General features: G+C 69.3%; 105 protein-coding genes and 1 riboswitch (1 of these 106 running past the window's edge). Of the genes, 72 read left to right on the forward strand and 33 right to left on the reverse strand.

Annotated elements, in window-relative coordinates; genetic code table 11:
- Positions 1-224: 224 nt before the first annotated feature.
- Positions 225-1,154 (reverse strand): peptidylprolyl isomerase, encoded by a 930-nt coding sequence (locus GSI01S_RS02525; protein ID WP_006894782.1) that lies wholly within the window; start codon positions 1,152-1,154, stop codon positions 225-227.
- A 151-nt stretch (positions 1,155-1,305) separates the two neighbouring features.
- Between GSI01S_RS02525 and GSI01S_RS02530 the strand changes: the two genes are divergently transcribed.
- Both GSI01S_RS02530 and hisS read left to right on the forward strand, forming a co-directional pair.
- Positions 1,306-1,989 carry an MBL fold metallo-hydrolase gene (locus GSI01S_RS02530; RefSeq protein ID WP_006894783.1) on the forward strand — a complete coding sequence of 228 codons (684 nt, stop codon included), beginning with the start codon at positions 1,306-1,308 and terminating at the stop codon, positions 1,987-1,989.
- On the forward strand, positions 1,986-3,251 hold the full coding sequence (gene hisS / locus GSI01S_RS02535; protein ID WP_006894784.1) for a histidine--tRNA ligase: 1,266 nt from the start codon (positions 1,986-1,988) through the stop codon (positions 3,249-3,251). Before GSI01S_RS02530 ends, hisS begins: the two co-directional genes overlap by 4 nt.
- Before the next feature lie 10 nt (positions 3,252-3,261).
- Here hisS and ypfJ read toward each other — a convergent pair whose 3' ends face one another.
- Positions 3,262-4,134: a KPN_02809 family neutral zinc metallopeptidase gene (gene ypfJ / locus GSI01S_RS02540; RefSeq protein ID WP_039866765.1), complete on the reverse strand. Its 873-nt coding sequence runs from the start codon at positions 4,132-4,134 to the stop codon at positions 3,262-3,264.
- Between the two features lie 136 nt (positions 4,135-4,270).
- On the opposite strand from ypfJ, the gene aspS reads away from it, so the two are divergent.
- From aspS to aroB, 11 genes are all read left to right on the forward strand, one after another.
- Positions 4,271-6,106: an aspartate--tRNA ligase gene (gene aspS / locus GSI01S_RS02545; protein WP_006894786.1), complete on the forward strand. Its 1,836-nt coding sequence runs from the start codon at positions 4,271-4,273 to the stop codon at positions 6,104-6,106.
- 7 nt (positions 6,107-6,113) lie between these two features.
- Entirely contained in the window at positions 6,114-7,259 is a 1,146-nt protein-coding gene (locus GSI01S_RS02550; protein ID WP_006894787.1) for a phosphotransferase, read from the forward strand.
- Between the two features lie 9 nt (positions 7,260-7,268).
- Complete coding sequence (locus GSI01S_RS02555) at positions 7,269-8,633, forward strand: replication-associated recombination protein A (protein ID WP_006894788.1); 1,365 nt, start codon at positions 7,269-7,271, stop codon at positions 8,631-8,633.
- Between the two features lie 66 nt (positions 8,634-8,699).
- Positions 8,700-11,381 carry an alanine--tRNA ligase gene (alaS, locus tag GSI01S_RS02560; protein WP_006894790.1) on the forward strand — a complete coding sequence of 894 codons (2,682 nt, stop codon included), beginning with the start codon at positions 8,700-8,702 and terminating at the stop codon, positions 11,379-11,381.
- Entirely contained in the window at positions 11,378-11,806 is a 429-nt protein-coding gene (ruvX, locus tag GSI01S_RS02565; protein ID WP_006894791.1) for a Holliday junction resolvase RuvX, read from the forward strand. Before alaS ends, ruvX begins: the two co-directional genes overlap by 4 nt.
- Positions 11,807-11,836: 30 nt before the next feature.
- Positions 11,837-13,726, forward strand: a complete 1,890-nt coding sequence (gene mltG / locus GSI01S_RS02570; protein WP_006894792.1) for an endolytic transglycosylase MltG — start codon at positions 11,837-11,839, stop codon at positions 13,724-13,726.
- Positions 13,723-14,568 carry a shikimate dehydrogenase gene (locus GSI01S_RS02575; protein ID WP_006894793.1) on the forward strand — a complete coding sequence of 282 codons (846 nt, stop codon included), beginning with the start codon at positions 13,723-13,725 and terminating at the stop codon, positions 14,566-14,568. The genes mltG and GSI01S_RS02575 overlap by 4 nt, the downstream gene beginning before the upstream one ends.
- A gap of 76 nt (positions 14,569-14,644) precedes the next feature.
- Entirely contained in the window at positions 14,645-15,028 is a 384-nt protein-coding gene (locus tag GSI01S_RS02580; protein WP_006894794.1) for a prepilin peptidase, read from the forward strand.
- A gap of 57 nt (positions 15,029-15,085) precedes the next feature.
- Positions 15,086-16,300: a chorismate synthase gene (aroC, locus tag GSI01S_RS02585; protein WP_039866780.1), complete on the forward strand. Its 1,215-nt coding sequence runs from the start codon at positions 15,086-15,088 to the stop codon at positions 16,298-16,300.
- The gene (locus GSI01S_RS02590) at positions 16,297-16,830 is read left to right on the forward strand and encodes a shikimate kinase (protein WP_006894798.1); all 534 of its coding nucleotides are present in this window, start codon (positions 16,297-16,299) and stop codon (positions 16,828-16,830) included. Before aroC ends, GSI01S_RS02590 begins: the two co-directional genes overlap by 4 nt.
- A gap of 30 nt (positions 16,831-16,860) precedes the next feature.
- Positions 16,861-17,970, forward strand: a complete 1,110-nt coding sequence (gene aroB, locus GSI01S_RS02595; protein WP_006894799.1) for a 3-dehydroquinate synthase — start codon at positions 16,861-16,863, stop codon at positions 17,968-17,970.
- Between the two features lie 350 nt (positions 17,971-18,320).
- On the opposite strand, the gene GSI01S_RS02600 is transcribed toward aroB, so the two are convergent.
- Positions 18,321-18,812 (reverse strand): B-4DMT family transporter, encoded by a 492-nt coding sequence (locus GSI01S_RS02600; protein WP_006894800.1) that lies wholly within the window; start codon positions 18,810-18,812, stop codon positions 18,321-18,323.
- Positions 18,813-18,836: 24 nt separating this feature from the next.
- Between GSI01S_RS02600 and GSI01S_RS02605 the strand changes: the two genes are divergently transcribed.
- The 10 genes from GSI01S_RS02605 to pyrF all read left to right on the forward strand — a co-directional run bounded on the left by GSI01S_RS02605 (position 18,837) and on the right by pyrF (position 30,049).
- Positions 18,837-19,991 (forward strand): aminopeptidase P family protein, encoded by a 1,155-nt coding sequence (locus tag GSI01S_RS02605; protein WP_081598055.1) that lies wholly within the window; start codon positions 18,837-18,839, stop codon positions 19,989-19,991.
- Positions 19,992-20,012: 21 nt separating this feature from the next.
- Positions 20,013-20,579, forward strand: coding sequence for an elongation factor P (gene efp, locus GSI01S_RS02610; RefSeq protein ID WP_006894802.1), 567 nt, complete (start codon positions 20,013-20,015; stop codon positions 20,577-20,579).
- A 49-nt stretch (positions 20,580-20,628) separates the two neighbouring features.
- On the forward strand, positions 20,629-21,078 hold the full coding sequence (nusB, locus tag GSI01S_RS02615) for a transcription antitermination factor NusB (protein WP_006894803.1): 450 nt from the start codon (positions 20,629-20,631) through the stop codon (positions 21,076-21,078).
- Between the two features lie 83 nt (positions 21,079-21,161).
- Positions 21,162-21,725, forward strand: coding sequence for a bifunctional pyr operon transcriptional regulator/uracil phosphoribosyltransferase PyrR (gene pyrR, locus GSI01S_RS02620; RefSeq protein WP_006894804.1), 564 nt, complete (start codon positions 21,162-21,164; stop codon positions 21,723-21,725).
- Positions 21,722-22,741, forward strand: a complete 1,020-nt coding sequence (locus GSI01S_RS02625) for an aspartate carbamoyltransferase catalytic subunit (protein ID WP_006894805.1) — start codon at positions 21,722-21,724, stop codon at positions 22,739-22,741. The genes pyrR and GSI01S_RS02625 overlap by 4 nt, the downstream gene beginning before the upstream one ends.
- Positions 22,741-24,096, forward strand: a complete 1,356-nt coding sequence (locus GSI01S_RS02630; protein ID WP_006894806.1) for a dihydroorotase — start codon at positions 22,741-22,743, stop codon at positions 24,094-24,096. Before GSI01S_RS02625 ends, GSI01S_RS02630 begins: the two co-directional genes overlap by 1 nt.
- Positions 24,093-24,671, forward strand: coding sequence for a PH-like domain-containing protein (locus GSI01S_RS02635; protein ID WP_039866783.1), 579 nt, complete (start codon positions 24,093-24,095; stop codon positions 24,669-24,671). Before GSI01S_RS02630 ends, GSI01S_RS02635 begins: the two co-directional genes overlap by 4 nt.
- Positions 24,671-25,864 (forward strand): glutamine-hydrolyzing carbamoyl-phosphate synthase small subunit, encoded by a 1,194-nt coding sequence (gene carA / locus GSI01S_RS02640; RefSeq protein ID WP_006894808.1) that lies wholly within the window; start codon positions 24,671-24,673, stop codon positions 25,862-25,864. The genes GSI01S_RS02635 and carA overlap by 1 nt, the downstream gene beginning before the upstream one ends.
- The gene (gene carB / locus GSI01S_RS02645) at positions 25,864-29,193 is read left to right on the forward strand and encodes a carbamoyl-phosphate synthase large subunit (protein ID WP_006894809.1); all 3,330 of its coding nucleotides are present in this window, start codon (positions 25,864-25,866) and stop codon (positions 29,191-29,193) included. The genes carA and carB overlap by 1 nt, the downstream gene beginning before the upstream one ends.
- A 13-nt stretch (positions 29,194-29,206) precedes the next feature.
- Complete coding sequence (gene pyrF / locus GSI01S_RS02650; protein ID WP_006894810.1) at positions 29,207-30,049, forward strand: orotidine-5'-phosphate decarboxylase; 843 nt, start codon at positions 29,207-29,209, stop codon at positions 30,047-30,049.
- A 123-nt stretch (positions 30,050-30,172) separates the two neighbouring features.
- Here the strand turns inward: pyrF and GSI01S_RS02655 are convergent, their stop codons facing one another.
- On the reverse strand, positions 30,173-31,240 hold the full coding sequence (locus GSI01S_RS02655; RefSeq protein ID WP_006894811.1) for an alpha/beta fold hydrolase: 1,068 nt from the start codon (positions 31,238-31,240) through the stop codon (positions 30,173-30,175).
- Between the two features lie 325 nt (positions 31,241-31,565).
- Here GSI01S_RS02655 and mihF point away from each other — a divergent pair, with 325 nt between their 5' ends.
- The 14 genes from mihF to GSI01S_RS02725 all read left to right on the forward strand — a co-directional run bounded on the left by mihF (position 31,566) and on the right by GSI01S_RS02725 (position 44,794).
- Positions 31,566-31,880 (forward strand): integration host factor, actinobacterial type, encoded by a 315-nt coding sequence (gene mihF / locus GSI01S_RS02660; protein ID WP_006894812.1) that lies wholly within the window; start codon positions 31,566-31,568, stop codon positions 31,878-31,880.
- Between the two features lie 2 nt (positions 31,881-31,882).
- Positions 31,883-32,503 (forward strand): guanylate kinase, encoded by a 621-nt coding sequence (gmk, locus tag GSI01S_RS02665; protein ID WP_006894813.1) that lies wholly within the window; start codon positions 31,883-31,885, stop codon positions 32,501-32,503.
- Positions 32,504-32,803 (forward strand): DNA-directed RNA polymerase subunit omega, encoded by a 300-nt coding sequence (gene rpoZ, locus GSI01S_RS02670; protein ID WP_006894814.1) that lies wholly within the window; start codon positions 32,504-32,506, stop codon positions 32,801-32,803. It abuts the gene before it with no gap.
- Between the two features lie 9 nt (positions 32,804-32,812).
- Positions 32,813-34,120 (forward strand): bifunctional phosphopantothenoylcysteine decarboxylase/phosphopantothenate--cysteine ligase CoaBC, encoded by a 1,308-nt coding sequence (gene coaBC / locus GSI01S_RS02675; protein ID WP_006894815.1) that lies wholly within the window; start codon positions 32,813-32,815, stop codon positions 34,118-34,120.
- Entirely contained in the window at positions 34,117-35,331 is a 1,215-nt protein-coding gene (gene metK, locus GSI01S_RS02680; protein WP_006894816.1) for a methionine adenosyltransferase, read from the forward strand. The genes coaBC and metK overlap by 4 nt, the downstream gene beginning before the upstream one ends.
- A 71-nt stretch (positions 35,332-35,402) precedes the next feature.
- Positions 35,403-37,433: a primosomal protein N' gene (locus GSI01S_RS02685; protein ID WP_006894817.1), complete on the forward strand. Its 2,031-nt coding sequence runs from the start codon at positions 35,403-35,405 to the stop codon at positions 37,431-37,433.
- 1 nt (position 37,434) lies between these two features.
- Positions 37,435-38,376, forward strand: a complete 942-nt coding sequence (fmt, locus tag GSI01S_RS02690; RefSeq protein ID WP_006894818.1) for a methionyl-tRNA formyltransferase — start codon at positions 37,435-37,437, stop codon at positions 38,374-38,376.
- Positions 38,373-39,785 carry an RsmB/NOP family class I SAM-dependent RNA methyltransferase gene (locus GSI01S_RS02695; RefSeq protein ID WP_006894819.1) on the forward strand — a complete coding sequence of 471 codons (1,413 nt, stop codon included), beginning with the start codon at positions 38,373-38,375 and terminating at the stop codon, positions 39,783-39,785. The genes fmt and GSI01S_RS02695 overlap by 4 nt, the downstream gene beginning before the upstream one ends.
- A 46-nt stretch (positions 39,786-39,831) precedes the next feature.
- The gene (gene rpe / locus GSI01S_RS02700; protein ID WP_006894820.1) at positions 39,832-40,536 is read left to right on the forward strand and encodes a ribulose-phosphate 3-epimerase; all 705 of its coding nucleotides are present in this window, start codon (positions 39,832-39,834) and stop codon (positions 40,534-40,536) included.
- A 34-nt stretch (positions 40,537-40,570) separates the two neighbouring features.
- Positions 40,571-41,557: a bifunctional diaminohydroxyphosphoribosylaminopyrimidine deaminase/5-amino-6-(5-phosphoribosylamino)uracil reductase RibD gene (gene ribD / locus GSI01S_RS02705; protein WP_039866787.1), complete on the forward strand. Its 987-nt coding sequence runs from the start codon at positions 40,571-40,573 to the stop codon at positions 41,555-41,557.
- Positions 41,558-41,676: 119 nt separating this feature from the next.
- A riboswitch (FMN riboswitch) is annotated at positions 41,677-41,826 on the forward strand.
- Positions 41,827-41,882: 56 nt separating this feature from the next.
- On the forward strand, positions 41,883-42,530 hold the full coding sequence (locus GSI01S_RS02710; protein ID WP_006894822.1) for a riboflavin synthase: 648 nt from the start codon (positions 41,883-41,885) through the stop codon (positions 42,528-42,530).
- Positions 42,523-43,860 (forward strand): bifunctional 3,4-dihydroxy-2-butanone-4-phosphate synthase/GTP cyclohydrolase II, encoded by a 1,338-nt coding sequence (locus GSI01S_RS02715; protein ID WP_006894823.1) that lies wholly within the window; start codon positions 42,523-42,525, stop codon positions 43,858-43,860. The genes GSI01S_RS02710 and GSI01S_RS02715 overlap by 8 nt, the downstream gene beginning before the upstream one ends.
- Positions 43,857-44,327, forward strand: coding sequence for a 6,7-dimethyl-8-ribityllumazine synthase (ribH, locus tag GSI01S_RS02720; RefSeq protein WP_006894824.1), 471 nt, complete (start codon positions 43,857-43,859; stop codon positions 44,325-44,327). Before GSI01S_RS02715 ends, ribH begins: the two co-directional genes overlap by 4 nt.
- Positions 44,324-44,794, forward strand: a complete 471-nt coding sequence (locus tag GSI01S_RS02725; RefSeq protein ID WP_006894825.1) for a PH domain-containing protein — start codon at positions 44,324-44,326, stop codon at positions 44,792-44,794. The genes ribH and GSI01S_RS02725 overlap by 4 nt, the downstream gene beginning before the upstream one ends.
- Before the next feature lie 42 nt (positions 44,795-44,836).
- Here GSI01S_RS02725 and GSI01S_RS02730 read toward each other — a convergent pair whose 3' ends face one another.
- On the reverse strand, positions 44,837-45,679 hold the full coding sequence (locus GSI01S_RS02730) for a hypothetical protein (protein ID WP_006894829.1): 843 nt from the start codon (positions 45,677-45,679) through the stop codon (positions 44,837-44,839).
- 108 nt (positions 45,680-45,787) lie between these two features.
- On the opposite strand from GSI01S_RS02730, the gene uvrC reads away from it, so the two are divergent.
- The 9 genes from uvrC (at position 45,788) to ppc (ending at position 57,239) form a co-directional block, all read left to right on the forward strand.
- Positions 45,788-47,788: an excinuclease ABC subunit UvrC gene (gene uvrC, locus GSI01S_RS02735; protein WP_006894830.1), complete on the forward strand. Its 2,001-nt coding sequence runs from the start codon at positions 45,788-45,790 to the stop codon at positions 47,786-47,788.
- Complete coding sequence (gene rapZ / locus GSI01S_RS02740) at positions 47,785-48,681, forward strand: RNase adapter RapZ (protein ID WP_045540113.1); 897 nt, start codon at positions 47,785-47,787, stop codon at positions 48,679-48,681. Before uvrC ends, rapZ begins: the two co-directional genes overlap by 4 nt.
- Positions 48,678-49,706, forward strand: coding sequence for a gluconeogenesis factor YvcK family protein (locus tag GSI01S_RS02745; protein WP_006894834.1), 1,029 nt, complete (start codon positions 48,678-48,680; stop codon positions 49,704-49,706). The genes rapZ and GSI01S_RS02745 overlap by 4 nt, the downstream gene beginning before the upstream one ends.
- 111 nt (positions 49,707-49,817) lie before the next feature.
- The gene (gene whiA / locus GSI01S_RS02750) at positions 49,818-50,801 is read left to right on the forward strand and encodes a DNA-binding protein WhiA (RefSeq protein ID WP_039866771.1); all 984 of its coding nucleotides are present in this window, start codon (positions 49,818-49,820) and stop codon (positions 50,799-50,801) included.
- A 141-nt stretch (positions 50,802-50,942) separates the two neighbouring features.
- The gene (gene gap, locus GSI01S_RS02755; RefSeq protein WP_006894838.1) at positions 50,943-51,962 is read left to right on the forward strand and encodes a type I glyceraldehyde-3-phosphate dehydrogenase; all 1,020 of its coding nucleotides are present in this window, start codon (positions 50,943-50,945) and stop codon (positions 51,960-51,962) included.
- Between the two features lie 5 nt (positions 51,963-51,967).
- Entirely contained in the window at positions 51,968-53,185 is a 1,218-nt protein-coding gene (locus tag GSI01S_RS02760; protein ID WP_006894839.1) for a phosphoglycerate kinase, read from the forward strand.
- The gene (gene tpiA, locus GSI01S_RS02765; RefSeq protein WP_006894840.1) at positions 53,182-53,979 is read left to right on the forward strand and encodes a triose-phosphate isomerase; all 798 of its coding nucleotides are present in this window, start codon (positions 53,182-53,184) and stop codon (positions 53,977-53,979) included. The genes GSI01S_RS02760 and tpiA overlap by 4 nt, the downstream gene beginning before the upstream one ends.
- A gap of 123 nt (positions 53,980-54,102) precedes the next feature.
- Entirely contained in the window at positions 54,103-54,336 is a 234-nt protein-coding gene (gene secG, locus GSI01S_RS02770) for a preprotein translocase subunit SecG (RefSeq protein WP_006894841.1), read from the forward strand.
- A 50-nt stretch (positions 54,337-54,386) separates the two neighbouring features.
- Positions 54,387-57,239 carry a phosphoenolpyruvate carboxylase gene (gene ppc, locus GSI01S_RS02775; RefSeq protein ID WP_006894842.1) on the forward strand — a complete coding sequence of 951 codons (2,853 nt, stop codon included), beginning with the start codon at positions 54,387-54,389 and terminating at the stop codon, positions 57,237-57,239.
- Positions 57,240-57,243: 4 nt separating this feature from the next.
- Here ppc and ehuA read toward each other — a convergent pair whose 3' ends face one another.
- From ehuA to tkt, 9 genes are all read right to left on the reverse strand, one after another.
- A complete protein-coding gene (gene ehuA, locus GSI01S_RS02780; protein WP_039866791.1) occupies positions 57,244-57,999 on the reverse strand; it encodes an ectoine/hydroxyectoine ABC transporter ATP-binding protein EhuA in 756 nt (251 codons plus the stop codon).
- Positions 58,000-58,048: 49 nt separating this feature from the next.
- On the reverse strand, positions 58,049-58,690 hold the full coding sequence (gene ehuD, locus GSI01S_RS02785; RefSeq protein ID WP_006894844.1) for an ectoine/hydroxyectoine ABC transporter permease subunit EhuD: 642 nt from the start codon (positions 58,688-58,690) through the stop codon (positions 58,049-58,051).
- Positions 58,687-59,415 carry an ectoine/hydroxyectoine ABC transporter permease subunit EhuC gene (ehuC, locus tag GSI01S_RS02790; RefSeq protein ID WP_006894845.1) on the reverse strand — a complete coding sequence of 243 codons (729 nt, stop codon included), beginning with the start codon at positions 59,413-59,415 and terminating at the stop codon, positions 58,687-58,689. Before ehuC ends, ehuD begins: the two co-directional genes overlap by 4 nt.
- A 16-nt stretch (positions 59,416-59,431) precedes the next feature.
- A complete protein-coding gene (ehuB, locus tag GSI01S_RS02795) occupies positions 59,432-60,265 on the reverse strand; it encodes an ectoine/hydroxyectoine ABC transporter substrate-binding protein EhuB (protein WP_085950733.1) in 834 nt (277 codons plus the stop codon).
- A gap of 301 nt (positions 60,266-60,566) precedes the next feature.
- Entirely contained in the window at positions 60,567-61,292 is a 726-nt protein-coding gene (pgl, locus tag GSI01S_RS02800; protein WP_006894847.1) for a 6-phosphogluconolactonase, read from the reverse strand.
- On the reverse strand, positions 61,289-62,233 hold the full coding sequence (locus tag GSI01S_RS02805; protein WP_006894848.1) for a glucose-6-phosphate dehydrogenase assembly protein OpcA: 945 nt from the start codon (positions 62,231-62,233) through the stop codon (positions 61,289-61,291). Before GSI01S_RS02805 ends, pgl begins: the two co-directional genes overlap by 4 nt.
- A complete protein-coding gene (zwf, locus tag GSI01S_RS02810) occupies positions 62,230-63,771 on the reverse strand; it encodes a glucose-6-phosphate dehydrogenase (RefSeq protein WP_006894849.1) in 1,542 nt (513 codons plus the stop codon). Before zwf ends, GSI01S_RS02805 begins: the two co-directional genes overlap by 4 nt.
- A 39-nt stretch (positions 63,772-63,810) precedes the next feature.
- On the reverse strand, positions 63,811-64,929 hold the full coding sequence (gene tal, locus GSI01S_RS02815) for a transaldolase (RefSeq protein WP_006894850.1): 1,119 nt from the start codon (positions 64,927-64,929) through the stop codon (positions 63,811-63,813).
- Positions 64,930-65,012: 83 nt separating this feature from the next.
- A complete protein-coding gene (gene tkt, locus GSI01S_RS02820; protein WP_006894851.1) occupies positions 65,013-67,088 on the reverse strand; it encodes a transketolase in 2,076 nt (691 codons plus the stop codon).
- Between the two features lie 361 nt (positions 67,089-67,449).
- On the opposite strand from tkt, the gene GSI01S_RS02825 reads away from it, so the two are divergent.
- Positions 67,450-68,406 (forward strand): heme o synthase, encoded by a 957-nt coding sequence (locus GSI01S_RS02825; RefSeq protein ID WP_006894852.1) that lies wholly within the window; start codon positions 67,450-67,452, stop codon positions 68,404-68,406.
- Between the two features lie 38 nt (positions 68,407-68,444).
- Positions 68,445-69,689 (forward strand): hypothetical protein, encoded by a 1,245-nt coding sequence (locus tag GSI01S_RS02830; RefSeq protein ID WP_231650313.1) that lies wholly within the window; start codon positions 68,445-68,447, stop codon positions 69,687-69,689.
- 36 nt (positions 69,690-69,725) lie between these two features.
- On the opposite strand, the gene GSI01S_RS02835 is transcribed toward GSI01S_RS02830, so the two are convergent.
- Both GSI01S_RS02835 and GSI01S_RS02840 read right to left on the reverse strand, forming a co-directional pair.
- A complete protein-coding gene (locus GSI01S_RS02835) occupies positions 69,726-70,442 on the reverse strand; it encodes a hypothetical protein (protein WP_006894854.1) in 717 nt (238 codons plus the stop codon).
- A complete protein-coding gene (locus GSI01S_RS02840; RefSeq protein WP_006894855.1) occupies positions 70,435-71,412 on the reverse strand; it encodes a quinone oxidoreductase family protein in 978 nt (325 codons plus the stop codon). The genes GSI01S_RS02835 and GSI01S_RS02840 overlap by 8 nt, the downstream gene beginning before the upstream one ends.
- A gap of 35 nt (positions 71,413-71,447) precedes the next feature.
- On the opposite strand from GSI01S_RS02840, the gene GSI01S_RS02845 reads away from it, so the two are divergent.
- Positions 71,448-71,828: a hypothetical protein gene (locus GSI01S_RS02845; RefSeq protein ID WP_006894856.1), complete on the forward strand. Its 381-nt coding sequence runs from the start codon at positions 71,448-71,450 to the stop codon at positions 71,826-71,828.
- An 87-nt stretch (positions 71,829-71,915) separates the two neighbouring features.
- Here GSI01S_RS02845 and GSI01S_RS02850 read toward each other — a convergent pair whose 3' ends face one another.
- The 4 genes from GSI01S_RS02850 to mptB all read right to left on the reverse strand — a co-directional run bounded on the left by GSI01S_RS02850 (position 71,916) and on the right by mptB (position 76,466).
- Entirely contained in the window at positions 71,916-72,836 is a 921-nt protein-coding gene (locus tag GSI01S_RS02850; RefSeq protein WP_006894857.1) for a COX15/CtaA family protein, read from the reverse strand.
- The gene (locus GSI01S_RS02855) at positions 72,833-73,636 is read right to left on the reverse strand and encodes an ABC transporter permease (protein ID WP_006894858.1); all 804 of its coding nucleotides are present in this window, start codon (positions 73,634-73,636) and stop codon (positions 72,833-72,835) included. Before GSI01S_RS02855 ends, GSI01S_RS02850 begins: the two co-directional genes overlap by 4 nt.
- Positions 73,633-74,613: an ABC transporter ATP-binding protein gene (locus tag GSI01S_RS02860; protein WP_045539147.1), complete on the reverse strand. Its 981-nt coding sequence runs from the start codon at positions 74,611-74,613 to the stop codon at positions 73,633-73,635. The genes GSI01S_RS02855 and GSI01S_RS02860 overlap by 4 nt, the downstream gene beginning before the upstream one ends.
- A gap of 98 nt (positions 74,614-74,711) precedes the next feature.
- A complete protein-coding gene (mptB, locus tag GSI01S_RS02865) occupies positions 74,712-76,466 on the reverse strand; it encodes a polyprenol phosphomannose-dependent alpha 1,6 mannosyltransferase MptB (RefSeq protein ID WP_039866775.1) in 1,755 nt (584 codons plus the stop codon).
- Between the two features lie 125 nt (positions 76,467-76,591).
- On the opposite strand from mptB, the gene GSI01S_RS02870 reads away from it, so the two are divergent.
- Genes GSI01S_RS02870 through GSI01S_RS02905 form a run of 8 tightly spaced genes read left to right on the forward strand, consistent with a single transcriptional unit; the run spans position 76,592 to position 84,010 of the window.
- Positions 76,592-77,344: a helix-turn-helix transcriptional regulator gene (locus GSI01S_RS02870; RefSeq protein WP_006894861.1), complete on the forward strand. Its 753-nt coding sequence runs from the start codon at positions 76,592-76,594 to the stop codon at positions 77,342-77,344.
- Complete coding sequence (sufB, locus tag GSI01S_RS02875) at positions 77,341-78,777, forward strand: Fe-S cluster assembly protein SufB (protein ID WP_006894862.1); 1,437 nt, start codon at positions 77,341-77,343, stop codon at positions 78,775-78,777. Before GSI01S_RS02870 ends, sufB begins: the two co-directional genes overlap by 4 nt.
- On the forward strand, positions 78,777-79,952 hold the full coding sequence (sufD, locus tag GSI01S_RS02880) for a Fe-S cluster assembly protein SufD (RefSeq protein ID WP_006894863.1): 1,176 nt from the start codon (positions 78,777-78,779) through the stop codon (positions 79,950-79,952). The genes sufB and sufD overlap by 1 nt, the downstream gene beginning before the upstream one ends.
- Before the next feature lie 35 nt (positions 79,953-79,987).
- Positions 79,988-80,758, forward strand: coding sequence for a Fe-S cluster assembly ATPase SufC (sufC, locus tag GSI01S_RS02885; RefSeq protein ID WP_006894864.1), 771 nt, complete (start codon positions 79,988-79,990; stop codon positions 80,756-80,758).
- A gap of 38 nt (positions 80,759-80,796) precedes the next feature.
- Entirely contained in the window at positions 80,797-82,062 is a 1,266-nt protein-coding gene (locus GSI01S_RS02890) for a cysteine desulfurase (RefSeq protein ID WP_006894865.1), read from the forward strand.
- Positions 82,062-82,517: a Fe-S cluster assembly sulfur transfer protein SufU gene (sufU, locus tag GSI01S_RS02895; protein WP_006894866.1), complete on the forward strand. Its 456-nt coding sequence runs from the start codon at positions 82,062-82,064 to the stop codon at positions 82,515-82,517. Before GSI01S_RS02890 ends, sufU begins: the two co-directional genes overlap by 1 nt.
- A 9-nt stretch (positions 82,518-82,526) precedes the next feature.
- Positions 82,527-82,895, forward strand: a complete 369-nt coding sequence (locus GSI01S_RS02900; RefSeq protein WP_006894867.1) for a metal-sulfur cluster assembly factor — start codon at positions 82,527-82,529, stop codon at positions 82,893-82,895.
- A gap of 20 nt (positions 82,896-82,915) precedes the next feature.
- The gene (locus GSI01S_RS02905) at positions 82,916-84,010 is read left to right on the forward strand and encodes an FUSC family protein (RefSeq protein ID WP_006894868.1); all 1,095 of its coding nucleotides are present in this window, start codon (positions 82,916-82,918) and stop codon (positions 84,008-84,010) included.
- Here GSI01S_RS02905 and GSI01S_RS02910 read toward each other — a convergent pair.
- Complete coding sequence (locus GSI01S_RS02910; protein WP_006894869.1) at positions 83,995-84,576, reverse strand: helix-turn-helix domain-containing protein; 582 nt, start codon at positions 84,574-84,576, stop codon at positions 83,995-83,997. The genes GSI01S_RS02905 and GSI01S_RS02910 overlap by 16 nt on opposite strands.
- 48 nt (positions 84,577-84,624) lie before the next feature.
- Here GSI01S_RS02910 and GSI01S_RS02915 point away from each other — a divergent pair, with 48 nt between their 5' ends.
- From GSI01S_RS02915 to GSI01S_RS02925, 3 genes are all read left to right on the forward strand, one after another.
- A complete protein-coding gene (locus GSI01S_RS02915; RefSeq protein ID WP_051999590.1) occupies positions 84,625-85,602 on the forward strand; it encodes an NAD(P)/FAD-dependent oxidoreductase in 978 nt (325 codons plus the stop codon).
- Between the two features lie 29 nt (positions 85,603-85,631).
- Entirely contained in the window at positions 85,632-85,988 is a 357-nt protein-coding gene (gene trxA, locus GSI01S_RS02920) for a thioredoxin (RefSeq protein ID WP_006894871.1), read from the forward strand.
- A 102-nt stretch (positions 85,989-86,090) separates the two neighbouring features.
- The gene (locus tag GSI01S_RS02925) at positions 86,091-87,257 is read left to right on the forward strand and encodes a DUF7373 family lipoprotein (RefSeq protein WP_006894872.1); all 1,167 of its coding nucleotides are present in this window, start codon (positions 86,091-86,093) and stop codon (positions 87,255-87,257) included.
- Positions 87,258-87,280: 23 nt separating this feature from the next.
- On the opposite strand, the gene GSI01S_RS02930 is transcribed toward GSI01S_RS02925, so the two are convergent.
- Together GSI01S_RS02930 and GSI01S_RS02935 are read right to left on the reverse strand one after the other, a co-directional pair.
- Entirely contained in the window at positions 87,281-88,492 is a 1,212-nt protein-coding gene (locus GSI01S_RS02930) for a lycopene cyclase family protein (RefSeq protein ID WP_006894873.1), read from the reverse strand.
- Positions 88,489-89,262, reverse strand: a complete 774-nt coding sequence (locus GSI01S_RS02935; protein ID WP_006894874.1) for an SDR family oxidoreductase — start codon at positions 89,260-89,262, stop codon at positions 88,489-88,491. Before GSI01S_RS02935 ends, GSI01S_RS02930 begins: the two co-directional genes overlap by 4 nt.
- Positions 89,263-89,360: 98 nt before the next feature.
- Between GSI01S_RS02935 and GSI01S_RS02940 the strand changes: the two genes are divergently transcribed.
- Positions 89,361-90,989 carry an ABC-F family ATP-binding cassette domain-containing protein gene (locus GSI01S_RS02940; protein ID WP_006894875.1) on the forward strand — a complete coding sequence of 543 codons (1,629 nt, stop codon included), beginning with the start codon at positions 89,361-89,363 and terminating at the stop codon, positions 90,987-90,989.
- Between the two features lie 24 nt (positions 90,990-91,013).
- On the opposite strand, the gene GSI01S_RS02945 is transcribed toward GSI01S_RS02940, so the two are convergent.
- The 6 genes from GSI01S_RS02945 to acnA form a co-directional block, all read right to left on the reverse strand.
- On the reverse strand, positions 91,014-91,913 hold the full coding sequence (locus GSI01S_RS02945) for an MSCRAMM family protein (protein WP_006894876.1): 900 nt from the start codon (positions 91,911-91,913) through the stop codon (positions 91,014-91,016).
- Between the two features lie 44 nt (positions 91,914-91,957).
- A complete protein-coding gene (locus GSI01S_RS02950; RefSeq protein ID WP_006894877.1) occupies positions 91,958-92,563 on the reverse strand; it encodes a class F sortase in 606 nt (201 codons plus the stop codon).
- Between the two features lie 115 nt (positions 92,564-92,678).
- On the reverse strand, positions 92,679-94,226 hold the full coding sequence (locus GSI01S_RS02955; protein WP_006894878.1) for an acyl-CoA synthetase: 1,548 nt from the start codon (positions 94,224-94,226) through the stop codon (positions 92,679-92,681).
- 73 nt (positions 94,227-94,299) lie between these two features.
- On the reverse strand, positions 94,300-95,949 hold the full coding sequence (locus tag GSI01S_RS02960; RefSeq protein WP_006894879.1) for a substrate-binding domain-containing protein: 1,650 nt from the start codon (positions 95,947-95,949) through the stop codon (positions 94,300-94,302).
- Between the two features lie 200 nt (positions 95,950-96,149).
- Positions 96,150-96,722, reverse strand: a complete 573-nt coding sequence (locus GSI01S_RS02965) for a TetR/AcrR family transcriptional regulator (RefSeq protein ID WP_006894880.1) — start codon at positions 96,720-96,722, stop codon at positions 96,150-96,152.
- 3 nt (positions 96,723-96,725) lie between these two features.
- Positions 96,726-99,524, reverse strand: a complete 2,799-nt coding sequence (gene acnA, locus GSI01S_RS02970) for an aconitate hydratase AcnA (RefSeq protein WP_006894881.1) — start codon at positions 99,522-99,524, stop codon at positions 96,726-96,728.
- A gap of 273 nt (positions 99,525-99,797) precedes the next feature.
- Between acnA and GSI01S_RS02975 the strand changes: the two genes are divergently transcribed.
- The 8 genes from GSI01S_RS02975 to GSI01S_RS03010 all read left to right on the forward strand — a co-directional run bounded on the left by GSI01S_RS02975 (position 99,798) and on the right by GSI01S_RS03010 (position 108,067).
- Complete coding sequence (locus GSI01S_RS02975) at positions 99,798-100,415, forward strand: Rv1476 family membrane protein (protein WP_006894882.1); 618 nt, start codon at positions 99,798-99,800, stop codon at positions 100,413-100,415.
- 313 nt (positions 100,416-100,728) lie between these two features.
- The gene (locus tag GSI01S_RS02980) at positions 100,729-102,159 is read left to right on the forward strand and encodes an NlpC/P60 family protein (protein WP_081598057.1); all 1,431 of its coding nucleotides are present in this window, start codon (positions 100,729-100,731) and stop codon (positions 102,157-102,159) included.
- Between the two features lie 150 nt (positions 102,160-102,309).
- Positions 102,310-103,449, forward strand: a complete 1,140-nt coding sequence (locus GSI01S_RS02985) for an AAA family ATPase (RefSeq protein WP_051999593.1) — start codon at positions 102,310-102,312, stop codon at positions 103,447-103,449.
- Complete coding sequence (locus GSI01S_RS02990) at positions 103,436-104,374, forward strand: DUF58 domain-containing protein (RefSeq protein WP_006894885.1); 939 nt, start codon at positions 103,436-103,438, stop codon at positions 104,372-104,374. Before GSI01S_RS02985 ends, GSI01S_RS02990 begins: the two co-directional genes overlap by 14 nt.
- Entirely contained in the window at positions 104,374-105,366 is a 993-nt protein-coding gene (locus GSI01S_RS02995) for a VWA domain-containing protein (RefSeq protein ID WP_006894886.1), read from the forward strand. The genes GSI01S_RS02990 and GSI01S_RS02995 overlap by 1 nt, the downstream gene beginning before the upstream one ends.
- A 16-nt stretch (positions 105,367-105,382) precedes the next feature.
- Entirely contained in the window at positions 105,383-106,117 is a 735-nt protein-coding gene (gene fabG1, locus GSI01S_RS03000; protein ID WP_006894887.1) for a 3-oxoacyl-ACP reductase FabG1, read from the forward strand.
- A gap of 59 nt (positions 106,118-106,176) precedes the next feature.
- Positions 106,177-107,010 (forward strand): NADH-dependent enoyl-ACP reductase InhA, encoded by an 834-nt coding sequence (inhA, locus tag GSI01S_RS03005; RefSeq protein WP_006894888.1) that lies wholly within the window; start codon positions 106,177-106,179, stop codon positions 107,008-107,010.
- Position 107,011: 1 nt separating this feature from the next.
- The gene (locus GSI01S_RS03010; protein ID WP_006894889.1) at positions 107,012-108,067 is read left to right on the forward strand and encodes a ferrochelatase; all 1,056 of its coding nucleotides are present in this window, start codon (positions 107,012-107,014) and stop codon (positions 108,065-108,067) included.
- A gap of 7 nt (positions 108,068-108,074) precedes the next feature.
- On the opposite strand, the gene GSI01S_RS03015 is transcribed toward GSI01S_RS03010, so the two are convergent.
- Positions 108,075-108,899: a DUF3097 domain-containing protein gene (locus tag GSI01S_RS03015; protein ID WP_006894890.1), complete on the reverse strand. Its 825-nt coding sequence runs from the start codon at positions 108,897-108,899 to the stop codon at positions 108,075-108,077.
- Positions 108,900-108,982: 83 nt separating this feature from the next.
- Between GSI01S_RS03015 and GSI01S_RS03020 the strand changes: the two genes are divergently transcribed.
- Positions 108,983-109,780 carry an Rv1486c family protein gene (locus GSI01S_RS03020; RefSeq protein ID WP_006894895.1) on the forward strand — a complete coding sequence of 266 codons (798 nt, stop codon included), beginning with the start codon at positions 108,983-108,985 and terminating at the stop codon, positions 109,778-109,780.
- A gap of 4 nt (positions 109,781-109,784) precedes the next feature.
- Here the strand turns inward: GSI01S_RS03020 and GSI01S_RS03025 are convergent, their stop codons facing one another.
- The 3 genes from GSI01S_RS03025 to GSI01S_RS03035 form a co-directional block, all read right to left on the reverse strand.
- Positions 109,785-110,342: a hypothetical protein gene (locus tag GSI01S_RS03025; protein ID WP_006894896.1), complete on the reverse strand. Its 558-nt coding sequence runs from the start codon at positions 110,340-110,342 to the stop codon at positions 109,785-109,787.
- Positions 110,339-110,941, reverse strand: a complete 603-nt coding sequence (locus GSI01S_RS03030; protein ID WP_039866799.1) for a hypothetical protein — start codon at positions 110,939-110,941, stop codon at positions 110,339-110,341. Before GSI01S_RS03030 ends, GSI01S_RS03025 begins: the two co-directional genes overlap by 4 nt.
- Positions 110,942-111,018: 77 nt before the next feature.
- The gene (locus GSI01S_RS03035) at positions 111,019-111,789 is read right to left on the reverse strand and encodes a TVP38/TMEM64 family protein (RefSeq protein WP_006894898.1); all 771 of its coding nucleotides are present in this window, start codon (positions 111,787-111,789) and stop codon (positions 111,019-111,021) included.
- Positions 111,790-111,902: 113 nt separating this feature from the next.
- Between GSI01S_RS03035 and GSI01S_RS03040 the strand changes: the two genes are divergently transcribed.
- Both GSI01S_RS03040 and scpA read left to right on the forward strand, forming a co-directional pair.
- Complete coding sequence (locus GSI01S_RS03040; protein WP_006894901.1) at positions 111,903-113,807, forward strand: methylmalonyl-CoA mutase family protein; 1,905 nt, start codon at positions 111,903-111,905, stop codon at positions 113,805-113,807.
- A protein-coding gene (gene scpA, locus GSI01S_RS03045) for a methylmalonyl-CoA mutase (RefSeq protein ID WP_006894902.1) crosses the window boundary here: on the forward strand, positions 113,804-115,343 show its 5' portion. The gene runs 707 nt beyond the window's last position; 1,540 of the gene's 2,247 nt are visible here — the first part of the coding sequence; its start codon is at positions 113,804-113,806; the stop codon falls past the right edge of the window. The genes GSI01S_RS03040 and scpA overlap by 4 nt, the downstream gene beginning before the upstream one ends.

Raw genomic sequence — 115,343 nt, forward strand, 5'->3', positions numbered from 1 at the left:
CGCAGCGGAGCGACGGAGCGTGTCGAGATTGCGGGTGGGTCTCGATGTGCCCGTGTCGCTTTGCTTCCCTCGGCTTTCTCGACGGGCCTGGATAACAGGGTTATCGAGTAGCGGAGGAGCGCAGCGACGGAGCGTATCGAGATCGCGCGGGTGTGTCTCGATGCGCCGTGTCGCGTCGCTCCCTTGGCTCGACGAGCCGGGGAGCAGGGGCACTCGTGCTCGGGCTATTCGGTGATCGAAGTCGACTTGATCTGCAGCGGGGTCTTCGGGAAACCGTTGGTGTCGGTGCCGATCGGACCCGGATCGATGCCGCCCGCGACCACCTTGTCGATGATCTTCATGCCGGCGTCGTCGACCTTGCCGACCACGGCGAGGGTCGGGGTGAGCTGGGTGTCCTTGGTCACGATGAAGAACTGGGCGCTGCCGGTGTTGGCGACGCCGTTCTGTTCGTCGTTCCGGTTCGCGATCGCGACGGTGCCGCGCGGGTAGACCACCGGGGGAGTCATGCCCATCTGCAACATCTGCGGGCTGATCTCGCCCTCTTTAAGGTTCGTGGGGTTCTCGTCGGGACTGCTCCAGCCGGGGGCGCCGGCGCCGGTGCGCGTCGGGTCGCCGCACTGCAGGATGTGGAGCTGATCGCTCTGCGCGAGCCGGTGGCAGTCGGTGCCGTCGTAGTAGTGGTTGTCGGAGAGCGAGACGATCGCGTTCACATTGCACGGCGCCTCGGAGCGGTCCAGGGTGATCGGCACCTGTCCGAGGTTGGTGTCCAGCGTCCATCCGACGGTGCCGGTGTTGAGCGTCCGGCTCTCCGGCATCGGGGAGGTGCGCAGCTTGCCTGCACCCTCGCGCATGAATGCGATGTACTGCTCGCCCTTGGCCTTCTGATCGGCCGGCGCGGTCTTGAGCTGCTCTTCGAGCGACTTGAGCTGCTGGTCCAGATCGTTGGGCGTCTTGGTGTACGTGCATTCGGTGTGCCGCTGGTCGTCCCAATGCCGGTAGTAGAAGTAGCCGCCGACGGCGACCGCGGCCAGCACCACCACGCTGCACACTGAGATGATCGTGATCCGCCGCTGCCGTGCGGCACGGCGCTCGCTCTCGAGCCGCTCTTCCAGCTTGCGGCGGGCAGCGTCGCGACGCTCTTCGTTGGACGACACGCTGGTGGAACCTCCTGTGCGGCATGTGGGACTGAGCACTGTCACGGCAGCGCGCCCCATGCTATCGCAGCGGTCTTCGGGGCCGATGAGACAATGGACTCCGACGTGTCGCCCTGCAGATCGCCGGGCGTTGACGAGGAGGTGTGCCACCGTGCTGATCGCCGGATTCCCCGCGGGCATGTTCCAGACCAACTGCTATCTGGTCGCCGAGGACCGGGGAAGCGACGCGGTCATCATCGATCCGGGCCAGGACGCGGCGCCCCAGGTTCGCGCGGCGCTCGCCGAATACGACCTGACGCCGGTGGCCGTCTTCCTGACCCACGGTCATCTCGACCACACCTGGAATGCCGCCGAACTCGCCGACGAGTATTCGATCCCGGTGTACATCCACGCCGACGACCGCCCGATGCTGACCGATCCCGGCATGGGCCTGGGCAGCGCGCTCTCGTCGATGATCGGCGACATGACCTTCGACGAACCGGAGAAGGTCATCGAGTTCGTCGACGGCGAGGACGTGGACGCGGCGGGAATCCGATGGTCGGTGGACCACGCGCCCGGGCACTCGCTGGGCAGTGTGCTGCTGACGCCGGACTCGGGTGAGGTCTGCTTCTCCGGCGACGTACTGTTCAATGGGTCGATCGGCCGGACCGACCTGCCCGGCGGCAGCCACCGCACGCTGCTCGAGTCGATCGCGGACAAGCTGATGGTGCGCGGCGACGACGTCGTGATCCTCCCGGGTCACGGACCCCAGACCACGATCGGAGCCGAGCGGGCCTCCAACCCGTTCCTGCTCGATCTTCCCGATGCGAACAAGAAAGGACGTTTCGGACTGTGAGTGGAGAATTTGCGGCGCCGAAAGGCATCCCCGACTACTTCCCGCCGGCCTCGGCGGACTTCCTCGCGGTACGGAACGCACTGACCGGCGCGGCGCACCGCGCGGGCTACGGGCACATCGAACTGCCGATCTTCGAGGACACCGCGCTCTTCGCCCGCGGCGTCGGCGAGTCGACCGACGTCGTCAGCAAGGAGATGTACACCTTCGCCGATCGCGGCGGCCGCTCGGTGACGCTGCGTCCGGAGGGCACGGCGGGCGTCATGCGCGCGGTGATCCAGCACGGTCTCGATCGCGGCCAGCTCCCGGTCAAGCTCTGCTACGCGGGCCCCTTCTTCCGGTATGAGCGGCCGCAGGCCGGCCGCTACCGCCAGCTCCAGCAGGTCGGGATCGAGGCCATCGGCGTCGACGACCCCGCGCTCGACGCCGAGGTGATCGCGGTGGCCGACGAGGGATACAAGCGTCTCGGTCTGTCCGGCTACCGACTCGAACTCACTTCGCTGGGCGACGACACCTGCCGCCCGCAGTACCGGGAAGCGTTGCAGCAGTTCCTGTTCGGTCTCGACCTCGACGAGGCGACGCGCGCGAGAGCGGAGATCAATCCGTTGCGCGTGCTCGACGACAAGCGGCCGGAGATCAAGGAGGCGACCGCGAGCGCGCCGCTGATGCTCGACCACCTGAGCGACTCGGCACGCGATCACTTCGAGCAGGTCCGGGGTCACCTCGACCGGCTGGGCGTCGAGTACGTGATCAATCCGCGCCTGGTGCGCGGGCTGGACTACTACACCAAGACCACCTTCGAGTTCGTCCACGACGGTCTCGGCGCGCAGTCGGGGATCGGCGGCGGTGGGCGCTACGACGGTCTGATGCGTCAGGTGGGAGGCAAGCAGGATCTCTCGGGCATCGGTTTCGGGATCGGCGTGGACCGGACGGTGCTGGCGCTGGAGGCCGAAGGCGTCTCGGTGGCCGGCGAAGGCCGGGTTCAGGTATTCGGCGTTCCCCTCGGAACCGCGGCCAAGAGTGAGTTGGTCTCGCTCGCAGCGCAGTTGCGTGCCGCGGGCGTCAGCGTCGACCTCGCCTACGGTGATCGCGGGCTGAAGGGCGCGATGAAGGCGGCCGACCGCTCGGGGGCCCGCCTCGCCCTGGTTCTCGGTGATCGCGAACTCGAGGAGCGCACGATCGAGCTCAAGGATCTGTCGAATGGCGAACAGCGCCGGATCGGCCTGGACGACGCGGTCGCGTCGGTGGTCGCCGCGCTGGCCTGAGCCGGCGCGATCAGAGGTCGTTGGTCGCGAAGGTGTCGCACCGGCGGGCGTCGCCGCCGTCGTAGCCGATCTTGAACCAGCGGACGCGCTGCGCCGCCGAACCGTGCGTCCAGCTCTCCGGGTTGGAGCGCGAGCCCTGGATGGTGTCGTCGCCGATGGCCTTGGCGCTCTGGATCACGGTCTCGATCTGCTCGTCGGACAGCGGTTCCAGCATTGCGTCGGGACCCTTGTCGGCATGATGTGCCCACACACCCGCGAGGCAGTCGGCCTGGAGTTCGATGCGCACCGAGCCGGCGTTGCCCATGCGCTGCCCCTTCGCCAGCACGCCGGTCAGGTTCTCGACGTGATGGCCGAACTCGTGCGCGACGACGTACTCCTGGGCCAGCGGACCGTCGGACCCGCCCATCCTCTTGAGGTCGGCGAAGAACGACGGATCGAAGTAGGCGGTCTCGTCGCCCGGACAGTAGAACGGCCCCATCGCCGACGACGCGGCGCCGCACGCCGTGTTCACGCTGCCGCTGAAGACCACCGTCTTGGGCTGGGTGTAGCCCGGCATCAGGTTCGACCACACCTTGTCGAGGCTGATCGTCGTGGCTTTGATGCGGCACGCGTCGTCGGTGTTGGCCATCTCGACGGTGCAACTGTCGAGATGGCGCTGCATCTCGGCGTTGTTCGAACCGGCGCCCGAACCGGCGACCTGCTGGTTCGACGACGAGTCCGAGCCTCCGCCGAGAATGTCCCCGGGGTTGATACCGAACAGCAGCGCCACGATCGCCACGACGATGCCGGCCGCGCCCCCGACGACCATGCGCCCGCCGCCTCCTCCCGAGCCGCCGGCGCTGACATTCCCGCCCTCGAGCGGGCCGCTCCCTCGAAACGTCATGGGCTTACAGTAGCCGCGACATCGGCGGCCGGCCGTGACGTCGATGCGACTGTCGCTTTGTCGGTGGGGGTCCGTAGAATCGGCTGGAACAGCGTGAACCCTGGCAGCTCTGTGCTGCGCAGAAGGAAGGAACCCAGTGCTCCGCACTCATTTCGCCGGATCGTTGCGTCGTGAGGACGCCTCGCAGACCGTCACCGTCGTCGGATGGGTGGCGCGCCGGCGCGACCACGGTGGAGTCGTCTTCATCGATCTGCGTGACTCGTCCGGTCTGGTGCAGGTGGTCTTCCGCGACGAACAGGTCGCCGAAGCGGCTCATCGGCTGCGCGCCGAGTACTGCGTCCAGGTCACCGGCGAGGTGGAGGTCCGGCCGGAAGGCAGCGAGAACGCCTCGCTCGCCTCCGGTGCGATCGAGATCAACGCCCGCGAACTCGTGGTCCTCAACGAGTCGGCTCCGCTCCCGTTCCAGCTCGACGAGCAGCCCGGCGAGGAGGCGCGACTGCGCCATCGCTACCTCGATCTGCGCCGCGAGGGACCGGCGAAGGCCATCCGGCTGCGCTCGCAGGTGAGTGCGGCGGCGCGGTCGGTGCTGGGTGCGCACGACTTCGTCGAGATCGAGACGCCGACGCTGACCCGGTCGACACCCGAGGGCGCCCGCGACTTCCTCGTGCCCGCGCGACTGCAGCCGGGATCGTTCTACGCACTGCCGCAGAGCCCGCAGCTGTTCAAGCAGTTGCTGATGGTCGCGGGCATGGAGCGGTACTACCAGATCGCACGCTGCTACCGGGACGAGGACTTCCGCGCCGACCGGCAGCCGGAGTTCACCCAGCTCGACATCGAGATGAGCTTCGTCGACGAGGACGACGTGATCGCCCTCGCCGAGGAGATCCTCGCGGCGCTGTGGAAGCTGATCGGCGTCGAGATCACCACGCCGATCCCGCGGATGACGTACGCGGACGCCATGCGGCGCTTCGGCAGCGACAAGCCCGATCTGCGCTTCGACATCGAACTCGTCGAGTGCACCGAGTTCTTCGCCGACACCCCGTTCCGCGTCTTCCAGGCGCCGTACGTCGGCGCCGTGGTGATGCCCGGCGGCGCGTCGCAGCCGCGCAGGCAGCTCGACGCCTGGCAGGAGTGGGCCAAGCAGCGCGGCGCCCGCGGCCTGGCGTACGTGCTGGTCCAGGAGGACGGCAGCCTCACGGGGCCGGTCTCGAAGAACATCTCCGACGCCGAGCGCGAAGGTCTGGCGGCTCACGTCGGAGCCCAGCCGGGCGACTGCGTCTTCTTCGCGGCCGGTGCGGTCAAGAGCTCGCGGGCGCTGCTGGGCGCGGCCCGCGGTGAGATCGCCGAGAAGCTCGGGCTCATCAAGGACGGCGACTGGGCGTTCACCTGGGTCGTCGACGCCCCGCTGTTCGAGCCGGCCGACGACGCCACGGCCGCCGGCGACGTCGCGGTGGGGACGGGCGCGTGGACTGCCGTCCACCACGCCTTCACCTCGCCGAAGCCCGAGTCGATGGATCTGCTCGAATCGAACCCCGGCGAGGCGCTGGCCTACGCCTACGACATCGTCTGCAACGGCAACGAGATCGGCGGCGGTTCGATCCGCATCCATCGTCGCGATGTGCAGGAGCGTGTCTTCAAGATCATGGGCATCAGCGAGGAGGACGCGCAGGAGAAGTTCGGCTTCCTGCTCGACGCCTTCTCGTACGGTGCGCCGCCGCACGGCGGCATCGCCTTCGGCTGGGACCGGATCACCGCACTGCTCGCCGGCGAGCCGTCGATCCGCGAGGTGATCGCCTTCCCGAAGTCGGGAGGCGGCATCGACCCGCTGACCGACGCTCCGGCGCCGATCACTCCCGAGCAGCGCAAGGAGACCGGCATCGACGCGAAGCCGCAGAAGCCGGAGAACAACTCGGACAAGAAGAAGGTGGACGAGGCCGGTGCGGCCGCCGGAACGAAGGCGTCCGAAGCCTGAGGAAGCCATGACTGTAATCGCTGACGAACGGATCACGTCAGTTCTGGAGGCCGCCGAAGGCGTCCTCGCCAAGCGCGCGGGCACCGCGGTGCGGCTCGACGGACCCGAGGACCTCGGCGGGACCGGGCGGTCCACCGTCATCCGGGCCCGCGTGCTCGACAACCCGGTGTCGCTGGACCGAACCGTCGTCGTCAAGGCCTTCGACCAGCAGACTCCCGCGTCGCAGGTGCTCCGCGAGATCGCGTCCTACCGTTATGCCACGGCGCTGCCCACCCGTTCGCGGCCCGGGCCCCAGCTCCTCGCCTCCGAACTGGAGGCGCGCATTCTGGTGCTCACCGACCTCGGCCACGGCCGGCCGATGGTGGAACTGCTCGGCTCCAACGACGCCGACGAGGTGGAACGGGGTGTGAGCGCGTGGGGGCAGGCGCTCGGCCGGATGCACGCCGCCACTCTCGGGGGCGAAGAGGACTTCCGCACCCTGATGCACATCAGCGGCAAGGACCGCGGCGGCACCGCCTCGCGCATCTTCGCCTCCGACGGCGGCATCGTCGACGAGGCCGCGGCCTCGGTGGACGCGTATGAGCAGATTCTCGAACGCATCGACGTCGAGTTGCCGGCAGGCGCCCGCGAGACGCTCGAGAACAGCCTGCGGCTGTTCGACGAAGGGGACTTCCGGGCGTTCAGTCCGGCCGACGTCGGCCCGGAGAACATTCTCATCAACGGTGACGGCGTCCAGTTCATGGATTACGAGTGGGGCGAGTTCCGCGATGCGGCACTCGATGTGGCGTACGCGCTCGCGACCTTCCCGGCCCGGCTCGCCGTCGATGTGGTGCCCGAGCGGCTCGAGTTGGAGAAGTCCCTCGCGGACGCCTGGCGCGGCGAGGTGAAGCCGCTGTGGCCGTCGATCAGCGATCGCGGCCTCGCCGAACGGATCTTCCACGCGCGTGCGCTGTGGGTGTGGCTGTCCACCTACTGGCTCATCCGCGGCGACTCCAGCGGACACGACTGGGCGCTGCACACCACGGACGCGCGCGTGGTGCTGTCCCGGTGGGCCGACCTCGCCGATTCGGGGGACTCGTACGACGTCGGCGGCGAGTTCATCGACGCCGCGGACCGGATGCAAGAGGCCCTGCGGATCTACTGGTTCGGGTGATCGGGAGCTGTGGACGACGGTCTGTTCGGGACACCGGACGATTCCGGTGACGCGGTCGAGTCCGGTGCGGCCGGTCGGCCCGCGCCGCCGCTCGCCGTCCGGATGCGTCCGGCGTCGCTCGATGAGATCGTCGGCCAGGAACATCTGCTCGGCGGGCGTTCGCCGCTGCGGCGGCTGATCGCCGGTTCGGGTGCCGCGTCGGTACTGCTCTACGGTCCGCCCGGCACCGGCAAGACCACGATGGCCTCGCTCATCAGCCAGGCCACCGGCGGTCGTTTCGAGGCGCTCTCGGCACTCTCGTCGGGCGTCAAGGAAGTCCGTGCCGTCATCGACATGGCCCGGCGACGGCTGGCGCACGGACAGCAGACGGTGCTGTTCATCGACGAGGTCCACCGGTTCTCGAAGACTCAGCAGGACGCGCTCCTCGACGCCGTGGAGAACCGGATCGTGCTGCTGGTGGCGGCGACCACGGAGAATCCGTCGTTCTCGGTGGTCGCGCCGCTGTTGTCGCGGTCGCTGGTGCTCCAGTTGCGGTCGCTGACCGACGACGACGTCGAGACCGTGCTGCGCCGGGCCGTCGCCGATCCGCGCGGCCTCGACGGCTCCGTGGAACTGTCCGACGAGGCGCTCGACCACCTGGTCGCGGTGGCGGGCGGTGACGCGCGGCGCGCGCTGACCGCACTGGAGGCGAGCGCGGACGCGGCCGAGGCCGGCGATGTGATCGAGGTCGCCGACGTGGAGGCCGCCATCGACCGCGCCGCGGTCCGCTACGACCGCGACGGCGATCAGCACTACGACGTCACGAGTGCCTTCATCAAGTCGATCCGCGGATCGGATGTCGACGCCGCGCTGCACTATCTGGCGAGGATGATCACCGCGGGGGAGGATCCCCGATTCATCGCGCGGCGATTGATGATCCACGCCAGTGAGGACATCGGCATGGCCGACCCGACGGCGCTGCAGGCGGCGGTCGCCGCCGCGCAGGTCGTGCAGATGGTTGGGATGCCCGAGGCGCAGCTCGCGTTGGCCCAGGCCACCGTCCATCTGGCGACCGCGCCGAAGTCCGGTGCGGTGACTTCGGCGCTGGGGAAGGCGATGACCGATGTGGCGGCGGGCAAGGCCGGCGCCGTCCCGCCGCACCTGCGCGACGGTCATTACGCGGGAGCCAAGAAGTTGGGCAACGCGATCGGATACCGGTTCCCGCACGACGACCCCGACGGGGTGCTGGCGCAGCAGTACGCACCGGACGCGCTCGTCGGCGTCGACTACTACGAGCCGACCGACCACGGATTCGAACGGGAACTCGCCCCGCGCGTGGGTCGTCTGCGCTCCATCGTGCGCGGGCTCACTTCCCGGGGGCGCTCCCGCAGGTGACGCGCCGGTGGGGCGTAAACTCGACTGTTGATTCTCTGCCCGACTTCTACGAAGGACACCGCCGCAGTGCAGACGCATGAAATCCGGAAGCGATTCCTGGATCACTTCATCCGCGCCGGACACACCGAGGTGCCGAGCGCCTCGCTGATTCTGGACGATCCGAACCTTCTGTTCGTCAACGCCGGCATGGTGCCTTTCAAGCCCTTCTTCCTCGGCGACCAGACACCGCCGTACACCCGCGCGACGAGCGTGCAGAAGTGCGTGCGCACCCTCGACATCGAAGAGGTCGGGATCACCACCCGCCACAACACCTTCTTCCAGATGGCGGGCAACTTCTCCTTCGGCGACTACTTCAAGCGCGAGGCGATCCGGTTCGCGTGGGAACTGCTGACCAATTCGGTCGAGGACGGCGGGTACGGCATCGACCCGACGCGGCTGTGGCCGACGGTGTACCTCGACGACGACGAGGCCGAGAGCATCTGGCGCGACGAGATCGGCGTGCCGTCCGAACGGATCCAGCGGCGCGGCATGGCCGACAACTACTGGTCGATGGGCGTGCCCGGACCGTGCGGTCCGTGTTCGGAGATCTTCTACGACCGCGGTCCCGAGTACGGCGTCGAAGGCGGTCCCGAGGCCGACGAGGACCGGTACATCGAGATCTGGAATCTCGTCTTCATGCAGAACGAACGCGGTGAGGGCACCAGCAAGGACGACTACGAGATCCTCGGTCCGCTGCCGAAGAAGAACATCGACACCGGCATGGGCATCGAGCGGGTCGCCTGCCTGCTGCAGGGCGTCGACAACGTTTACGAGACCGACCTGCTCAAGCCGATCATCGACCTCGCGTCCCGCCTCACCGGCCGCGAGTACGGAGCGGGCAAGCACGAGGACGACGTCCGCTTCCGCGTGGTCGCCGACCACGCCCGCACCGCGGCGATGCTGATCGGCGACGGTGTGGTTCCCGCGAACGACGGTCGCGGGTACGTGCTGCGCCGACTGCTGCGTCGCATCGTGCGGTCCATGCGGCTGCTGGGGTCGGGCACCACCGGCGGCGGCGAGGCCACGATGGAGCGGATCATCGCCGAAGTGATCGATGTGATGAGCCCGTCGTACCCCGAATTGGAGCAGCAGCGGGCCCACATCCTGTCGGTCGCGGTGGCCGAGGAGACCACCTTCGCCCGGACGCTGGCAGCGGGCTCCAAGCTGTTCTCGGAGGCGGCCGATGCCACCAAGAGGGCCGGAAGCACCTCGATCAGCGGCAGCGACGCCTTCACCCTCCACGACACCTACGGCTTCCCGATCGACCTGACCCTGGAGATGGCGGCCGAAGCGGGTCTGGAGGTGGACCGCGAGGGCTTCTCCGAGCTGATGGGCGAGCAGCGCCGCCGCGCGAAGGCCGATGCGAGTGCGCGCAAGTCGTCGCACGCCGACCAGTCGGTGTACCGCGAGTTCCTCGACCGCGGACCCACCGAGTTCACCGGTTTCGACGAACTGGTGTCGGAGGCTCGCGTACTGGGCCTGGTGGCCGACGGTCAGCGTGTCCGGTCCGCCGCCCCCGGCACCGAACTGGAACTGATCCTCGACCGCAGCCCCCTCTACGCCGAGTCGGGCGGCCAGATGGCCGACCGGGGAACGATCACCACCGGAGACGGTGTGCGGCTGGCCGTCCGAGACGTCCAGAAGGTCGGCAAGAAGGTGTGGCTGCACCGGGTGGTGGTCGACGAGGGCGAGATCGTCGAGGGCGACGAGGTGCTCGCCGCGGTGGACGCGGGCTGGCGTCACGGCGCCACTCAGGGGCATTCGGGGACGCACATGGTGCACGCCGCACTGCGGGAGGTCCTCGGTCCCACCGCCACCCAGGCCGGTTCGCTGAACCGTCCGGGTTACCTGCGTTTCGACTTCCATGCAGGCAGTGGGCTCACGGACGCTCAGCGCGAGGAGATCGAGCGGATCGCCAACCAGGCGGTGGAAGCCAACTACGCGGTGAACACCTTCGAGACCGATCTGGCGAAGGCCAAGGCGATGGGGGCCATGGCGCTGTTCGGCGAGAACTACGGTGACCGCGTCCGGGTGGTCGAGATCGGCGGACCGTTCTCGATGGAACTCTGCGGCGGCACCCATGTGGCGAGCTCGGCGCAGATCGGTCCGATCACGGTGATCGGCGAGTCGTCGGTCGGGTCGGGCACGCGCCGCGTCGAGGCATACGTCGGCATGGACTCCTTCCGCTACCTCTCGCGGGAGCGTGCCCTGATGGCCGGCCTGGCCGCGTCCCTCAAGGTGCCCTCCGAGGAGGTGCCCGATCGGGTCGAGCAGTTGGTCCTGAAGCTCAAGGAGGCCGAGAAGACCGTCGCGGCACTGCGGGCGGAGCAGTCCCGGGCAGCGGTCGCGGGCCTGATCGACGAGGCCGTCACCGTCGGTGACACGCTGCTCGTGGCGGCCCGCGTCGCGGACGGTGTGGACGCGAACGGCCTGCGCGGACTGGTGACCGACCTCCGTGGCCGCGTCGCCGACCGCAATGCGGTTGTCGCACTCTTCTCGTCGGCCGACGGCAAGGTCCCGTTCGCGATCGGCACCACCGACGCCGCGCGCGCGGCCGGTGTCAAGGCGGGCGACCTCGTGAAGGAACTGGCACCGCTGGTGTCGGGCCGGGGCGGCGGCAAGCCGGACCTGGCACAGGGCTCGGGCACCGACGCCGCGGGCATCGACGCCGCTCTGGCGCGGCTGCGCGAGGTCGTCGGCGGCCGGTGATCTCACCTCGCGGACGCCGCATCGCCATCGACGTGGGAAGCGTGCGCGTCGGGGTCGCGGTGTGCGACCCCGACGGAATCCTGGCGACCCCGGTCGAGACGGTCCGGCGCGCCAAGGACGGTTCCGACGTGGCGCGGATCGTGGAGATCATCGCCGAGTACGAGGCGATCGGCGTGGTGATCGGCCTGCCGCGGACACTGCGCGGCGAAGAGGGACCGGCGGTCCGTGCCGCGCGGTATTTCGGACGTCAACTGGCGGCCGAAGCCGACGGAGTCGCGATCGAGTTCTACGACGAGAGGCTCACCACAGTCACTGCGACTGCTGCGCTGCGTGCGTCGGGAGTGAAAGCGAAAGACGCGCGTGCCGTCGTGGATCAGGCTGCGGCTGTCGCTATCCTTCAGGGATGGCTCGACGCGCAACGATGAGCCGCCAGCCGACGAGGAGGAATCTCTCAAGTGTCTGACCAGGACGACCCGCGCAGCGAAGGATCCGGCGGACGATTGCCGTCTGACGGAGACCGGCGCCGCTACTTCGCGGAGTCGATGGGCGCCGGACAGTCGGGCAACCGGCATCGCCGCCGGCGTGCGCCCGGTGATCCGACGACGACGGGCAGCATTCCGATCGTCCGGGTGGGGGATTCACTGCCGGATCCGACGATCGAGTACCGGACCCCGGAGCCGCCTGCCGGCGAGCCGTCGCCGTACTTCCAGGTCCAGTACCGCCCGACCGAGGTGGAGGGGCTGAGCTTCACCGAACCGCGGACCTCGCCGCACTCGACGGAACCGCCGACGATCGTGAACCCGCCGGCACGTCACGCGCAGGAGCAGCAGACTCAGGTCCCGCAGACTCAGGTGCCCCAGACCGAGGTCCCACAGACTCAGGTCCCACAGGCTCAGCCGGTGCAACAACCCGAGCCGACCGGTCTCTTCGACATCCTGGATGTCACGCAGGACGACGTCACCCCGGGCGAGACCACCGGATCGCACGCCCGGTACGACGCGCCGCCGGCGGAGTACGCCGCCACCGACTATGCGCCGACCGACTATTCATCGGCTGAGTATGCGCCGGCCGACCATGCACCTGCCGAGTACGCGTCCGCGGACCCTCGAGCCGCGGGCACCGTGGGCCAGGACGTCGCGGCGGCGGGCTATGCGCCGGCCGGCGCCGCCGATGAGGACGCCGATCTCGTCGATCGTCCGATGCCCGCCCGCAAGCGCAACCGCAAGGTGGTCGTCGCCGTTCTGGCGATCCTCCTCGTGGTCATCCTGGTCCTGGCGGGCATCGCGCTGAAGGCGCTCGGCGTCTTCGACTCCAGCACCGACTACGACAGCAGCACCGGGCACGGCTCGGCGCTGGTGGAGATCCAGAGCGATGCGACGGTGCGTGACATCGGCGACACTCTCACCGACGCCGGCGTTGTCGGCAGCCGCAAGGCCTTCGTCAACGCCACCGGCAACGACACCGTCGCCGCGGGCTTCTACAAACTGCCCAAGGGCATCTCGGCCGAGGCGGCGGTGCAGAAGATGCAGGGCAGCGACAATCGCGTCGGTTTCATGGTGGTGCCCGAAGGTCTGCAGCTCGATACCAAGAAGGGCGTCGACGGCAAGACGACGCCGGGCATCTTCCAGCGGATCGCCGACGCGACGACGGTGAAGACCGACGATCAGACCTACGGGGTCACCGTCGATCAGCTGATGGAGGCCGCCGCGACCGCCAGCGCCACCGAACTCGGCATCCCGTCGTGGGCGCTCGAGGCGTTCAACCGGCTCGGCAACGACCATCGCCGGATCGAGGGGCTCATCGCCTCGGGTGCGTGGGAGGATCTCGACCCGCGGATGTCCGCCGTGGAGATACTGCACACCCTGATCACCAACTCCGACAAGCGCTTCACGGCATGGGGCCTGCAGTCCGACAACAACACCGGACTCACGCCCTACCAGAACCTGGTGACGGCGTCGATCGTCGAACGCGAGGCGAACAAGGACGAGGACTTCCCCAAGGTCGCCCGCGTGATCTTGAACCGGCTCAAGGCCGGACAGCGGCTGGAGATGGATTCGACGATCAACTACACCGCGGCCGTCACGGACGTCGATGTGCGCGGTGACGTCTACAAGGACGAGAACGCCTGGAACACCTACCAGCACGAGGGCTTGCCGATCACACCGATCGGTGCGGTCGGTGAGCGTGCGCTCCACGCCACGCTGAATCCCGCCAGCGGCGACTGGCTGTACTTCGTCACCGTCGACAAGCAGGGCACCACGCTGTTCTCGAAGACCTTCGACCAGCACAAGAAGAACCGTCAGGTGGCGTGCAAGAACAAGCTCCTGACCACCGGCTGCGAATGACGGGCGAGAATCCCGTGGACCCCGTACCACGCAAGGCCGCGGTGCTCGGCTCGCCGGTGGCGCACTCCAAGTCCCCGGCGCTGCACCGTGCGGCCTACCGGGCGCTGGGTCTGCGAGGCTGGACGTACGAGGCCATCGACACCACGGCGGAGCAGCTTCCCGACCGTGTCTCCCGCGCGGGTGCCGAATGGATCGGTTTCTCGGTGACCATGCCCGGCAAGCTCGCGGCGCTGGCCTTCGCCGACGAGCGGACGCGCCGAGCCGAATTGATCGGATCGGCCAACACCCTGGTGCGCACCGACGCCGGGTGGCGGGCCGACTGCACCGACGTGGACGGGATGACCGGCGCGCTGGCAGCGGCCGGACTCCCCGCCGGGGCATCGCGAGCCGTGGTGATAGGCGCGGGCGGAACCGCGCTGCCGACGCTCGCGGCGCTGGCCGACGCCGGCGTCTCAGCGGTGTCGATCGTCGCACGCAGTGCCCAGCGGGCGCGCGGCGCGTGCGACCTCGCCGAGCAACTCGGCCTGTCGGTGGAGGTGGTGCCCTTCGACGGCGGCGCGACGGTGCGTCAGGCGTGCGCGGCCGCCGACGTCACCGTGTCGACGGTGCCGGCGCCGGCCGCCGAGGCGCTGATTCCGGCGGTGACCGCCACGCCGCGCCTGATCGACGTGATCTACGACCCGTGGCCGACGCCGCTCGCCGCCGCGACGGCCGCCGCCGGAGGCACCGTGGTCGGGGGACTGGTGATGTTGTTGAACCAGGCCTACAGCCAGGTGGAGCAGTTCACCGGCAGACCTGCCCCGAAGGCCGCCATGGCTGCGGCGGTCGGTCTGGCGCTCTGAGTCGACCCCCGTCGGGCGCCGGGGCCTGTGGATCGGGTGATTGTCGCGGTCCACAGGGGACGGGGACGCTCGAGCGATGGTCCCCGAACTCCTGGCAGCCGCCTGGCTTCTGCTCGTCGCCGCGATCGACCGCCGGACCGGGCGCATCCCGAACTCCCTGGTCGTTCCTGCGATGGTGGGCACCGCCGCCGTGGCGGTGTGTCTGCCCGTCGTCGGAGCATCGGCGGCGGTCGCCGTCGTGCCGTATGTGCTGGCCTTCGCGCGCGGACACTGCGGTGGCGGCGACGTCAAGCTCGCCGTGCCGTGCGGCGCGTTGGTCGGTGAACCGATCGTGAGCGGCCTCGTCGTGGTGGCGGCGGCGGTGATCTCCCTCGTGACCTGCGGTGTCGCCAGAAAGACCAGCCTGCCGCACGGGCCCGCCCTCGCGGCGTCGACCATCCTCTTCCTGCTGCTGACATGACCGGTGCGCGGCGGCGGAACCGTCCGGAGTGCCTGCCTGTGCCGCCGGTGGACCCTTCTGGAACAATTGACCATTGTGTTGCGCTGGATAACTGCCGGAGAATCCCATGGCCCGGCCCTGGTGGCCCTCGTCGAGGGGATGGTCGCCGGAGTGGAGATCACCTCGTCCGACATCGCCGAACAACTGGCCCGCCGCCGGCTGGGCTACGGCCGCGGCGCCCGTATGAAGTTCGAGGCCGACAAGGTCACGATGATCGGCGGAGTCCGCCACGGGCTGACGATGGGCGGCCCGGTGGCCGTCGAGATCGGCAACACCGAGTGGCCCAAGTGGGAACAGGTGATGTCGGCCGATCCGGTCGACGCCGAGGAACTCGAGGGCAGCGCGCGCAATGCGGCGCTGACCCGTCCGCGACCCGGGCACGCCGACTACTCCGGCATGCTGAAGTACGGCTTCGACGACGCCCGTCCGGTGCTGGAGCGGGCGAGCGCACGGGAGACGGCGGCGCGCGTCACCGCGGGCACGGTGGCCCGGAACTTCCTGCGGCAGGTCTTCGGCATCGAGATCGTCTCGCACGTCGTCTCGATCGGTGCGAGTACGCCGTACGACGGTCCCGCGCCGACCGCCGCCGATCTGTCGGCGATCGACGAGAGCCCGGTCCGCGCCTTCGGCAAGGACGCCGAGCAGTCGATGATCGACGAGATCGAGGCCGCCAAGCGCGACGGTGACACGCTCGGCGGCGTCGTCGAGGTGATCGCCACGGGTGTCCCGATCGGACTCGGCTCCCACGTCAGCGGCGAGACCAGGCTCGATGCTCGGCTGGCCGCGGCCCTGATGGGCATCCAGGCCATCAAGGGCGTCGAGGTCGGTGACGGCTTCGAGACGGCGCGGCGTCGCGGCAGCCAGGCCCACGACGAGATGGTCCCCGGAGCCGATGGGGTGCTTCGCTCCACCAATCGTGCGGGCGGGCTGGAAGGCGGGATGACCAACGGCGAGTCGGTCCGTGTCCGGGCCGCGATGAAGCCGATCTCGACGGTCCCTCGGGCGCTGTCGACCGTCGACATGACCACGGGCGAGCCCGCCACCGCCATCCACCAGCGCAGCGACGTGTGCGCCGTGCCCGCCGCGGGTGTGGTCGCCGAGGCGATGGTCGCGCTGGTGCTGGCACAGGCGGCGCTGGAGAAGTTCGGCGGCGACTCGGTCTCCGAGACCGCCGCCAACCTGCGCAGCTACCTCGACGTGATCGAGAGCCGTCCGCCGCACCCGCAGTCGTGACGGCACAGGCCACCGGCCGTCCGGCCGCGGTTCTCGTCGGCCCGATGGGAGCGGGCAAGTCGACCGTCGGCCGCGCACTGGCCAACGCTCTCGGCGTCGCCTTCTGCGACACCGACGACGAACTCGAACGCCGCTCCGGCAGAAGCATCCCGGACATCTTCGCCGCCGACGGCGAACCGGCCTTCCGCCGGCTGGAGGCCGAGGTCGTCACCGACGTTCTGGGCCGGTTCGACGGTGTGGTCTCGCTGGGCGGAGGAGCGGTGATGACCGACACGATCCGCGAAGCGCTCGCCGGCCACGCCGTGGTGTATCTCAGGGTCGGCGCCGACACCGGGTTCGCGCGCGTCGCTGCGTCCGACCGACCGTTGCTCGCCGACCCCGACCCACGTCGGCGCTATGCGGACCTGCTGTCGCGCCGAGAACCGACCTATCGCGCCGTCGCGGCCGTCGAGGTGGACGCGGCCCGGAACCCGCAGACTGTCGTCGACGACATCCGGGCCCGACTGCAGGCGGTGCGGGCCGACCAATGAACGCCGACCAATGAACATGGGAGATCAGGCATGACCGAACCGGTGAAGGTCGCCGTCCGCGCGGCGAGTCCCTACGACGTGACGATCGGCCGGGGTCTGCTCTCCGACGTCGCCGAAGCGGCGCAGGGCGCCGATCGCGTGACGATCGTCTATCAGCCGACCCTCAAGGCCACCGCCGAGCAGATCCGCGAGTATCTGGCCGAACAGGGCTTCGATGCGCATCGCGTCGAGATCCCGGACGCCGAGGAGGGCAAGGATCTCTCCGTCGCCTCCTTCTGCTGGGAGGTCTTCGGACGCATCGGCATGATGCGCAACGACAAGGTCATCAGCCTGGGCGGCGGTGCCGCCACCGACCTCGCCGGTTTCGTGGCCGCGACGTGGATGCGGGGGATCGGCGTCATCCACGTGCCGACCACGCTGCTGGCGATGGTCGACGCCGCGGTGGGCGGCAAGACCGGCATCAACACCGATGCCGGAAAGAACCTCGTCGGGTCGTTCCACGAGCCCGACGCCGTGCTCATCGATCTCGCGACGCTGGAGACGGTCCCGCACAACGAGGTCGTCGCCGGGCTCGCCGAGGTCATCAAGACCGGATTCATCGCCGATCCGGTGATCCTCGACATGATCGAAGCCGACCCCGGTGCCGCCCTCGACCCGAAGGGGACGGTCCTGCCGGAGCTGATCCGCCGGTCGGTCCAGGTGAAGGCCGACGTCGTGTCCGCGGATCTGAAGGAGTCCTCACTGCGGGAGATCCTCAACTACGGTCACACGCTCGGCCACGCGATCGAACGCCGTGAACGCTACAAGTGGCGTCACGGGGCCGCGATCTCCGTCGGCATGGTCTTCGCCGCCGAACTCGGGCGGCTCGCGGGCCGGCTCGACGACGAGACCGCCGACCGCCATCGCCGGATCCTCGAACTCGTGGGTCTGCCCACGACCTACGACGAGGACGCGCTCGGCGAACTCCTCAAGACGATGGCCGGCGACAAGAAGAACCGGTCGGGCATGCTCCGATTCGTGGTGCTCGACGGTCTGGCGAAGCCGGGCCGTCTGGAGGCTCCGGACCCGTCGCTGATCGCGGCCGCCTACTCGGCCGTCGCCTCCGGCGGAGCCTCGGGCCCCGCCCCGATCATGCTGTGAGCGGTTCGAGGGTGGGATGATTTCGACTCGCTCCGCTCGCTCAACCACCCTGGATGTGAAGTGCCCACCGGCAGGCCGGCTGAGCTGGCTGCCCGGCAGGCTGGTTGAGCGGGCCGCTCCTTAGGCTTGTTGAGCGGGCCGCCCGGCAGGCTGATTGCGCGCGCTGCTCCTCAGGCTGGCTGAGCGGGCTGCTCCTTAGGCTGGTTGAGCGGGCTGCCCGGCAGGCTGGTTGAGCGGGCTGATCCTTAGGCTTGTTGAGCGAGCGAAGCGAGTCGAAACCCCCTCACAGCACAAACAACAGCGGGCCGGGAACCTCGAAGGTTCCCGGCCCGCCGTCGTGGAGACGATGCTCAGGCAGTGGTCGCCAGCTGAGCGGTCTGCGCTTCTGCTGCTTCCTGCGCCTTCAACTCGGCCTTCCGCTGGTCGCGGCGGACGAAGAAGCGCCCGAGGCTGACGCCGAAGAACGCCGGCAGGTAGACGATGAGGGTGATGAACGAGACGCCGGCGGTCATCTCGATCCAGAAGGAGGCCTGGCCGATACCGTTCAGCCAGAAGGTTCCGAGGATCCAGCACACGAGGCACGACACGACGGCGGCCACGAGGCCGACCTTGAGCCAGCGCATCGTGAGATCCTCGTAGTCGTCGGGGTCGCTGTGCGCGCGGGCGTCCCTGATGCCGTCGTATCCGCCCCAGATCACCGCGATCAGCACCACGGCGATCACCGCGAGCCAGCGTCCGAGTGGCGAGGACAGAGGTGCCGTGATGACGACGACACCGAGAATGATTCGGGCGGCGATGTGCACAATCGACATCACGGCGCCACGCAGTAGCCACGAACTCATGGATGCACCATACCGGGGAGGAACATGTTCAACAACGCTGACATGCGGAAAGAACCGGCGCACGCCGAGGCCGGCGCGACGATCGCGGCCAGGCGCGCTCGATTGTCCCGGGCATTGGGAGACGACGCGGCGGGGGACCAGGTGGACGCGATCGTCGTGTCGAACCTGGTCAACGTGCGTTACCTCACAGGTTTCACCGGCAGCAACGCGGCGGTCCTCGTCTGGGCCGAGCGGCCGGAGCGGCCCGAGGACACGATCTCGACGGACGGCAGATATGTGTCGCAGGTGGCCGCACAGGTACCCGACCTGCCGGCGCTGATCGCCCGCGACTGCCCGCGCGCCCTCGTCGAGCACGCCGCCGGCCTGCGCCCGCGCGTTCGGATCGGCATCGAGGCGGACGCGATGTCGGTGGCGGCGTTCACCGACCTGTCGCAGCACGCCGGCGCGGAACTGGTCCCGCTGCGCGGAACTGTGGAAGCGCTGCGCGCGGTCAAGGACGCCGGTGAAGTGGAATTGATCACGTCAGCGTGCCGGATCGGCGACGAGGCCCTCGCCGCTCTGATCGAACGCGACGCGATCGTCCCGGGCCGCACCGAGCGCGCCGTGGCGCGCGACCTCGAGTGGGAGATGTACGTGCGCGGCGCCGACGCCATCGCCTTCGAGACGATCGTCGCCGCCGGGCCGAACTCGGCGATCCCGCACCATCGCCCCACCGATGCGGTGCTCGCCGACGGCGACCTGGTCAAGATGGATTTCGGCGCGGTCGCCGGCGGCTATCACTCGGACATGACCCGCACGTATGTGCTGGGGGCCGCGGCGGCGTGGCAACGCGAGATCTACGAGATCGTCGAGGCCGCGCAGCTCGCCGGCCGCGAGGCCCTCGTTCCCGGCGCCGACCTGGCGGGGGTCGACGCCGTCGCCCGCGAGGTGATCGCGGACGCGGGGTACGGCGAGTACTACGTGCACGGTCTGGGGCACGGGGTGGGGTTGGAGATCCACGAAGGTCCGGGAATCGGGGCCGCCGCGAGCGGTACACTGCCTGTCGGCGCAACGGTCACCGTTGAACCCGGGATCTACGTGCCCGGGCGCGGCGGCGTGCGGATCGAAGACACCCTGGTGGTCACCGATGCCGGACCGCGATTGCTGACGACCACCCCGAGGGCGCTCCGCGCCCTGTGACTTTCCGAGGAGACAACACATATGGCGTCGACCGCCGACTTCAAGAACGGCCTCGTCCTCAAGATGGAGGGCGACCAGCTCTGGCAGATTCTGGAGTTCCAGCACGTGAAGCCGGGCAAGGGCCCCGCGTTCGTGCGCACCAAGATCAAGAACGTCCTGTCGGGCAAGATCGTCGACAAGACCTTCAACGCCGGAGTCAAGGTGGAGACGGCGACCGTCGACCGTCGCGACATGACCTACCTGTACAACGACGGCACCGACTACGTCTTCATGGACGGCGAGACCTTCGACCAGATCACCATCGCCCCCGAGGTCATCGGCGACGGTGCGCGCTTCCTGCTGGAGAACATGACCGTCCAGGTCTCGACCCACGAGGGCGCGCCGCTGTCGGTGGAGCTCCCGGTCACCGTCGAACTCGAGGTCCAGCACACCGACCCGGGTCTGCAGGGCGATCGATCCACCGGCGGCTCCAAGCCCGCCACGCTGGAGACCGGCGCCGAGGTCCAGGTGCCGCTGTTCATCAACACCGGCGACAAGCTGAAGATCGATTCCCGCGACGGCAGCTACCTCGGCCGCGTCAACAGCTGACACACCGCACCACCGACGTTCCCCGAGCAAGACAGGCACTGCGACTCACGTGAAGAAACCCGGTACCCGCCACAAGGCGCGCAAGCGCGCGGTGGACCTTCTGTTCGAGGCGGAAGCCAAGGGCGTGAAGGCCACCCAGCTGATCGCTGAGCGGCGCGAGATCTACCCCACCGACGACAGCGTCGGAACGATGTACGAGTACACCGTGCGCGTCGTCGAGGGTGTCACCACGGACGCCTCCCAGGTGGACGCCGTGATCGAGTCGCATCTGGAGAACTGGAAGCTGCACCGGCTCCCGGCGGTCGACCGCGCCATTCTGCGGCTGGCCGTCTGGGAGCTGCTGTACGCGACCGACGTCGACATCGACGTCGTGCTCGACGAGGCCGTCGAGCTCGCCAAGGAGCTCTCGACGGACGATTCCCCGTCGTTCGTCAACGGCGTCCTCGGCAAGGTCGCCGAACTGGCCCCTCAGGTCAGGGCGGCGGCCTCGGCGGAGTAGACTGGCTGCTCGAGAGCAAGTTCTGGCTCGACAAGAGAATTTCCTTTAACGACCCGTCCAGTGAGGCGGAGAAGGAGGTCGACTTGGCTCCGCCGGTCGATCGTGCGCGCCCTCAGCGTGTGTTACTCGACGCTTCTGACGTCGGGCGCACGGTGGCACGCATGGCACATCAAGTGATCGAGAAGACCGCTCTGGACGCTCCCGACGCCCGTCGGGTCCTGCTCATCGGTATCCCCACGCGGGGCACCTCGCTGGCAGTGCGGCTGGCCGAGCGGATCGCCGAGTTCTCCGGCGTCCGGGTGCCGACCGGCTACCTCGACATCACGCTCTACCGCGACGACCTTCGCGACAAGCCCCATCGCCCGCTCGAACGGACGCTCGTCCCCGAGGGCGGCGTCGACGGCGCGCTGGTGATCCTCGTCGACGACGTCCTCTTCTCCGGCCGCACCGTGCGCGCCGCGCTCGACGCGCTGCGCGATCTCGGCCGTCCGTCCGCGGTGCAACTCGCGGTGCTGGTCGATCGCGGCCACCGGGAGTTGCCCCTGCGCGCCGACTACGTCGGCAAGAACGTCCCGACCTCCCGGGACGAGGACGTCGAAGTCCACCTGGTGGAGCACGACGGGATCGACGAGGTGGTGCTCCGATGAAGCACCTGCTCTCCGCCGCCGACCTGTCCCGCGGCGACGCGCTCGACATCCTCGACGAGGCCCAGCGGTTCGAGCAGGCGCTCGCCGGCCGTGAGGTCCGCAAACTCCCCACCCTCCGCGGCCGGACGGTGATGACCGTCTTCTACGAGAACTCGACGCGCACCCGCGTCTCGTTCGAGGTCGCCGCCAAGTGGATGAGCGCCGATGCGATCAACGTCAGCGCATCGAGTTCGTCGGTCAACAAGGGCGAGTCGCTGCGCGACACCGCCAAGACGCTGCGCGCCCTCGGCGCGGACGCCCTGGTGGTGCGGCACCCGGCATCCGGCGCGGCCGCCCAGGTGGCGCGGTGGACCAACGACGGCAGCGATGTCACCGGCCTGCCGACCACCGGCCCGTCGGTCATCAACGCCGGCGATGGCACGCATGAACACCCCACGCAGGCGCTCCTCGACGCCTACACGATTCGCCAGCGTCTGGGCGGTTTCGAAGGTCGCCGCGTGGCGATCGTCGGCGACATCCTGCACTCGCGCGTGGCGCGGTCGAACGCCCGGCTGCTCGCGACCCTCGGTGCCGAGGTGGTCCTCGTGGCACCGCCGACCCTGCTGCCGACGGGCGTGCAGACGTGGCCGGTCCGGGTCGCCACCGATCTGGACGCCGAGCTTCCGGCCGCGGACGCGGTGATGATGCTCCGGGTCCAGGCCGAACGCATGAACGGCGGATTCTTCCCGAGCGCGCGCGAGTACGCGGTGCGCTACGGGCTCTCGGACACCCGCATGGCGATGCTGCGCGACGACGCCGTGGTGCTGCATCCAGGCCCGATGCTGCGCGGCATGGAGATCGGCTTCAACGTCGCCGACACCCCGCAGGCCACCGTCCTCGAACAGGTCCGCAACGGCGTCCACGTCCGCATGGCGGTGCTGTTCCGCCTCATCGCGGGAGCCGAGGAGTCCATCGGCGGACCCGACAGCAGAACACCCGACAGCAGCGCCCCCGACGATTCCCGAGGAGTGAAGTAGTGTCCGTCACCGGTTCGGTCCTGATCACCAACGTCCGGCCCTACGGTGACGGCGACCCGGTGGATGTCGCCGTCGTCGACGGCGAGATCACCGCGATCGGCGCCGGCCTGCCGGCTCCCGAGGGGGCGGACACGATCGACGGCGGAGGCGGCGTACTGCTTCCCGGCTTCGTCGATCTGCACACGCATCTGCGCCAGCCCGGCCGCGAGGACACCGAGACCGTCGAATCGGGCTCGCGAGCGGCGGCGCGCGGCGGCTACACGGCGGTCTTCGCGATGGCGAACACGGACCCGGTGGCCGACAACGCCTCGATCACCGATCACGTGTGGCGCCTCGGCCGGGAGATCGGTCTGGTGGACGTGCACCCGGTGGGTGCGGTCACCGTCGGACTCGCCGGCGAGCAACTCGCCGAGATGGGCATGATGGCCGACGGCGACGCTGCGGTGAAGCTGTTCAGCGACGACGGGAAGTGCGTGCACGATCCGGTCATCATGAAGAGGGCGCTCGAGTACTCGAAGGGGCTCGGAGTGTTGATCTCGCAGCACTCCGAGGATCCGCGGCTGACTGTGGGAGCCGTCGCGCACGACGGTCCGACCGCCGCGCGGCTGGGTCTGACCGGCTGGCCGCGTGCCGCCGAGGAGTCGATCGTCGCGCGCGACGCGCTGCTGGCGCGCGATGCCGGGGCCCGGGTGCACATCGCGCACGCGTCCACGGCGGGCACGGTCGAGCTGATCCGCTGGGCCCGCGGCCAGGGGATCGAGATCACCGCGGAGGTCACTCCGCACCACCTGCTGCTGGACGACTCGCGGCTGGAGACCTACGACGGCGTCAACCGCGTCAACCCGCCGCTGCGCGAGGAGACCGACAAGACGGCGTTGCGGGCGGCACTCGCCGACGGGATCATCGACTGCGTCGCCACCGACCACGCACCGCATGCGGCGCAGGAGAAGTGCTGCGAGTTCTCGCAGGCGCGACCGGGGATGCTGGGTCTGGAGACGGCGCTGTCGATCGTGGTGGAGACGATGGTCCGGCCCGGACTGCTCGACTGGCGCGGCGTCGCGCGAGTGATGAGCGAACGGCCGGCGCAGATCGTCGGCCTCGACGACCAGGGGCGGCCGATCGCCGTCGGTGAGCCGGCGAATCTGACGATCATCGATCCGGACGGTTCGTGGGAGGTCCGCGGCCAGACACTGGCCAGCAAGTCCGGCAACACCCCCTACGAGTCGATGCGGCTGCCGGGCGTCGTGCAGGCGACGGTCCTGCGCGGTCGGGTCACGGCGGCGCGGGGACCCGCGGCGCTCGACGACACGGTCTTTGACCCGGCGTTCGGCGAGACGGCGGGTGAGTGGCGGTGAACGAGGTCCTGTACTACGTGGTGGTCACCGTCGTCGCCCTCGCGGTGTGGCTGACGCTGGTGGCGATGGTGGTGCGCGGCTGGCGCAACCGGGGCCGCAGGCAGGCGGAGAGCGTCGGAGAACTGCCGGTGGCGCCCGCCGACCCGGGAGAGCTCATCCGCGGCCCGCACACCGGCCTGTACCTCGGCAGCACGATGGCGCCGAGCTGGCAGAACCGCATCGCGGTCGGCGACTTCGGAGACCGCGCCAACGCTCAGCTGTCGGCGTTCCCGGCCGGATTGCTCATCGAGCGCTCGGGCGCCTCGCAGATCTGGATCCCCGAGGAGTCGATCGTGGCGGTCCGCACCGAACGCGGGCTCGCGGGCAAGGCGATGAGCCGCGACGGTGTGCTGGTGATCCGCTGGGCGCTGCCGACGGGGATCCAGGTGGACTCCGGGCTGCGCGCCGACGACAAGTCGGTCTATCCGGAGTGGGTGGCGGCCTACGAGGAGATCACCGAGAAGGCTTTCCGCGAGCTCGAACTCACGGACGAACATGAATCTGGCACCAAGAAGACGAAGAAGAGAGACAAGTGATGAACAAAGCGGTGATGGTGCTGGAGAACGGCCAGGTTTTCACCGGTCAGGCGTTCGGCGCCACGGGACGCACTCTGGGCGAAGCGGTCTTCTGCACCGCGATGACCGGATACCAGGAGACGTTGACCGACCCGAGTTACCACCGGCAGATCGTCGTCGCGACGGCGCCGCAGATCGGTAACACCGGCTGGAACACCGAGGACAGTGAGAGCCTGCTCGGCAAGCGTTCGTCGGTCCGGTGGTCGGCGGACTTCATCGACCACCAGGATCCGGGGAAGATCTGGGTTGCCGGATACGCGGTCCGCAACCCCACGCGACGCGTCTCCAACTGGCGAGCCGGCTCGTCGCTCGAAGACGAGCTGATCGGTCAGGGAGTGGTCGGCATCGCGGGCATCGACACCCGCGCACTGGTGCGCGTGCTCCGGGACAGCGGATCGATGCGCGCCGGGATCTTCTCCGGCGATGCGATCGGCAGCACCGAGGAGATGCTCGACGCGGTCCGCGCCCAGCCGTCGATGGCCGGTGCCGATCTCGCGGCGCAGGTCAGCACGTCCGAGCCGTACATCGTCGAGGCGGCCGGCGGGGAGGCGAAGTTCACCGTCGCCGCGCTCGACATGGGCATCAAGGCCAACACCCCGCGCATGCTGGCCGCCCGCGGAGTGGAGGTGCACGTGCTCCCGTCAGACGCCACCTACGCCGACATCCGCGCTCTGAACCCGGACGGTTTCTTCCTGTCGAACGGGCCGGGCGACCCGGCGACCGCCGACGCGGCCGTCGCGCTGACCAGCGAGGTGATCGACGCGGGACTGCCGACGTTCGGCATCTGCTTCGGCAACCAGATCCTGGGACGGGCCTTCGGCCGCAGTACCTACAAACTCAAGTTCGGTCACCGGGGCATCAACATCCCGGTCCTCGACACCACCACCGGCCGGGTCGCCATCACTTCGCAGAACCACGGCTTCGCCCTCGAGGGCGAAGCGGGCGAGGAGTTCGACACCGACCTCGGCCGTGCCCGCGTCTCCCACGTCTGCGCCAACGACGGCGTCGTGGAGGGTGTGGAGCTGCTGTCCGGCCAGGCGTTCTCCGTGCAGTACCACCCGGAGGCCGCGTCCGGACCGCACGACGCCGCCAATCTCTTCGACAAGTTCGTCAACGTGATGGAGAACTCCGCCATGAAAGGAACCCGCGCGTAATGCCTCGCCGTACAGACATCTCCCACGTTCTGGTGATCGGGTCCGGCCCGATCGTCATCGGCCAGGCCTGCGAGTTCGACTACTCGGGCACCCAGGCCTGCCGGGTGCTCAAGGCCGAGGGCCTGCGCGTGTCGCTGGTCAACTCCAATCCGGCCACGATCATGACCGATCCCGAGTTCGCCGACGCCACGTACGTGGAGCCGATCACTCCGGAGTACATCGAGAAGGTCATCGAGACCGAAGCCGCCGGCGGCCACCCGATCGACGCCGTGCTCGCGACCCTGGGCGGTCAGACCGCGCTCAACGCGGCGGTCGGCCTGCATGAGAAGGGCATTCTCGCCAAACACGACATCGAGCTGATCGGCGCCGACTTCGACGCCATCCAGCGCGGCGAGGACCGCCAGATGTTCAAGGACATCGTCACCGAGATCGGTGGCGAGAGCGCCCGCTCGCGGGTCTGCCACACCATGGAGGAGGTGCACGCGACCGTCGAGGAGCTCGGCTACCCGGTGGTGGTGCGGCCGTCGTTCACCATGGGCGGACTCGGCTCCGGCATGGCCTACGACGAAGCCGATCTGGACCGGATCGCCGGCGGCGGCCTGGCGGCCTCGCCCACGGCGAACGTCCTGATCGAGGAGTCCATCCTCGGCTGGAAGGAGTACGAGCTCGAGCTGATGCGCGACAACAAGGACAACGTCGTCGTGATCTGCTCGATCGAGAACGTCGATCCGGTCGGTGTGCACACCGGCGACTCGATCACCGTCGCACCCGCGATGACGCTGACCGACCGCGAGTACCAGATCATGCGCGATCAGTCGATCGCCATCCTCCGCAAGGTGGGCGTCGACACCGGCGGTTGCAACATCCAGTTCGCCCAGAACCCGCGCGACGGCCGACTGGTGGTCATCGAGATGAACCCGCGAGTGTCGCGCTCGTCGGCGCTGGCGTCGAAGGCGACCGGCTACCCGATCGCCAAGATGGCGGCCAAGCTGGCCATCGGCTACTCGCTCGACGAGATCATGAACGACATCACCCGGGTCACGCCCGCGTGCTTCGAGCCGGCGCTCGACTACGTGGTCGTCAAGGCTCCGCGTTTCGCGTTCGAGAAGTTCCCGGGCGCCGACGACACGCTGACCACCACGATGAAGTCGGTGGGCGAGGCGATGAGCCTGGGCCGCAGTTTCGCCGAGGCCTTCGGCAAGGTGATGCGATCACTGGAGACCAAGGCGGCGGGCTTCTGGACCGAGGCCGACCGGCCCGACCCGGCGACCATCGACACCGAGGCGCTGCTGTCGGAGGTGTCGGTCGGCAGGGACGGCCGCATGTACAAGATCATGCTGCTGCTGGAGGCGGGCGTCGGCATCGACCGGATCTACGAGGCGACCTCGATCGACCCGTGGTTCCTGGCCGAGATCGACGGCATCCGACAGATCGGTCACGAGGTCCGCGACGCCGAGAGCCTCGACGAGTTCACCCTGCGGGTCGCCAAGAGCAACGGACTCTCGGACCGCCAGATCGCAGTCCTCCGCGGTACCGACGAGGACGCGATCCGCGAACTGCGGACGGGCATGGGCGTGCGCCCGGTCTACAAGACGGTCGACACGTGCGCCGCCGAGTTCGAAGCGAAGACCCCGTACCACTACAGCTCCTACGAGCTCGATCCGGCGGCGACCACCGAGATCGCCGCGCAGACCGAACGGCCCAAGGTGCTGATCCTGGGCTCGGGACCCAACCGAATCGGCCAGGGCATCGAGTTCGACTACTCCTGCGTCCACGCCGCGCTCACGCTGTCGGAGGCCGGCTACGAGACGGTCATGGTGAACTGCAACCCGGAGACGGTCTCCACCGACTACGACACCGCCGACCGCCTGTACTTCGAGCCGCTGACCTTCGAGGACGTCCTGGAGGTGTACCACGCCGAATCGCAGTCGGGCACCGTCGCGGGCGTCATCGTCCAACTCGGCGGGCAGACTCCGCTGGGGCTCGCCGCACGGCTCGAGGCCGCGGGCGTGCCGATCGTCGGCACCAGCCCGGCCGCCATCGATCTGGCGGAGGACCGCGGCGAGTTCGGCAAGGTGCTCGTCGAGGCGGGCCTGCCCGCACCGCAGTTCGGGACCGCCACCACCTTCGAGGGCGCCAAGGACATCGCGGCCGGAATCGGCTACCCGGTGCTGGTCCGCCCGTCGTACGTGCTCGGCGGCCGCGGCATGCAGATCGTCTACGACGAGCAGGGGCTGGCCGACTACATCGCGAACGCCACCGAGATCTCCGACGACCGCCCGGTGCTCGTCGACCGGTTCCTGGAGGGCGCTGTCGAGATCGACGTCGACGCGCTGTGCGACGGTGACGAGGTCTACATCGGCGGCATCATGGAGCACATCGAGGAGGCCGGCATCCACTCAGGCGACTCGGCGTGCGCGCTGCCCCCGATCACGCTCGGCGCCGATGTGGTGGAGCGGGTGCGGACCTCGACCGCGGCGCTGGCCAGGGGTCTGGGCGTGCGCGGCCTGATGAACGTTCAGTACGCGCTCGCCGGCGACGTGCTGTACGTGCTCGAGGCCAACCCGCGGGCGAGCCGCACGGTGCCCTTCGTCTCGAAGGCCACCGCGGTGCCGCTGGCGAAGGCGTGCGCGCGAGTCATGCTGGGCATGTCGATCGCCGAACTGCGCACCCAGGGCATCCTGCCCGCGGAGGGCGACGGTTCGGTCACCCCGGCGAACGCCCCGGTGGCGGTCAAGGAGGCCGTGCTGCCGTTCAACCGCTTCCGGCGGGAGGACGGGACCGGCGTCGACTCGCTGCTGAGTCCCGAGATGAAGTCGACCGGTGAGGTCATGGGACTCGACGACGATTTCGGCCGCGCCTTCGCCAAGTCGCAGGAGGCGGCCGGGGGAGCGCTCCCTCGCTCGGGCACGGTCTTCGTGTCGGTGGCCGATCGCGACAAGGCCTCGATCATCTCCCCGATGAAGCGCCTCGCCGACCTGGGCTTCACCGTTCTCGCCACCGGCGGTACCGCGGACGTGCTGCGCCGCAACGGTATCCAGGTGGAGACCGTGCGCAAGTACTTCGAGGCCAAGGAGGGTGAGCGGACCGTCATCGACGCCATCAGAGAGCGCAAGGTGGACCTCATCATCAACACGCCGTTCGGCACCGCCGGACCGCGCGTCGACGGGTACGAGATCCGTGCCGCCGCGATCGCCGCGACGGTGCCGTTCATCACCACCGTGCAGGGTGCGGGCGCCGCGGTGCTCGGCATCGAGGCGACGCTGAACGCCACGATGAGCGTGCGATCACTGCAGCGCCGCCACGCGGAGATGCAGGCGGGCAAGTGATGGAAGCTGTCAAGTGATAGAGGCGACGGCACGATCGTCCGGTTTCGCGGCGCGATACCGGGCGGTCGTCGCCGAGCGCGGACGGCTGTGCGCGGGAATCGACCCGCACGCGGCGCTGCTCGAGCAGTGGGGTCTGCCGGTGACCGTCGACGGGCTGCGCGCCTTCGCCGACGCCTGCGTCGAGGGCCTCGGTCCCACCGCCGCCGTCATCAAACCGCAGGTCGCCTTCTTCGAGGTCTTCGGCGCCGCGGGCTTCGCGGTCCTGGAGGATGTGATCGCCGGCTGCCGAGAGGCGGGGGCGGTGGTCCTCGCCGACGCCAAGCGCGGCGACATCGGCTCCACCATGGCGGCGTACACCGCGGCATGGCTCAACGACGCGTCGCCCCTGTGCTCCGATGCGGTGACCCTCTCGCCGTACCTGGGTTTCGGATCGCTCGAACCGGCTGTTCACAAGGCGCGGACCACCGCGCGCGGCGTCTTCGCCCTCGCCCGCACCTCCAATCCCGAGGGCGGCTCGGTGCAGACGGCCGACGCCGGCGGTCGGACCGTCGGACAGTCGATCGTCGACGCCGCCGCGGAGGTGAACGCCGATGGCTCCGGAACGGTCGGCGTGGTGGTCGGCGCGACACGCGAACACGGATTGGATCTGAGCCGTCTGGCCGGTCCCGTGCTGTCGCCGGGATTGGGCGCCCAGGGCGCCACCGCGGCCGATTTGGCCCGGATCTTCGACGGTTCGGATCCGTCGTGGCTGCTGCCGGCGGCCAGCCGCAGCATCCTGCGCGCGGGACCCGATCCGGCGGCCCTCGCGACTGCGGCGTCCGCGACCCGAGACGAGGTCGAGGCGGCGCTGCGGTAGCCGCTCACCACTGACGCGACACTCGACGACGGAACCCCCGTCCCGGACGGGGGTTCCGTCGTCGAACATCGCGGCTGTGCGGGGTCTGCGGGTTTCGCGGATGGCGCGGAGCCTCGGGGCCGTTCAGTAGCGGCCGATCTCCTCGCGGAAAGCGGCGATCGCGGGCCAGGTCTCCTGTTCGGCGATGGCCCCGGTCAGCAGTCCGAGGTGGCTGGTCTCGACGGTGTGGAACTCGGCGTGGACGGAGTCGGTGAACAGGCTCAGTCCGTGCTCGGCCGCCGCGTGGCTGACGATCGCGTCACGGTGCGAGCCGGCCATGAACACCGGCGCCGTGATGGACGTGAGATCGACGGTGACCGATCCGAAGTGCAGTTCGCCGCGTGCGATCTCATCGCGCAGGATGAGATTCACCAGCATCTGCTCGCTGACCTTTCCCGGGTAGCCGGGCAGCGAGTTCTGGAAGCGGTCGATCACCTGCATGCGGACCAGCGCGTCGGTGTCTCGGAGGTTCGCCAGGATGTACTGAGGCTTGCGCAGTTCGCGATCCCACGAGCTCGCTCGGTAGGCGAGTTGTACGGCGATCGACGGGATGCCGCCCAGCGCGCGGAGCAGATAGGTGACCGGCTTGCCCTGCGTGGGGCCGAGCAACCTCCGGAGCAGGGGATAGGGCTCGATCTTCTGGTAGTTGAGCGGTGTGCCGACGGTGATGACCGAGCGGATCGGCAGGTCGCGCTGTGCGGCCGCGGTCATCAGCGACAGGGTGCCGCCGAGGCTCCAGCCCATGAGGTCGACCGCGTCCGGCCCGGCCCGGAAATCGTCGATCACCTCGCCGATCGCGCGGGGGATGAAGGTGCCGAAGTAGTCCTCGAAACCGAGCCGGCGGTCGGCGTAGCCCACGTCGCCGAAGTCGATGACGTACGGAACGGTACCGGTGCCGAGCAGGAACTCGACCACCGAGTTGCCCGGCTGGGCGCCGGGTGCCAGGTCGTAGCAATGGGCGGGCACCGCCAGCGGCGGGACCAGCAGCACCGGGACCTGACCGGACTCCCGAGCCGCCCGGAGTTGGTCCGCTGAACCGAAGCGGATCAGCTTGGCGTGCGGACGTTCCGAGAGCACCACCGACTCGCTGGCGCTGGACGGGGCGAGGTCGTCGGTCAGGACACGAGCAAGGGTTCGAAGGTCACTGAGCATGGAGGGCACGGTACCTTGTGCCGCATCCGCCGTCGCACGCCGTGTTGTTCCCGGACGATCGATGTGGTTCCGAGGTGATCGGCGCTCTCCTGCGACACCGAGTGCGGGCGCGCCCGGTGCGCTTCACCGGAAACGGCGGCGGAGCGGGTACCGTTTGTGCTGGTCCGATTGCATGGGACTCCGATTGCATGGGACAAGGCGTCGAGCGTTAGGCTGGATCCGATTCGCTCGTAGGGGCCGCACGGCCCCGAAGCGGAAAAACACGAGATGTTCGTATAGCGTCGCGTGGACAAACCGAACTGTAGACACGAAAGACGGAGGAACCGTGGCTCTTCCCCAGTTGACCGATGAGCAGCGCGCTGCAGCGCTCGAGAAGGCGGCTGCCGCTCGCCGGGTGCGCGCGGAGCTCAAGAACCGCCTGAAGAGCGGCGGCACCAACCTGCAGCAGGTGCTGGCCGACGCAGAGAACGACGAGATCCTCGGCAAGATGAAGGTCTCGGCCCTTCTCGAGGCCCTGCCGAAGGTGGGCAAGGTGAAGGCGCAGGAGATCATGACCGAGCTGGAGATCGCTCCGACTCGTCGTGTCCGCGGTCTCGGTGACCGCCAGCGCAAGGCGCTTCTCGAGAAGTTCAGCTCCTGAGCGTGACCCGGGAGCACACCCGACGGAGGGGCCGACTGGTTGTACTGGTCGGCCCCTCGGCTGTCGGAAAGTCGACCGTCGTCGCACGGCTGCGCGAGCTCGTTCCCGATCTGTGGTTCAGCGTGTCGGCGACGACCCGCGATCCGCGGCCGGGTGAGGTGGACGGTCACGACTACCACTTCGTGAGCCGAGAGAAGTTCGACTCGATGATCGAGAACGGCGAACTCCTCGAATGGGCCGACATCCACGGAGGACTGCAACGTTCGGGAACACCCGCGGCTCCGGTGCGCGAGGCCCTCGAGTCCGGCTCGCCCGTGCTGCTGGAGGTCGACCTGGTGGGATGCCGCAACGTGGTGACGGCGATGCCGGAGGCGACGACGGTGTTCCTGGCGCCGCCGAGCTGGGAGACTCTGGTGGAGCGGCTGACCGGCCGCGGCACTGAATCCCAGGAGGTGATCGACCGTCGACTGGAGACGGCGCGGTCGGAGATGGCCGCCCGCGAGGAGTTCCAACACGTCGTGGTGAACGACGATGTCGACGCGGCCGCCGAACAATTGGTAAACTTGCTGGTTGGGCCGCCGTTAGAGGAGCAGACCCAAGCAGAGACTTCGCAGGAGAATTGAGTGAGCACTCAGACCGAGACCGAATCAACCGTGGTTGTGGACGAGCCCGTCTACGACGCCCCGCTGGGTATCACCAATCCGCCGATCGACGAACTGCTCGAGCGCACCTCGTCGAAGTACGCCCTGGTGATCTACGCGGCCAAGCGCGCCCGGCAGATCAACGACTACTACAACCAGCTCGCCGAGGGCATCCTCGAGTACGTCGGCCCCCTCGTGGAGCCGGGCGTCCAGGAGAAGCCGCTCTCGATCGCGATGCGTGAGATCCACTCGGACCTGCTCGAGCACACCGAGGGCGAGTAGGCCCCACAGGTGTCCAAAGCGCACATCCTGATCGGTGTGGGCGGCGGTATCGCCGCATACAAGGTGTGTTCGGTCATCCGGCACTACACCGAGGCGGGGCACGACGTCCGAGTGATGCCGACCAGGGCCGCCCTCAACTTCGTCGGGGCCGCCACCTTCGAGGCGCTGTCGGGCAACCCGGTCAGCACCGAGGTCTTCGACGACGTCGACGAGGTGGCGCATGTGGCGCTGGGACGCCGCGCCGACCTGGTGATCGTCGCGCCGGCGACGGCGGACCTGATGGCCCGCGCGGTCGCGGGTCGCGCCGACGACCTGCTGACCGCATCGCTGCTCACGGTGAGCTGTCCGGTGCTGTTCGTTCCGGCGATGCACACCGAGATGTGGGAGCATCCGGCTACCGTCGCCAATGTCGCGACCCTCCGGAGTCGCGGCGTGACGGTCATGACTCCGGCCGTGGGGCGTCTCACCGGCACCGACAGCGGTGCCGGGCGCATGCCCGAGCCCGCCGAGATCGCGGCGCTGGGGGATCTCCTGCTGACCCGCGCCGACGCTCTGCCCTACGACCTGTCGGGTGTGCGCATGGTGATCAGCGCCGGCGGCACCCGCGAGGCTCTCGACCCGGTGCGATACCTGGGCAACCACAGTTCCGGCAAACAGGGGTACGCCCTGGCCCGGGCGGCCTCGCAGCGCGGAGCCCGGGTGACGCTGGTCTCCGGCGCCACCTCGGATCCGGGTGAGCCGGCATCGGTCGAGATCGTTCACGTGGACTCCGCACGCGAGATGCAGTCGGAGATGACCACGCGGGCCGCGGATGCCGACGTGGTGATCATGGCGGCCGCCGTCGCCGACTTCCGGCCCACGGCGGTGGCCGGCGCCAAGATCAAGAAGGGCGACGACGGACCCTCTCCCATCCACTTGGACACCAACCCCGATATTCTCGCCGGCCTGGTCGCCGACCGTGCGCAGGGCCGGATTCCCCGGAGTACCGTGATCGTCGGATTCGCCGCAGAGACCGGTGACGCCGACGGCGGAGTCCTCGACCACGGCCGCGCCAAGCTCCGCAGAAAGGGCTGCGACCTGCTGGTCGTCAACGCCGTCGGCGGCGGCAAGGCGTTCGGCACCGAGGACAACACCGGCTGGCTGCTGACCGCGGACGGCCGCGAGACCGGACTGCCATTCGGCTCAAAAACTTTGATGGCGAGCAGAATCCTTGACGAAGTGGCCGCTCTCGTGCCAGATGGACAGGTGCCCTCGCGCGCCGGCACCGGCGAACGAGACGGCAACGAATTGACACACAACCCCGAGAGGAACCGATGAGCGCCTCAGCGTCCCGTCTATTCACGAGCGAATCCGTCACCGAGGGTCATCCGGACAAGATCTGTGACGCGATCAGCGACTCGATCCTGGACGCGATGCTCGCGAAGGATCCGAAGGCCAAGGTGGCCGTGGAGACCCTGGTCACCACCGGTCAGGTGCATGTCGCGGGCGAGGTCAGCACCACCGCCTACGTCGACATCCCGACCATCGTGCGCGAGAAGATCCTCGAGATCGGCTACGACTCGTCCACCAAGGGCTTCGACGGCACGTCGTGCGGCGTCAACATCGCGATCGGCGCGCAGTCGCCGGAGATCGCCCAGGGCCTGACCCACTCGCACGAGAAGCGCACCGGCACCCACGACGACGACATCGACCAGCAGGGTGCAGGCGACCAGGGCCTGATGTTCGGTTACGCCACCGACGAGACGCCCGAGCTGATGCCGCTGCCGATCGCGCTGGCCCACCGGCTCTCGCGCCGGCTGACCCAGGTCCGCAAGGACGGCGTCCTGCCGTACCTGCGTCCCGACGGCAAGACTCAGGTCACCATCGAGTACGCGGGCGACACCCCGGTCCGTCTCGACACCGTGGTGGTCTCCACGCAGCACGCCGCCGACATCGACATCGAGGGCATGCTCGCCCCCGACATCCGCAAGCACGTCCTCGAGCCGGTCTTCGCCGAACTCGACCTCCCGGTGAAGCTCGACACCTCCGACCCGCGTCTGCTGGTGAACCCCACCGGCAGCTTCGTGCTCGGCGGACCGATGGGCGACGCCGGTCTCACCGGCCGCAAGATCATCGTCGACACCTACGGCGGCATGGCGCGTCACGGCGGCGGTGCGTTCTCGGGCAAGGACCCGTCGAAGGTCGACCGCAGCGCCGCCTACGCGATGCGCTGGGTGGCGAAGAACGCCGTTGCGGCGGGCCTGGCCAGCCGCATCGAGGTCCAGGTGGCCTACGCCATCGGCAAGGCCGCGCCCGTCGGTCTGTTCGTCGAGACCTTCGACACCGAGAAGGTGGACCCCGGCACCATTCAGAAGGCGATCTCGCAGGTCTTCGACCTTCGTCCCGGGGCCATCATCCGCGATCTGGACCTGCTGCGGCCGATCTACGCACCGACCGCCGCGTACGGACACTTCGGCCGGACCGATGTGGATCTGCCGTGGGAGCGCACCGACCGCGTCGCCGCACTCCGCGAGGCCGCAGGCCTGTAAGAGTGCGCGAGGCTGCAGGTCGGGGAGCGGTCCGCCGCGGCGCGGTCTCAGGCGATCGCTAATCTCGACGTGTGACAGCCGAGACCGAGCGCGTGGCCGCGAAGCCTCCGCGCAATCAGCGGGTCGCCGCACCGCAGCGACCGGTGGCCCGTGTGCTGCCGATGCTCGGGCTGGCTCACCTGGACCGGCCCTTCGATTACCTCGTGGACGCCAAGACGGACGCGGACGCCCAGCCGGGCGTCCGCGTCCGTGTGCGTTTCGCCGGCCGGTTGGTGGACGGCTACCTCTTGGAACGGCTCGACCGCAGCGAACACGAGGGCGCGCTGTCGTGGCTCGATCGCGTCGTCTCGCCCGAACCCGTCCTCACCCCCGAACTGGCCGCGCTGTGCCGTGCGGTCGCCGACCGGTACGCGGGCACGATGGCCGACGTCCTGCGGCTGGCGATCCCGCCGCGGCACGCACGGGTGGAGAAGGAGGCGGCCAGTCACGACGTGGCGCGGCCGATCGCCGAGCCGGCCGCAGCCGGCTGGGACGTCTACGACTCGGGGCGGTCGTTCATCGAACAGGCGGTCGCCGGAGGGCATCCGCACGCCTGCTGGCAGGCGCTGCCCGGCGAGGACGTGGCCGCCCGGCTGGCCGAACTCGCGGCGTCGGTCGCGGCATCCGGGCGCGGGGTGGTGATCGTGGTGCCCGACCAGCGGGATCTCGATCGTCTCGAAGCGGCGTGCGAACCGCTGCTCGGCGACGCCTGCGTGACTCTCGCCGCGGGCCTCGGTCCCACCGCGAGGTACCGGCGCTGGCTGTCGGCGCTGCGCGGACGGGCACGGGTGGTGATCGGCACGCGCAGCGCCGTCTTCGCACCCGTCGTCGATCTCGGCCTGGTGGTGGTCTTCGACGACGGGGACGACAGTCTCGACGAGCCGCGGTCGCCCTATCCGCACCCGCGCGAGGTGGCCGTTCTCCGCGCCCACGGCAGCGGGGCGGCGCTGCTGATCGGCGGACACTCCCGCACCACCGACGCGCAGGCATTGGTGGAGTCGAGCTGGGCGTTCGACGTCGTCGCCCCGCGGGCCGCGGTCCGGGAGGCGATGCCGCGCGTCGACGGACTCTCCGACGAGGATCGCCGCGTGGCGGGCGATCCGATGGCGCGGACCGCGCGGATACCGGCGATCGCCTTCGACGCGGCCCGGCGAGCCCTCGCCGCCGACCAGGCGGTGCTGTTCAGCGTGCCTCGGCGCGGTTACCTGCCGTCGGTGGCGTGCGCCCGGTGCCGCGCGCACGCCCGGTGCCGAGCCTGCAACGGTCCGCTGCAGATGAGCGAACGCGGCGACCTCGCCTGCCGGTGGTGCGGACGACCGGAGAACCGCTTCGTCTGTCCGGTGTGCGCGGGCACCGCGGTGCGCGCGTTGATGATCGGGGATCGGCGCACCGCCGAAGAACTCGGACGCGCCTTCCGCGGCGTCCCGATCGTCACCTCCTCCGGCGACAAGATCGTGGACGAGGTGCCGGCCGGGCCGCGGGTGGTGATCGCCACGCCGGGCGCGGCGCCGCGCGCGCCGGGCGGCTACGGGGCCGCGGTGCTGCTCGACACCTGGGCGCAGCTGGACCGGGAGGATCTGCGTGCCGCCGAGGAGGCGGTCCGCGCCTGGATGGCGGTGGCGACGCTGGTGCGGCCCCGTGCCGAGGGCGGCCGCGTGGTGGTGGTTGCCGACGCGGCCGCGTTGCCGGTACAGGCGCTCATCCGGTGGGATCCGGTGGGATTCGCCACCGCCGAGCTGCGGCAACGGCTGGAGTTGAAGTTCCCGCCCGCGGTGACGATGGCGTCGGTGGACGGACCGCCCGCGGCCGTGTCGGCGTTCCTCGACCTGCTCACCATGCCGCCGGAGGCCGAGACGCTGGGGCCGGTGCCGCTGCCCGCGGGGGTGCGCCGTCCCGCCGGCCTGGACGAGTCGGGGCCGGTGGATCGCATGCTGTTGCGCACACCGCGCAGCGCCGGGCGGTCACTGGCCGAGGCACTGCGTAACGCCCAGGCGCTCCGGAACGCCCGGCATGACGACACCGCGGGCATCAGGGTCCAAGTCGATCCCCCTACGATTGGTTGACATGAGGCTGGTGTTCGCCGGCACGCCCGAGGTGGCGGTGCCGACCCTGCAGGAACTGCTCGATTCGCCCGACCACGAGGTGGTCGGCGTCATCACCAGACCGGACACCACGGCCGGCCGCGGACGCCGGATGATCCGGTCGGAGGTCGGGACGCTCGCCGACAGCCACGGGATCGAGGTCCTGACGCCCCGCCGGATGTCCGATCCGGAGGTGTCCCAGGCGCTGGTCCGGTGGAACGCCGACCTCGGGGTCGTCGTCGCATACGGCGGACTGATCCCGCAGAGCGTGCTGGACATGCTGCCTCGCGGCTGGGTGAACCTGCACTTCTCGGTACTGCCCGCGTGGCGGGGAGCCGCTCCGGTGCAGGCGGCCATCGCCGCGGGCGACGAGTTCACCGGGGCGAGCGTCTTCGCTCTCGAAGCCGGACTCGACACCGGACCCGTCTACGGCACGCTCACCGAGCGGATCCGCGACACCGACACCGCGGGCGATCTCCTCGAGCGGCTCTCGGTGTCGGGCTCGGGCCTGCTCCGCGCCGTCGTGGACGGGATCGCGGCGGGCGAACTGGCTCCGGTGCCCCAGGACGCCGAAGGCGTCTCGCACGCCGGGAAGATCACGACCGACGATGCGCGCGTGCGCTGGGACCTGCCGTCGCACATCATCGGGCGCACGGTGCGCGCCCACACCCCGGCACCGGGCGCGTGGACGATGCTCGGCGACGCACGTATCAAACTCGGCCCGGTGATCCCGGTCGACGGCGACGCCGATGTCCCGGGAGCTATGGAGTGCGGAGCGCTCGCGGTCACCAAGAAGGCGGTCTTTGTCGGCACGGCGTCCGGTGCGGTGCGGCTGACGACGGTGCAGGCGCCGGGAAAGAAATCGATGAACGCCGCCGACTGGGCACGTGGCAGCCGGCTCGACGGAACGGAGCACTTCGGATGAGCCCTGCGGAGCATCGGAGCGGCGATCGGCGCCCGGAGCGCAAGTACCGCGAGAAGGATCTCGACCCGGCACGCATCGTGGCGCGCGATGTGCTGCGGGCGGTGCGCGAACGCGACGCGTACGCGAATCTACTGCTGCCCAGACTGCTTCGCGAGCGGAGGATCACCGGCCGGGACGCCGCGCTGGCCACGGAGCTGACCTATGGTTCGGCTCGGTCTCTCGGCCTGCTCGACGCCGTGATCGCCGCCGCGGCGGGCCGCCCCGTCGACGAGATCGACGGAAGCCTGCTCGACGTACTGCGGCTGGGGACCTATCAGCTGTTGCGGACGCGGATCGGGTCGCACGCGGCGGTGTCGACCTCCGTCGACATCGCGCGCAGCGAGAACGGGATGGGACCGTCCGGATTCGTCAACGCGGTCCTGCGCAAGGTGAGTCAGCGCGACGAGCAGCTCTGGATCGAGGAACTCGCGCCGTCGATGATGGACGATCGCATCGGCAACCTGTCGTTCACGTATGCGCATCCGCGGTGGATCGGCGAGGTCTTCCACCGGGCGCTCGGCGGGTCGACGGGTGAGCTGCAGGCGGCGCTCGCCGCCGACGACGAGCGGCCGATCGTGCATCTCGTCGCACGGCCGGGACAGATCACCGCCGAGGAACTCGCGTTGATCAGCGGCGGCGACGAGGGACGCTATTCGCCGTACTGCGTGTACCTGCCCGAGGGCGGTGATCCGGGCGAGCTCGACGCGGTGCGGGAGGGCTTCGCCGGAGTCCAGGACGAGGGGAGCCAGCTGGTCGCGGTCGCGCTGGCACGTGCCGACGTCGGCGACGACGGCGGCCGGTGGCTCGACCTCTGCGCCGGTCCGGGCGGCAAGGCCGCGCTGCTGGGGTCGCTCGCCGAGGTGTCGGGCGCTCATCTGGACGCCGTCGAGATCTCTGCGCATCGTGCCGAGCTGATCGAGAAGGTGGTCGACTCGCTGCCGGTGACCGTTCACGTCGCCGACGGCCGGTCATCGGGACTGGAGCCGGGCTTCGACCGGATTCTGGTGGACGCCCCCTGTTCGGGACTGGGGTCGCTGCGACGGCGCCCGGAGGCCCGCTGGCGTCGGCGGCCCGAAGACCTCCCGGAGCTGGTGACCCTGCAGAGGGAGCTGCTCGCCGAAGCCCTGCATCTGGTGAAGCCGGGCGGTGTGGTCGTGTACTCGACGTGCTCGCCGCATCCGGCCGAGACCGTCGAGGTGGTCGACACGGTGCTCACGGAGGTGGCCGGGGTGAGCCGCCTCGACGCTCGCCCGCTGGTCGCGGGCGATGTCTTCGATCCGGAGTCGCTGGGAGACGGGCCGTACGTTCAGCTCTGGCCGCACCGCCACGACACCGACGCCATGTTCCTGGCCGCACTGCGGAAGGACTGACGCGCTGCCGCGAGAGCGCCGGCCGCGTTCTCGTAGAATCAGCGCCATGTGCAACCCCGGCCGCCCGGCACCGATGATCGCCCCGTCCATCCTGTCCGCCGACTTCGCCAATCTCGCCGCGGAGATCGCGGCGGTCGGCCCGTCCGACGTCGATCCCGGCGTCGACTGGGTTCACGTCGACGTGATGGACAACCATTTCGTGCCGAATCTGACGCTCGGCCTGCCGGTGGTCGAGAGCCTGCTCAAGGCCACCGACATTCCGCTCGACTGCCACCTGATGATCGAGGACCCGGGCCGCTGGGCGCCGCCGTACGCGGAGGCCGGCGCCTACAACGTGACCTTCCACGCCGAGGCCGCCGACGATCCGTCGGCCGTGGCCCGCGACATCCGCGCGGCCGGAGGCAAGGCCGGCCTGGCCATCAAGCCCGGCACGCCGCTGGAGCCGTACCTGGAGATCCTGCGGGACTTCGACACGCTGTTGGTGATGAGCGTGGAGCCGGGCTTCGGTGGGCAGAAGTTCATGCCCGAGGTGCTCGACAAAGTCCGCACCATCCGGAGCCGGGTCGACAGCGGCGACCTGCGCCTGCTGATCGAGATCGACGGCGGGATCAGCGATTCCACCATCGAGCAGGCCGCCGAGGCCGGGGTGGACTGCTTCGTCGCGGGGTCGGCCGTGTACGGCGGCGACGATCCCGCCGCCCGCGTGGCGCAGTTGCGCCGCAAAGCCACCCTCGTCCGCGACGGTCGGTAGCGCGGTGGTCGATGCGGCCACCGTCGCCGCCGCGATGCGGCGTGCGATCGCCGAGTCTGCGGACTCGCAGGGACTCAGCTCACCGAATCCGCCCGTCGGCGCGGTGATCCTCGACGAGCTCGGCGAGGTGGCGGGAGTGGGCCGGACCCAGCCGCCGGGCGGACCGCACGCCGAAGTGATGGCCCTGCGCGAGGCGGGGGACCGGGCGCGGGGCGGCACGGCCGTCGTGACCCTCGAACCCTGCGATCACACCGGTCGCACCGGCCCGTGCTCGCAGGCGCTGCTCGCCGCCGGCGTCTCGGCGGTGCACTTCGCCGTCGGCGATCCCAATCCGGCGGCGGCGGGCGGCGCCGCCACGCTCCGGGCCGCGGGCGTCGACGTCCATGAGTCGGTGCTCGAGCACGAGGCTCGCCGAGGTCCGCTGCGGCAGTGGCTCTTCCAGCGTGAGCGGGGGCGTCCGTTCGTCACGGCGAAGATCGCGGCGACTCTCGACGGCCGCGTCGCGGCACCCGACGGCACCAGCCAGTGGATCACCGGCGCCGCCGCACGCGAGCATGCGCATGCGCAGCGCGCGCGGATCGACGCCATCGTGGTCGGGACCGGAACGGTGATCGCCGACGACCCGGCGCTCACCGCCCGGCGGCCGGACGGGACGCTGTACAGCCACCAGCCCACCCGCGTCGTCCTCGGGCTGCGCGACGTGCCCCCGACGGCACGGGTGCGCAGTGGACCGTCCCCGCTGCTGCACGTCGCGAGCCGTGACCCGCGCGAGGTGGTGGCCGCGCTGCCGGACGCACTGCACGTCCTGGTGGAGGGGGGCCCGGCGATCATCGGAGCGTTCCTCGCAGCAGGTCTCGTCGACGAACTGCACTGCTACCTGACACCCACTGTGCTGGGAGCGGGCCGCGCAGCGGTGGACGACGGCACGGTCGGAACACTCGCGGATGCGCACCGCTTCATCCGGACCGGCACGCGTGGACTCGGCGACGACCTGCTGGTCACCCTCGAGCGCCGCGACTGAGCACAGGCCGGCGTTTCGCGCACTGCGCGCTTAACGGTGCGAGGCCCTCTGACGTGCCCGGACCCGGTGTACGGGAGAGCGGGTACGCGGCTGGGCCCGGCTGCGTGCTAATTTCAATATTGAGTTCTCGGGGCGGGGTGAAATTCCCCACCGGCGGTGATGCCCTCCAAGGGATGAGCCCGCGAGCGCCCTCGCGACAGCGAGGGGACGAGCAGACTCCGGTGCGATTCCGGGGCCGACGGTCAGAGTCCGGATACGAGAGAATGGCAGTGCGGCGCCGTGCCGCGATCTGTCTCTCCCGAGCACACCTGGCAAAGGAGAGACGGTGTTCACGGGAATCGTGGAGGAACGCGGCGAAATCACCGCTCGCGACGACCTCACTGAGGCCGCGCGTTTTCGTATTCGTGGGCCGCTGGTCACCAGCGATGCCTCATTCGGAGATTCGATCGCCGTCAACGGCGTCTGTCTCACAGTCACCGAGCTGACCGACGACGAGTTCACCGTCGACGTGATGGCCGAGACGCTGCGGCGCAGTTCACTCGACCGCCTGGGTCCGGGCGCGAGCGTCAACCTCGAACGCGCGATGGCCGCGGGCGGCCGTTTCGGCGGGCACATCGTTCAGGGACACGTCGACGGGGTCGGCGTCATCGTCTCGGTGTCGCCGAGCGAGAACTGGACCGTGGTACGGATCGGCATTCCCGAGCAGCTCGCACGCTACATCGTCGAGAAGGGGTCGATCACCGTCGACGGCATCTCGTTGACGGTCTCGTCCGTCGGTGTCGACCGGGAATACGGGGACTGGTTCGAGGTGTCGTTGATTCCGACGACTCTGAGTGAGACGAACCTCTCCGGCGCCCGAGCCGGGGTGCGCGTGAACTTGGAAGTCGATGTCATCGCGAAGTACGTCGAGCGTCTCACCGGCGCCGGCCGGCTCGCGACCAGTGGTGTGGAAGGCAGTGAGCCGAATGAGTGAGATCGGGACCGGCGGGGTGCGCGAGAGCGCCGAGGGCAGCGGGTCGACAGTCGGCGGTGAGACGGGACGCGTGGTCCTCGACAGCGTGGAGCGCGCCATCGCCGACATCGCCGCGGGCAAGGCCGTCGTGGTCGTGGACGACGAGGACCGCGAGAACGAGGGCGACCTCATCTTCGCCGCCGAGAAGGCGACTCCGGAGCTGGTGGCGTTCATGGTGCGTTATACGTCGGGCTACCTGTGCGTGCCCCTCGCGGGCGACGACTGCGACCGGCTCGGGCTGCCGCCGATGTACTCGGTGAACCAGGACAAGCACGGCACCGCGTACACCGTCACCGTCGACGCCCGCGAAGGCATCGGGACCGGCATCAGCGCGGCCGACCGGGCGACCACCATGCGCAAGCTGGCCGACCCGACGTCGGACGCCCACGACTTCACCCGTCCCGGGCACGTGGTGCCGTTGCGCGCCAAAGAGGGCGGCGTGCTCCGCCGCCCGGGCCACACCGAGGCGGCCGTCGATCTGGCCACCGCCGCGGGTCTGGCGCCCGCGGGCGTGATCTGCGAGATCGTCAGCCAGAAGGATCCGGGACACATGGCCCGCACCGACGAGCTCCGGGTCTTCGCCGATGAGCACGAACTGGCCCTGATCTCGATCGCCGACCTGATCTCGTGGCGCAGGCATCACGAGAAGCACGTCGAGAAGGTCGCCGACGCGCGCATTCCCACCGAGTACGGGACCTTCCGCGCCGTCGGGTACCAGAGCCCCTACGACGACGCCGAGCACATCGCGCTGGTGATGGGCGACATCGCCGAGAACGGCGAGGACGTCCTGGTGCGCGTGCACTCCGAGTGCCTCACCGGCGACGTCTTCGGCTCACTGCGGTGCGACTGCGGGCCGCAGCTGCAGGCGGCCATGGAGATGGTGGGCCGCGAGGGCCGCGGCGTGGTGCTGTACATGCGCGGGCACGAGGGCCGCGGCATCGGTCTGATGCACAAGCTGCAGGCGTACCAGCTGCAGGACAGCGGTGCCGACACCGTCGATGCGAATCTGGAACTCGGTCTGCCCGCCGACGCCCGCGACTACGGTCTCGGCGCGCAGATTCTGGTAGACCTGGGCGTGCGATCGATGCGCCTGCTGACCAACAACCCGGCCAAGCGCGTCGGCCTCGACGGGTACGGGCTGGAGATCGTGGACCGCGTGCCGATGCCGGTGCGCGCGAACGCCGAGAACCTGCGCTACCTGCGTACCAAGCGCGACCGCATGGGCCATGTGCTCGACGGTCTGGACGACATCCTGCCCGAGGCGGCAGAGGGAACTGGAGAAGGTGCATGAGCGGCGTCGGTGAACCCACCCTCGATCTCGCGGACGCGAGCGGACTGAAGGTCGCGATCGTCGCCTCGCAGTGGCATGAGACGATCTGCACCGCGCTGCTGGAAGGCGCACTGCGCGCCGCGGCGGCCAACGGCGTCACCGAGCCGACGGTGGTGCAGGTCGCCGGTGCCATCGAGCTGCCGGTGATCGTTCAGGCGCTCGCGCGCACCCACGACGCGGTCGTCGCGCTCGGCGTCGTCATCAAGGGCGAGACCCCGCACTTCGAGTACGTCTGCGACGCGGTCACCGCGGGCCTCACGCGTGTCTCGCTCGACGAGTCGACACCGGTGGGCAACGGTGTCCTGACCACTTTGAACGAGGCGCAGGCCCTCAATCGCGCGGGCCTGCCGGATTCGGCCGAGGACAAGGGCGCGCAGGCGATGACCGCGGCCCTGGCCTCCGCGCTCATCCTCCGGGGACTGGAATGACCGACGCCGCGACCGACGACACGTGGGAGTACGTCTACCGGCCGCGGTGGATGCGGATCGCCGCGTGGGTGGCGGTCGCGGTGGTGATGATCATCCACCTGACCTTCGGGCTGCTCCTGGACATCTCATACACGGGCGTCAACGTCGGATGGTCGGACAAGGTGGCGTTGATCGGCGTCGGCGTCGTGATCAGCGGCGCGATCCTCTTCCTGACCCGCGCGCGGCTGCGGCTCGGGCCCGAGGGCGTCGGAGTTCTCAACCTCGTCTCCGAGCGGGTATTCCCGTGGGATCAGGTGCTCGGCCTGGAGTACCCGGAGAAGGGGTTCTGTGCGCGGTTGCTGTTCCCCGGCGACGAGCACATCCCGGTGATGGCCGTGCAGGCGCGCGACGGCGACCTCGCGGTGGACGCGATGGAGCGCTATCGCGAGTTCCAGACTCGATACGGGGTGGCACAGAACGCCGAGTGAGCCGGAAGCCGGAGCGCGCGGCCGTCCGACATCGTCGTCGCCTCATGCGGCGACCGCGATCTGCGCGGGCAGACCGATCTCGGCGGCTCGCGCCCGTATCGATTCCACGACCGTGTCCGGCGTGGTCCGGGACACCGTGAGATAGACCGCCGCCGCGGGTTCGGGCCGCTGCGAGGTGGCCCGGCAGTGCACGGGGGAGGTGCCGGCCGGCAGCAGTGCGAGCAGGTCCCGGTACCGCCCGAGATCGGCCGGCGTGTCTCCGGCGTCCCACTGCAACACGCAGTCCGAACCGGTCACCGAGAGTTCGCGAATGCCCCCGGAATCGTCGGCGATGAACCGGTCGAGGCTCTCCGCCAGCGGGTACGCGTCCCGCGACGACTCGGCGGCGATCGCCGTGCGCCAGGCGCGCACCGCAGTGACCCCGGGGTTCGACGCGGTGAACTGCCGGGTCCGCCGGACCCAGTCCAGATACCTCGCCGGATCGCCGAGGCGCGGGTTGTCGGAACCGGGTACCAGGTAGATCTCGGCCGCGACGGGTCCGCCGGAGGAGTCGCGTGCCGAGAACTCGACGCGGATGCGGTGCTCGTCGATGACGGCGCCGCCGCGGTGGGCGGCGAGCTCACGCGCCGCGCGCGCGACGTCCTCGTCCGGCAGTCCGGCGCGCAGTGAGACGACGGTGTCCACCGAACCGCGGCTCAGGACCGCATTGTTGGGGTGCACGCGAAACGAGGTCACGTCGGACCGGCCGCGCAGATAGGTGGTGTAGTCCTCGGCGAAGGAGTCGGCGGAGTCGGTGGCGCAGGCCCCGAGAGCCACCGCGCTCATCAGCGCGCCGGCGAGCGCGAACGCCGCCGGCCGCCGGTGTCTGCGGTGCCGACCGGTCATGCGACAAGGCTAGGCGCGGCGGGCGTCTCGCCGCAGCGGTACCACCGCGCGGTGTCGTGACCGCGTCCGGGCCGAACCCGTGTCACCGGCGGCGACTAACCTGGGGGCGTGGCTGATCCATCGACTTACCGACCGGCGCCGGGCACCATCCCGACCGATCCCGGCGTCTACAAGTTCCGCGATCAGCACGGCCGGGTCATCTATGTCGGCAAGGCCAAGAATCTGCGGCAACGGCTCACGTCGTACTTCGCCGACATCACCGGCCTGCATCCGCGCACCCGGCAGATGGTCACCACCGCCGCCTCAGTGGAGTGGACCGTCGTCACCACCGAGGTGGAGGCGCTGCAGCTCGAATACAACTGGATCAAGGAGTTCGACCCGCGGTTCAACGTCCGCTACCGCGACGACAAGAGCTACCCGATGCTCGCGGTCACCCTCAACGAGGAGTATCCGCGCGTCTTCGTCTACCGCGGGGCGCGCCGGCCCGGCGTCCGGTACTTCGGCCCGTACTCGCACGCCTGGGCCATTCGCGAGACGGTCGACCTGCTGACCCGCGTCTTCGGCGTCCGGACGTGCTCCAAAGGGGTATTCCGCCGCAGCGAGCAGATGGGCCGGCCGTGCCTGCTCGGCTACATCGACAAGTGCTCGGCACCCTGCGTCGGCCGTGTGTCGGCCGCCGAGCACCGGGAGATCGTCGAGGACTTCTGCGACTTCCTCGGCGGGCGCACGGACAGTCTGATCCGGAACCTCGAACGCGAGATGAACAGCGCGGCAGAGGAACTCGACTTCGAGCGGGCGGCCCGGCTGCGCGACGACGTCTCCGCGCTGCGGCGCGCGATGGAGAAGCAGGCCGTGGTGCTGGGGTCGGGGACAGATGCCGACGTGATCGCTCTGGTCGGCGACGAACTCGAGTCGTCCGTGCAGGTCTTCCACGTCCGGGACGGACGGGTGCGCGGTCAGCGCGGATGGGTGGTCGAGGTCCAGGAGAACGCCTCGCTCGCCGATCAGGTCGGCACCTTCCTGACCCAGTTCTACGGCGCCGAGACGGACATGAGTTCGGGCATCCCGCGCGAGGTGCTGGTTCCCGCACTGCCCGACGACGCCGCGGACGTCGAGAAGTGGCTCGCCGAACGACGCGGGGCGCACGTGAGTCTGCGCGTTCCGCAGCGCGGCGACAAGCGCACGCTGATGACGACGGTGGAACGCAACGCCACCGAGGCCCTCGCGCGGCACAAGCTGCAGCGTGCGGGGGATCTGACCACTCGGTCGGCGGCGCTGACCGAGCTGCAGGAGGCACTGGGGCTCGACACGGCGCCGCTGCGGATCGAGTGCATCGACATCTCGCATGTCCAGGGCACGGACGTCGTGGCCTCGCTCGTCGTCTTCGAGGACGGTCTGGCACGGAAGTCGGACTACCGGCATTACTCGATCAAGGAGGCGGCCGGCGACGGGCGCTCCGACGACGTCGCGTCGATCGCCGAGGTCACCCGGCGCCGCTTCGCCCGACACCGCGACGGGGCCATCACCCCGCCGCCGGAAGAGTCCGCCTCGGATCAGGCGGGCGCATCGGGGCAGACGGCGGCCGACGACGAGGCCACTTCGCGCCGACCGAAGAAATTCGCATATCCGCCGAATCTGTTCGTCGTCGACGGCGGCGCGCCCCAGGCGCACGCCGCCGCCTCGGTCCTCGACGAGCTCGGCGTCACCGACGTGGCCGTCGTGGGTCTGGCCAAACGACTGGAAGAGGTGTGGATTCCGGGTGATGATGAGCCGGTGATCCTGCCCCGCAACAGCGAAGCCCTGTTCCTGTTGCAGCGCGTGCGCGACGAGGCGCACCGGTTCGCCATCACCTTCCACCGCAGCAAGCGCAGCAAACGGATGACCGCCTCGGCGCTCGACGGGATCGCCGGCCTGGGTGCGGGGCGGCGGACGGCGCTGGTGACTCATTTCGGTTCCGTGGCCAATCTGAAGAAGGCGACCGTGGCGGAGATCGGCGAAGTGAAGGGCATCGGCCCGGCCACCGCGCAGGCCGTCCACGACGCGCTCCACGACTCCGACCGCGAAAGCCCTGAGACGACCGTCCCCGACATGGAGGAATCGCAGAGTTGACTGAAACGGATAGCCGTACGACGGTGCTGTTCGTCACCGGCATGTCCGGTGCCGGCCGCACGTCGGTGGCCAACGTCCTCGAGGACGACGGCTGGTATGTCAGCGACAACGTGCCGATCTCGTTGATCTCGCAGCTCGTGCAGATGGTGCGGAGCAGCGAGGTGGGTGCGCAGCGGATCGCGATGGTGGTCCGGGGCGGCGATCCCTCCTTCGCGGCCGAGATGGCGGCGCTGCGCCGCGATCTGGAGGACGGCGGCGCCACCACGTCGATGATCTTCGTCGACGCCTCCGACGAGGTGCTGGTCCGCCGGTTCGAGCAGGTCCGCAGGCGGCACCCGTTGCAGGGCAACGGCACGCTGGGAGAGGGGATCGCCGCCGAACGTGCGGTCATGGCACCGCTCGCGGCCGGAGCCGACACTGTGATCGACACCTCCAACCTGAGTTCCACCCGACTGCGGTCGATCGTGGAGAACGTCTTCCCCAACGTCGCGGGCCGCCGGCTCGCCATCGCGGTGCAGTCGTTCGGGTTCAAGTACGGACTGCCGATCGACTGCGATCTCGTCGCCGACGTGCGGTTCCTGCCGAACCCGTTCTGGATCCCGGAACTGCGCGAGCATAACGGCCGCGAACCGCAGGTCCGCGACTATGTGCTGGGACAGGAGGACGCCGCGGAGTTCCTCGACCGGTACGTCGACATCGTGGGCATCGTCGGCCGCGGCTACCTGCGCGAGGGCAAGGGATACATGACCCTCGGCATCGGCTGCACGGGCGGGAAGCACCGCAGCGTCGCGATGTCCGAGGATTTGGCGCGACGACTGTCGGAGGTGGTCGACGCCGACGGCCACCGGCTCTACGACGTCGAAGTGACCCACCGCGACCTGGGCAACGAATGAGCGCCGGCGAAGGCGCACCCGAGATCGCCGTACCCGACCTGATCGAGGGGCTCAAGGTGGTGGCGCTCGGCGGCGGCCACGGTCTGTTCAACACGCTCACCGCGCTGCGCTACCTCACCGCCGACGTCACGGCCGTCGTGACGGTCGCCGACGACGGAGGATCGTCGGGCCGCCTGCGCGCCGAACTCGGCCTGATTCCGCCGGGCGATCTGCGCATGGCGCTGGCGGCGCTGATGGCGGCCCCGGCCGCGCTCGAGGCGCGACGGCGCGTGGACCCGGCCTCCGCGGACCGGCACCAGCGCTGGGCGCGCGTGCTGCAGCACCGCTTCGGCGGCTATGGCGCGCTCGCCGGCCACCCGATCGGCAACCTGCTCCTCAGCGGGCTCAACGAGGTGACCGGCGACGTGGTGAAAGCGTTGGACGACCTCACCGACCTCTTCGACGTCGACGGCCGGGTGCTGCCGATGGCCGACGTCCCCCTGGTGATCGAGGCCGACGTGTCCGGACTGGAGAAGGACCCCCGGGTGAGTCGCGTGATCCGCGGCCAGGTGGCGGTCGCGACCACACCGGGAAAGCCGCGGCGGGTGCGGCTGATCCCCGACGCTCCGGCCGGTTGTGCGCAGGCCGCGGCGGCGATCCGGGAGGCGGACGTGGTGACCCTCGGTCCGGGATCGTGGTTCTCCAGCGTGATTCCGCATGTGCTGGTGCCCGATCAGCTCGATGCGCTGAGCGAGACGTCGGCGCGCAAGATCCTGTTCGTCAATCTCGCAGCCGAGGCGGGGGAGACCACCGGATACTCGGTGGAGCGGCACCTGCATGTGCTGCACGCGCACGCTCCCACCCTTCGGGTGGACGACGTCGTCGTCGATTCCGCGTCGGTGCCGGAGGGCGCCGAACGCGAGTATCTCGAACGCGCGGCGGGCCGGTTCGGGGCCCGTCTGCGGGTGGCGGATCTCGCGGTTCCGGGAACCGCCGTGCACGATCCGGCGAAAACCGCCGCGACGGTGGTCGGGCTGATCGACTGAAATGATCGCCGGTAAGGTTGGACCAGCACATCTGGCATGCTTCCGGGACTCGAGACGCTCGGCGCGGCTGTCGGGCAACGGGGGATATCAGGGGACAGGAGGCTTTGAACCGTGGCTATGACTGGGGCGGTCAAGGACGAGCTGAGCCGGTTGTCGGTGACGCAGATCAGCTGCCGCAAGGCAGAGGTGTCGGCGCTGCTGCGATTCGCCGGGGGGATTCACATCGTGGGCGGCCGCGTCGTGGTGGAGGCCGAGGTGGACCTCGGCAACGTGGCGCGGCGGCTGCGGCACGAGATCCACGGTCTGTTCGGCTACAACGCCGACGTCCACGTGCTCCGCTCGGGCGGAATGCGGAAGGGCGCGCGCTACATCGTGCGCGTCACGAAGGACGGCGAGGCCCTGGCGCGCCAGACCGGACTGCTCGACATGCGCGGTCGGCCGGTGCGCGGCCTGCCCGCGCAGGTGGTCGGCGGGAGTGTCGGCGACGCCGAAGCCGCCTGGCGCGGAGCGTTTCTGGCGCACGGCTCGTTGACCGAGCCGGGCCGGTCGTCGTCCCTGGAGGTCAGTTGCCCCGGCCCGGAGGCCGCTCTGGCGCTCGTCGGCGCGGCGCGGCGGCTCGGCATCTCGGCCAAGGCCCGCGAGGTCCGCGGCAGCGATCGGGTCGTCATCCGTGACGGCGAGGCGATCGGCGCGCTGCTCACCCGGATGGGCGCGCACGACACCCGCCTGGTGTGGGAGGAACGCCGGATGCGGCGCGAGGTGCGCGCCACCGCGAACCGTCTGGCCAACTTCGACGACGCGAACCTGCGCCGCTCGGCGCGGGCCGCCGTGGCCGCGGCCGCCCGCGTGGAACGTGCGCTCGAGATCCTGGGCGACGACGTGCCCGACCATCTGCTCGCCGCCGGCCGGCTGCGCGTGGAACACCGTCAGGCCTCGCTGGAGGAACTCGGACAACTGGCGGATCCGCCGATGACCAAGGACGCGGTGGCCGGCCGCATCCGTCGCCTGCTGTCGATGGCCGACAAGCGGGCCCGGACCGACGGCATCCCGGACACCGAGTCGGCGGTCACCGCCGAACTCCTCGACGAGGCGTAGGGGCGCCCGCCCGGCGTGGTGACGAACACCCCATCGCTCACAAGTGACCTTCCGGTGACCTCGCGAGCGGCGGCTATTAGGCTGGTGGGAGCGGGCCGGTAACGAACCGCCGGCTCAACACCACCGCTTAAGGAGCAACTTGTGACTGTTCGGGTAGGCGTCAACGGCTTCGGCCGCATCGGCCGCAACTTCTTCCGTGCCGTCGAGGCGCAGAAGGCGCTCGGAACCACCGACATCGAGATCGTCGCCGTCAACGACCTGACGGACAACGCCACACTGGCTCACCTGCTGAAGTTCGACAGCATCCTCGGCCGTCTGCCCCAGGACGTCCGCCTGGAGGGCGACGACACCATCGTCGTCGGCGACATGAAGATCAAGGCCCTCGAGGTCAAGGAGGGCCCCGCAGCCCTTCCGTGGGGCGATCTGGGCGTCGACGTCGTCGTCGAGTCGACGGGCATCTTCACCGCGCGCGCGAAGGCCCAGGGTCACCTGGACGCCGGCGCCAAGAAGGTCATCATCTCCGCGCCGGCCTCGGACGAGGACATCACCATCGTGATGGGCGTCAACGACGACAAGTACGACGGCAGCCAGAACATCATCTCGAACGCCTCGTGCACCACCAACTGCCTCGGCCCGATGGCCAAGGTGCTGAACGACGAGTTCGGCATCGAGCAGGGTCTGATGACCACCATTCACGCCTACACGCAGGACCAGAACCTGCAGGACGGCCCGCACAAGGATCTGCGCCGTGCGCGTGCCGCCGCGATCAACATCGTTCCGACCGGCACCGGTGCGGCCAAGGCCATCGGCCTGGTCCTGCCCGAACTGCAGGGCAAGCTCGACGGTTACGCGCTGCGCGTGCCGATCCCGACCGGCTCGGTCACCGACCTCACCGCGGAGCTGAAGAAGACCGCCAGCGCCGAGGACATCAACGCCGCCATGAAGGCCGCCGCCGAGGGCCCGCTGAAGGGCATCCTCAAGTACTACGACGCGCCGATCGTCTCGAGCGACATCGTCACCGATCCGCACTCGTCGCTGTTCGACTCGGGTCTGACCAAGGTCATCGGCAACCAGGCCAAGACCGTCTCCTGGTACGACAACGAGTGGGGCTACTCCAACCGCCTCGTCGACCTCATCGGTCTCGTCGGGAAGTCGCTGTAGTCACCATGGCAGTCCGAACTCTGGAAGACCTGCTGGCCGAAGGAGTCGAGGGCCGCGGCGTGCTGGTGCGCTCGGATCTGAACGTGCCGCTCGACGGCGGCGCGATCACCGATCCGGGGCGCATCGTCGCGTCGGCTCCGACCATCGCCAAACTCGTCGAGGCGGGTGCCAAGGTCATCGTGACCGCGCACCTGGGCCGCCCCAAGGGGGCGCCGGATCCCGCGCTGTCGCTGGCGCCGGTGGCCGCCCGGCTGTCGGAGGAACTGGGCCGCAACGTCCAGCTCGCCGGCGACGTGGTGGGCTCGGATGCGCTCGCGCGCGCCGAAGGACTCACCGACGGTGACGTCCTCCTGCTGGAGAACATCCGCTTCGATCCGCGCGAGACCAGCAAGGACGATGCCGAGCGCAACAAGCTCGCGAAGGCGCTCGTCGAGCTCGTCGGCGACGACGGCGCGTTCGTCTCCGACGGATTCGGCGTGGTCCACCGCAAGCAGGCGTCGGTGTACGACGTCGCCCGGCTGCTCCCGGCGTACGCCGGCGACCTCGTGGCCACCGAGGTGGAGGTGCTGCGCAAGCTCACCTCCGACGTCGAGCGTCCCTACGCCGTCGTCCTCGGCGGTTCGAAGGTGTCGGACAAGCTGGGCGTGATCGAGGCGCTCGCGCCCAAGGTCGACACCCTGGTGATCGGCGGCGGCATGGCCTTCACGTTCATCAAGGCGCAGGGCAGCCCGGTCGGCGATTCGCTGATGCAGGAAGACATGATCGACACCTGCAAGGACCTGCTCGAGAAGTACGGCGACGTGATCCACCTGCCGCACGACATCGTCGTCGCGGACAAGTTCGCCGCCGACGCGGACACCAGCATCGCGATGACGGCGGACGGCTTCGAGCAGGGCATGGGCCTGGACATCGGTCCGGGGACGGTCGAGCGATTCGCCGCGGTGCTGCGCGGTGCCAAGACGATCTTCTGGAACGGCCCGTCGGGCGTGTTCGAGTTCGAGAAGTTCGCCGAGGGCACCCGCGGGGTGGCCGAAGCGATCGTCGAGGCCACCCGCGACGGCGCGTACAGCGTCGTCGGCGGTGGCGACTCCGCCGCGGCAGTGCGCGCGCTCGGCATTCCGGACGAGGCGTTCTCGCACATCTCGACCGGCGGCGGCGCCTCCCTGGAGTACCTCGAGGGCAAGGAACTGCCGGGCCTGGCCGTGCTGGGAGTGCAGCAGTGAGCGGGGCGGGCGCGCGCAAGCCGCTCATCGCCGGAAACTGGAAGTGCAACCTCAACCACTACGAGGCCATCGCACTCGTCCAGAAGATCTCCTTCGCTCTTCCCGAGAAGTACTTCGAGAAGGTCGACGTGACGGTGATCCCGCCGTTCACCGACATCCGCAGCGTGCAGACCATCGTCGACGGCGACAAGCTGCTGCTGACCTACGGTGCGCAGGATCTGTCCGAGCACGACTCGGGTGCGTACACCGGTGAGATCAGTGGCGCGTTCCTGGCGAAGCTCGGCTGCACGTTCGTCGTCGTCGGACATTCGGAACGTCGCACCCTGCACTCGGAGACCGACGAGGTGGTGCTGGCCAAGACCAAGGCCGCGCTGCGCCACGGGCTCACGCCGATCGTCTGCATCGGCGAAGGACTCGAGGTTCGCGAGGCCGGTGATCACGTCGCGTACAACGTGGCGCAGATCAAGGCGTCGCTGGCCGGGCTGTCGGCCGCCGACATCGCGAAGGTCGTCGTCGCCTACGAGCCGGTGTGGGCCATCGGCACCGGCCGGGTCGCGAGTGCGGCCGACGCTCAGGAGGTCTGCGGTGCGGTGCGCGGCGCGCTCGCCGAGATCGCCGACCAGGCCACCGCCGATTCGGTCCGCGTTCTCTACGGCGGTTCGGTCAACGCCAAGAACGTCGGAGAGATCGTCGCGCAGTCCGACGTCGACGGTGCTCTGGTGGGCGGGGCCTCGCTCAAGGCCGACGAGTTCGCGCAGCTGTCGGCCATCGCCGCGGGCGGTCCATTGCTGTGACGCGCTGCAGGTGGTTTCACTAGTCACGACCACCATCGCGTAGACTGTGGCAGGTTGCATCCGAGAAGGACGCGACCTGCCACAGGCGTTTTCGCAAGATTCGACGAACAGGACCACCGACCCGTGACTATCGCGCTCGACATCGGCTTGATCATCACCAGCGTGCTGCTGATCGTTCTGGTTCTGCTGCATCGCGCCAAGGGTGGTGGCCTGTCCTCGCTGTTCGGCGGCGGCGTGCAGTCCAGTCTGTCCGGCTCATCGGTGGTCGAGAAGAATCTCGACCGGCTCACCGTCTTCGTCGGTCTCGTCTGGGTCATCCTGATCATCGGCGTCGGCCTCGACATCAAGTTCTCGTAGTCCGCTCGCTCGGTGAGCCGTGAGGCTGCGCAGCGCGTAGTTTTGTGCGCATGGCCTCCCATTCGCTGACTCCCGAGACCCTCGCCCGCGCCATCGCCACTCCGATGGTCGATCGCATCAGCGTCGACGACACCGGGCGCGCCCTCACCGAACCGCTGCGCGAGGACATCCGCTTCCTCGGTGGACTGCTGGGCGAGGTGATCCGCTCCCACGCGGGAGAGGCGACCTTCGAGCTCGTCGAGAGTTCCCGCCGCGACGCCTTCGGCATCCGCTACGCCGAGGTGACGCGTGATCAGCTGGCCGGACGGTACGACGGACGGGCGGTCGCCGATCTGATGCCCGTCATCCGGGCGTTCACCAATTTCGCCCTGCTCGCCAATCTCGCCGAGGACCTTCACCGCGAACGCCGACGGCGTATCCACCAGCGCGCGGGCGACCCGGCTCCGCCGTCGTCGTTGGCGGCCACATTCGGCAAGCTCGCCGACGCGGGTCGCACGGACGCCGACGTCGCCGCCGCGCTGCGGTCGGCGGAGGTGGTCCCGGTGATCACCGCGCACCCGACGGAGACCCGGCGGCGCAGCGTCTTCGACGCGCAGAACCGGATCACCGAACTGATGCGCGTGCGGGCGCGGACCGAGCTGACTCCGGAGGAGGACGCCCGGTTGACGGAGGACATCCGCAGGCAGATCCTGGTGCTGTGGCAGACCGCCCTGATCCGGTTGCGCAGGCTGACCATCTCCGACGAGATCACCACCGGGCTCCGCTACTACGGGGCGTCCTTCTTCGACGTGGTGCCCGCCCTGAACAAGGACGTCCGCGCGGCCCTGGTCGAGGCCTATCCCGACGCCGGTCTCGACGGCCTGTCGATGATCAGCATGGGTTCGTGGATCGGCGGCGACCGTGACGGCAATCCGTTCGTCTCGGCAGAGGTGGTCGATGAGGCGGCCACGAGTGCCGCACGCACCGCGATGCGCCATCACCTGGACGAGCTCGCTGCGCTGCATCAGGAGCTGAGCCTGTCCGCACGGCTGTTCTCGCCGGTCTCACCCGCACTGTCGGCACTCGGCTCCGGGTTCGCCCCGCCCGACGAACCGGGGGACACCGACGACGAACCCTTCCGTTCGGCGGTCTCAGCGGTGCGTTCGCGCGTTCTCGCCCGTGCGCTGCGCACGCTCGGCGAGGATGCCGTCGACCCGGCGGAACTGGACACCGCGCGTGCGGCGGCACCTTACGGCGACGCCGACGAATTCCTCGCCGACCTCGACGTGATCGACCGGGCGCTGCGCGCCGCTCATGACGACTCGATCGCCGACGACCGCCTCGCGACGCTCCGGGAAGCGGTGCGCACCTTCGGTTTTCACTTGTCCGGACTCGACATGCGGCAGAACTCCGAGACACATGAGCAGGTGGTAGCCGAACTCCTGTCGTGGGCCGGGGTGTGCGCCGACTACCCGGCGCTGCCGGAGGCGGACCGGATCGGCCTGCTGACGGCGGAGCTGGCCTCGCGCCGCCCGCTCACGACTCCCGACGCCGAACTGAGCGAGCTCGCGATGAAGGAGCTGGGGGTGGTGCACGCCGCGGCGGGTGCGATCGAGCGGTTCGGCCCCCGCGCCGTCCCGAACTACGTCATCAGCATGTGCTCGTCCGTATCGGATCTGCTGGAGGTGCTGATCCTGTTGAAGGAGGCGGGGATCTATCATGCCGCCGGACCGGGCGACGCCGGGCCGTCGTGCTCGGTGCGCGTGGTGCCGCTGTTCGAGACGATCGAGGATCTGCGCGGCGGCGCGGCCACACTGACCGCGGCGCTGAACCTGGGCTTCTACCGGGCATTGGTCCGCGCGCAGGGCGACGTCCAGGAGGTGATGCTGGGCTACTCGGACTCCAACAAGGACGGCGGCTACCTGGCGGCCAACTGGGCGCTGTATCGCGCCGAACTCGACCTGGTGTCCGCGTCCCGCGCGGCGGAGGTGCGGCTGCGGCTGTTCCACGGCCGCGGAGGGACCGTCGGACGTGGCGGCGGACCCAGTTACGACGCGATCCTGGCTCAGCCGCCCGGTGCCGTCACCGGCTCGCTGCGCCTCACGGAACAGGGCGAGATCATCGCGGCGAAGTACGCCGAGCCCGTCAGCGCGCGGCGGAATCTGGAGTCGTTGCTCGCCGCCACCATCGAGTCGTCGCTACTCGACGTGGAAGGCCTCGACGATCCCGAGCGAGCGTACGCCGACTTCGACGAACTCGCCGAGTCCGCGCGGCGGGCGTACAGCGCGCTGGTGCACGAGACTCCCGGCTTCGTGGAGTACTTCACCGCGTCGACGCCGCTGTCGGAGATCGGGGCGCTGAACATCGGCAGCCGGCCGACCTCACGCAAGCAGACCACCGCCATCTCCGACCTCCGCGCCATCCCGTGGGTGCTCTCGTGGACGCAGTGCCGCGTCATGCTCCCGGGCTGGTACGGAGTCGGCAGCGCGTTCGCACAGTGGACCGGCGGGGACGACGCGCGGATCGCCGACTTGCGGCGGTACTACGAGAACTGGCCGTTCTTCCGCTCGGTGATGTCGAATATGGCGCAGGTGCTGGCGAAGTCGGACATGGGTCTGGCGTCCCGGTACGCCGAACTCGTGCCGGATGAGGAACTGCGCCGCCGCGTCTTCTCGATGATCGTCGAAGAGCACGAGCGGACTCTCGAGATGTACACCGCGATCACCGGCACCACGGATCTGCTGGCCGACAACGACGCGCTGAAACGGTCGGTCTACAACCGGTTCCCGTATCTGGAGCCGCTCAACCTGCTGCAGGTGGAGTTGCTGCAGCGGTTCCGGTCGGGCGAGGACTCGCCGCTCATTCGCCGCGGTATTCAGCTGACGATGAACGGTCTGGCGACGGCGTTGCGCAACAGCGGGTAGGACGTCAGCGGATCGCCTTGAGGAACTCTCGTGTGCGTTCCTCCCGCGGGTCGCCGAAGATCTGCTCGGGCGGACCCTCCTCGGCGATTCTGCCGTCGTCGAACATCATCACGCGGTCGGAGACCTCGCGAGCGAAACGCATCTCGTGCGTCACGATCAGCATCGTGATGTCGGTGGTGACCGCGATGTCGCGCAGCACCGACAGGACGCCGTCGACGAGTTCGGGGTCGAGTGCGGAGGTCACCTCGTCCAGCAGCATCACCGACGGACTCATCGCGAGGCAGCGGGCGATGGCGACGCGCTGCTGCTGACCGCCCGACAACTGCGTGGGATGCGCCGACTCCTTGTCGCTGAGTCCGACGGTGTCGAGCAGGCTCCGCGCATGCTCGACCGCCTCGTCTCGACTCCGGCCGAGGACGTGGATCGGAGCCTCGGTGATGTTCTGCAGCACCGTCATGTTGGGGAAGAGGTTGAATTGCTGGAAGACCATCCCGATGTTCTTGCGGACCTCGCGAAGGTACTTCTCCTTCGCGGGGACCAGCCGGTCCCCGCGCAGCTGATGGCTCAGCGGCCGGCCGCCCACCCAGATGACGCCGTCGGTGACCTTCTCCAGGGTCATGAGCAGCCGGAGAATCGTCGTCTTCCCCGAGCCGCTGGGGCCGATCAGGGTGACCTTCTCGCCGCGGTCGACGGTGAAGTCGAGATGGTCGAGAACCAGGTGATCGCCGAAGCGTTTCACGACGCCGTCGAAGCGGATCATGGCATCCGCGGATTCGGCTGCGTCGGGGGCGTTCGGAGGGTTCCGGTCGTCAGCGGGCAAGGCGTTTCTCCAGTCGTCGGATCAGGACCGAGGTCGGGTAGCTCGCCACCAGGAAGAGGGCGCCGGCGAGGGTGAACGCCTCGAGGTAGGCGAAGTGGGCGGCGCCGTAGGTCTGTGCGGCGGTGACCAGTTCGACCACCGAGATCGTGAACAGGTAGGGGGTGTCTTTGAACATCGACACGGCGTTGTTGCCGAGTGCGGGCAGCGAGTTCCGCAGTACCTGGGGCAGGATCACCGCTCGCCAGGTCCGGCCGGCCGGCAGCGACAGCGCACGTGCCGCCTCCCACTGTCCGATGGGAACCTCCTCGATGCCGGCCCGGTACACCTCCGCCATGTAGCTCGAGTAGTGCACTCCGAGGACCGTGACACCGATGGACAGCGGCGTGAACTGCGGGAACAGGGCGAATACGAAGAGCAGTTGCACCACGATCGGGGTGAGACGGATGAACTCGGCCACCGCGTACACCGGCGCGGACAGCCAACGCGGCGCCGACCGTCTGATGACGGCGATCACGAGCCCCAGCGCAGCGGCGATGAAGAAGCCGATCACCGTGGCCAGCAGGGTGATCTGGAATCCGTCCCACAGCACCGGGAGCGCGTCCTGTGCGCGTTGCCAACTCCACTCGATCACAGCGCACCCCCGGGAGCGTCCTGGGACTGCGGACGGAGGCTGAGGATCTCCCGAAGCGTGGGACCGCGGCCGAGACGGTGCTTGGCCCGCGCCTCGGCCAGGTTGATGAACAACGTGACCACGTAGGCGAGCACGAGATAGATGACCAGCCCGACTCCGAAGGAGAACAGCGTGTCGCCGGTGGTCTTCTGCAGGTCGACGATGCCGGCCGTGAGGTCCTGCAGGGTGATGAAGGACGCGAACGCGGTGCCTTTGAGCAGATGGATCAGCAGGTTGCCCAGCGACGGGATCATCATCGCCCAGGCCTGGGGGAAGACCACTCGGGTGAGGCGCTGCCGGGCGGTGAAGTTCAACGCGACGGCGGCCTCCACCTGGGCCGGTGGTACCGCGTTGAGGGCACCGCGGACCACTTCGGCCCCGTAGGCGCCGTAGTTGAGTCCCAGTGCGAGGACGCCGCAGAACACCGGATCGAGTTGATAGCCGAGCAGGGGGAGCACGTAGAACAGCCAGAACAGCTGCACGACGAGGGATGTCCCGCGGAAGAACTCGATGAGCACGCGGGCCACGAACCGGATGGGAAGCGACCTCACCCGTACGAGCGTGCCGAGGGTGAGTGCGAGTGCGAAGGCGAGCAGACCGCCGCCGGCCGTCAGTTCCAGCGTGACGACGATGCCGCGCCCGAGGGCGGGCAGGGCGTCGACGAGCGCGTCGAGATCGTGGCTCATCTCGATCGGAACCCGGTCACTCGCCGCGGCACAACCGGTCGGTGGTGAGTGACGGATCGGGGATGTTCTCCTCGGTGAAGCCGAACGGGCCGAGGATCTTCATGTACTCGGTGCGGTCGGCGAGGATCTTCTTCACCTCGGCGTTGTACGCGTCGCGCAGGGAGGTGTCCTCCTTCCGGAACACCGTCGCACCCGCCGGGTTCTGGGGTTTGCCGTCGATGACCGCGATGAACGGCTGCGTGACTTCGACGTTGAGGCCGGGCGTGTGCGTCTTGGCGTAGTTCAGGGATACCGCCGTCAGAGCGAAGGCGTCCACCCGGCCGGAGTTCACGGCATCGATCCCGGACTGCTGGTCCTTGACGAGCATCGGATCGGGGATGTCCAGTTCGGAGGCGTAGTCGGCCTCGATGGCACCGGTCATGGCCGCCATCTTCGCGCCGGAGCGTTTGATCGAATCCATGTCCGTGAGGTGCTTCGGATTGCCCGGCTGCACCATCAGCGCGGTGGTGTAGTTGATCTCGGGAACGCTGAACGCGGCTTGGCCGCACCGCTCCGGCGTGATCGACATTCCGGCGCTGACCAGGTCGTATCGTTTGGCGTTGAGTCCGGGGATGAGGCCGCCCCAGTCGGTCTTCACGCCCTTGAGTTCGTTGACGCCGAGCCGCCGGAACACTTCGCGGTGGAGTGCGATGGTGCCGCCGGTGAGCTGCCCGTCGGCGTCGAACGAATACGGCGCTTCATTGGCGTAGGCCACGGTGACGGTTCCGGCCTTCCGCAGATCGTCGAGCGTGGTCTCGCTGCCGGTGTCGGTCTTGGTGCACGCGGTCAGCGCTGTCGCGGTCACGATCATCGTGGCCGCCACGGCCGCCGCCGTGCGGAACACATGTCGCCGGTCGCCGGCGATCCGTCGCTTGGTCGTGTGTGTCTGCTTGATCTTCTTTGCCACTGTGTTCTCCCGCCGGGCCCGGTCCGGACGGAGCCGATGGCGGAGGAGCTCTCAACGGCGAGTGACGTACGGCGGCCCTTGGTTTCGTATGATCGCACTCTTGACTATCGGGTGAATCGACCGTAGCAAGGTGGATCACTTCTGATGAGCGCTTTGAGAAGCCCATCGCATCATCGTCGGCGGGCGCGGGGGTGCGGACCGGAGGTCAGGACAGTTGCGAGGCCGCGGCGCGATCGAGGAACCACACCGTGTTCTCGACCCCGTGAGCGCCGGCGCACGGCCAGTCCTCGCGCGCGGCGCCGGACGCCGCCGCGGCGACCGCCTCCGCCTTCTCGGCGCCCGAGACGAGGAACCAGACCTCGCGGGAGGCGTTGATGACCGGGAAGGTCAGTGTGATGCGGCGAGGCGGCGCCTTGGGGGAGTCGGTGACCGCGACGACCGGACGCGAGTCCTCCGCGGTTGCCGCGCTGTGCGGGAACAGGGAGTTGACGTGCCCCTCACCGCCCATGCCGAGCAGATGGATGTCGAAGACGGTCCCGGAACCCAGGCGGCGAGCGTAGTCGGCGGCCGCGGCGTCGATGTCGTCGCCGAACTCGCCGTCGGAGGGCGCCGCCACGTGGACCCGCGCGCCCTCGACCGGCACGTGGTCGAGCAGTGCCTCACGCGCCTGCAGCGAGTTCCGCTCCGGATCCTCGGCGGGGACGAAACGTTCGTCACCCCAGTACAGTTCGACGCGGGACCAGTCGAGGGCGCGGGGGTGGCGGGCGAGCTCGCGCAGCAGTGCGATTCCGTTGCTTCCGCCGGTGAGCGCGATCGTCGCGACCCCGCGGGCGTCCTGCGCCGCGGTCACCGTCGCGATGAACCGTGCGGCGGCCGTCGCCACGAGTTCGGCCGACGAATCGAAGACCAGGTGCTCCACCGGGGCGCTCATCGGGTCGGCTCCGCCGTCGTGCCGCCCGCTGTCGCCCGGTCCTCATGGGTGACGCCGGACAGTCCCTGCAGCGCCAGCTCGTACACCTCGTCGGCGTCCAGGCTGCGAAGTTCCTCGGCCAGGCATTCGGCGGTGGTCCGGCGAGCGAAGGCCGACCGTCCGTCCGGGTGGCCGGAGCTGCGGATGATGCTTCCGTCCGGTCCCTGACTCATCGACAGTTCCCCTCCGGTGTGGACCAGGGTCACCGACATGTCGCCGACGGCGCGCACCACCGGGACGCCGAGTTCGGCGGCGAGCCACCCGGCGAACAGATCGAGTCCCGTGACATCGTGCGGTCCCACCACTCGGGCACGGAGGATCTCGTTGTGCGGGGGACGGTCCAGTGCGGACACCAGCATCGCTCGCCACTGGGTGATGGCCGACCACGCGAGATCGGTGTCGCCCGGTGAGTAGCCGATCCGGCGAGCGCCCAGAAATGCGCCGGGGTCGTCGGTGAGGCGGCCGTCGGTGATCCGTCGCGAGGCGAGCCGTCCCAGCTTGTCGTCGGCGGGCCGCGCGGGAGCCCGGCTCGGCCACCAGGTCACGACGGGGGTGTCGGGAAGCAGGAAGGGGGTCACGGTGGCGTGCGGATGATCGGCGAGCGAACCGTGGAGGTGGAGCACCACCACCTCCGACGCTCCGGCGTCGCCGCCGACGCGGATCTGCGCATCCAGCCGCGTCGGTCCCGAGCGGTCGTGGCGCACCACCATGATGACGCGGCACGGATGCTCGCGGCTGGCGCGGTTCGACGCCTCGACGGCGTCCTCCGCATCGTCGTCGGCGTCGAGGTCGATGACGAGCGTCAGGACGCGACCGAGCGTCACAGCGCCCCCGGTGCGCCGCATCTGGACGAGCTTCTTGCTGGTCTCGAGGGTCGAGGTGTCGGGGAGATCGACGATCACGGGCGCCTCCAGGCTCGTCCGGTGCGGTTCATCATCTCGTCGGCCGAGGCCGGCCCCCAGGTGCCCGACTCGTATTCGTCGGGTGTACCGGACCGGGCCCAGTCCTCGAGTACGGGGTCGAGGATCTGCCAGCTGAGCTCCACCTCTTGCGCCACCGGGAACAGGGACGGTTCGCCGAGCAGCACGTCGAGCAGGAGCCGTTCGTAGGCCTCCGGCGACGACACGGTGAACGCGCCGCCGTACGAGAAGTCCATGTTGACGTCGCGGACCTCCATGCTCGTGCCCGGCACCTTGGACCCGAATCGCAGGGTGACGCCTTCGTCGGGCTGCACTCGGATCACCAGGGCGTTCTGGCCGAGTTCGGCGGTCATCGTGTCGTCGAAGGGCAGGTGCGGCGCTCTCTTGAAGACGATCGCGATCTCGGTGACCCGCCTTCCCAGCCGCTTGCCGGTGCGGAGGTAGAAGGGCACGCCGGCCCAGCGCCGCGTGTCGACCTCCAACGCGATCGCGGCGAAGGTCTCGGTGGTGGAGTCGGGGGAGAAACCCTCCTCGTCCTTCAGCCCGACCACGGGTTCGGAGCCCTGCCATCCCGGACCGTACTGTCCCCGCGCCGAGTTCTCGTCGATCGGGGTGATGTTGCGCGTCGCCGAGAGGACCTTGATCTTCTCCGACTGCAGATGCTGCGGCGAGAACGACACCGGCTCCTCCATGGCGACCAGCGCCAACAGTTGCAGGAGGTGGTTCTGGATCACATCGCGTGCCGCGCCGATGCCGTCGTAGTAGCCGGCCCGGCCGCCGAGTCCGATGTCCTCGGCCATCGTGATCTGCACGTGGTCCACGTAGTGCGAGCTCCACAGCGGGTCGAACAGCTGGTTGGCGAATCGCAGGGCCAGGATGTTCTGAACGGTCTCCTTGCCGAGGTAGTGGTCGATGCGGAACACCGACTCCTCGGGGAAGACGCTGCCCACGAGGGCGTTCAGTTCCCGGGCGCTGTCGAGGTCGTGGCCGAAGGGCTTCTCGATGACGACTCTCCGCCAGCTGTCGCCGTCCTGGTCGGCCATCCCCGTGCGCCGCAGTTGGCTCAGGACCACAGGGAACGCCTTCGGCGGGATCGACAGATAGTAGGCGTGGTTGCCGTCGGTCCCGCGTTCCCGGTCCAGATCGGCGAGCGTCTGCTGCAGAGCGGCGAAGGCGTCGTCGTCCTCGAAGGTGCCCGCGACGAAACGGATGCCCTCGGCGAGCCGATCCCACACCTCCTGTCGGAAGCCGGTGCGGCTGCCCGCCTCCACCGCCTCCCGAACCACGTCGGCGAAGTCTTCGTGCTCCCAGTCGCGCCTCGCGAAGCCGACGAGCGCGAAGCTCGGCGGAAGCAGACCCCGATTGGCGAGATCGTAGATCGCCGGCATGAGCTTGCGGCGCGCGAGGTCGCCGGTGACGCCGAAGATCACCAGGGCGGACGGCCCGGCGATCCTCGGCAGCCGCGTGTCATGCGGATCGCGAAGCGGGTTCTTCCACGGCTTGTCGACCGCACGTCCCATATCGCTCTGGCCTCTCGTATCGTCCGGGCGTCGTGTCGGCTAGCGCTGCGCGGCGTCGAGCTGCGTCCGGGTGGCCTCGAGGAGGTCGTTCCAGGCGTCCTCGAACTTGCTGACCCCCTCGGCCTCCAATACTGCGAAGACGTCGGGCAGATCGACTCCCACGCGAGTGAGTGAGTCGAACACCTCCTGGGACGCCTCGGCCCGGCCGAGGATCGAGTCGGTGTCGACCCACCCGTGGTCAGCGAAGGCGTTCAGAGTCTTCACCGGAACCGTGTTGACCGTGTTCGGCGCCACCAGTTCGCTCACGTACAGGGTGTCCGGGTACTGGGCGTTCTTGGTCCCGGTGGACGCCCACAGCGGGCGCTGGGGCAGCGCCCCGTGCGCTTGGAGATCGGGGAAGCGGATCCCGGTCTCGAACACTTCGCGGTAGGCGGCGTAGGCAAGGCGGGCGTTCGCGAGACCGGCCTTGCCTCGCAGCTCGAGCGCTTCGGGCGTTCCGATGGCGTCGAGGCGCTTGTCGATCTCCGAGTCGACGCGGGAGACGAAGAACGAGGCGACCGACTCGATCTTGGCGGCGTCGTGGCCGTTGCGGAGTGCGGCGTCCAGCCCGTCGAGGTACGCGTCCATCACTGCGCGGTAGCGGTCCACCGAGAAGATCAGGGTCACGTTGACGCTGATGCCCTCGGCGATCACCCGGGTGATCGCCGGCAGCCCGGCCTCGGTGGCCGGGATCTTGATGAACAGATTCGGGCGGTCGACGATCTTCCACAGCTCGATCGCCTGCGCCACGGTCTCATCGGTCTTGTTCGCCAGTCGCGGATCCACCTCGATGGAGACGCGGCCGTCGTGGCCGTCGGTGTCGACGAAGACCTGCTGCAGGACGTCACACGCCGCACGGACGTCGTCGGTGGTGATGGCGGTGACGGCCGCATCGACGTCGGCGCCCACCGACGCGAGATCCTTGACCTGAGCCGCGTAGCTCTCGGATTTGGAGATCGAGTTCTGGAAGATCGCGGGATTGGTGGTGACGCCGACGATCGAGTGAGTGTCGATCTCATCCTGAAGAGCGCCCGAGGCGATCAGGTCGCGGGACAGGTCGTCGAGCCAGACGGACACGCCGGCCTCCGAGAGGGCGGCGAGGTTCTTGTTCTGAGACATGGGGATGACTCCTGTTCTCCGGATCGGGTCGGATGTCGTGTTGCGGTGGTTTCGACTCGCTGCGCTCGCTCGACCGCAGGAGGTCAGCGGTTGAGCACGCGGCGGGCGGCGGCCGCGACGGCGTCGGCGGTGATGCCGAACTCGTCGTACAGCTTCTGGTACGGAGCCGAAGCGCCGAAGTGCTCCAGCGAGACGATCTCGCCGCCCGCGACGATCGCATGCCACGGCATGGCGATGCCGGCTTCCACGGCGACGCGCGGAATGCCGGTCGGCAGCACCGACTCGCGGTAATCGTCGTCCTGCTCGGCGAACCACTCCAGCGACGGCATCGAGACCACGCGTGCGCCGATGCCCTCGGCGGCGAGCGTCTGCGCCGCCTGCACCGCCAGCGACACCTCCGAGCCGGTGCCGATCAGCACCACCTCGAAGGTCCCGTCGGCGTCGGACAGGACGTAGCCGCCGCGGGCGACTCCTTCGAAGCTGGTGCCTTCCAGGACCGGCACGTTCTGGCGGGTCAGGGCCAGCCCGACCGGCCGGTGACGGCGAGTCAGCAGATGCCGCCACGCGTGAGCGGTCTCATTGGCGTCGGCGGGACGGACCACGTCCAGGTGGGGAATCGCGCGCAGCGCGGCGAGATGTTCCACCGGCTGGTGGGTGGGACCGTCCTCGCCGAGGCCGATCGAGTCGTGGGTCCACACGTAGATCGGGTCGATCTCCATCAGCGCGGCCAGACGCACCGCGGGCCGCATGTAGTCGGAGAACTGCAGGAAGGTTCCGCCGTACGCGCGCGTCGGGCCGTGCAGGACGATGCCTGACAGGATCGATCCCATCGCGTGCTCGCGGATGCCGAAGTGCAGGGTCCGGCCGTACGGATCGGCTTTCCAGGTCCCGGTGCTGATGGTTTCGGGACCGAACGAGACGGCACCGTCCATCGTGGTGTTGTTGGAGCCTGCGAGGTCGGCCGATCCGCCCCACAGCTCGGGCAGGACGGGCGCGAGCGCCGAGAGGACCTTGCCCGAGGCCGAGCGGGTCGCCACATCCTTGTCGCCGACCTCCCAGGACGGCAGCACGTCGGTCCAGCCCTCGGGCAGCGCATGCGCGGCCAGCCGGTCGAACAGCTCCTTGCGCTGGGGGTTCTCGGCGGCCCAGACGTCGAAGCCCTCCTGCCACGCGGCTCGCTCGGCGGCGGCCCGAGCCTGCAGCGACCGGGTGTGCCCGAGCACGGCCGGGTCGACGTCGAAGCTCTTGGCCGGGTCGAATCCGAGGATCTCCTTGGTCGCGGCGACCTCGTCGGCGCCCAGGGCCGAGCCGTGCGAGGCGCCGGTGTTCATCTTGTTGGGGGCCGGCCAGGCGATGATGGTGCGCAGGCAGATGATCGACGGCTTGTCGGTGACGGCCTTCGCGTTCTCGATCGCCTCTTCGATCGCGACGATGTTCTCGCCGCCCTCGACGATCTGGACGTGCCAGCCGTACGCCTCGTAACGCTTGGCGGTGTCCTCCGAGAGCGCGATGCTGGTGTCGTCCTCGATCGAGATGTGGTTCTGGTCGTAGAAGACGATGAGGTTCCCGAGTTCCTGCGTACCCGCGAGGGAACTGGCCTCGGAGGTGACGCCCTCTTCGATGTCGCCGTCCGAGGCGATCACGTACACGTGATGATCGAACGGGCTCTGGCCCGCCGGTGCGTCGGGATCGAACAGGCCGCGCTCGCGCCGGGCCGCCATGGCCATGCCGACCGCCGACGCGAGCCCCTGTCCGAGCGGGCCGGTGGTGATCTCCACACCCTTGGTGTGGCGGAACTCGGGGTGGCCGGGCGTCAGCGAGCCCCAGGTGCGCAGCGCCTCCAGATCGCCCAGTTCGAGGCCGAAACCACCGAGATACAGCTGGATGTACTGGGTGAGGCTCGAGTGGCCGCACGAGAGGACGAACCGGTCGCGTCCCACCCAGGCCGGATCGGACGGATCGTGGCGCATCACGCGCTGATACAGGGTGTACGCCAGCGGTGCCAGACTCATCGCCGTGCCGGGGTGGCCGCTGCCGCACTTCTGTACCGCGTCCGCGGCCAGAATGCGAGCCGTGTCCACGGCCTTGGTGTCCAGGTCGCTCCAGTCGGCGGGGTGAACCTGCTGGGTGAGCTCGCGGATCTCGTCGGTAATCGCCACGGTGGTGGAGTCTCCTGTGCCTTGTCGTGGGTGCTCGGACGCAATGGTGATTTCCAGCCTAGCGGTCCGCCGCACGCTCGCGCGCGACTGGCTGGGGACTTTCCGGTGTGATGGACCACCTTCGGCGGGCGCGGTCGCCAGGATTGAGTGCAAGTGTGATCTGGGCAGTGCGGATTCTGTTATGAGAGACCTCCGGGTCTACCATCGGTTGTAGTAGCCCGTCGGTGTGCCCAGTGTCGCGTACAGACCGTCGCCCGGATCCGTCGTGGACGGATCGCGCGGCGCGATGACGCCGGGTCTTATGTGAGGAGCATCTGTGAGTATTGGGGAAAGCGCGGACACCGACGCCTCCTCGACCTCGATGTCTACCGAGAACCCGGCCGGGAACGCCGGCCTCGGTGCGCGTGCGTGGGGCATGGTCCTGGCGTACATCGCGCTGACCAAGCCGCGTGTCATCGAGTTGCTTCTGGTCTCGACCATTCCGGTGATGCTCCAGGCGGAGCGCGGAACGGTCGACATCGGCCTGATCCTGATCACCGTGGTCGGCGGGTGGCTCGGTGCCGCGAGCGCCAACAGCCTGAACATGGTGGCCGACGCCGACATCGATCAGAAGATGAAGCGGACGCAGCGCCGGCCGCTGGCCCGTCACGCGGTGCCGGTGCGCAATGCGCTGATCTTCGGCATCGTCCTGGCGGTCGTGTCGTTCGTCGTGCTCTACTTCGGTACCGCGAACGACGCGGGGGAGCGGTCGTTCCTGCCGTCGATCCTGGTTTTGATCACCATCGGCTTCTACGTCTTCGTCTACACGCTGGTGCTCAAGCGCCGCACGTGGCAGAACGTGATCTGGGGCGGCGCCGCCGGCTGCATGCCCGCACTCGTCGGATGGGCGGCGGTGACGCATTCGCTCAGCTGGCAGCCCTTCGTGCTGTTCCTGGTGGTGTTCTTCTGGACCCCTCCGCACACCTGGGCGCTCGCCATGCGCTATCGCGAGGACTACCGCGCCGCGGGCGTGCCGATGTTCCCGGTCATCGCCAGTGACGAGCGCGTCACCACGCACATGGTGGTGTACACCTGGCTGACCGTCATCACGTCCTTCGTGCTCATCCCGGCCGCGTCGTGGATCTACCTCGTCGTCGCGGTCGCCTCCGGCGTGTGGTTCATCTACATGGTCACCAAGCTCTACGTCGAGACCCGCAAGGGCGTCGAGGTGAAGCCGCTCAAGATCTTCCTGACGTCCAACGAGTACCTGGCGCTGCTGTTCTGCGGCCTCGCTGTCGACGCGGTCATCAATCTGCCGACCGTCGCCGGCTACTTCTGACCGACACTCGCAGTCTCAAGGCGCCCGCAGGTGAAAGAGTGAGGACTGCACGCGGCGTGAAGCAGCCGGGCCCGGCCGTCACGAGGACAGCGCTCGCGGCGGTCGTCGCGACACTGTGCCTGGTGGTCGCGGTCGTCGTCGATCTTCCCGTCACCTCGGTTCTGTTCGCGGTCGCCGGCGCCGGTGTCGCCATCGGGCTGATCGGCTCGCTCCGTCGATACGGCCAGAAGTCCGCCCTGCGCGGTGCCGCGGTGGTCGTGGCGACGGTTCTGCTCGTCGGTCTGCCCACCGTGGCGGTGCTGGCCGATCCCGAGACGGCGAGCGATTCGCATGCCGCCGACGGTGACGCGGTGCTCGAGGGCGGCGGCGATCCCTCGGCAGCGCTGGCGCGCGCTCTGGACCGCGCTGACCGCCTCGTTCCCGGCGGCTCGTCCTCGATCAGGCAGATCAGCATCGACGACGATCGGGAGACGGTGCGCGTGCTCGATCCGCGGACCGGGCGGGAGATCGCCTCGTATCGATCGGGAACATCGTGGAGCGACTCGGATCCGGCGCGCACCGGCGAGCGCACCGTGTTCACCCGCGCCGATGTCGCCCACTTGGACCTGAACGCCGCGGCCGCCCGGGTGAGCGCCGCGCGCCAGAAGATCGGCTATCCGGAGCCGACCTCCAGCGGCGGCATCGAGATCGGCCCGCGCTCGGTCGACGACAAGGTGGTGGCCCGATTCGGCCAGTCCGGCGGGGAGAGCATCGAGACGGATCTGCACGGGCGGGTCGCCGACACCGTCGGCGCCGCGTCCCTGAGTGAGTTCCTCTCGGTTGCCGAGCGTGTGCTGAAGGACGAGGGCATCGATCCCGATGGGGCCGTGCTCCGTTCGATCGCGTACAAGGCCGTCGATGAGGCCGCGCCGTGGATCGGCGTGGCGCACCCCGGTGTCGAGCTGGAACTGGACGGCGGCGGCATCTACCGGATCTGGGTGCAGCCCGGTCGGTTCCCGGAACTGTCCGAGACCGACTCGGCGTCCGACCCCGATGGTTTCTCGCTGACCGGACTGACCGGAGCGACGATGGTGCGGATCCGCGACGACCTGGTGCGCAGACATCGGGTGGCGGCCTACGACCGCGATGCCGTCGGACTCAAGATCGGCGTCGCGCCCGGCGACGACGATCCGGCGGCGGATCGGCTGCCGGTCACGGTGCAGATGCAGGTCGGTCCCGACGCGGTCGGGGCGACGGGCGTCTACTCGCCGAACGGGAAGTTTCTGCGCGAGGGACGCCGCTAGCGAGGGACGCCGCCGCAGAGGCCGGCCCGCACGGGCTCACGCCTCGATCGCGCGCCGGAGCTGCGCGGTCAGCCCGGCCCGGACGCGTTCGGTCTGGGGAACCACACCCCGTTCGGTGAGACGATCGACGGTGGTCAGCACCTGCTGCAGATAGGCCGCGCGTTCCTGGCTCCGGGCCCCGTCCGCGTGGGCGAGCAGCTTCAGCGCGCGTCGGCAGTCGCGGGCGTCGGCGGGGTCGAGGTCGTCGGTCCCGGTACTCCGCGCGAAGCGGTCGGCCGCGGCCCAGGTGCTGCGCAGGTCGGTCACGGCGGCGATGTAGCGCTCACCGGCGGCGTCCCCGGGGAAGCGGTCGGTGCGGAGCTCACCGGCCGTGGCCAGACTGTCGTGGAATGCGATGATCGCGGGCGCCGACAGGTCCCAGAGCCCCGGATACCGCAGGAGCATGGCCGGATCGAGTTCGAAGGAACCGTACGCGCTGAGAACCTCGTCGTGGTGGGCCGCGCTGCGCCGCCAGCGCTCCTCCACCGAGACCGGCGAGGGTGCAGCCGGACGCGCGGTGGCGGCGATCCGGGACGGCATCGGCACCGAGACCGCCAGCAGACCCACGGCCAGTGCGACGGCGAGGGCCACCATCAGTGCCACCGGACCGAAGGGCCGAGACGCCGCCAGCAGAGCGATCGCGGCGACGGCGACCACGGCCCAGCGCAGACCGGCGGCCGGCCCGCCGGCGCTCTTCGCTGCCGGCTCAGTCATCGTCGGCGACAGCGAGCATCGTCGACCCGACCGTGCTTCGGGATTCGAGTGCGCGGTGGGCCTCGGCGGCCTGCTCCAGCGGGAACGACTGTCCGACGGTCACGGTCAGCTCACCGCTAGCGACGGCGTCGAAGAACTGACCGGAACGCCACGCGAACTCGGCGGGGTCGGCGATGAAGTGGGTCAGCGTGGGCCGGGTCACCGACAGTGATCCGGCCGGATTGAGTCGTTGCAGGTCGAACGGGGGCACCGGTCCGCTGGCGGCGCCGAAGAGCACGATGGTGCCGCGGACGGCGGTCGCGGCCAGGGATTGCTCGAAGGTCGCCGCTCCGACGCCGTCGTACACCACCCGCGCCCCGCGCCCGTCGGTGAGATCGCGGACCCGTGCGGCCACGTCGTCGCCGTAGCGCAGGACCTCGGCGGCACCGGCCGCGCGCGAGAGCTGTTCCTTCTCGTCGGAGGAGACCGTGGTGATCACCCGGATGCCCCGCGCGCTCGCCCACTGGGTCAGCAGCAGCCCGATGCCGCCGGCCCCGGCATGCAACAGCACGGTGTCGCCCGCCTCGGGATGTGCGCTGCCGTCGAGCAGATAGTGGACGGTGTTGCCGCGCAGCATCGACGATCCCGCGGCGGCGAGGGAGACGCCGTCGGGTACCGGAAGTGCCCGATCGGCGCGGATACGGACGTACTCGGCGTAGCCGGCCGAGGCGTCGCACCAGGCCACCCGGTCGCCGACGGCACGGTGCTCGACGCCGTCGCCGACGGCGACGATCCGGCCCGCGCCTTCGCTGCCCGGCACGAACGGGGTGGGCGACGGGTACATTCCGGTGCGCAGGTACGTGTCGATGAAGTTCACCCCGGCCGCGGAGACGGCGACCACCACCTCGCCGGGCGCCGGTTCGGGATCGGGGAGATCGACGAGTCGAAGGACTTCCGGACCGCCGTGAGCGGACACTTGGATCGCACGCATGGGTCCATTTTCGCACGCCGCTATACTCGGCAGTCATGAGCGATGACACCGCTGCGTCCACAGCCACTGCTTCCGAATCCGTCGCGGCCGCGCCGAGCGCCGTAGTCTCCGCGATCGGAAAGTTCGTCGCCGCCGAGGGCGGTTCGGCCAAGGCCGTGGTCCAGCCTGCGGGTGCCGCGGGAGTGCGGATCACCCTGGTGGGTGAGGCCGGCGGGATTCTGGGCGATCAGGTGGTCGACAGCGTGCGGACCGCGGACGCGGTCATCGAAGCGGTCGACGGACTCGAGCGCGCGGAGTGGGACCGGGATCTGACCTCGGTCACCGAGGTGAAGCCGTCGCACTGGCGCCAGATGGCCGGTTGGGTGGCCCACCAGTCGCGGTTTCCCAAGGCGCGCAACCGCAAGATCCTCGACTGACGACGTACGCGCACTGCGACACGTGCGCACAGCGCAGAACCCGGCGACCGTACGCGGTCGCCGGGTTCTCGTGTCAGATCCGGCGGATCAGCGGCGCGTCGTCGCGAGCACGAGCTGCGTCGCGCCGATCATGAGCAGAGCGCTGCCGAACATGTGGAGGATGACGAGCACCTCGGGAAGACCGGCCGCGTACTGCACGTAGCCGATGATCCCCTGTACCACGATCACGCCGCCGAAGATCAGTGCGGCGCGGCGCAGCGACGGCACCGCAGCCACCGCCAGGAGGATGAGCGCGGCCGTCAGTCCCACGAGTGTCCAGACGGCGTCCACGTGGAGCTGAGTGGCCTGCGTCGGCTCCAGACCGTTGCGGTGCGCCTTGATGTCGCCCGCGTGCGGTCCGGAACCGGTGACCACCGTGCCGAGATAGATGGTGACCCACGTCAGTGCGTACAGAGCCCAGGCGAGCAGGACTCCGAACCGTCGGAGAACCGCGGATTCGGCATCGGTCGCCCCCGGCTCGCCGGCGTCCGGTCCACGGGCGGCCGACCCGGTGTGCACCACCATCCAGGTGGCCAGCGAGATGATCACCATCGTCGCGAGGAAGTGGAAGGCCACGATCCACGGGTTCAGGTTGGTCAGCACCGTGATGCCGCCGATGATCGCCTGCAGCGGAACACCCATCGCGACCCCGGTGGCCAGCCGCCGCGACAGTCGGTCGACCGGGACGCGCCGCATCGCGGCCACCCAGGTGGCGATCGCGATGACCACGAGCACCCAGGTGAGCATCCGGTTGCCGAACTCGATCAGCCCGTGGATGCCCATCGCGGCGTGCGGTGTCACCGAGCCCGAGGTGCACTGGGGCCACGTGGGACAGCCGAGGCCCGAGTCGGTGACCCGCACCGCGCCGCCGGTCACCACCAGCAGCACGTTGGCGGCGAGGTTGGCGATCGCCCAGTAATAGAGGTATGTCGCGGTCGGCCTCTTGAAGCCGAACCAGGAGTCGATCATTGGAAGCGGAACCACCTAACTGCCAGCGCGCCGCCGATCGCGGCCCACACGATCAGGACACAGAAGCCGAAGACGTCGAACGACGAGTCGAGGGCCCGGGTGAGCGCCTCGGTGAGAGCACCGGAGGGGGAGAGGCGGGCGACAGTCCGCGCCGCGTCGGGCACATGCTGATCGAAGACGACGAGCCCGGCCAGACCGAGCAGGACGAACCAGATCAGGTTGCCGAGGGCGAGTACCACCTCCGCTTTGAGCGTGCCGCCGAGGAGCAGTCCCAGGCTGGCGAACGCGACCGTGCCGACCGCGATCGCCACCGCGCCGAGCAGCAGACCCGCGATGCTCGGCCGCCAGCCGAAGGCCATGCCGATGCCACCGATGATGATCGACTGCAGGACCACCACGATGAGTACCGCGAGTGACTTGCCGGCGATGATGCCCCACCGCGGTATCGGGGTGGCGCCCAGTCGCTTGAGCGCACCGTAGCGGCGGTCGAAGCCGACCGCGATCGCCTGCCCGGTGAAGGCGGTCGACATGATCGCGACCGCCAGGATCGCGGGCACGAAAGTGGCGGCGCGCGCGGCGGGCGTGTCGCCGGCCTCGGTGTCGAGGGGGAGCAGGCTCAGACCGATCAGCATGGTGATCGGGATGAACATCGTCAGCAGCAGCTGTTCGCCGTTGCGGAGCAGCAGAACCAGCTCCATGCGAGTCTGAGCCGCCAGCATCCGGGTGAGCGGAGCGGGCCGCGGACGCGGAGTGAACGTTCCGCTCGGAAAGCGATTGGTCGCGGGTACCTCGGTGCTCATGCGCGCACCTCCCGTCCGGTGAGGCTGAGGAAGACGTCCTGCAGGCTGTTGCTGGCCACGTTGAGCGAGTCGATCAGGATTCCGCGGTCGGCGCAGAACTGTGCGATCGCCGAGACCACGGCGGGCGTGATGTCGCCGGTCACCACATGCTCACCGGTCGGCGAGAGCGTGCAGCGGTAGCCGGCGGGGAGTGCATCCTGGAGCCCGTTCCGGAGTTCGGTCGCGTCGACCCCCGAGACGCTGAGCCGCAGCCGGCGCTCGGCATCGCGCCGGACGAGGTCGGACGGTGTACCCGCGGCGACGGCGCGCCCGCGGTCGATGATGACGATCTGGTCGGCGAGTTCCTCGGCCTCATCGAGCAGATGCGTGGTCAGCAGAATCGACACCCCGTCGGCGCGGAGTCGGGAGATCAACTCCCACACCATGATTCGCGCGTGTGCGTCGAGGCCGGCGGTGGGCTCGTCGAGGAAGACCAGTTCCGGCCGGCCGACCAGCGCGCACGCCAGCGAGAGTCGCTGCTGCTGGCCGCCGGAGAGGCGGCGGAATCCCGTGTTCGCGACCTCCGTGAGGCCGAGGGCGTCCATCAACCACTCGGGATCGAGGGGATCGGCGCTGTACGCGGCGCAGAGGCGAAGCATCTCCTTGGCCTTCGCCCCCGGATACGCTCCGCCGCCCTGCAGCATCACGCCGATCCGGGTTCGCAGCGCGTCGTTGTCGGCGATGGGATCGAGGCCGAGCACTCGGACCTCGCCCGCGTCCGGCCGGGTGAATCCCTCGCAGATCTCGACGGTGGTGGTCTTACCGGCGCCGTTCGGGCCGAGCAGCGCGAGCAGTTCGCCGCGTGGCAGCCTCAGATCGAGCCCGTCGACGGCGGTCTTGTCCCCGAACTTCTTCACCAGACCCCGGACCAGGAGCGCCGCGTCGCCCGAAGCCGGTCGGTGATCCGGCCCGGTACCGGGCGAAAGAGCTTCATGCACGCCCAACAGCCTAGGCGAGCGACGCAGGTCACCGGGCTGCGGGGCGGTGCCGGCCGAACGGTGCGCATCGCGCCGACTGATCCGGCCGCACACGGTCCTTACTGGCGATTCCGGTCGTGACGCTGCCTGACCCACATGCGGATCGGGCTGTCGATGAAGAAGACCATCGCCGTGATTGCGACCATGATCACACCGGTGGCCAGGCCCTGGGCCACCACGAGGGGGCTGGTGTCCGAACTCGTCGGCATCACGACGATCGCGATGATTCCGGAGATGACGACGGTGCCGACGCGGAACCAGCGGGTGGTGGCCCATGCGGCCAGCGGGATCACGGCCCACAGCAGGTACCACGCCTGCACGAAGGGGAAGAAGATCACCACGCTCGCCATCGCGATTCCGAGGCCGCCGATCGGATGGATGCGGCCCGCGAGGCATGCCAGCAGCCAGCGGACCACGAGGACCGCCGCCACGAGTTGCCCGATGGGCCGGGCGATGTCCAGGATCGCCTGGGTCTGCTCGCCGAGGCCGAGCCACAGTCCGACGCGGCCGGCGACCACCGAGAGCAGGGTCGGCATCGACATCCACGACCGGACGATGCCGCCGGTGCTGAGAGTGTGGGTCCATCCGAAGCCCAGGCCGGTTCCGAGGCACGTCACCACGACCACCGCGCCGGCGACCACGCCCATCACTCCCGCGCTCGCCGCCAGGGCGGCGAGCGAACGCCGCGACCGTCGCCACCATTGACTCACCGGCGCGTGGCGCAGAGCCGGAAGCGTGGCACCCCAGCGCCGGGCCAGGGCCACGCCGACGAAGCCGAGGGCGAGCATCGACGTCACCTTGATCATCGCCGACGCCGCGATGACGGCGACACCGGCGAGCAGGACCCATCCCGCCCGTGACGGCAGCGGACGGTCGGGTCTGCGGAGACGCTGCGTGCCGTAGACGGCGCGGAACGACCATTCGAGGCCGACGAGCATCATGCCGATCATCAGGGACTCGTTGTGGATGCCGCCGACGAGGTGGAGGATGAGCAGCGGGTTGAGCGCGCCGAGCCACAGCGCTGCCACGGCCGAGACGCCGCACCGCCGTGCCAGCCGGGGCAGCGCCCAGACGATCATCAGGACGCCCGCGATCGCCACCAGCCGGTGCAGCAGCACGGCGACGGTGATGTTCTCGCCGGTGATGGCGGTGATCTGCTCGCCGATCCACAGGAACAGCGGCCCGTACGGTGCCGGCGTGTCCTTCCACAGGTTCGGCACCGACAGGGTGAGCGCGTGGTCGACGCCCAGACCGCGCATCGGACTGTAGGTGTACGGGTCCATGCCCTTGTACGCGATCGCGCTCTGTGCCAGATAGGAGTAGACGTCCTTGCTGAGCAGCGGCGGCGCGATGATCAGCGGCGCCACCCACATGAGCAGGGTGCGGTCGGTCTGGCCGCGCGTCATGCGGCGTGCCGGGCTGCGGCCCTCGGCGACCTCCACCCGGTAGCGCCCGACGGCGTATCTGCCGAGCATCACCCACGCGACGACTAGCATGATCGCGCCGCCGATGGAGATGGTCAGAGCGGTGGAGTACATCCGGGAGGGCAGCGACAGGACTCGGGTGCCGACGATCGGATTCTGCAGCACCGGAAGCATGCCGGTGCCGAGCGAACCGATCAGGATCAGAATCGATCCGGTGGTGCCGAACAGCCTGATCCGACGCATCCGCAGCGTCTCCAGGCGGTTGAGCGGGCCCACCTCGCGTTCGTCGTCGTGCATCCGCGCGACGGTGGTGCCGAAGTCGCCGATGCGGTCGGCGTCGTGCTCGACCGCCGGCTTGCCGAGGCCCACGTAATCGAGCGTCCGGCGCATGAGGGGGAGTTCTGGCACATCGAAGACTCTAACGGGTGGGGTCCGCCGCCCCGTCGGGCCGGAGATTTAGGCGACCCTTGCTAGCCCGGTGGAAGTATTTAGGTAACAATATTGTTGTGAAAAGCATGAGCGGTGACGAGCGGCAGCTGCGCGAGCAGCATGCGGAGGCGGGCGGCCACGACGGCCAGACCCGCGCCGCCGTCGTGTCGCTGCTGGTGGACGAGGGGCCGATGACCGCCGGCGACATCGCCGAGCGGTTGGGGATCTCGCCCGCGGGCGTCCGCCGTCATCTCGAGATCCTGTCGGCCGACGGGGACATCGAGGTGGCGCCGTCCGGCTTCTCCAGGGCTGGTCCCGGCAAGGGTACGCGGGGCCGCCCGGCCAAGTGGTTCCAGCTCACGCCGGCCGGCCGGGGCAAGCTCCGGCACGCCTACGACGATCTGGCCGGTGCCGTGCTGCGGAAGCTGCGCGACGTCGCCGGTCAGCAGGCGGTCGACGAGTTCGCTCATGAGCGGATCTCGGATCTCGTCTCCGGCGTCGAGCCGGCGCGCGAGTCCGGTTCGGTGATCGCGACGGTTCAGCAGATCGCCGACGCTCTCACCGCGGGCGGCTACTCGGCCGACACGCGCGAAGTCGGCGCGGGCGTCCAGATCTGCCAGCACCACTGCCCGGTCGCCCATGTGGCGTCCGAGTTCCCGGAGCTGTGTGAGGCCGAGACGGCCATGTTCACCGAGCTCCTCGGTACGCACGTGCAGCGGTTGGCGACCATCGCCAACGGCGACTGCGTGTGCACCACGCACGTTCCCGTGCATCTCACGACTCCGGAGGCCGCTCAGCCCGCAGCCTCCGACACCCCCGATGGAAAGGTTCTCCGATGACGGTCACCGATCCCGCCGCCACCCAGTTGACGCAGGAAGAGACCATTGCTTCCTTCGATCGCTACGGTTACGGCTGGTCCGACAGCGATGAGGCAGGTGCGTCCGCCAAGCGCGGTCTGTCCGAGGCCGTCGTCCGCGACATCTCGGACAAGAAGAACGAGCCCGAGTGGATGCTCGACCAACGGCTCAAGGCGCTCCGCATCTTCGACCGCAAGCCGATGCCCAGCTGGGGCGGCGACCTCGACGGCATCGACTTCGACAACATCAAGTACTTCGTGCGCTCGACCGAGAAGCAGGCCGAGTCGTGGGAGGACCTGCCCGAGGACATCAAGAACACTTACGACCGCCTCGGCATCCCGGAGGCCGAGAAGCAGCGTCTGGTCGCCGGCGTCGCCGCGCAGTACGAGTCGGAGGTCGTGTACCACCAGATCCGCGAGGACCTGGAGGAGAAGGGCGTGATCTTCCTCGACACGGACACCGGCCTGCGTGAGCACCCCGAGATCTTCCAGGAGTACTTCGGCAGCGTCATCCCCGCAGGCGACAACAAGTTCTCCGCGCTGAACACCGCGGTGTGGTCGGGCGGCTCGTTCATCTACGTTCCGCCGGGTGTCCACGTGGACATCCCGCTGCAGGCCTACTTCCGCATCAACACCGAGAACATGGGGCAGTTCGAGCGGACGTTGATCATCGTCGACGAGGACGCCTACGTCCATTACGTCGAGGGCTGCACGGCCCCGATCTACAAGTCCGACTCGCTTCATTCGGCCGTGGTCGAGATCGTCGTGAAGAAGGGCGGCCGCTGCCGCTACACGACCATCCAGAACTGGTCGAACAACGTCTACAACCTGGTCACCAAGCGTGCGAAGGCCGAAGAGGGCGCGACCATGGAGTGGATCGACGGCAACATCGGTTCCAAGGTCACCATGAAGTACCCGGCCGTGTGGCTGACCGGTGAGCACGCCAAGGGCGAGGTCCTGTCGGTGGCGTTCGCCGGCGAGGGCCAGCACCAGGACACCGGATCCAAGATGGTCCACCTGGCGCCCAACACCTCGAGCAACATCGTCAGCAAGTCCGTCGCTCGCGGCGGCGGACGGTCGTCGTACCGCGGCCTGATCAAGATCAACCCCGGCGCCCACGGCAGCCGGTCCACCGTGCAGTGCGACGCCCTGCTCGTCGATCAGATCAGCCGCAGCGACACCTACCCGTACGTCGACATCCGCGAGGACGACGTGACGATGGGACACGAGGCCACCGTCTCGAAGGTCAGCGACGATCAGCTCTTCTACCTGATGAGCCGCGGACTGACCGAGCAGGAGGCCATGGCGATGGTGGTCCGCGGATTCGTGGAGCCGATCGCCAAGGAACTCCCGATGGAATACGCACTCGAGCTCAACCGGCTCATCGAACTGCAGATGGAAGGATCGGTCGGCTGATGGCGGACGCTTCCCAGACCACCGCCTCGCCCGTGGTGGTCAACAAGGGTGAACTCTTCACCTCCTACGACGTCGACGCCTTCGAGGTGCCGTCGCAGCGCGAAGAGGCGTGGCGCTTCACGCCGTTCCGCCGGCTGCACGGTCTGCACGACGGCACGGCGCTCGCCACCGGCACCACCTCGGTGCAGGTCAGCGGCGACGCCGAGGGCGTCACCGTCGAGACCGTCGGCCGCGAGGATCCCCGTCTCGGTGAGGCCGGGGTGCCCTTCGACAGGGTCTCCGCCCAGGCTTACTCGTCCTTCGAGAAGGCCACCGTGCTCACGATCGGCCGCGAGGCGCAGATCGCCGATCCGGTGTTCGTCACCGTCGACGGTCCGGGAGCCGACGAGGTCGCCTACTCGCACATCCAGATCCGCGCCGAGGCCTTCTCGAAGGCGGTCGTGGTTCTCGATCAGCGCGGCAGCGGCGTGATCGGCGAGAACGTCGAGATCCTCGCCGCCGACAGCGCGCATCTGACCGTCGTGAACGTCCACGAGTGGGAGGACGACGCGACCCACGTCGCCACCCACCACCTGTCGCTGGGACGTGACGCGGTCGTCAAGCACTTCGCGGTCAGCCTCGGTGGACACACCGTGCGGCTCTCGCCGCACGTGCAGTACACCGCGCCCGGCGGCGACGTCGAGCTGTGGGGACTGTACTTCGCCGACGGCGGGCAGCACCTGGAGCAGCGTCTCCTGGTGGACCACTCGCAGCCCAACTGCCGCTCGCACGTCACCTACAAGGGCGCTCTCCAGGGCGACCCGTCGGGCGACAAGCGCAAGGAGGCCCACACCGTCTGGATCGGCGACGTGCTGATCCGGCCGGCCGCCGAGGGCACGGACACCTACGAACTCAACCGGAACCTGGTGCTCACCGACAACGCCCGTGCCGACTCGGTCCCCAACCTGGAGATCGAGACCGGTGAGATCGTCGGCGCCGGTCACGCCAGCGCCACCGGCCGGTTCGACGACGAGCAGTTGTTCTACCTCCAGGCGCGCGGCATCCCCGAAGATCAGGCGCGGCGCCTCGTGGTCCGGGGCTTCTTCGGCGAGGTCCTCGCCAAGATCGCCGTCCCGGAACTGCGCGAGCGGCTCGAATCCGCGATCGAGGCCGAACTCGAGTCGGCCGGCGCCTGACCATCCACACATACTTCGACAAGGAATCACCACAGATGACGACCCTGGAAATCCGCGACCTGCACGTCGACGTCGCGCAGTCCGACGCCGACGCCGAGCCGATCCACATCCTCAAGGGTGTGAACCTCACGGTGCGCTCGGGCGAGACCCACGCGATCATGGGCCCCAACGGGTCCGGCAAGTCGACCCTCTCGTACGCCATCGCCGGTCACCCCAAGTACGAGGTCACCTCGGGATCGATCACCCTGGACGGGGAGAACGTCCTGGAGATGAGCGTCGACGAGCGCGCCCGCGCCGGACTGTTCCTGGCGATGCAGTATCCGGTGGAGGTGCCCGGCGTCTCGATGTCGAACTTCCTGCGCAGCGCGGCCACCGCCGTGCGCGGCGAGGCCCCGAAGCTGCGGCACTGGGTCAAGGAGACCAAGCAGGCGATGGCCGAACTCGAGATCGACCCCGCGTTCGGCGAGCGCAGCGTCAACGAGGGCTTCTCCGGCGGTGAGAAGAAGCGTCACGAGATCCTGCAGCTCGGGCTGCTCAAGCCGAAGATCGCGATTCTCGACGAGACCGACTCGGGTCTGGACGTGGACGCGCTGCGCATCGTCTCCGAGGGCGTGAACGCCTACAAGGAACGCGAGAACGGCGGGATCCTGCTCATCACGCACTACACGCGGATTCTGCGGTACATCAAGCCCGACTACGTCCACGTCTTCGTCGACGGCCGCGTGGTGGAGTCCGCCGGACCCGAGTTGGCCGACGAGCTCGAAGAGAACGGCTACGTGCGGTTCACCGCGGCCGCCGCGAAGTGACGGCCGCCATCTCGATCAACGCGACGAAGGGGAGTGACATGACCACCGCAGCCGCACTCGACGTCACGGCACTGCGGGCGGACTTCCCGATCCTGTCCCGCACCGTCCGCGACGACAGGCCGCTCGTGTACCTCGACTCCGGGGCCACGTCGCAGCGGCCGCTGCAGGTGCTCGACGCCGAGCGAGACTTCCTGCTGAACCACAACGCCGCGGTTCATCGCGGTGCGCACCAGCTGGCCGAAGAGGCGACCGACGCGTACGAGCACGCGCGCGCGGCGATCGCCGGCTTCGTCGGCGTCGCCGTCGACGAGGTGGTCTTCACCAAGAACGCCACCGAGGCGCTCAACCTGGTGGCGTACACCCTGGGCGATGACCGTTCGGCGCCGGTCTTCGGCGGCAGGGCCCTCGGCCCCGGTGACACGATCGTGGTGACCGAACTGGAGCATCACGCGAATCTGGTGCCGTGGCAGGAGCTGTGCCGCCGCACCGGAGCGACCCTGCGCTGGTACGGAGTGACGGCCGAGGGCCGCATCGACATGGACTCGCTGGTACTCGACGAGTCGGTGAAGGTGGTCGCGTTCACTCATCAGTCGAATGTCACCGGCGCCGTCGCCGACGTCGCCGAACTGGTGCGCCGCGCTCACGAGGTGGATGCGCTGGCGGTGCTCGACGCCTGCCAGTCGGTGCCTCACATGCCCGTCGACTTCGCGGCTCTCGGGGTCGACTTCGCGGCCTTCTCCGGGCACAAGATGCTGGGTCCGTCGGGTGTCGGCGTGCTGTACGGCCGCGCTTCGCTGCTGGCTCAGCTGCCGCCCTTCCTCACCGGCGGTTCGATGATCGAGACGGTCACCATGGAGGTGTCCACGTATGCCGCGCCGCCGCAGCGTTTCGAGGCGGGCGTCCCGATGACCTCTCAGGTCGTCGGTCTGGGCGCGGCCGTGGAATACCTTGAGAAGATCGGCATGGACAACGTCGCCGCGCACGAGCACGAGCTCACCGCGCACGCGCTGGAGCGGCTGACGGCGATCGACGGTCTGCGCATCGTCGGTCCCACCACCGCCGAGCGGCGAGGCGGCGCGGTCTCGTTCGACGTCGAGGGCATCCACGCCCACGACCTCGGCCAGATCCTCGACGACGAGGGGGTCGCGATCCGCGTCGGACACCACTGCGCCTGGCCTCTGCACCGGGCCTTCGGCGTTCAGGCCAGTGCGCGCGCATCGTTCGCCGTGTACAACACGCTCGACGAGGTGGACGCGCTCGCCGACGCGATCGGCGTCGCCCAGCGGTTCTTCGGGGGTCGCTGATGCGGATGGAGCAGATGTACCAGGAGGTGATCCTGGACCACTACAAGCATCCGCACGGCCGTGGTCTGCGGGATCCGTACGACGCCGAGGTGCACCACGTGAACCCGACGTGCGGTGACGAGGTGACGCTGCGGGTGTCGGTGGTCGACGACGCGGTCGCCGACATCTCATACGACGGCCAGGGCTGCTCGATCTCCCAGGCCTCGACCTCGGTGCTCTACGACCAGGTGGTCGGGCTGCCCGTCGACGAGGCGCTCGCCACCGTCGATTCGTTCAACGCCATGATGACCTCGCGCGGGACCGATCCCGGCGATGAGGAGGTCATCGGCGACGGCATCGCGCTCGCCGGTGTCAGCAAGTATCCGGCGCGCGTCAAGTGTGCTCTGCTCGGGTGGATGGCGTTCAAGGACGCGCTCTCGCAGAGCCTCGCCACCGAAGTCCCCGATCCCGCCTAGGAGCGACCAATGACCGAGACCAACACCGAAACCACTGCGCCGGCCGAGCCGGTCGCCACCTCGCTCCCGTCGATCGACGACGTCGAGGAGGCGATGCGCGACGTCGTCGACCCGGAGCTGGGCATCAACGTCGTCGACCTCGGGCTCGTGTACGACGTCGCCATCGACCAGGACGCGGCGGTGAAGCTCGATATGACCCTCACCTCGCCGGCGTGCCCGCTCACCGACGTCATCGAGGACCAGACGCGCAATGTGCTGGTGACCTCCGGTCTGTGCACCGAGGTCGACATCAACTGGGTGTGGATCCCGGCGTGGGGGCCCGACAAGATCACCGACGACGGACGCGAGCAGCTGCGCGCCCTCGGCTTCACGGTCTGACCGGAGGCCGCTCGAGCGCCGTGACCGCGGCGCTCCCGAACGGCGACGATCACCGGCACGCGTTCCGTGTGCTGGTGGGTCTGGTCGTTCCCACTGTCGCACTTCTCGTCGCCGGGCGTCCGGAGCTGTTGGTCTACGCCGTCTTCGGTGCCTTCGCAGGCATGTACGGCCGGGGAGAGGGCGGTCGGCGCCGGATCACGCATCAGCTGCAGGCGGCCGGTCTCCTGACGGCGGGCAGCGCGATCGGCGTCGGTCTCTCCGCAGTCTCCGCGCCCGTCTGGGCACTCGTGGTGGCCGAGACGGCGTTCGCGGTCGTGGGCTCGCTGCTCGCCGACGCGGTGCGGCTGCGTCCGGCGGGCCCGTTCTTCTTCATCTTCGCGCTGGGCGCCACCGCGACTGTCCCGGCGGGGCTGGTGGCTCCCGGGGCGGCCGTGGCGATCTGCGCAGGCACGGCACTGCTCGCCGTGGCGATCGGAACGGTCGGTACCCCGGCGCCGTTGCGGGGCAGGCACGGGTGGTTCGCCGGAGTCCGCTCGGTGGTGCGCCGTCCGCCTGCCGGGGTGCGCCTGCACGCGGTCCGGTACGGCGTGGCCGTGGGGACGGCCGGGTCCATCGGATTGGCGATGGGCTTCGAGCACGCGAATTGGGCGATGGCCGCCGCGGCCGTTCCGCTCGCTGTGATCGACACCGGCCGCCCGGGCGATGCGGAGGTACGCCGAGTCCTCACCCGCGCCGCGCATCGGACAGTCGGCACGATGGCCGGACTCCTGCTGGCGGCGGCGCTCCTGGCACTGGATCTGGGTGCCGGTGCGGTGGCGGTGATCGCGGTCCTTCTGCTCTGGCCGACAGAGTTGTTCATGACGCGCCACTATGCGGTCGCCATCGGGTTCTTCACGCCGCTCATCATGCTGATGACCGAGCTCACCGCTCCGTCGCCGCCGCTGCGGATGCTCACCTTCCGCGCCGTGGACACGTTGATCGGCGTGGCCGTCGGCGTTCTCGTCGCCCTGGTGATCCGCCTGCCCGATCGACGAAGCAGACTGCCCGCCTTCGACGTCCCCCTCGATCCCGTCGGGCTCGATCGGCCGGAAGGAGACGGTCACTCGGGAAGGTGAGCGCGTTCGCCGTCCCGGTCGAAGATCGTCAGAATCTCGGCGGTGGTCCCGTGGGCGACGAAGGCATGCGGCGTCATCGTCGAGAACTCGGCCGCCTCGCCGGCCTGGACGTAGATGATCCGCTCACCGAGAGCCAGCCGCACGCTGCCGGAGAGCACGGTGAACCACTCATGACCGGGATGCACGCGAGGTGTGGGCCACTCCGCCGGCGGTTGGAGCCGCATCTTGGCGACGACGACGCCGGCATCGGCGCGATCGCGCGAGAGGAGCCACGTGATCGCGTCTCCGGCGGAGTGGGCTTCCGGCCGGATGACCACGTCTTCATCGGAGACGGGTTCGACGAGCTGGTCGAGAGACACCCCGAGCGCACGGGCGATCGGCACCAGTTGGTCGAGGGCTACGCGGCGCCCGCCGGTCTCGATCCGGGAGAGCGTCGACGCGCTCATGTCGCATCGGCGGGCGAGTGAGTCGAGGGTCCATCCGCGGGCGAGCCGAAGACTCCGAATCCGGCTCCGCACCAGGGCGTCCAGGTCGGGATCGGAACGGCGATCGAGTTCTTGCGTCATGCGCAAGAGTGTATGCGTTATCTGCAATACCGCGCATACGGTCGATCCATGACGAATTCACGGGAGGCCGGCCCGAACCGGCAGTACGACGTGCTCATCGCGGGCGGGGGACCGGCGGGACTCGGCGCCGCGGTGACCCTGGGCCGCTCACTGCGGACCGTCCTCGTGGTGGACGCGGGTGAACAGCGCAATCGGCCCGCCGAGGCTGCGCACAACGTGCTGGGCCGCGAGGGTACGGCACCCACCGATCTGCTGGCGGCCGGTCGAGCCGAGGCGGCCGGGTACGGCGCCGAGATATTCGAGGGAACCGTGCTCAGTGCCGAGCGCATCTCCGGCGGGTTCACGCTGAGCCTCTCGTCCGGGGAGACGGTCGGTGCGTGCCGGGTGCTCCTGGCGACCGGAGCGGTGGACGAACTGCCCGCGATCGAGGGACTGGCCGCTGGTTGGGGGCGGAGAGTGCTGCACTGTCCGTACTGCCACGGTTGGGAGGTTCGCGGACGGCGCATCGGCGTGGTCGCGACGAGCCCGATGGCTGAACACCAGGCGCTGCTGTTCCGGCAACTCAGCGAGCATGTGACGGTCTTCGATCACGAGTCCGTCCTCGGTGCGCAAGCGCGTGAACGCTTGACGGGGATGGACGTCCCGATCGTCGACGGCCGCGTCGACCGGGTGCTGACCGACGGCGACCGAGTCCGGTCCGTCCGCGTCGCGGGTGCGGCGCACGAGGTGGACGCCGTCGCGGTGGCGACCCGCGTACACGCGCGGGGAGAGCTGTTCCAGACCCTGGGCGGCCGCGTGTCGGACCACCCGTTCGGAACGTACATCGAGACCGATGCGACGGGCCGGACGGCAGTCGACGGAGTGTGGGCGGCGGGCAACGCGCGCGACCCGATGGCGATGGTGGGCGCGGCCGCCGCGTCCGGGGTGGCGGCGGGTGCGGCGATCAACGCCGACCTCGTGGACGAGGCGGTCCGGCGGGCCGTCGGCGCGGAACCCCGCGTGGAGAAGTGCCGCGTGCAGGAATAGCACGGCGGCGGATCCGGTTAGATACAGACATGACAACAATTGATCTGACCGGTGACGACTTCGAGCAGACCATCGTCGACAACGACATCGTCCTCGTGGACTTCTGGGCGAGCTGGTGCGGCCCGTGCCGGCAGTTCGCACCCACGTACAAAGCGGCCTCCGAAAAGCACGACGACATCGTCTTCGGCAAGGTCGACACCGAGGCCGAGCAGCAGTTGGCGGCGGCCGCGAGCATCCGCTCCATCCCGACCATCATGGCGTTCAAGCAGGGTCGGTTGGTCTTCAACGAGGCCGGTGCGCTGCCTCCCCAGGCGCTCGACAGCCTGATCGACCAGGTGAAGGCACTCGACGTCGAGCAGGCCCTCAAGGAGAGCGGCCAGGAGTGACCGGTCGGGACTGACACGGGTGCCACGCCCGGCGAGTGACGGTGTCATTCGCCGGGCGTAGTGCTGTTCGTGGGGCCGGGCCGGGCCCTTTAGGATCTGCCTATGCAGTGGAAACGAGCGGCCGCGGCCGCCGGAGCAGTCGTAAGCCTCTCGGCGGTCACCGCGTGCACCGTGGACGGCACCGCGACGCGCGGACCGATCCAGCTCGATACGGGGAAGTATGCGACCAGTCTGCAGCCTGCTGCGGGGACCGCTGATACGGAGTCGGAGATGAACCGGCTGCGGGCCATGCGGCTGGGCGAAGACATCGCGTTCCGTGACGAGGTCGATCCGGTGCTGACCAAGTTCAGCATGCCGACCTACCCGATCTCCGGCGCGAGCGGACTGCGGGGCGTCTTCTCCGATGCGGCCGACCTGCCGGTCTCGCAGAAGCTGCGTTACGGCTTCACCATGGCCGGCGGGGCGCCGGACGACAGCGACGGTAAGAACCTGCATCAGGGGCTCAATCATGCCGTGCTGGTGTATCCCGATGCGGAGACGGCCGGCGAGGCCGTGTCGGCGATGTCCGGCCAGATGCTCAAGAAGACCTACGGTTCACCGATGCGGCGCACCGACGTCCCGGGGATGCCCGCCGAGACGGTGGCGCTCACGGGGAAGTCGAGCGGCGGCGGTCAGATCACCGTGGCGTTCACCCCGGTGGCAGAGAAGGTGGTCTACACCTGGGCCGACGCCGACGACGGCGGATGGACTCTCGCCGCGGTGCGGTCTGCCTTCACGAAGCAGAAAGCCCTGCTCGATGCGATGAAACCGATCAGCGACGACAAGCGGATCGACCCGAACGGCCTGTTGCGCGCCGTGCTGCCGACGGAGTCGAACGGCGGTTCCGCCTTCTCCGGCTCGGTCGCCGGACCGCGGGCCATCTCGCAGCTGGCGAGCAAGTCGACCGCCACCTTCGCCGACTTGCAGAAGACCGGCGTCACCGAGGCCGCGGTCGGGGGCTCCCTGGTCTTCCGCGCCGGCGGCGACGACCAGGCCGCAGAACTGCTCAAAACCCTCTCCGACGACTCCGACGATCCGACCGCCAAGAAGGCCGACAGCCCGCAGGATCTGCCGTCGGCGGTGTGTCAGACCAGCAAGTCCTCGTTCGGCGACGATCAAGCGACCTGCTTCGTCGCCTACGGCAGCTACGCGGCCCAGGCGGACGGCTCCGATCTGCATGAGGCGCAGCAGAAGATCTCGGCGCAGTACCTGCTGCTGAAACAGCTCTAGCCCTCCTCAGCCGACCCCGACGCTCAGACGACCATGAGGCGGACCACTTCGACGGCGGCGCGGGCCGAGGCGACGGCGACGCGGGCCTTCAGCCGCGGCGGGGACCGCCGGAACACCGCCGCCATCGCGCGCAGCACGCCGGGGGCGTCGGCGTGCGACGACACATAGGCGCGCTGCAGCGGAACCGGGACGCCGAAGAAGGCGTCGAAGAAGCCGACGAGTTCGGCCGGTCTGAGCCGGATGAGGACCAGCAGTCCCAGCAGTCGGAGCGTGAACGCGATACGAGCGGCGCGAGGCCACAACGCGGCGCGTGGATCCCGACGGCCGGCGACAGCCTCGACGACCAGATCAGCGGCGCGCAGAGACTGCGCGACGCTGTATCCGGTCGCCGGATTCATCAGACCGCCGACCGCGCCGATCGCCAGGGCGCCGTCGCCACGCCACGGTCGTGCGTTCGGGTACATCGGAAAATCGACGATCTCGTCCATCCCGCCGTGCTGAACCTCCTCGTCGCCGGTCGGCGCGGACAGACGCAGGCGCAGGCGCGCTCGACGGGCCAGTTCGGCGATGCCCAGGGGCGGGCGGGCGGCCAGGCAGGTCTCCTCGACGAGGCGTCCGCGAGCGGTGTCGATCCGGTAGCTGAACGAGGCCGGGCCCGATGAGGTGAGGTTCGATGAGACGGCGTTCGGCCCGGTATCGGCGGGCCGCCAGTCCATCAGCACGGTGGTGTCGGGGTCGTCGCCGCCGTCCGTCGCCCCGACCCGGCCCGCGAGGATTCCGACGGCGGTCTGGCGCGGCGTGTCGGCTCGGCGGTGCCCGGCGGTGCCGCGGGCGTCGACCACATGTCGGCCGGCGAGTACGGAGCCGTCGGCGAGCGTGACCGACGTCGCGGTGAGAGCGGTCGCCGACGAGGCCACGACCGTCACCTCCGACAGCGACAGGGACTGCTGGAACCGCTCGGAGTCGAGCACCAGGTACTCGCGGTCCACCGCCCGCCGCTGCGGGGTGAAGACGCAGAACTCGGCGGTGCGGGCGGCCACCGCCCCGGGCTCGAGCCAGGCCGGTGCGTCGTCGGCGTACATGCCGAAGGTCTGCCGCCACACTCGGTGCGGCGCCGGGTCGACGAGCGTCGCGCGCAGTCCCGCAGCGGCCGCGCGGTACGCGAGCGACCGTCCCGCGGGCCCGGCTCCCACGACGATGATGTCGGTGGCGGGCCCCTCGACGGGCGCGGTCACATCCCGCCGGTGGCCAGCTTGCCGCCGTCGACGCGGATCGTCTCACCGGTGATCCACGACGCGGCGTCGCTCACCAGGAAGGCCACCGTGGCCGCGATGTCCTCGGGGGTGCCCACCCGGTTCATCGGGTAGGTCTGCCCCACGACGTCCTCACCGGCCGCGAGAAGGACGTCGGCGAACTTGGTCTTCACCACGCCGGGGGCGACGGCGTTCACCCGGATCGACGGACCGAGCTGCCACGCGAGTTCCTCGGTGAGGTGGATCAGCGCCGCCTTGGATGCGCCATAGGCCGCGATCAACCCGGTCGGCCGCAGGCCCGCGATCGACGCGATGTTGACGACGGCACCGCCCGTGTCCTTCATTCCCGCTCGGTACGCCTCCTGGACGTAGCCGAGAGCCGCGACGACGTTGGTGTCGAAGGTCTTGCGCACCGCGCCGAGATCGGCGTCCATGAGCGGACCCGCAGTCGGATTGATCCCCGTGTTGTTGACGAGGATGTCGATACCGCCGTTCGCCACGGCGGCCGCGACTGCGTCCGTGCGGTGCTCGGGATCGCCGGTGTTGCCCGCGACCGCGGTGACCACCGAACCGGGGACCGCGTCGCGCAGCGCTGCCGCCGCCTCGTCCAGGGGCTCGGGTTTGCGGCCGGTGATGACCACCGCGGCGCCTCGGCGCGCGAGTTCGAGGGCGATGGCGTACCCGATGCCTCGGCTGCCGCCGGTGACGAGCGCGGAACGGCCGGTGAGATCGGTGGAGGCTGTATCAGTCATGACTCAACGGTAGTCCGGGCGCGGGTCCGAGTCCGCGGCCGTCCGTGCGCTGAGAACCGATTCGGGGACCGGGCCCGTCATCGGTAGACTGGATCGACGTGATCACCGCGACCGACCTGGAAGTACGAGCGGGCGCGAGGACTCTTCTTTCGGCGCCCGGAGACCACCTGCGCATTCAGCCGGGCGACCGCATCGGGCTGGTCGGCCGTAACGGTGCGGGCAAGACCACCTCGCTGCGCATCCTCGCCGGCGAGACGCAGCCGTACGCCGGAACCGTCCGCACCTCCGGCCCGGTCGGTTACCTGCCGCAGGATCCGAAGGAGGGCGACCTCGACGTCCTCGCGAAGGACCGCGTGCTGTCCGCGCGCGGACTGGACGAGATCCTCGCCTCGATGGGCAAGCAGCAGGCGCTGATGGAGGAGGCCGCAGACGACCGGGTCCGTGACCGTGCGATCGCCAAGTACGCCCGTCTCGAGGAGAGGTTCTCGGCGCTCGGCGGTTACGAGGCCGAAAGCGACGCCGCCCGCATCTGCAAAAGCCTCGGTCTGCCCGACCGTGTGCTCGGGCAACCGCTGCGTACCCTCTCCGGCGGTCAGCGTCGCCGGATCGAGTTGGCGCGCATCCTGTTCGCGGCGTCGGACGGCTCGGGCAAGTCGGATACCACGCTGCTCCTCGACGAGCCGACCAACCACCTCGACGCCGACTCGATCGCCTGGCTGCGGACGTTCCTGCAGAACCACGAGGGCGGCCTCGTCGTCATCAGCCACGACGTCGACCTGCTGGCCGACGTGGTGAACCGTGTGTGGTTCCTCGATGCGGTCCGCGGTGAGGCCGACGTCTACAACATGGGCTGGAAGCGGTACCTGGACGCCCGCGCGACCGATGAGCAGCGCCGCAAGCGCGAGCGGGCCAACGCCGAGAAGAAGGCCGGGGCGCTGCGCGTGCAGGCGGCCAAGCTGGGGGCGAAGGCGACCAAGGCCACCGCGGCGCAGCAGATGCTCAAGCGTGCCGAGCGCATGATGGACGAGCTCGACGAGGTGCGGGTGGCCGACAAGACCGCGCACATCCGGTTCCCGGAGCCGGCGGCGTGCGGCAAGACGCCCCTGATGGCGTCGAATCTGACCAAGGTGTACGGCTCGCTGGAGATCTTCACCGGCGTGGACCTCGCGATCGACAAGGGGAGCCGCGTGGTGATCCTCGGCCTCAACGGCGCGGGCAAGACCACGCTGCTCAAGTTGCTCGCCGGTGTGGAGAAGCCTGACCTCGGTGAGCTGGAGCCGGGTCGCGGCCTCAAGATCGGGTACTTCGCACAGGAGCACGACACCCTCGACGACGACGCGACGGTCTGGGAGAACATCCGGCACGCGGCGCCCGACGCCGGCGAGCAGGATCTGCGCGGGCTGCTCGGAGCCTTCATGTTCACCGGTCCGCAGCTGGACCAGCCGGCCGGGACGCTCTCGGGCGGTGAGAAGACTCGTCTGGCGCTCGCCGGTCTGGTGTCCTCGGCCGCCAACGTCCTGCTGCTCGACGAGCCGACGAACAACCTCGATCCGGTCTCCCGAGAGCAGGTGCTGGAGGCACTGCGCAGTTACACCGGGGCCGTGGTTCTGGTGACACACGACCCCGGTGCCGCGGAGGCTCTGGAGCCTCAGCGGGTGATCCTCCTGCCCGACGGTACCGAGGACCACTGGTCCGACGAGTACCAGGAGCTCATCGAGCTCGCCTGAGCGGACGCGCCCGGTGCGCCGGGTTCAGTCGATGCGCCCCGAGGGCACCGACCGCAGGGGCACCCGGTCGGCGGGGTTCCGCGGTGCCACATAGTCGACGGGGATGTCGTACACGGTGAGGTCGGTCTCCTCACCCTTCTTGATCCACACCCGGTGCGGTGTCAGGTCGAGCTGGTATCCCGCGGGGGCCGCGTCCTCGAGGAGGTCGTAGCAGCCGGGATCCAGACCGCGGAACGCTGTTCCCTGGTCGCCGGAGGTGAGTGCCGCGACATAGTTGCCGCTGCACGTGACGACCCGGAACTTCGCTCCCTGCAACGGTTCTCCGGTGACGCGGTCGCGCTTGGTGACCCCGAGGATGCCGTTGGTCGGTTCCTGCTGGTCCTTAGCGACGCGGATCCGGCGCTCCAGGTTGCGACCGGCGACGATCACGCCGTCGAAGTCGTCGGCGGGCTCGAGCAGATGGTAGCCGGCCGGTGGCGCCACGACGGTGAACCGGTAGTAGCCTTCGGGCAGAGTCACCTGCGCGGGCGTGGTGACGGTGCCGGGATGGTGCCGCGGGGCGTCGAATGCGATGACGGCGCCCGGGACCATCAGTCCGGCCTGCACGTCGTCCGCCCAGACCACCAGCACCCCGGTCTTCTTCTCGGGCTGGGTGGTCGGCGGCGCGGTGCTCGTCTCACTGGGCGGCGTGCCGGTGTCGGACGAGGGCGGCGTCGTACTCTCGGTCGGGCTGCCGGTGGGGGTCGCGGTCTCCGTGGGGCTCGACGTCACCTCGGTCGGAGCGGCCGTCTCGGCAGTGGTCTGCGCCGTGGTGGGCGCGGACTCCGTGGCGGGAACGTCCGCCCAGGCGGCGGCCGGGGTGAGAGCCGCGCACATCACGGCGGCGGCGAGGATCGCGGGTACTCCGCGGCGGTTGATCTTCATGGTGGTCTCCTGACGAGTGTGTGAATGGTCGGTAGCGGTCCGCGTCACGCGGGTGCGGCGAAGACGACGACGTTGTCGCGGTAACCGAGGGGCGGGCCGATGAACGGGCCGCCGCAGGTGATGAGTGCGAGAGTCTCCGGGCCGGTCCGTCGATTGAGTTCGTCCACCGGCAGTCCGTCGCGGCCGGTGGACTCCTTGTCGGCGAGCACCGACCGGGTGACGTGGTAGACGTGCCGGTGTCCGTCCGCGGTGGTGACGTCGACGGCGTCACCGGTTTTGAGGCCGGAGAACCGTGCGGCGAAGCCCTTTCCCTGCTTCACGTCGTCGACGTGCCCGGTCATCACCACGGTCCCGGAGCCGGACCCGGGCAGCGACGAGTCGACCCACCAGCCGAGGCGGTGGACGTCCTGGGGAGGCAGGAGAACCCCTGCCGTGTCGGTGGCCACCGCGTCGGTCGGCACCGTCGCACCGTCGACGGTGACCCGGATCGGCGACGACGGTTCGTCCGAGCGGGCGGACACCGGAGCGGGCAGATTGGCCTGAGCACTGCCGGATGTGGGCGCCTGCCGGTCGGAGGTCGCCGAGCATCCGGACGAGAGGGCGAGCGCGGCGGCGACCGCGACTGCGGCCGCCGCCCGATGGATCTTCATGTGGGCTCCTCGCTGTGCGCGTGGCCGCACCTGCTGTGCGGCCGCTGTGCGTGCCCCGACACTGGTGAGATCGGGTCCGCGCACGCGGCGTTAACGAGGATCAGACGTCAGTCGTTCAGCTGAATGACTCCAGTACCCGCTTCCGGAGTTCGCCCTTGACCAGCTTGCCGGTCGGGGTCCGCGGCAGGTCGTCCACGAAGCGGATCTCCTTGGGGACCTTGAACGACGCGAGTTCGGCCTTCGCGAAGTCGACGAGTTCGGCGGCGAGGCGATCGGAGGCCTCGGCGCCGTCGACCAGTTGGACGAAGCCCACCGGTCGCTCTCCGAGATCGTCGTCGGGCAGGCCGATCACGCCGACGTCGTATACCGCCGGGTGGTTGATGAGGACGTTCTCCGACTCCTGCGGGTAGATGTTGACGCCGCCGGAGATGATCGTGAAGGCCTGGCGGTCGGTGAGGTAGAGGAAGCCCTCGTCGTCCACGTAACCGAGGTCGCCGGTGGTCGCCCAGTTCGCATGCCCCGGGTGCTGCGCCTGCGCCGTCTTCGACGGATCGTTGTGATAGACGAAGGGCATCTCGTCGCGCTCGAAATAGACGGTCCCGACCTCTCCGGCGGGCAGCGGTTCACCGTCGGGACCACAGATGTGCACCACTCCGAGGACGGCTCTGCCGACCGAGCCGGGGTGGGTCGACGAGTCCGCCGATCCGATCAGCGTGACGCCCGCGGCTTCGGTGGCCGCGTAGTACTCGTTGATCACCGGTCCCCACCAGTCGATCATTCTGCGCTTCACCTCCGCCGGACACGGAGCGGCGGCGTGAATGGCGACCTTCATGCTCGAGACGTCGTACCGGTCGCGGACCCCGTCCGGCAGCTTCAGCATCCGGACGAACATGGTGGGCACCCACTGACTGTGCGTCACGGAGTATTCGTCGATGTACCGCAGGGCCGTCTCCGGCTCGAAGTGGTCCATCACGATCACCGTCCCGCCCAGAGCGTTCGTCATCGCGCAGTACCGAAGGGGAGCGGCGTGGTACAGCGGCGCAGGCGACAGGTAGACGGTGTCGGGGCCGAATCCGTACACCGGGCCGAACACCTGCGATATGAGGTCGGGGGCCTCGTCGACCTGGACGCCGGGCAGCGACGGCTTGATTCCCTTGGGCCGCCCGGTGGTTCCCGAGGAGTAAAGCATGTCGGCGCCGCGGGGCTGGTCGGTCAGCGGGGCGTCCGACGCAGCGGCCAGCACCTCCGGGTAGTCGAGGAAACCGTCGACCGGCCCGCCCCAGGCCACCCGCCGGGAATCGTCGGACAGGGCCTCGATGCGGTGGGCCTCGGAGACGGCGCCCGCCACCGCGGCCGAGGCGAAGACCGCGCGCGCATCGCAGTCGTCGAGGATGTAGTTCACCTCCGCCGGGGTGAGGTGGTGGTTCACGGCGGTGACGTACATGCCGGAGCGGACCGCGGCCCAGTACACGTCGAAGACGCGCAGATCGTTGTCGGAGACGATCGCTATGGTGTCGCCCCGACCGATTCCCAGGTCGTGCAGGTGATTGGCGATTCTGGTGGAGTTGTCCGTGAGCTCTCGATAGGTGACGCGCTCACCCGTCGACGGGCGGATCAGCGCAGGCTTGTCCGGTGTGGTCGCGGCGAAGGTTCCTGGGTACACGGGCACTCCTGAAGTGAGGGACGTCTCACCGACGACCGTACCGAGTAATCGCTCGCTCAGGAGTGCTTTGCCGTCACGCCGCTTCCACGCGGTAGGAGACCGCCTGCAGCAGGATCGCGCCCACATCCTTGGGGTCGCGTGCGATGAACGAGCTGCCGCCGGTGGCCTCGGCGATCTGCTTGAGCGCACCGGCGTCGGCGTCCTCCGAGATGCCGACCGCGATGATCGGGATGCGCCGCGCGGGGTTCTTCATGATGTTCAGCTCCGACACCAGATGCCCCAGCGTGATGCTGTCGCGATCCTCGTTGCGGCCGTCGGTCATGATGATCACGCTGTTGGAGTACGCGGGGTCGTATGAGTCGTACACGGTCTTGAACGCCGCGAGCGCGGTGTCGTAGAGACCGGTGCCGCCGCCGACGTGCCCCAGCGTGTCGCGGATGGAGTCGGCGAGGCGGTCGCGGTTGGTACGGCCTCCCTCGATCTCGGAGATCGGCGCGATCGGCATCACCTCCCGATAGTCCTGGCCGGGGCCGCCGCGGTCGATGCTGAACTCCCAGTAGCCCAGCGCGGTGTTCTTGGGGAACCGGCCCAGTCCGAACAGCGAGGCCTCCCGGAGGAAGGCCGCGCGCGAACGGCCTCCGGCGTCGAGCGCCATCGAGCCGGACACGTCCTGCACCACGAGCGCCCGGATCGGCTGGGTGAGTGCGGTCCACTTCCGCAGGATGTTGTCGACGAGTTCCCTGGCCGGCTGCTTGATCACGGTGACGTCCTGGACGCCGGTTCCGTCGGCCGGCGGCTCGCCGTCCGGAGAGCGGATGCCCATCTCCTCCCGGATCCGGCGACCACTGTCGGTCTGCAGGGTGGCCACCAGCGCGTCGATCGCGTCGCCGGCCAGCGCTTGATCGTCGGGCTGCGCGACATTGGCGGCCCGATAGTCCAGGGCCACCGTGCCGGACCGCGGCACGGCCACCTCGAGATCGGACGCGGGATGGGCGCGCTTGAACTCGGTGTAGGCGCGTTCGGTGGTGAGGGTGGCCGTCGGCGCGGGAGCGGCGGCGGTCTGCGCGAGATCGGGGGAGGCGTCGTTGTCGTTCATCATCAGGGCCCGCTTGGTCAGGAACTCCACCAGCTCCCGGTGCGTCAGCGAGCCCGACGACACCTCGGAGAGCGCTCCGATCACCGCGGCGTTGCTGACGTCGCTGCGGGCCGGCGGAGCCACTCGCAGTCCGGGCGAGGTGAGCACGTCGGTCCACGCGGGCATCGCCGGGAGTTCACGGCCGGCCACCACCACCGGGGAGACGCCGAGCGACGGTCCGACGTCGGCCCACGTCCGGCCGAGTGCGGCGCGCACCTGCCGGACGCGCGCCTGCGACTCAGCGATCCAGATCTGCGGTGCGTTCCGGTCGGTGAGGCGTTCGGAGGTGTGGCTCGGCGGCACGGCCTGCACGGTGAAGTCGAAACAGCTGTCCGCCTCGGTCTGCTTCGACAGGGCGGTGACGTAGTCGGCGACGTCCTGGTCGGCGATGACCGACACCGGTCGCACCTGAGAACAGCCGCCGTGCCCGCCCCGCCAGACCGCGTACACTCCGCCCGCCAGCAGCGCGGCCAGCACCAGGGAGAGCCCGACCCGCGCGCGGGTGCCGGGGCGCCGTCGCCGGCGGCTCCCGGCGGACTCCCGCGGTGGATCGGAAGCGGGACGCGCGGCGTTTCGGTGTTGGCCCATGTCGGGTCGACCCCTCCTTGTGAATTCCTCGAGAGTGCGAGAGAAGGCTAGCCCATGCGTGAGATGGGACACGTCGGGGGTGCCGAGTACCGCCGATTACGCCCGTCGGCGCGACGGGCACGGACGTCATGAGCACCACGGCCGCGCACAGCAACGGGCCCGGACCTTCGGCGGTCGAAGGTCCGGGCCCGTTGCGCCGGTCACTCGCCCGCGGGTACGCGGACCGAGGCCTCGACGAGGTCGAGGACGGCATGCAGATCGTCGGTCGACTGACCCGAGGCCAACCGTGTGACCAGGCCGTCGAGGATGACGTCCAGGTAGGTGACGAGCACCTCCGGGGGGACGTCCTTGCGGAGACTGCCCGCACGGCGCTTGCGCTCCAGGCGGGCGAGGGTGGCGGCCTCGCGGTCGGCGCTCTGCGCCTCCCAGGCCTCACGGAAGCCGGGATCGGTGCGGATCTTCCGCACGATCTCCAGCCGCGTGCTCAGCCAGTCGAAGTCCTTCGGCCGCGCGAGGATGTCGCGCATCACCTGGACCAGACCCTCGTGCGAGGCGACCTCGGCCATCCGCTCCGCGTCTTCGCGTGCCAGCGCCAAGAACAGGGCTTCCTTGTCCTTGAAGTGGTGGAAGATCGCACCGCGGGAGAGGCCGGTCGCCTCTTCGAGACGTTTGACCGTCGCTCCGTCGTAACCGTATTCGGCGAAACAATGCCGCGCGCCGTCGAGGATCTCTCGACGACGCGCGGCAAGACGGTCATCGCTGACCCGTGGCATGAATCAGCTCTTGATCATGTTCCGCAGGACGTACTGCAGGATGCCGCCGTTGCGGTAGTAGTCGGCCTCACCGGGCGTGTCGATGCGCACCACGGCGTCGAAGACGACCTTGTCGCCGTTCTCCTTGGTCGCGGTGACCTTCAGCGTCTTCGGGGTCACGCCCTCGTTGAGCGCAGTGATGCCCTCGATGTCGAAGACCTCGGTGCCGTCCAGTCCCAGCGTCTTGGCGCTCTCGCCCTCCGGGAACTGCAGCGGGACCACGCCCATGCCGATGAGGTTGGAGCGGTGGATGCGCTCGAACGACTCGGTGATGACGGCCTTGACACCCAGCAGCACCGTGCCCTTCGCCGCCCAGTCGCGCGAGCTGCCGGAGCCGTACTCCTTGCCGCCGAGGACGACCAGCGGGATGCCGGCCTTCTTGTAGTTGACCGAGGCGTCGTAGATGAACGACTGCGGACCGCCCTCCTGGGTGAAGTCACGGGTGTAACCGCCCGAGACGCCGTCCAGCAGCTGGTTCTGCAGGCGGATGTTCGCGAAGGTGCCGCGGATCATCACCTCGTGGTTGCCGCGACGGCTGCCCAGCGAGTTGTAGTCCTTGCGGGCCACACCGTTGGCGTCGAGGTACTGCGCGGCGGGGGTGCCGGGCTTGATGGGTCCGGCCGGGCTGATGTGGTCGGTGGTGACCGAGTCGCCCAGCAGCGCCAGGACGCGGGCGCCCTTGATGTCCTCGACCGGCGCCGGCTCGGGGGTCATGCCGTCGAAGTACGGTGCCTTGCGAACGTAGGTGGACTTCTCGTCCCACGCGAAGGTGTCGCCCTCCGGCGTGCTCAGTCCGCGCCACCGCTCGTCGCCCGCGAAGACGTCGGCGTAGGACTTGCGGAACATGTCCTGGCTGATGGCGGTCTTGATGGTGTCGTCGATCTCCTGGGCCGACGGCCAGATGTCCTTCAGGAAGACGTCGTTGCCGTCGGTGTCCTGGCCGAGCGGCTGGGTCTCGAAGTCGAAGTCCATGGTGCCCGCGAGCGCGTAGGCGATGACCAGCGGCGGCGACGCCAGGTAGTTCATCTTCACGTCGGGGGAGATGCGTCCCTCGAAGTTGCGGTTGCCCGAGAGGACCGCGGTGACGGTCAGATCGTTGTCGTTGACCGCCTTGCTGATCTCCTCCGGCAGCGGACCGGTGTTGCCGATGCACGTGGTGCAGCCGTAACCGCCGAGGTAGAAGCCGAGCTTCTCGAGGTACGGCCACAGGCCGGCCTTCTCGTAGTAGTCGGTGACGACCTGCGAACCGGGGGCCATGTTGGTCTTGACCCACGGCTTGCTGGTGAGACCCTTCTCGACCGCGTTGCGGGCGAGGAGGCCGGCGCCGATCATGACCGACGGGTTCGAGGTGTTGGTGCACGAGGTGATGCCCGCGACGGCGACGGCGCCGTGATCGAGGACGAACTCGCCGCGCTCCTCGCTGACGATCTTGATCGGCTTGCTCGGGCGTCCCTCGGCGCCGTTGGCCGCCGACTGGACCTTCACCGCTCCGTCGTCGGCGAAGGACAGCGCGGCCGGATCGGACGCCGGGAACGACTCCTCGACGGCCTCGTCGAGCTGCGTGTGCGCGGCGGGATGCTGCTCTTCGACGTAGTTGTGGATGTCCTTGCGGAAGGCCACCTTCGACTCCGACAGCAGGATGCGGTCCTGCGGACGCTTCGGGCCGGCGATCGACGGGACCACGGTGCCCAGGTCCAACTCCAGGTACTCGGAGTAGGCCGGCTCGTGGTCCGGGTCGTGCCACATGCCCTGTTCCTTGGCGTAGGCCTCGACCAGCGCGAGCTGGTCGTCGTCGCGGCCGGTCAGGCGCAGGTAGTTGATGGTCTCGGAGTCGATCGGGAAGATCGCGCAGGTGGAACCGAACTCGGGGCTCATGTTGCCCAGGGTGGCGCGGTTGGCGAGGGGGACCTCGGCGACGCCCTTGCCGTAGAACTCGACGAACTTGCCGACCACACCGTGCTGACGGAGCATGTCGGTCACAGTGAGCACCACGTCGGTGGCGGTGACACCCGGCTTGATCTCGCCGGTCAGCTTGAAGCCGACGACGCGCGGGATCAGCATGGAGACCGGCTGGCCGAGCATCGCGGCCTCGGCCTCGATGCCGCCGACGCCCCAGCCCAGGACGCCCAGGCCGTTCTCCATCGTGGTGTGCGAGTCGGTGCCGACGCAGGTGTCGGGGTACGCCTGGCCGTTCCGGACCATGATCGAGCGGGCGAGGTACTCGATGTTGACCTGGTGCACGATGCCGGTGCCCGGGGGCACCACCTTGAAGTCGTCGAAGGCGCCCTGGCCCCAGCGGAGGAACTGGTAACGCTCGCCGTTGCGCTCGTACTCGAGTTCCACGTTGCGCTCGAAGGCGTCGGCGCGGCCGAAGACGTCGAGGATCACCGAGTGGTCGATGACCATCTCGGCGGGGGAGAGCGGGTTCACCTTGTTGGGGTCGCCGCCGAGGGCGGTGATGGCCTCGCGCATGGTGGCGAGGTCGACCACGCAGGGCACACCGGTGAAGTCCTGCATCAGGACGCGGGCCGGGGTGAACTGGATCTCGATGCTCGGGTCGGCCGACGGATCCCAGTTCGCGAGGGCGTTGATGTGATCTTCGGTGATGTTGGCGCCGTCTTCGGTGCGCAGGAGGTTCTCGGCGAGGACCTTCAGCGCGTACGGCAGCTTCTCGGTGCCGGGCACTGCCGACAGGCGGAAGATCTCGTAGGAGTTCTCACCGACCTGCAGGGTGCCGCGGGAGTCAAAGGAATTGATGCTCACGTGTGCTCCACTCGTTTCGTGCAAGTTCCGCCGACGGGCTGCGCCGACGGGAGTTCGTCAGAAGCGTCGCAGCATGCGGCGGGCTGCGGCCGCGGTGCTACCTCTCCAGCATAGCAGTACGCGCGTACTGGTTGGGCGGTACGGGTCGCTCGGCCGTATCGGCGTGCGGCTGTCGTATCCTGGGCGCCGAGTGCCACCCGTCGCCAGCGGCCAGCCGGCTTCTGCGCGCACCCCGCCATGTCGAGTCAGCAACCGTTCAGGGAGCCACATCTGATGAATCCGGGCCCATCCGCGTTCGTTCTCGCCGAGCCCGCGTCCCAGCCGCCGGCCGACGTGTGGTCGAACCTCGACATGGCTGCGATCACCGACGCGCTCACCGGCTCCGGAGTGTGGGCCCCCGCCGACCAGCAGCTCGCGCTCAAGCAGCTGGTGAAGCAGGCGGCGGCCGACGGGCACAGCCTGCACGTGGTGGTACTGGACCAGTCGTACCCGAAGTTCACCGCCTACCGGGACATCGCGACCCACCTGCAGTCGGAGGTCGGCGGGACGGTGCTGGTCTTCGGCCCGTCCGGCAGCGGCACCGCGTCCGACGAGTTCAGCCGAGTTCAGCTCGAAGACGCCTCGAACGACGTCTCCAAGGGGGCCACGGCCTCCCAGGCCGCCGCGCAGATGTACCACAAGGCCGTCGATCCCAACGTGAACTGGAACGGCGTCACCATCGGCCTCATCGTCCTCGTGGTGATCGGCGCGGTGATCGCCCGCTGGCGGATGAAGCGCCGGCGGACGACGGCCGAGCCGGCCGCGGTCGGGCAGAACGGCGACGTCTCCGGCCCGGCGACTGCGGAGGGCGACGAGGATCCTGACGGCCGCCGTCCGGCCGGGACTGACTGACCCCTCGGGGTCCCGCCGTCCGGCGTCCGCGCTCGTCGCGGACGCCGCTTTCTTCTGACGCGTCACGATTCGTGCGTTATCCAACTGTGACAGGACTCTAAGGTTCCGTCTTTGCGCTGCTGACGCGTGTTTCCGCAGGTAATCACCTATTTGTAATTCAGGGCTTCAGGTTCTCACAGAGACTGATGTGACGTACGGTGCAGAAGACACTTTATGGTGTACGGGGGATAGATGTTGCGAGGGAGTTCTCGACTTGAAGCCAGCTAAGAACGGCGCACGTTGGGCGGCGCGAGGTACCACCGTGGGTGCCGTGATGCTCGTGAGCGTTCTCGGAGCCGGTCCGGCCCTCGGTGACCCCAACAACGCCAATCCCGTGGCATCGCTGATCAACCAGATCGCCGACGTCGATCAGAATCTGTCCGACCTCGCGAGCGCGGTCGCGGCGAAGCAGGAGAACGTCAACCGCACGCTGGTGGACTTCCAGAACGCGCTCGCGGCTCAGCAGGTCGCAGCCGCGGCCAGCCGAAGCGCCAAGGACTCGCTCGGCGAGGTGAGCGCGAAGGTCGAGGCAGCGCAGAAGGACTTCGACGCCTTCGTCCGGTCGGTGTACCGGCAGGGCAACAATCGCGGGGCGATGACCAAGTACGTCGCGTCCGACGATCCGGAGAAGGTCCTGGACCAGATGTCTGCCGTCGACCAGGTCACGCGACAGCAGCAGGCGACCATTCGCAAACTCCAGGTGGCACGCAACCAGCAGGCCAACCGGGTGGCGGCCACCGAGGCCACCCGCCAGCAGACGGCGATGGCCGCCAAGGACGCGTCGGCCCGGCGCGATGAGGCGATCGCCGCGGTCAAGGCCGCCCAGGACGCGGTCCGCACTCAGCAGACCAAACGCAACGAATTGGTCTCCCAGCGCACGTCGCTGGCGTCGAAGCTCGAGAAACTGCGCAAGTCGGCCCCCAAGAGCGAGGTGGACGCCCAGGCCTCGCCGGGCACCGTCGCCGACGTGGCGGGCAAGGTGCTCGACCGCATTCCGGCCAAGCCCGTGGAGGGCGATGATCTGGTGGCCCAGGCCGCCCAGGCGGCCGCGAAGCTCGCGATGGAGACCGGTCAGGCGCTGTTGGCCGGCGCCATCGGCAAACTCCAGATTCCGCATTCGGAACTGTTCGACCTGCTCGGCATCGGCGGGTCGTATCCGTTCGGTGAGGGCCAGGACAGCACCTACGGCCGACTCCAGAACGGCTCGCTCGGTCCGCTGCTGACCAATCCCGAGTCCGGGGTCCCCGGCGGTGGCGGAGGGCCCTCGCAGCCCGGTCTGCGCGGCCCGGCGGCCGTCGAACTCGTGGTCAACCGGATGAAGTCGCAGCTGGGCGTCACGTACGCCTGGGGCGGCGGCGACGCGAACGGCCCCACCCTCGGCATCCGCGACGGCGGCGTCGCCGACAGCTACGGCGATTACCGCAAGGTCGGCTTCGACTGCTCGGGTCTGATGATCTACGGCTTCGCGGGAGTGGGCATCGACCTTCCGCACTACACCGGCTACCAGTACACCTCGGGACCGCAGGTGCCGCTGTCGCAGATGCGGCGCGGCGACATGATCTTCTACGGGCCCAACGCCAGCCAGCACGTGGCGCTCATCCTCGGTGACGGGACCATGATCGAGGCGCCGCAGTCCGGCGACGTCGTGAAGATCTCGCCGGTGCGGACCGCGGGCGCCATGCCGTACGTGGTCCGGCTCCTCTGACACGTGCGCGGTCCCGATACTCCCCGCCCCGCTAGTGTGGGTGTCGGTACATCGCAGGCCTCGACCGGTAGGAGCATCGGCTTGACTTCAACAGGCAGCAGCGGACAGGACCGCAGCGGCGCGGCGACGGAGGGATCCGCCGCCGGGACACTGTCTTTCACCCCGGAAGACGCGAAACTGATCGAACGCGCTCTGTTCGAGGTCAAGCGGGTGATCGTCGGCCAGGACAAGCTGGTCGAGCGCATCCTCACCGGTCTGCTGGCCCGCGGCCACATCCTGCTCGAGGGGGTGCCCGGCGTCGCGAAGACGCTGGCGGTCGAGACCTTCGCCACGGTGATCGGCGGCAGCTTCTCCCGCGTGCAGTTCACTCCCGACCTGGTGCCCTCCGACCTGATCGGTACCCGCATCTACCGGCAGGGACGCGAGGAATTCGACACCGAGCTCGGCCCGGTGGACGCCAACTTCGTCTTGGCCGACGAGATCAACCGCGCCCCGGCCAAGGTGCAGTCGGCGCTGCTCGAGGTGATGGCCGAGCGGCACGTGTCGATCGGCGGCTCCACCTACCCCATGCCCGATCCGTTCCTGGTGATGGCGACGCAGAACCCCATCGAGAACGAGGGCGTCTATCCGCTGCCGGAGGCGCAGCGCGACCGCTTCCTGTTCAAGGTCCTCGTCGACTACCCGTCGGTGGAGGAGGAGCGCGAGATCGTCTATCGGATGGGCAACGTCCCGCCGACGGCGTCGCAGATCCTCGACCCGGCGGCGACCATCCGACTGCAGCAGCTCGCGGCCAACGTCTTCGTTCATCATGCGCTCGTCGACTACGTGGTCCGGGTCATCAACGCCACCCGGCGGCCCGCGGAGGTCGGGCTCGGCGAGGTCGACCAGTGGCTGGCCTACGGTGCGTCCCCGCGCGCGACGCTCGGCATCGTCGCCGCCGCTCGCGCCCTCGCGCTGATCCACGGGCGCGACTACGTGATCCCGCAGGATGTCGTCGAGGTGATTCCCGACGTCCTGCGGCATCGCCTCGTGCTGTCGTACGACGCGCTGGCGGACGAGGTGACGCCCGATCACATCATCACTCGGGTGCTGCAGACCATCGGTCTCCCGCAGGTCTCCGCGGCGCCGGCCCAGCCGGTCCAGAGCCCGCCGGTCCAGCAGCCGCATGCGGCGCAGCAGCCCGTGCAGCAGGCGCACGTCCAGCAGCAGTCGGGTCCGCAGGCTCCCGCGGCGCAGGCCCCGGCCGCCCAGCAGTCGCCGACGGTTCAGCCGGGCAATGCCGGCCACTGACGGGCTGCCGTCGTTCGCGGCGGGAACACTGACCGACCCCGAGTTGACGGCTTCGCTGAAGTCTCTCGAGCTCACCGTCCGGCGCAAGCTCGACGGTGTGCTGCAGGGCGAGCATCTGGGCCTGATCCCCGGACCGGGATCCGAACCGGGCGAGGCGCGCGAGTATCAGCCCGGCGACGACATCCGGCGGATGGAGTGGTCGGTGACAGCCCGCACCGGTACTCCGCATGTACGGCAGATGATCGCCGACCGGGAGTTGGAGACGTGGTTCGTGGTCGACGCCTCGGCCAGCCTCGACTTCGGGACCGTCGGGCGGGCCAAACGCGACATCGCGATCGCCGCGGCGGCCGCGATCGTGCATCTGACGGCGGGTGGCGGTAATCGGCACGGCGCGATCATCGTGACGGGCGACGACGTGGTGCGGATACCGGCTCGTGCCGGCCGCGCTCACGACCAGGCCCTGCTGAAGGCGATCGCGACCACTCGGCGGAGCGCTCCGGGAGTGCGCGGCGATCTGAACACCGGACTGGAGGCGTTGCGCCGCCCGTTGCGCAGGCGCGGACTGGCGGTGGTCGTGAGCGACTTCCTCGGCGAGATCGACTGGGCCCGCTCGCTGCGCGCGATCGGCGCGCATCACGACCTGCTGGGCGTGGAGGTGCTCGACCCGCGTGATGTGGAGTTGCCGCCGGTGGGACCGGTGACGCTCCGGGACGCCGAATCCGGTGAGGTGGTCGACGTCGACGTCACCGCGCAGGTGCGGGCCGACTACGCGCGGGCCGCCGCCGAACACCGGGCCGAGGTGCTGCGGACCTTCCGCAGCGCGGGCGGCCCGGTGCTGTCCCTGCGCAGCGACCGTGACTGGATCGCCGACACCGTCCGCTTCGTCGGCATGCGCCGCCGGACGATGGCGGCGGGGGTGCGTTGATGAGCGATCTGTTCGCCCACCCCTGGTGGCTGTTCTCCACGCTGCTGGTGGTCGCGTTGATCGTCGCCTATGTCTACGTGATGCGACGGCGGCGGGCGCGGGCGCTCGCCTTCGCGAACCTCGACCTCCTGCGGTCGGTGACTCCGAAGAACCAGGACCGCTTCCGCCATGTGCCGGTCGCGGTGCTGCTGACCGGTCTGGTGCTGCTGACGATCGCGATGGCCGGACCGATGGCCGAGCGCGACGTGCCGCGCAACCGTGCGACGGTCATGCTCGTCGTCGACGTGTCGAATTCGATGAAGTCCACCGATGTGGCGCCGTCGCGGCTCAAAGCGGCTCAGGCCGCAGGTAAACGGTTCGCCGACGAACTCACCGACGGAGTCAATCTCGGGCTCATCTCGTTCGCGGGCACGGCGTCGACCCTCGTCTCGCCGACACCCGACCACGCCGCGACCAAGAACGCGCTGGACCGGCTCAAACTCGCTGACAAGACGGCGACCGGAGAAGGCATCTTCGCGGCGCTGCAGCAGATCCAGACACTGAACGCGGTGCTGGGCGGGCCCGAGGGTGCTCCACCGGCACGGATCGTCCTCCTCTCCGACGGCAAGCAGACCGTCCCCGAGAGCCCGGACGACCCCCGGGGCGGCTTCACCGCCGCGCGCAAGGCCAAGGAGGAGGGCATTCCGGTGTCGACCATCTCCTTCGGAACCCTGACCGGCACCGTCGATCTCGAAACTCCCGGCGGAGGCGTGGAGCGGGTGCCGGTCCCGGTCGACGACGAATCGCTGCGGAAGATCGCGAACCTCTCCGGCGGCGAGTTCTTCACCGCCTCGAGCCTCGACGAACTGAACAAGGTGTACTCCACGCTGCAGAAACAGATCGGTTACGAGCGTGAACGCGGCGACAATTCGAGGCCCTGGCTGATCGCGGGCACGCTGCTGGCGGTCGCAGGCACATTCGCCGCCCTGCTCCTGAACCGGCGCCTCCCCTGAGATAGGTTGATCAACCATGGCAGAGCATTCATCGATTCCCGCCCAGACCCCGCGCTCGGTGCTCGTCACCGGCGGCAACCGCGGCATCGGCTTGGCCGTCGCGCAGCGTCTGGCCGCCGACGGGCACAAGGTGGCGGTGACCCACCGCGGCTCGGGGGCGCCCGAGGGCCTGTTCGGCGTGCAGTGCGATGTGACCGACACCGAGTCGGTGGAGCGGGCCTTCGCCGAGGTCGCTGAGCATCAGGGGCCGGTGGAGGTGCTGGTCGCGAATGCGGGCATCACCGACAACATGCTGCTCATGCGGCTCAGCGAAGAGAGCTTCGAGAAGGTCATCGACGCCAATCTGACCGGTGCCTTCCGCTGCGCGAAGGTCGCGACCAAGGGGATGCAGCGCGCGCGGTTCGGTCGCATGATCTTCCTCGGCTCGGTGGTGGCCACCTCCGGCATCCCGGGACAGGCCAACTATGCGGCGTCGAAGGCCGGCCTGATCGGCCTGGCTCGCTCCATCGCGCGCGAACTCGGGTCGCGGAACATCACCGCGAACGTCGTCGCTCCCGGATTCATCGAGACCGACATGACCGCCGCGATGGAGGACCGGTACATCGAGATGGCCAAGCAGGCCATTCCGCTGGGCCGGACCGGCAAGCCCGAGGATGTCGCGGCGGCCATCAGCTTCCTGGCGTCCGATCAGGGCGGATACATCACCGGTGCGGTCATCCCGGTCGACGGCGGCATGGGCATGGGCCACTGACGAGCCGGTACCGGCGCCGCCTTCCACACTTCTTCACTCACCCCCCACAGGAGCTTTTCGTGAGCGGAATCCTCGCAGGCAAGACCATTCTGGTGACCGGCATCATCACCGATGCATCGATCGCCTTCCACACCGCCAAGGTCGCCCAGGAGCAGGGTGCCACCGTGATCATCACGGGCATCCCCGAGCGGCTGCGCCTCATCGACCGGATCGCCAAGCGGCTGCCGCAGGAGGTGCCGCCGGCCATCCCGCTCGACGTCACCGACGAGGAGAGCCTCGGGGCCCTCGCCGACAAGGTGCGCGAGCTCGCGCCCCAGGGGATCGACGGTCTCGTGCACTCGATCGCGTTCGCGCCCAAGACGCTCATGGGCCCGGATGCGCTGCCCTTCCTCGAGGGGCCGGGCCCGGACGTCGCGAAGTCGTTCGAGATCTCCGCGTGGAGCTATGCCTCGCTCGCCCGCGCTGCGCTGCCGGTGATGAACGAGGGCGGCTCGATCGTCGGCATGGACTTCGATCCGCGCACGGCACTGCCCGATTACAACTGGATGGGCGTTGCGAAGGCCGCCCTCGAATCGGTGAACCGCTACGTGGCGCGCGAGGTGGGGGAGGCCAAGCGCATCCGCTCCAACCTCGTGGCGGCCGGACCGATCAAGACGCTGGCGGCCAAGGCCATCTCCGGCACCGCGACCGACGATGCGCGCAAGCTCAACATGCTCAACGAGTACTGGGACGGAGCCTCGCCGATCGGCTGGAACGTCGACGACCCGGGCGTGGTGGGCACTAGTGTGTGCGCCGTGCTGTCGGACTTCCTCCCGGGCACCACGGGATCGATCATCTACGTCGACGGCGGAGCCAGCCACAACACCTGGTTCCCCGAGAACTTCCTCGGCTGAGATGCACGGATCGGAGGACGGCGGCGCATTCGATGCGCTGCTGTTCCTGTCGTTCGGCGGGCCGGAGAAGCCGGCGGATGTGCGGCCCTTCCTCGAGAACGTCACGCGCGGCCGCGGCGTGCCGCGCGAACGCCTCGACGAGGTGGTGGAGCACTACCTGCACTTCGGCGGGGTCTCGCCGATCAACCGTCTCAACCTCGACATGATCGAGGCGCTGCGCGCCGAGCTGGGGCGACGTGGCCGGGACCTGCCGATCTACTTCGGCAACCGCAACTGGCATCCGCTCGTCGCCGACACCACCCGCCGGATGTACGACGACGGGCACCGGCGGGTACTCGTGTTCCCCACCTCGGCGTGGGGCGGGTATTCGGGCTGCCGGCAGTACCACGAGGACATCGCGGGAGCGCTGTCGGCGACGGGGCTGGACGACGCCGGGCTGGTGCTGCGGAAGCTGCCGCAGTTCAGCGCCGAGCCGAAGTTCATCGAGGCCTCGGCGAATGCGCTGCGCACGGCCCTGGGTTCCTTCGGCACGGCGCCACGCGTGGTGTTCACCGCGCATTCGATTCCTGCGGCCGCCGACCGGAACGCCGGGCCCGCGGCCGAGGGCGGACACCTGTACTCGCTGCAGGTGAAGGCCGCCGCCGCGGCGGTGGCGCACTCGGTGGGCCTGCAGGAGTACGACGTGGTGTGGCAGTCGCGATCCGGTCCGCCGCAGGTGCCGTGGCTGGAGCCGGACATCTGCGATCACCTGCGAGAGCTGCGCGAGAGCGGCGTCACCGATGTGGCGGTGATGCCGATCGGCTTCGTCTCCGATCACCTCGAGGTGATCTGGGATCTGGACTCCGAGGCCAGGGAACTGGCAGCCGAGCTCGGCATGGGATACGTGCGCGTACCGACGGTCGGCACCGACCCCGTCTTCCTCTCGATGATCGTCGACCTGATCGAGCGGTATGCGGACGGCGGGGGAGACGTCACCGCGATGGGCTGTGGCGACAACGGTGCGCTGTGCCGGCCCGACTGCTGTGTTCCCGCGCGGCGGCCGAGCAGCCGGCCGTGATGTCCGGCTAGCTCGGATCCACCGTCACGAAGTCGATCAGCTCTTCCACGCTGCGCAGCAGCGGGACTTCCAGATCCCGGAAACTCGACACGCCCGCCAGAACGCGCCGCCAACCGTCTTGCGGTGTGCCCCAGCCGAGTTCGGAACAGATGCCGGTCTTCCAGTCCGTGCCCATCGGGATCACCGGCCAGGCGTCGATGCCGACGGACGCGGGCTTCACGGCCTGCCAGACATCCACGTAGGGGTGGCCGCAGACGAGGACGTGCGGACCCACCTCGGCGGTCAGCTTGGCCTCCTTCGTGCCGGCGACCAGATGGTCGACCAGCACACCGGCCCTTCGATGCGGTGCGGGCTCGAAGTCGGCCAGCGCGTCGTCGAGGTTGTCGAGGCCGTCGAGACTGATGACGACGACGCCCTCGCCTCGGAGGTCGTCGCCCCAGACCCGTTCCAGGAGCGTGGCGTCGTGCACCCCCTCCACGAAGATGCGGCTGGAGCGCGCTGTGCGGGCCCGTTGCTTGGGCGCCGCGCGCGAGCCGGAGGCGGTCCGCGTGGGCTGGACCGGGCCGCGCCCGCGAGGCCGGACCAGAGTCACCGGCTTGCCGTCGATGAGGAATGCGGCCGGATACATGTGAAACACGCGGGTCCGCCCGCGGCGATCCTCGAGCCGGACCATGTCGCCGGCGTAACTCTTCTCCAGACCCACCACGGCGCCGCAGAATCCGGTCGCCGCGTCTTCGACCACCAGATCGCGCTCGGCGGCCACTTCGGGGGCCTTCGGCTTGGTCTTGCGGGGCGAGGACAGCACGTCGCGGCCGTATCGATCATCGAACACGGATTCCAAGGGTAGGGGCCGGCGTCGGGATCGGCGGGCGCGACGCTCCGGTGACCGCCGAGTCGCCGAGTATTCTGGCTTGGATGACCAGTTCCTCCCTGATGCTGCGGTCGTGGCCGGCGAGCGCGTTGGCGGTGTGGGCGGCCGCGCGTGAGGCCGGCCGCTGCTCGGCCGACGACGTCCTGCACACCCTTCACGACTACGCGCAGGTGCACGAGCTCGACCCCGGAGGCGACATCCTCGACCTGCTCGGCGCGGTGTCGGGCGCCAACGCGATGTGCGTGCGACTGCCCGCGCCCGGAGATGCCCAGGGACTGCCGCCGGGACGCCCCACCGATGCCGCGATGGCGGCGGGTGAGGTGATTCTGATCGACGACCGCGAACCCGAAGGTCCCAGTACGCCCGCCGCCGGAGCGATGCGTGCGCTCGCGCTCGTCCCGATCAGCACGGCCGAGCGCTGCCGATGGCAGTCGATGCGCTACGACCGTGACGTGGCGGTCGGGGCGTTGCTCTCCGACAGCCCGCTGGGGGAGGTCGAGTACGAACTGCGCAGCGCGGTCGCCGAGGCCGCGACCTCGATCGCCGCACTCGGCGGCAGGCGTGGTTCGCCGGCCGACCTGCGCGATGCGCTGGCCGCTCGGGTCTCGGCGTCGACCATCGATCTGCCGCCGCACGACAATCCCCGTGTCGACCGGGTGCTGGCGAGCGCCGCGCAGATCGACGCGATCGTGTCGTTGACGGGAACGGGGGAACTGGGCGACTCCGGATCGCAGTTGGCGACCGCCGACGAGCGGTTGCGCGGTCTGTCGGCGCTGGCGCGCCGAGCGCGGTCGGCGGCGGTGAACACACTGATCGCCGATTACCGGTTCCGCGCCGGCTGACCGCTCAGACGCCCGCCAGCCAGCCGACTCCCGCGAACGCCGCCGCCCACAGCACAGAGGCGAACGTGCCGAGAATGAACTGTTCGCTGGCACGCGGAGCGCGGAGTTCGGAGAACCGGGCCAGGCTCTTCACCGCGAGGATGATCCCGATGCCGGCGGGCCACGCGAGAAGCAGCGACGCCGCCACCGCCGTGCGTTCGAGCATGCCGATGATCCGGCCGCCGCGCAGCGGTGCCTCGGGTTCGTCGTCGTGGTTGTCGGCCCGGGTCGGGATCCCGCCGAGCGCCAGCACGACGCGGACCGCGCTCGATCCGGTGGTCGCCGCGGCGATCACCGCCACGACGTGGACGGCGAGCAGCCCGGCGCCGGACGACGGCGCGCCGACCGCGGCGACGACGGCAGCCGCGGCGATGAGCGCCGCGCTCGCCGCCGCCGCGATCACATCGGTCGCCAGCACGGCGGAGTCGGACCGTTCGGGGTCGTCGACGAGGCGGCGCCGAACCAGCGAGGTGCCCGCGGACACCGCGATCGCGAGCAGTAGCAGGACGATGATCGCGATCATTCACTCACCTCCGGCAGCGGGCTGACGCCGTCTGCGGTCTGAAGCAGTCGGCGGAACAGCTCCTCCGCCGGACGCTGCACATCCCAGCGCGCATGCCGCAGTCGCAGCGACATGGCCTGCGGCGAAATGCCCAGGGCATCCGCCGCCGCGGACTGGCTCGACCCGGCCGCGACCAAGGACACCGCCTCGCGACCGGCCTCGGAGCGGTCGAGCAGGACGTCGAGCAGGAGCCACGCGGCGGTCTGGGCATGATCGCACCACGGCGACACCCCGCGAACGCACAGATGCCAGCGGTTCTTCTTCGCCGCCTCCACGGCGTCACGGGCGTCGAGGAAGGCCTGCCCGCGCCCCGCGCGTGTCTGCGGCGGCAGCGGAGCCTCCAGGGTGCCCACCCCGATGCCGACGCTCCAGTCGCCCGAGGCGGCGAGGTCGACGGCGAGCACAGCCAAGTGATCGGGGGACTCGAACACCGCTTGCACTTCATCGCCCGCGGTCCGCTCGAACGGTCGGATCATGCCCGGGCCGGAGCGGGCGAGCACCTCGGGCACCCGATCGCGTCCGGTACGGCTGCCCCGTTGATCGGCGGTCAGAACGAACACGGTCACCTCCCGAGTGAGTCCGCTTGGCGTGGGCGCGCGACGAATCCATCAAGCATAAAGGCTTGAAACTGGGAGAATCAAGTGTTTTTGCTTGATTGTGACCCGTTGACGGGCATGCGGGTGTCGACGATCAACCCGATGACACCGATAGAGAACAGCACCGCGGAGAAGACCAGGCTGATCGGGCTGCCTTCGCCGGTCAGTGCATTGCCGAGGAAGATCAGGGCCGCGTTGCCCGGAGTCATCCCGATCACGGTCGCGGCCGTGTAGGGGAGGAGTCGGATGCTCGACAGCCCCGAGAGGTAGTTGAGCAGTGAGAAAGGACACACCGCGATCAGGCGCAGAGACCCGACCGCCAGCCAGCCGCGGCGCTCGAGGCGATACTCCACGGTGGCGATCACCGGATGGCGCAGGTACGGGCGGATCCGTTCCCGTCCCAGCCGCCGCGCGAGCAGGAAGGCGGCGACGGCGGCGATCGTCGACGACACCGTCGCTCCGGCGAAGGCGAGAGCCGGCGCGAACAGCACACCCGCCGTCACGGTGAACGCCGTCCGGGGAACCGGACCGATCGGGACCACCGCGTAGGCGAGGAAGAACAGCGCCGGAAACCACGGCCCGAGCGATTCGGACCAGGCGCGCGCGGTCGCTATCGACGGCAGTGGGATGAAGTACGCGGCGACCAGTATCGCCACCACCGCGGCCATGACGATCCCGCCGCGGATCAGCGCTGTCCGGGTGACATCCGTCCGCCTGCGGGCCGGCCGGTCCCGGCGCGCCTCGGCGGTCGTGCCATCGAGGGACACCGGCTGTTCGACCGGAGCGGCGGACCGCGGTGAATTGATGCGCACGAGGGAGTAGTTTACGGGTCAGATCACATCCCCAGGTTCGCCCGAGCGTTTGATCGGTTATCGTTCCCTACGACGAAACTTCAGATGGTCGAGCTTTGGAGGTAGGCGAGCCGATGACGGCAAGTGACGACCCCGCGGCGCCGCGCGGCGCCGACGCGCTGCGGCAGGCGTACGACGAATGGTCCGAAGCGGCCGCCGGTGTGCTGGCGAAGGCACGCAAGGTCTCGGCGGATGAACTCCCCGACACCGCGGAGGCCCTGCTGTCCACCACGACGGGCGACGGCACCGTGGTCCGCCCGCTCTACACCCGGAAGGACGAGGTCGCCGAGTCGGGACTGCCCGGACAGTTCCCGTTCGTGCGCGGCGCCGATCCGGTGCGAGACGTCAACGTCGGCTGGCGGGTGACCGAGCGTTTCGGCGACGAGGGCGGCAGCGCCGAGGAAGTCAACGAGCAGATTCTCGACGCCGCGGGCAATGGGACCAGCGGGCTGTGGCTCAAGGTGGACGGCGGCATCGGCGCCGACGGGATCGCCACGGCACTGCGCGGCGTGTACCTCGACCTGATGCCGGTGACCCTGGACGCCGGCGCCGAGGGGATCGAGGCGGCTCGGGCGTATCTGGAAGCTCGCGTCGCGGCACCCGTGGCGCCGCAGGCCGCGCCCTCCACGATCGCGAACGTGCAGAGCCTGGGGCTGTCGCCGTACACGGCGCAGTTCTCCGGACGGGCCACCGTCGACGTCGACGCTGCGACCGCGCTGGCCGCCGACGCTCCGGAAGGAGTACGCACCTTCCGGGTCGACGGCACCGACTTCAGTCAGGCGGGAGCGAACAACCCGCAGGAACTCGGGCTCTCGGTGGCCGCGGCCGTGGCACATGTCCGCGACCTGGTCGCGGCCGGCCGCAGCCGGGCCGAGGCGCTCGGACAGATCACCTTCGGAGTCTCGGTCGACGACGACCAGTTCGCCGGCATCGCCAAGTTGCGGGCACTGCGCACCGTGTGGGCTCGGGTGGCCGACGTACTCGGCGAACCGGACGCCGGTGCCGCCGTGACCCACGCGGTGACCGACCTGGCGATGCTGACGCAGCGCGACCCGTGGGTCAACATGCTGCGATCCACCGTCGCGGCGTTCGGTGCCGGCGTCGGCGGCGCCGACCAGGTGACCGTCCTCGGCTACGACGCCGCGCTTCCGGCGGGCGAACGGTCCTCCAGCGCGTCCTTCTCCCACCGGATCGCCCGCAACACCCAACTGCTTCTGCTCGAGGAGTCGAACCTCGGCCGTGTTCTCGATCCGGCGGGTGGCTCGTGGTACGTCGAGTCGCTCACCGCCGATCTCGCCGCGGCGGCATGGGACGTCTTCACCGAGGTCGAACGCCGGGGCGGGTACCAGACGGCCCTGTCCGACGGGTGGATCGGCGAGCAGATCGCCGAGTCCCTCGCGGCACGCGACCTGCGAGTCGCGCACCGCACAGCGCCGCTCACCGGTGTCAGCGAGTTTCCGAACCTCGACGAGGCCGCCCGCCCGGCGGGCACGGCGCAGACCGTCGACCTCGCGACGGCGACGCCGAAGCTCGCTCGCGTGGCACGACAGTTCGAGGCGCTCCGCGACCGAGCCGACGCGGCGCGGACGCGCCCGAGCGTCCTGTTGCTTCCGCTCGGAAGTGTCGCCGAGCACAACGGCCGCACCACTTTCGTCGCGAATCTGCTTGCAGCGGGCGGGATCTCGGCAATCAATCCGGGTCCGATCGAACCCGACCAGATCGCCGGCCTCACTGCCGAGAACGCCGCCACGGTCGCCGTTCTGTGCGGCACGGCCAAGCGATACGCGAGCGACGGTCCCTCGGCTCTGGCCGCGGCGCGTGCGGCGGGAGTCGACCGCGTGCTGCTGGCCGGACCCGATCGTGAGTGGCCGGAGGCCACCGACCGGTGTGACGGCTCGCTGCGAGTGGGCATCGACGCGGTCGCGACCCTCACCGAACTTCTCGACCACCTGACCGACGGCGGGAGTGTATCCGCATGAGCAACACAGTTCCGAACTTCGCCGATGTCGCGCTGACCGGCGACCGCGCCGCGGAGCCCGCGGGTTCGGGCGCGGCGCAGACCGAGGCGCTCGCCCGCGCCAACGGCTACACGGCCGATCAGGTCACCTGGAGCACGCCCGAGCAGATCGACGTGCAGCCGGTGTTCACCCGCGCGGACCGCGACGCGGCCGCCGAGGACGGCGGCTACCCGCTCGATTCGATCCCGGGTGCGGCGCCCTTCATCCGCGGCCCGTACCCGACGATGTACGTCAACCAGCCGTGGACCATCCGCCAGTACGCGGGATTCTCGACCGCCGCCGAGTCGAACGCCTTCTACCGGCGCAATCTCGCCGCCGGACAGAAGGGCCTGTCGGTAGCCTTCGACCTCGCGACCCACCGCGGATACGATTCGGACCACCCCCGGGTGGCCGGTGACGTCGGCATGGCCGGCGTGGCGATTGACTCCATTCTCGACATGCGCCAGCTCTTCGACGGCATCGACCTCGGCAATGTGTCGGTGTCGATGACGATGAACGGCGCCGTGCTGCCGATCCTCGCGCTGTACGTGGTGGCCGCCGAAGAGCAGGGCGTGCCGCCGGAGAAACTGGCCGGAACCATTCAGAACGACATTCTGAAAGAGTTCATGGTCCGCAACACCTACATCTATCCGCCGACGCCCTCGATGCGGATCATCTCGGACATCTTCGCGTACACCAGCGCCAAGATGCCGAAGTTCAACTCCATCTCCATCTCCGGCTATCACATCCAGGAGGCCGGCGCGACCGCCGACCTGGAGCTCGCGTACACCCTCGCCGACGGTGTGGAGTACATCCGGGCGGGACTGGAAGCGGGCCTGGACATCGACAAGTTCGCTCCGCGGCTGTCGTTCTTCTGGGGCATCGGGATGAACTTCTTCATGGAGGTCGCCAAGCTCCGCGCCGCCCGCCTGCTCTGGAGTGAGCTGGTGGCGAAGTTCGAGCCGCGCAACGCCAAGAGCCTGTCTCTGCGTACCCACTCGCAGACCTCCGGCTGGTCGCTGACGGCGCAGGACGTGTTCAACAACGTCGCACGCACCTGTGTCGAGGCGATGGCGGCGACTCAGGGGCACACCCAGTCGCTGCACACCAACGCGCTCGACGAGGCCATCGCGTTGCCGACCGACTTCTCGGCACGGATCGCCCGCAACACCCAGCTGCTGCTCCAGCAGGAGTCGGGCACCACGCGGCCCATCGACCCGTGGGCCGGCTCCAACTACGTCGAGTGGCTCACGCACCAGCTGGCGGAGAAGGCGCGCGCACACATCGCCGAGGTGGAAGAGGCCGGCGGTATGACGCAGGCCATCAACGAGGGTCTGCCGAAGCTGCGCATCGAGGAGGCCGCCGCACGCACGCAGGCGCGCATCGACTCCGGGCAGCAGCCCCTCGTCGGCGTCAACAAGTACCGCGTCGACGAGGACGAGGAGATCGAGGTCCTCAAGGTCGACAACTCCAAGGTACGGGCCGAACAGCTCGCCAAGCTCGAGAAGCTGCGCGCCG

Source organism: Gordonia sihwensis NBRC 108236, assembly GCF_000333035.1.
Classification (GTDB): domain Bacteria; phylum Actinomycetota; class Actinomycetes; order Mycobacteriales; family Mycobacteriaceae; genus Gordonia; species Gordonia sihwensis.

Coding starts and splice junctions, on each gene's coding strand:
- sufD (WP_006894863.1), top strand. CDS start 78,777: ATGGCGGACGCTTCCCAGACCACCGCCTCGCCCGTGGTGGTCAACAAG.
- GSI01S_RS02580 (WP_006894794.1), top strand. CDS start 14,645: ATGGTCCCCGAACTCCTGGCAGCCGCCTGGCTTCTGCTCGTCGCCGCG.
- GSI01S_RS03010 (WP_006894889.1), top strand. CDS start 107,012: ATGCACGGATCGGAGGACGGCGGCGCATTCGATGCGCTGCTGTTCCTG.
- GSI01S_RS02870 (WP_006894861.1), top strand. CDS start 76,592: ATGAGCGGTGACGAGCGGCAGCTGCGCGAGCAGCATGCGGAGGCGGGC.
- sufC (WP_006894864.1), top strand. CDS start 79,988: ATGACGACCCTGGAAATCCGCGACCTGCACGTCGACGTCGCGCAGTCC.
- GSI01S_RS03020 (WP_006894895.1), top strand. CDS start 108,983: ATGACCAGTTCCTCCCTGATGCTGCGGTCGTGGCCGGCGAGCGCGTTG.
- GSI01S_RS02945 (WP_006894876.1), bottom strand. CDS start 91,913: ATGAAGATCAACCGCCGCGGAGTACCCGCGATCCTCGCCGCCGCCGTG.
- efp (WP_006894802.1), top strand. CDS start 20,013: ATGGCGTCGACCGCCGACTTCAAGAACGGCCTCGTCCTCAAGATGGAG.
- GSI01S_RS02910 (WP_006894869.1), bottom strand. CDS start 84,576: ATGACGCAAGAACTCGATCGCCGTTCCGATCCCGACCTGGACGCCCTG.
- ribD (WP_039866787.1), top strand. CDS start 40,571: ATGCGGCGTGCGATCGCCGAGTCTGCGGACTCGCAGGGACTCAGCTCA.
- ehuB (WP_085950733.1), bottom strand. CDS start 60,265: ATGATCGTGACCGCGACAGCGCTGACCGCGTGCACCAAGACCGACACC.
- GSI01S_RS02600 (WP_006894800.1), bottom strand. CDS start 18,812: ATGAGTTCGTGGCTACTGCGTGGCGCCGTGATGTCGATTGTGCACATC.
- GSI01S_RS02890 (WP_006894865.1), top strand. CDS start 80,797: ATGACCACCGCAGCCGCACTCGACGTCACGGCACTGCGGGCGGACTTC.
- GSI01S_RS02760 (WP_006894839.1), top strand. CDS start 51,968: ATGGCAGTCCGAACTCTGGAAGACCTGCTGGCCGAAGGAGTCGAGGGC.
- pgl (WP_006894847.1), bottom strand. CDS start 61,292: ATGAGCGCCCCGGTGGAGCACCTGGTCTTCGATTCGTCGGCCGAACTC.
- GSI01S_RS02730 (WP_006894829.1), bottom strand. CDS start 45,679: ATGACCGGTCGGCACCGCAGACACCGGCGGCCGGCGGCGTTCGCGCTC.
- GSI01S_RS02995 (WP_006894886.1), top strand. CDS start 104,374: ATGAGCGATCTGTTCGCCCACCCCTGGTGGCTGTTCTCCACGCTGCTG.
- carB (WP_006894809.1), top strand. CDS start 25,864: ATGCCTCGCCGTACAGACATCTCCCACGTTCTGGTGATCGGGTCCGGC.
- tal (WP_006894850.1), bottom strand. CDS start 64,929: ATGTCTCAGAACAAGAACCTCGCCGCCCTCTCGGAGGCCGGCGTGTCC.
- GSI01S_RS02990 (WP_006894885.1), top strand. CDS start 103,436: ATGCCGGCCACTGACGGGCTGCCGTCGTTCGCGGCGGGAACACTGACC.
- GSI01S_RS02855 (WP_006894858.1), bottom strand. CDS start 73,636: ATGAGCACCGAGGTACCCGCGACCAATCGCTTTCCGAGCGGAACGTTC.
- metK (WP_006894816.1), top strand. CDS start 34,117: ATGAGCGCCTCAGCGTCCCGTCTATTCACGAGCGAATCCGTCACCGAG.
- rpe (WP_006894820.1), top strand. CDS start 39,832: ATGTGCAACCCCGGCCGCCCGGCACCGATGATCGCCCCGTCCATCCTG.
- sufB (WP_006894862.1), top strand. CDS start 77,341: ATGACGGTCACCGATCCCGCCGCCACCCAGTTGACGCAGGAAGAGACC.
- GSI01S_RS02935 (WP_006894874.1), bottom strand. CDS start 89,262: ATGACTGATACAGCCTCCACCGATCTCACCGGCCGTTCCGCGCTCGTC.
- mptB (WP_039866775.1), bottom strand. CDS start 76,466: ATGCGCCGGACGCTCGATTACGTGGGCCTCGGCAAGCCGGCGGTCGAG.
- GSI01S_RS02745 (WP_006894834.1), top strand. CDS start 48,678: ATGAGCGCCGGCGAAGGCGCACCCGAGATCGCCGTACCCGACCTGATC.
- carA (WP_006894808.1), top strand. CDS start 24,671: ATGAACAAAGCGGTGATGGTGCTGGAGAACGGCCAGGTTTTCACCGGT.
- GSI01S_RS02960 (WP_006894879.1), bottom strand. CDS start 95,949: ATGGGCCAACACCGAAACGCCGCGCGTCCCGCTTCCGATCCACCGCGG.
- GSI01S_RS02835 (WP_006894854.1), bottom strand. CDS start 70,442: ATGACTGAGCCGGCAGCGAAGAGCGCCGGCGGGCCGGCCGCCGGTCTG.
- GSI01S_RS02655 (WP_006894811.1), bottom strand. CDS start 31,240: ATGCTCAGTGACCTTCGAACCCTTGCTCGTGTCCTGACCGACGACCTC.
- GSI01S_RS02850 (WP_006894857.1), bottom strand. CDS start 72,836: ATGATCGACTCCTGGTTCGGCTTCAAGAGGCCGACCGCGACATACCTC.
- GSI01S_RS02950 (WP_006894877.1), bottom strand. CDS start 92,563: ATGAAGATCCATCGGGCGGCGGCCGCAGTCGCGGTCGCCGCCGCGCTC.
- GSI01S_RS02840 (WP_006894855.1), bottom strand. CDS start 71,412: ATGCGTGCGATCCAAGTGTCCGCTCACGGCGGTCCGGAAGTCCTTCGA.
- ppc (WP_006894842.1), top strand. CDS start 54,387: ATGGCCTCCCATTCGCTGACTCCCGAGACCCTCGCCCGCGCCATCGCC.
- GSI01S_RS02695 (WP_006894819.1), top strand. CDS start 38,373: ATGAGCCCTGCGGAGCATCGGAGCGGCGATCGGCGCCCGGAGCGCAAG.
- trxA (WP_006894871.1), top strand. CDS start 85,632: ATGACAACAATTGATCTGACCGGTGACGACTTCGAGCAGACCATCGTC.
- GSI01S_RS02825 (WP_006894852.1), top strand. CDS start 67,450: ATGTCTACCGAGAACCCGGCCGGGAACGCCGGCCTCGGTGCGCGTGCG.
- aroB (WP_006894799.1), top strand. CDS start 16,861: ATGACCGAACCGGTGAAGGTCGCCGTCCGCGCGGCGAGTCCCTACGAC.
- GSI01S_RS02845 (WP_006894856.1), top strand. CDS start 71,448: ATGAGCGATGACACCGCTGCGTCCACAGCCACTGCTTCCGAATCCGTC.
- GSI01S_RS02715 (WP_006894823.1), top strand. CDS start 42,523: ATGAGTGAGATCGGGACCGGCGGGGTGCGCGAGAGCGCCGAGGGCAGC.
- ypfJ (WP_039866765.1), bottom strand. CDS start 4,134: ATGACGTTTCGAGGGAGCGGCCCGCTCGAGGGCGGGAATGTCAGCGCC.
- GSI01S_RS02725 (WP_006894825.1), top strand. CDS start 44,324: ATGACCGACGCCGCGACCGACGACACGTGGGAGTACGTCTACCGGCCG.
- GSI01S_RS02575 (WP_006894793.1), top strand. CDS start 13,723: ATGACGGGCGAGAATCCCGTGGACCCCGTACCACGCAAGGCCGCGGTG.
- GSI01S_RS02605 (WP_081598055.1), top strand. CDS start 18,837: ATGTTCAACAACGCTGACATGCGGAAAGAACCGGCGCACGCCGAGGCC.
- GSI01S_RS02925 (WP_006894872.1), top strand. CDS start 86,091: ATGCAGTGGAAACGAGCGGCCGCGGCCGCCGGAGCAGTCGTAAGCCTC.
- GSI01S_RS02975 (WP_006894882.1), top strand. CDS start 99,798: ATGAATCCGGGCCCATCCGCGTTCGTTCTCGCCGAGCCCGCGTCCCAG.
- GSI01S_RS02980 (WP_081598057.1), top strand. CDS start 100,729: ATGCTCGTGAGCGTTCTCGGAGCCGGTCCGGCCCTCGGTGACCCCAAC.
- GSI01S_RS03025 (WP_006894896.1), bottom strand. CDS start 110,342: ATGATCGCGATCATCGTCCTGCTACTGCTCGCGATCGCGGTGTCCGCG.
- GSI01S_RS03040 (WP_006894901.1), top strand. CDS start 111,903: ATGACGGCAAGTGACGACCCCGCGGCGCCGCGCGGCGCCGACGCGCTG.
- ribH (WP_006894824.1), top strand. CDS start 43,857: ATGAGCGGCGTCGGTGAACCCACCCTCGATCTCGCGGACGCGAGCGGA.
- GSI01S_RS02625 (WP_006894805.1), top strand. CDS start 21,722: ATGAAGCACCTGCTCTCCGCCGCCGACCTGTCCCGCGGCGACGCGCTC.
- GSI01S_RS02550 (WP_006894787.1), top strand. CDS start 6,114: ATGACTGTAATCGCTGACGAACGGATCACGTCAGTTCTGGAGGCCGCC.
- zwf (WP_006894849.1), bottom strand. CDS start 63,771: ATGGGACGTGCGGTCGACAAGCCGTGGAAGAACCCGCTTCGCGATCCG.
- GSI01S_RS02915 (WP_051999590.1), top strand. CDS start 84,625: ATGACGAATTCACGGGAGGCCGGCCCGAACCGGCAGTACGACGTGCTC.
- fmt (WP_006894818.1), top strand. CDS start 37,435: ATGAGGCTGGTGTTCGCCGGCACGCCCGAGGTGGCGGTGCCGACCCTG.
- ehuA (WP_039866791.1), bottom strand. CDS start 57,999: ATGATCCGCTTCGACGGCGTCGTGAAACGCTTCGGCGATCACCTGGTT.
- GSI01S_RS02965 (WP_006894880.1), bottom strand. CDS start 96,722: ATGCCACGGGTCAGCGATGACCGTCTTGCCGCGCGTCGTCGAGAGATC.
- sufU (WP_006894866.1), top strand. CDS start 82,062: ATGCGGATGGAGCAGATGTACCAGGAGGTGATCCTGGACCACTACAAG.
- fabG1 (WP_006894887.1), top strand. CDS start 105,383: ATGGCAGAGCATTCATCGATTCCCGCCCAGACCCCGCGCTCGGTGCTC.
- ehuC (WP_006894845.1), bottom strand. CDS start 59,415: ATGAGCCACGATCTCGACGCGCTCGTCGACGCCCTGCCCGCCCTCGGG.
- GSI01S_RS02900 (WP_006894867.1), top strand. CDS start 82,527: ATGACCGAGACCAACACCGAAACCACTGCGCCGGCCGAGCCGGTCGCC.